We start from the raw sequence: 110,596 nt of genomic DNA on the forward strand, positions 1-110,596 counted from the left end.
CATGTTCGCGCCCGAGTTCGCCCTGTCCTGCCTCAACCGGCTCCAACTGCGCAACAACGAGCAGATGGTGGACCTCGCGGACCCGTCGGGCGCCCTCCAGCTGATCGGAACCCTGAAAAATCCCGTCACAGGGTTCTGATCACGACAGGCGGGCGCCCCCGAGTACGGTCCTCGGGGGCGCCCGTCGCGTTCTTTGGAACAATCCCCCCATGGCGGAAATCATCCAGAAGGACGGCACCTGGGTCTTCGACGGCGACACCCTGCGCCTGACCCCGGGGCGGGACAAGAACGTCGGCCTGCTCCGCAGGGAACTGGGTGAACTCGTCGTCCCGCTGGGCGCGTTGGCGGGGATCTCGTTCGAACAGGGAAAGAGGACCGGGCGGCTGAGACTGCGGCTGCGCGACGGCGCGGACCCCCTGCTGCACGCGACCGGCGGCCGGCTGGCCGAGCCGCACGACCCGTACCAGCTCGTCGTCGAGTCCGACCGGTACGGCGTCGCCGAGTACCTCGTCGACGAGGTGCGCGGCGCGCTGACGCTGGACCAGGTGCCGGCCGGACCGGTGGACGCGTATCTGCTGCCGGGACCGTCCGTGCCCCTCACGGCCGCCGCCGGGGACGGCACGGCGAGCTTCGACGGCGAGCAGGTGCGCCTGGAGTGGAACTGGAAGACGGAGGACGCCAAGGCCGCCGCCGGCACCCGCACGATCGCCGTCGCGGACATAGCGGGCGTCGAATGGCAGCCGTCGGTCGGCCTGGAGAACGGTCACCTGCGCTTCACCGTGCGCGGCGCGCCCACCAAGGCCCGGCCGAAGCACGACCCCAACGCCGTCGAGCTGTGGGGCTTCCGGAAGGACCCGCTGATGGCGCTGGTCGCGGCGGCGGTCCAGGCCCGGCTGCCGCATCCGGCGACCACGACGACGACCACAGGGCCAGGGGGCGCCGTCGTACCGGCGTTGGAGCCCGCCGACGACCACGACGCGTTGCTGCGCCGACTGCGGGAGCTGGGCGAGCTGCACCGGGACGGGGTCCTGACGGACGAGGAGTTCACGATGGCCAAACAGGCGGTCCTCAAGCGCCTGTAGCGCGGACGAGGACCGCCTGTCGGAGGTGACCGGGCCTGACCGGGTGTGCGCCCCGCCTTCAGGGCGCATCCGGGATACGGGCCCTACTTGGCCCTACTTGGCCTTGCGGGCCACCGTGAAGTGGTCGATCTGGTCGCCGGTCTCGGCGATGCCGCGCACGGTCAGGGTGGCCGTACGGCCCTTGGCGGCGGGCGTGACGTCGACGCGCAGGAACGAGTAGTCGAGGTAGCGCACGCGCGACCACGTGACCGTCTCGTTCACCTTGCCGGACTTGGTGTTGATGAAGGAGGCCACGGACTCGACCTCGTTCTCGTGGCCCTCGTAGGACAGCGGGGCGGTGAACGCGTACAGGCTGCGGCCGGCCGCGCCCGCCGTGACGTAGACGACGCCCTCGGTCTCGGGGTAGGCGGTGCCGCCGATCGGGAGCTTCTTGGTGACCGCGCCCTTCTTGATGACGTCGGTGCGCTCGTACTGGTGGTTGTGGCCGTTGATCACCAGGTCGACGGTGTACTTCTCGAACAGCGGCACCCACTCCTGGCGCACGCCCCCCTCCGAGGCGTGCGCGGTGGAGGTGCAGTAGGCGCAGTGGTGGAAGAAGACCACGACGAAGTCGACGTCCTTGGACGCGCGGAACTTCTTCAGCTGGGCTTCCAGCCACTTGGTCTGGGTGCCGCCCGAGATGCCGAGGTTGGCCGGGATCTCGAAGGAGATGTCGTTGGCGTCGAGCGAGATGACCGCCGTGTTGCCGTAGACGAAGGAGTAGACGCCCGGGAGGTTCTTCCGGTCCGGGCCGTTGTCGGGCAGGTTCCAGCGGGCTTCCTCGCCGCCGTAGCCGTTGGGCGAGTACCAGGCCTCCATGTCGTGGTTGCCGAAGGCCGGCATCCACGGGACGGACTTGGCGACGGACTCGGTCTGGGCGAGGAACTGGTCCCAGATCCGCGAGTCGAAGCCGGTGTCCGAGGTCTGGCCGGAGCCCGACGGGTCGGCGTAGGCGATGTCGCCGGCGTGCAGGTGGAAGGCCGGGTTCTGGCCGAGGAGGAGGCTGTTGTTGGCGAGGCCGTGGTAGCCGACGCCCTCGTCGCCGAAGGCGGTGAAGGTGAACGGCGCCTTGTGGGCGGGGGCGGTGGTGAAGGTGCCCAGGGTGCCCAGCAGGTGCGCCGCCGCCGGGTCGAAGCCGGCGTGGCCGACGCCGTAGTAGTACGTCTTGCCGGGCTTGAGGTGGGTGAGCTCGGCGTGCAGGTAGTACTGGGTGTGGTTGCCGCTCGCGCCGACCCCGGCCGGCGTGAACAGGGTGCGCACCTCGGCCTCGATCTTGCGGGAGAGGTCCCAGGGGTGGACGCCGATGCGGATGAAGGGCTTCTGCACCGCGACCGGGACCTGCCAGGAGACGCTGACCTCGGTGCGCGGGTCGTTGCCGTAGGCGAGGTGGCGGCCGAAGGGGGCGACGAGGGAGCCGTCGACGCGCTCGGTGCTCGGCGCGGGCTTCGGGGTCTGCGCCGGCACGGCGGCCTGGGCCGTGGCACCGGTCACGAACGCGCCACCGGTGACGGCGCCCAGCGTGACGGCGCCGGTTCTGATCATCGAGCGCCGGGAGAACTTGGCGCGCAGGTACTCGTGCTGCTCGGCCATGCTCATGTGTGCGGCGAGCTGGTCGGGTACGCCCATGCGAGGAGTGTCCATGACGTCTGAAACTCGTGGGCCCGGACGACCAGCCGCAAGACGCCAAATGGACGGTTCGCGAACAGGGGCTCATAACACATTCAACGTTGTCCCAAGGTTCCTTAACAGGCACGTGCCCGAAATCGGGCAGGTTTCTTGCGAAACCGGCTCGCGTCCCTCAGGATCTACCGGGTGCACGACGAACTCGTTGATCACCTGACGCGCTCCACACCCCTCCAGCGGGGCGAGGCGCTGCGGGTGATCCAGGACGTGCTCGCCTACTTCGACGAGACGACCGAGGACTACGTCCGTCGCCGCCACCGCGAACTCCAGGCCCAGGGCCTGGTGAACGCGGAGATCTTCGAACGGATCGAGGCGGACCTGAAATACCGTGCGGTGGCCCCGCCCGAGCTCACGCTCAGGCAACTGCGGCGCATCGTCTACGGCTGAACCGAAGCTTGGGGATACGTATATATGTGCGGAATCGTCGGATACATCGGGAAGCGTGACGTCGCTCCCCTGCTCCTGGAGGGCCTGCAGCGCCTGGAGTACCGCGGGTACGACTCCGCGGGCATAGTCGTCACCTCCCCGAAGACGGCCGGCCTGAAGATGGTCAAGGCCAAGGGCCGGGTCCGTGACCTGGAGGCCAAGGTCCCGGCGCGCTTCAAGGGCACCACCGGCATCGCCCACACCCGCTGGGCCACCCACGGCGCCCCCTCCGACGTGAACGCCCACCCGCACATGTCGGCCGACCTCAAGGTCGCCGTCGTACACAACGGCATCATCGACAACGCCTCCGACCTGCGCAAGAAGCTGGAAGCGGACGGCGTCGAGTTCCTCTCGGAGACCGACACCGAGGTCCTCGTCCACCTCGTCGCCCGCTCCCAGGCCGACAAGCTGGAGGACAAGGTCCGCGAGGCGCTGCGCGTGGTCGAGGGCACGTACGGCATCGCCGTCATGCACGCCGACTTCAACGACCGCATCGTCGTCGCCCGCAACGGCTCCCCGGTCGTCCTCGGCATCGGCGAGAAGGAGATGTTCGTCGCCTCGGACATCGCCGCGCTGGTCGCCCACACCCGCCAGATAGTCACGCTGGACGACGGCGAGATGGCCACCCTCAAGGCCGACGACTTCCGCACCTACACCACGGAGGGCACCCGCACCACGGCCGAGCCCACCACCGTGGAGTGGGAGGCCGCCTCCTACGACATGGGCGGCCACGACACCTACATGCACAAGGAGATCCACGAGCAGGCCGACGCCGTGGACCGCGTGCTGCGCGGCCGCATCGACGACCGCTTCTCCACCGTGCACCTCGGCGGCCTCAACCTGGACGCCCGCGAGGCGCGCCAGATCCGCCGCGTGAAGATCCTCGGCTGCGGCACCTCGTACCACGCGGGCATGATCGGCGCCCAGATGATCGAGGAGCTGGCCCGCATCCCCGCGGACGCCGAGCCCGCGTCCGAGTTCCGCTACCGCAACGCGGTCGTCGACCCCGACACGCTGTACATCGCCGTCTCGCAGTCCGGTGAGACGTACGACGTGCTGGCGGCCGTCCAGGAGCTGAAGCGCAAGGGCGCGCGGGTGCTGGGCATCGTCAACGTGGTCGGTTCGGCGATCGCCCGCGAGGCCGACGGCGGCATGTACGTGCACGCCGGCCCCGAGGTCTGCGTCGTCTCCACCAAGTGCTTCACCAACATGACGGTGGCCTTCGCGCTGCTCGCCCTGCACCTCGGCCGCACCCGCGACCTGTCCGTGCGCGACGGCAAGCGGATCATCGAGGGGCTGCGCAAGCTGCCCGGCCAGATCGCGGAGATCCTCTCCCGCGAGGAGGAGATCAAGAAGCTGGCCGAGGAGTTCGCCGAGGCCCGCTCCATGCTCTTCATCGGCCGCGTCCGGGGCTACCCGGTCGCCCGTGAGGCCTCCCTGAAGCTCAAGGAGGTCTCGTACATCCACGCCGAGGCCTACCCCGCCTCCGAGCTCAAGCACGGCCCGCTGGCCCTCATCGAGCCCGCGCTCCCGACGGTCGCGATCGTCCCGAACGACGACCTGCTGGAGAAGAACCGCGCGGCCCTGGAGGAGATCAAGGCCCGCAGCGGCAGGATCCTCGCGGTCGCCCACCAGGACCAGGAGAAGGCCGACCAGACGATCATCGTCCCGAAGAACGAGGACGAACTCGACCCGATCCTCATGGGCATCCCCCTCCAACTCCTCGCCTACTACACGGCAAAAGCCCTCGGCCGAGACATCGACAAGCCCCGCAACCTGGCCAAGTCGGTAACGGTGGAGTAAGGGCTTTTGCTTCAGGGGCGCGGGGCTGTATCAATTTGCGGCTCCGCCGCGCGGGCGCGACCAGCCCCCACGCGCCGCAGAGGCCAGACAACGGAACGGCCCCCCACGTGTGCCACCGACACGTGGGGGGCCGTTCGCCTGCCGGGGAGGCCCGACTCCCCGGCCCCGGCTGCCGATCAGCCCGTAGCCGTCACCCCGGGCCGGGCAGCCCGCCGCGAAAACGCCGTAGGCCAATGGGCCAGCGCCGCGGTCGCCGCGTACCAGGCAACCGCCCCCGCCGCGACGGCGAACCAGCCACCCACCTTGGTCAGCCCGTCGCTGCCGGCGAACCGGGCGACGGCCATCAGGACGAGCGCGGCGAAGAACAACCCGTACGCGCCCTGGCCGAGTTGGTCGCCACCGGCGAGGGTCAGGGAGAGCGCCACGAGGGCGAACAGGAGCAGGAAGAGCCCCGCTGCGTTGTCGGAGACCTGGGCCCCGGCAGAGACGGCCCAGGTGAACCAGAAGGCGCCCAGGACGGTGTAGGCGGTGCCGGAGGCCGTGTCGCGGTCCCGGAGGGCGAACAGGCCGGCGACGAACAGCGCGACGCCGCCGACGTAGTGGGCGATGGAGACGGCGTCCGCAGCCGTCACGCCGTCGATGAGGCCGGTGTACCCGAGGCCGAAGGCCAACAGGGTGACGCCGAGGGCGAGTCGGCCGGCGATCGTAGTGGTGCTGCTTCCCGCGGAGACGTCATTGTCCACGGCGGGCTCCCTTCACGCTTCATGCTTCACGCATGTGCAGGTGTGTAAGCGATATATGCCCTTCACAAGCACACAAACACCCTGCGAGCACCGCGAATTCGGGAGAAAAGCGAACTACGGAATCACGATGACCGGCCGCTTCGCCCGCTTGGCGAGCCGTCCGGCGACGGAGCCGAAGATCCGCCCGACGATGCCGTGGGTCGAGCCGACGACGATCGCGTCGGCCTCGTACTCCCGCCCCACCTCTTCGAGTTCGTGGCAGATGTCGCCGCCGCGCTCGACCAGGATCCAGGGCACCTCGGCGAGATACTCCGCGCACGCGAGCTCCAGACCGAGCACCTCGGTGCGGTGGTCCGGGACGTCGACGAAGACGGGCGGCTCGCAGCCGGCCCACACCGTGGTGGGCAGCCGGTTGGCGACGTGGACGATGATCAGGCCCGAGCCGGAGCGATGGGCCATGCCGATCGCGTACGCGAGCGCGCGCTCACTGGACGTGGAGCCGTCGAAGCCGACGACCACGCCGTGCTTGAAGGCTGGATCGCAGGAATGGCGTGCGTCTTCCGCCGCCAGGGGCTCGGCCGCCGTAGGGTCGGCGACGGGCCGCTTGCGGTCCGCGGGTTCGAAGAATTCGTGACCGGCCATGGCTGTCTCGGCGAATCGATCCTTATATACGGGTGGGGCGGCGGTGATCAACGGGGCCGTGGAGCTGTCCGGGAATCATCTTCCCAACCCCATACCCCCAAGGGTACGGCTGCACGCCTCCAAGGCCCAGATCCCGCACACCACCGGTGGGGGTTCCAGGGAGCATGCACGAGCGGACGGCCGTAACGCAATGGTTGCTGCCCCGTACAGGCGGTTTGCACAGCGTTCACTTACGCGGAACCGACCTCGACAGTGACCGACCGCCCGAAGCGGCGTTGAACCCCTTGCACCGCCGGACCCCCGTACCGCCGTCACACCGCCCCCAGGAAGGAGCCCGCCCCCGTGTTCTCGCCCCGCGCCACCCCCGACACCCGCCCCGGCGACGACCGGACGACCGACCTGATGCGCTGGGCGGCCTTCAGCTGTGTCCTGGTTCCGGTGGTCCTCCTCTGGTACGGCACCTCGCTGGCCGGCACCGCGGGCACCGCCCTGGGCCTCGCCGCCGTCACGGCCGTCTGCCGGGTGCTGCTGCGCCGGTCCGAGCGGTACGCGGCCCGGCTGCTCGCCGAGGACCACGCGCCGCAGGCGCACCACCGGGGGCGCCGTCAGCGCACCGGATCGGGGTCGCATCGTGGCGGTCGTCACTCCGGGGGAAACTCACCGGTCGGTTGACCGGTTTTCGCGCACGGACCCGCATCTTTTCAGCCAACTTCCGGGCACCGCGCACCCCTTGCCGAAACTACCCCCCACCCCCCGTTCCACCTGCACGGATTGGGCCCCAGAGCCCCTGCGCACCCTACGGGGATTGGCCACCGCACCGAGGCGCACTTCCCTGCACGGCCCACTAGTGCAACGCTTCGTGATCGAATGCTTCACGCCAAGTTGCCATGTCGACAATCTGCCGGGTGCTGAACTGGCCACGCCGGCATCATGCGACACAGTAGATTTCGATCTTGACTGTCTACGGCGGGGGACTCGTGCAGGACCGAGGGGAAACGTGCAGGAGCGACACAACCGAGGAGCCGCGACCACCGAGGGGGGCTTAGCAGGATGAGCCACGACTCCACTGCCGCGCCGGAAGCCGCGACCCGGAAACTCTCCGGGCGACGCCGCAAGGAGATCGTCGCGGTGCTGCTGTTCAGCGGCGGCCCCATTTTCGAGAGTTCCATTCCACTGTCGGTGTTCGGGATTGACCGCCAGGACGCCGGCGTGCCGCGCTACCGCTTGTTGGTGTGCGGCGGCGAAGAAGGCCCGCTGAGGACCACGGGGGGCCTGGAACTCACCGCGCCACATGGCTTGGAAGCGATCGCGCGGGCGGGCACGGTCGTCGTACCGGCCTGGCGTTCGATCACTTCTCCGCCACCGGAGGAAGCGCTCGACGCGCTGCGCCGGGCGCATGAAGAGGGTGCCCGCATCGTGGGCCTGTGCACCGGCGCGTTCGTGCTGGCCGCAGCGGGCCTGCTCGACGGCCGGCCGGCGACGACCCACTGGATGTACGCACCGACGCTGGCCAAGCGCTATCCGTCGGTGCATGTGGATCCACGAGAACTCTTCGTGGACGACGGAGACGTCCTGACGTCGGCGGGTACGGCGGCCGGAATCGATCTCTGTCTGCACATCGTGCGGACGGATCACGGCAACGAGGCGGCGGGCGCGCTGGCCCGGCGTCTGGTGGTCCCGCCGCGCCGGTCGGGCGGCCAGGAGCGCTATCTCGACCGGTCTTTACCGGAGGAGATCGGCGCCGACCCGCTCGCCGAGGTCGTCGCCTGGGCGCTGGAGCACCTCCACGAGCAGTTCGACGTGGAGACGCTGGCGGCACGCGCCTATATGAGCCGCCGCACCTTCGACCGCCGTTTCCGGTCGCTGACCGGAAGCGCGCCACTGCAGTGGCTGATCACCCAGCGGGTGCTGCAGGCGCAGCGGCTGCTGGAGACGTCGGACTACTCGGTGGACGAGGTCGCGGGCCGTTGCGGGTTCCGCTCGCCGGTGGCCCTGCGCGGCCACTTCCGCCGCCAGCTCGGGTCGTCCCCGGCGGCGTACCGGGCGGCGTACCGGGCCCGTAGGCCGCAGGCCGAACGGACGACGGACCACGAGCCGTCGTCCCCGGCGCCACCGCCTCAGGCGCTGCATCCGGACGGGCCGGGGCCGGTCCCGCCGCAGATCCGGCGCACGGCCGGCGCGATGGGCTCGTCGGCGTCCCTGCCGTCCGAGCACGCGCGCGACGCGTACGCGACCTCGCGGGCGAGCCTGCCGGGGCAGCGCAGCGGTATGTGAGCGACCGCGAGATGAGTGACCTCGAACGCCGGAGGGGCTGGGCCGACCCAGCCCCTCCGGCGTTCGAGGACGAAGCCCACACAGCCCACACAGACGAAGCCCACACCGCCGTGGGCACCTCAAAAGCCGACGTCAGCTTTAGGGTGGTCGCATGAACGATCGCATGGTGTGGATCGACTGCGAGATGACCGGCCTCTCGCTGTCGGACGACGCTCTCATCGAGGTTGCCGCCCTCGTCACCGACTCCGAGCTGAACATCCTCGGCGACGGCGTGGACATCGTCGTCCGCCCGCCGTCCAAGGCCCTGGAGACGATGCCCGACGTGGTGCGCGAGATGCACACCGCGTCCGGACTGCTCGACGAGCTGGCCGGCGGGACGACGCTCGCGGAGGCCGAGGCGCAGGTGCTGGCGTATGTCCGCAAGCACGTGAAGGAGCCGGGCAAGGCGCCGCTGTGCGGCAACTCCGTCGGCACCGACCGCGGGTTCCTGGCGCGGGACATGTCGGCCCTGGAGACCTACCTCCACTACCGGATCGTCGACGTGTCGTCGATCAAGGAACTCGCCCGGCGCTGGTACCCGAGGGCGTACTTCAACAGCCCCGAGAAGAACGGCAACCACCGCGCCCTCGCCGACATCCGCGACTCCATCGCGGAACTGCGCTACTACCGCGAGGCCGTCTTCGTGCCGCAGCCCGGCCCTGACTCCGACACGGCGAAGACCATCGCCGCGAAGCACGTCGTGCGCGCCCCGTAGGGGGCGCCGGGGGCGGCCCGGAAAAGCCGTGCACGAGCACCCCTTCGGACCCTGTACACTTTTTCTCGGCCGGTAGGGAGACCACAAAGTCCAACTACCGAACGTGGTGGGTGTAGCTCAGCTGGTAGAGCACCTGGTTGTGGTCCAGGATGCCGCGGGTTCGAGTCCCGTCACTCACCCTGAGTCATCAGCCGGTGACTTCCCGTAAGGGAGGTCACCGGCTGATGTGTTTCCCGGGTCCTCTCAGGTCCCCTCAGGTCGCGTCAGCTCCCCTCAGCTCGCGATCACGAGGAAGCCCGTCCCACCAACTCCGTGGCCAGCACCACCTGGCGGCGTTCCAGCTCCCGGGAGGCCGCCGGACGGCGGTCCGCGATCTCGGTCAGGAGCAGGTCCAGCATTCTGCGGCCCATCTCCTCTATCGGCTGGCGGACGCTCGTCAGGGGCGGGTCCATGTGGCGGGCGATCGCCGAGTCGTCGTAGCCGACCAGGGCCACGTCCTCGGGGATGCGGCGGCCCGCCTCGCGCAGGGCCTGGCGGGCGCCGGCCGCCATGACGTCGGAGCCGGCGAAGACCGCGTCGAGGGCGGGGGTGCGGGCGAGGAGTTCGCGCATCGCGCGGTGGCCGCCCTCCTCTGTGAAGTCGCCCGCGGCGATGAGGCCTTCGTCCGCCCCGTACCCCGCGTCGAGCAGGGCGTCACGGTAGCCGTCGACGCGCCGCTGGGCGCCGTAGACGTCGAGGCGGCCCGTGATGTGGGCGATGCGGGTGCGACCGTGGGACAGGAGGTGCTCGACCGCCGAACGGCCGCCGCCGTAGTTGTCGGAGTCCACCGACGGGAGCGTTTCCCCGGCCGAGCGCGGGCCGCTGATCACCGCCGGGATCTCCAGTTGGGCGAGCAGGTCGGGCAGCGGGTCGTCCGCGTGGACCGAGACCAGCAGGACGCCGTCCACCCGGTGCGCCGCCAGGTACTGGGCCAGCCGGCGTCGTTCGCGGTCGCTACCGGCGAAGATCAGCAGCAACTGCATCTCGGTGTCCGAGAGTTCCGCGCCGACGCCGCGCAGCATGTCCGAGAAGTACGGCTCCGCGAAGAAACGGGTCTCCGGCTCGGGGACGACCAGCGCGATCGCGTCCGTGCGGTTGGCGGCGAGGGCGCGGGCCGCGGTGTTCGGGACGTAGCCGAGCTCGGCGACCGCCACCTCGACCGCCGCGCGGGTCGCGTCGCTGACTCTCGGCGAGCCGTTGATCACCCGGGAGACCGTGCCGCGGCCGACGCCGGCGCGTGCGGCCACCTCTTCGAGGGTCGGCCGACCACCACTCCGCCCCCGCGCTCCGTGGCTTGCCATGGGCTCCGCCTTCCCGCCTGTAGTTCGCGCTGGCCTGGAATCTAACAGTCCCGGCTGTTCGGCCGGTCGGTCGTCCGATGCCTCCAGGACACCGTCCGACAGTCCGATATGAGGTGAAACACCGTTTACATACGTCACTCCTCCGGGTTAGCTAACAGCCCGATAACTGAACGCATCCTTCCGCGCCCCCACCCTTGACACCCCCGCGTGAACCGACGACTCTTCAACACATCACCTGTGGGAGCGCTCCCACGGTACCTGACACATACACATCCCGCACGTTCCCCGCCCGAGCCGCAGCGCGTAACTAACGGGCCCAACAATGCAGTTGGCCGGGGGGTCGGCACGTCAGGGCAACAGGAGGACGTAATGCGAGCACGTACCCGAACCACCCGCCGGGTGGTGGTCCTCGCGGCCGTCGCGTCGCTGGGCGCCGGGCTGCTGGCCGGCTGTGCCGACGACGGCAAGAGCAGCGCTTCCGACGACTCGTCGTCGGGCAGCGGCAAGGGCCAGACGACGATCACGCTGGGCCTGTTCGGCACCTTCGGCTTCAAGGAAGCCGGTCTCTACACCGAGTACGAGAAGCTCCACCCGAACATCAAGATCTCCGAGAACGTCACGGAGAAGAACGAGAACTACTACCCGGCGCTCGTCAACCACCTCACCACCAACAGCGGCCTGATGGACGTCCAGGCCATCGAGGTGGGCAACATCGCCGAGGTCGTCGCCACGCTGGCGAACAAGTTCGAGGACGTGTCGAAGATCTCGGGCGTGGACAAGAGCAACTGGCTGGACTGGAAGTGGTCGCAGGCCACGACCAAGGACGGCGCGACGATCGGTCTCGGCACCGACGTCGGCCCGATGGCTCTCTGCTACCGCAAGGACCTCTTCCAGGCGGCCGGTCTGCCCACCGACCGCGAGAAGGTCGGCGCGCTGTGGGCGGGCGACTGGAACAAGTTCATCACCGCCGGCGAGCAGTACAAGAAGAAGGCCAAGGCCGGCACGTTCTTCATGGACTCCCCCGGCGGCCTGCTCAACGCCATCCTCAGCAGTGAGAAGGAGAAGTTCTACGACTCCTCCGGCAAGATCATCTACAAGACGAACCCGGCCGTGAAGGACGCCTTCAACCTGACCGCGAAGGCCGCCGAGGAGGGCCTGGTCCAGGCCCAGCCGCAGTTCGCGCCGTCCTGGAACACGACGATCGCCCAGAGCAAGTTCGCCACCATCGCCTGCCCGCCGTGGATGCTCGGCACCATCAAGGGCAACGCGAAGGCCGAGGACGCCGGCAAGTGGGACGTGGCCGTCGCGCCCAAGTCCGGCAACTGGGGCGGCTCCTTCCTGGGTGTGCCCAAGAGCGGCAAGCACGTGAAGGAGGCCGAGGAGCTCGTCAAGTGGCTGACCGCGCCCGAGCAGCAGGCGAAGCTCTTCAAGGTGCAGGGCAACTTCCCGAGCGCGCCGAGCACGTACACGCTGCCCGAAGTCACCGGCGCCAAGAACGAGATGACCGGTGACTCGCCGATCGGCACGGTCTTCTCCGAGGCCGCCAAGTCCGCCCCGGTGCAGGTGATCGGCCCGAAGGACCAGATCATCCAGCAGGGTCTGAACGACAACGGCGTCATCCTCGTGACGAAGGGCAAGTCGGCGGCGGAGGCCTGGGACACGGCCACCAAGACCATCGACAACAACCTGGACAAGTGACCCGTATGGCCACCCGCCACGACACCGCCGCGCCCCCCGCCAAGGAGGGGGGCGCGGCCCCGGGCCGCCCGCCCGCCGCTGCCGCGGACGCGGAGCAGTTGCGCCGGGCCCGGCTGTCCCGCCGCTGGCAGCGGGACAAGCGCTGGAGCCCCTACGCCTTCGTCTCGCCGTTCTTCCTGCTGTTCGTCGCGTTCGGCCTGTTCCCGCTGCTCTATACCGGCTGGGCGTCGCTGCACCAGGTGGAGCTGACCTCGCCCACCGACATGACGTGGGTGGGGATGCGCAACTACACGCGCATCTTCGGCGACGACTTCTTCTGGAACGCGGCGAAGAACACGCTGACGATCGGGATCATCTCGACCGTCCCGCAGCTGATGATGGCCATGGGCCTCGCCCACATCCTCAACTACAAGCTGCGCGCCTCGACCTTCTACCGGGTCGCGATGCTCGCGCCGTACGCGACCTCGATCGCGGCCGCCTCGCTGGTCTTCGTGCTGCTCTTCGGGCGCGACTACGGCATGATCAACTGGGCGCTGCACTTCGGCGGGATCGACGCCGTCGACTGGCAGAACGACAAGTGGCCGTCGCAGATCGCGGTGTCGACGATCGTCATCTGGCGGTGGACCGGCTACAACGCGCTGATCTACCTGGCCGCGATGCAGGCGATACCGCAGGACCTGTACGAGTCGGCGGCGCTGGACGGCGCCAGCCGCTGGAAGCAGTTCCTGCACGTGACGCTGCCGTCGCTGCGGCCGACGATCCTGTTCACGGTCGTCGTGTCCACGATCGGCGCCAGCCAGGTCTTCGGCGAGCCGCTGCTGTTCGACGCCAACAAGGGCGCGTCGGGCGGCGCGGAGCACCAGTTCCAGACGCTGGGCCTGTACCTGTACGAGCAGGGCTGGGTGAACCAGCACCTCGGCCGGGCCTCGGCGATCGCCTGGACGATGTTCCTGATCCTGATCGTGGTCGGCATCGTCAACTACGTCATCTCGCGCCGGCTGCGCGCCAGTAGTTAGGAGTACCGGCCGTGACGACGACGACAACGACCGCGAAATCCGTGCAACCCGAGGACACCGTGCCGACGGCCCGCCGAGTGCGCCGGCCGAAGTCCGCGCGGGCGGGCGGGCAGATGCACGGCGGCCCGATCGCCTACATCATCCTGGCCGTGTTCACCATCGTTTCGCTGTTCCCGCTGGTGTGGACGGCGATCGCCGCGTCCCGCGACAACAACCGACTGGCGGAGAACCCGCCGCCGTTCGTGTTCGGCTCCAACCTCTTCCACAACCTGGACGTGGCCTGGAACGACGCGAACCTGGGCAAGGCGTTCGTCAACACGACGATCGTGGCGGGGACTTCGGCGGCGACGATCGTCTTCCTGTCGACGATCGCCGGGTTCGCCTTCGCCAAGCTCCGGTTCCGGGGCCGGGGCGCGCTGATGCTGATCGTGATCGGCACGATGATGGTGCCGCCGCAACTGAGCATCATCCCGCTGTACATGATGGTCGCCAAGCTGGAGTGGACCGACCAGTTGCAGTCGGTGATCCTGCCGTCGCTGGTGAGCGCGTTCGGGGTGTTCTTCATGCGGCAGTACCTCACCCAGGCGCTGCCCGACGAGATCATCGAGGCGGCCCGCATGGACGGCGCGAGCAGTTGGCGCGTGGTGTGGCACGTGGTGTTCCCCGCGGCGCGCCCCGCGATGGCGGTGCTCGGCATGCTGACGTTCGTCCAGACGTGGAACGACTTCCTGTGGCCGTTCCTGGTGCTGAGCCAGACCGGCAACCCGACCGTGCAGGTCGCGCTCGCGGGCCTGGGCCGCGGCTACACCCCGGACCAGTCCCTGATCATGGCGGGCGCCCTGCTGGGCACCCTGCCGCTGCTGCTGGTCTTCGCGGTCTTCGGCAAGCAGATCGTGGGCGGCATCATGCAGGGCGCGGTGAAGGGCTGAGGCCCTGCCGCCCTACGACGCCCCGCGCGTCCGGCAGGTCCTGCACGTCCTTCGCGTCCTTCGCGTTCTCGGGGGGCCGGGTCACCGCCGCCCCGGCCCCTCCCCCTCGCACCATCGCGCACCACTCCGCACGACTTCCCCCCATCCTCCGTCGGTCTCGACGACCTCGATGACCTGCGACGACCTTCATGGGAGCGCTTCCATGCCCGAGTCTGTTACCCCGGTGACCTTTCCGCCCGCCTTCCTCTGGGGCGCCGCGACGTCCGCGTACCAGATCGAGGGGGCGGTGCGGGAGGACGGCCGCACGCCTTCGATCTGGGACACCTTCAGTCATACGCCGGGCAAGACGGCCGGCGGCGAGACCGGTGACATCGCTGTCGAGCACTACCATCGCTACCGCGACGACGTCGCGCTGATGGCGGACCTGGGCCTGTCGGCGTACCGCTTCTCGATCTCCTGGTCCCGGGTCCAGCCGACGGGCCGCGGTCCGGCGGTGCAGGTGGGCCTGGACTTCTACCGCCGGCTGGTGGACGAGCTGCTGGCGAAGGGCATCAAGCCGGCCGTCACGCTCTACCACTGGGACCTCCCCCAGGAGCTGGAGGACGCGGGCGGCTGGCCGGAGCGGGACACGGCGTTCCGGTTCGCCGAGTACGCGCAGATCGTCGGGGAGGCGCTCGGCGACCGCGTGGAGAACTGGATCACGCTCAACGAGCCGTGGTGCAGCGCGTTCCTGGGCTACGCGTCCGGGGTGCACGCGCCGGGCCGCACCGACCCGGCGGCGTCGCTGAAGGCGGCCCACCATCTCAACCTGGCGCACGGCCTGGGCACTTCGGCGCTGCGCGCGGCCATGCCGGCCCGCAACTCGGTGGCGATCAGCCTCAACTCCTCGGTTGTGCGCCCGCTTTCGCCGGGCGACCCGGCGGACCTGGCGGCGGTCCGCAAGATCGACGACCTGGCGAACGGCGTCTTCCACGACCCGATCCTGCGGGGCGCGTACCCGGAGACCCTGCTCGCGGCGACCTCGTCCCTGACGGACTGGTCGTACGTCCTGGACGGCGACCTGCGCGCCGTCAACCAGCCGCTGGACGCGCTGGGCCTGAACTACTACACGCCGACGCTGGTCTCGGCGGCGGACACCACGGCGAAGGGCCCGCGCTCGGACGGCCACGGCGCGAGCGCCCACTCCCCGTGGCCGGCCGCCGACGACGTGGCGTTCCACCAGACTCCGGGCGAGCGCACGGAGATGGGCTGGACGATCGACCCGACGGGCCTGCACGACCTGATCATGCGCTACACCCGGGAGGCCCCGGGCCTCCCCCTCTACATCACGGAGAACGGCGCGGCCTACGACGACAAGCCCGACCCCGACGGCCGCGTCCACGACCCGGAGCGCGTCTCCTACCTGCACGGCCACCTCTCGGCGGTCCGCCGCGCCATCACCGACGGCGCGGACGTCCGCGGCTACTACCTGTGGTCGCTGCTGGACAACTTCGAGTGGGCGTACGGCTACGAGAAGCGCTTCGGCGCGGTGTACGTGGACTACGCGACGCAGACCCGCACCCCGAAGTCGAGCGCTCTGTGGTACGGGGAGGCGGCCCGGACGGGCACGCTGCCGGAGACGGGCATCGACCCGGCCTGACGGGGGGAACGGGGCGCGGCACGCCGTGGGGGCGTGCCGCGCCCCGCAGTCTTCCGCGGCTAGCGGAACACCGACGGCGGCGGGGCCGGGGACGCCACCGCTGACGCGTCCGTGACCGGTGTCGCGCCGCCGGTGGAGTCGGTGAGGGCGCGGCCGTGTTCGACCCGGCCGGGGTGCGGGTCGGAGGCGGCCCGGCGGGTCAGTTCGGCGATCGGCAGGGGCAGGTCGGAGGCGACGAGTACGGCGTTGCCGAACCGTCTGCCCCGCAGCACGGTCGGGTCGGCGACCAGCGCGAGTTCCGGGAAGCGGGCGGCGGCGGTGGCGATCTGGCCGCGCAGGTGGGCGAGCGGCGGGCCGTCGGCGAGGTTGGCGGCGTAGCGCCCGCCGGGCTTCAGCGCCCTGCGGACCTCGTCGAGGAACTCGGTCGAGGTGAGGTGGGCGGGGGTGCGGGCGCCGCTGAACACGTCGGCTATGACGAGGTCGGCCCACCCGTCGGGCACCTTGGCGAGCCCCTCGCGCGCGTCGAGCGACCTGACCCTGATCCGCGCGCCCGGGTCCAACGGCAGCTCCCGGCGCACCAGTTGGACGAGGGCGGCGTCCCGTTCGACGACCTGCTGGGTGGAGCGGGGGCGGGTGGCGGCGACGTAGCGCGCGAGGGTGAAGGCGCCGCCGCCGAGGTGCACGGCGTGCAGGGGTCTGCCGGGCGGTGCGGTGAGGTCGATGACGTGGCCGAGGCGCCGCTGGTACTCGAAGGAGAGGTAGGCGGGGTCGTCCAGGTCGACGTGCGACTGGGGGGCTTCGTCGATGAGCAGCGTCCAGGCCCGCGCGCGGTCCCGGTCGGGTACGAGCCGGGCGAGTCCGCCGTCGACGGTCTCGACGACGGCGGCTTCGGCGTCCCGCTCGCGCCGGGTGTTCCTGGACTTTGCCATGCCCGCATTTTCGCAGGCCCCGAGCGCTCCCCGCGCGCCCGGCCGGCTGCCTGCGCACTCGGTCGGCCGCCTGTGCGCTCGGGCCGGCTCCTCGCGCACCGAGCCGCCGCCCGCCCGCGGCCTCAGCGGCAGCTGTCCGCCGCCTCGATCAGGCGGGCCGCCTCGCCCAACGCCCGCCGCAGCACCGCCGGATCCGTCGCGAGGTCCGCCTCGCCGGGGGGCACCAGCCAGTCCGAGCCCTCGACCGGGGGCTCGGGGGCGAGTCTCAGTCCGCGGCTGTCGGTCTCCGTGCAGGTGCTGCCCGGTACGTTCCAGGCCGCCGCCGTCCCGGCCGGCACCACGAAGCCGAGTGTGCCGCAGTCGTCGTCGTGCAGGACGGGCCCCACTCCGTCCCGGGCCGGCCCCCGCCGCAGGATGTCCACCGCCTCCAGCCCCTGACGGGTGGGCACCGTCACTAGGTCGCACGCCGCCACCGACGGCATACAAAGATCGTTGCTCTGGCTGGTCTCCATCCCGGCCTCCACCGCGCAGCCCGCCTGTACTCCGCAAGGCTCAACGCGGCACGGCGTCAAGGGCTACGGCGGAAGTCCGCCGCAAAGGATGGCAGTTCATGGCAGATCGCGGATGAGATATCCGGTTTGTAGCCAAACACCGCGTGACGACCCGGCCACAGCAGGTACGTTCTTGCCCGCCGGGAACAAGGGTGCCACACGGACAACTCACCCCAAATCCGGCATGGTTCGACGGTTCGCACGAGAGGACCCGGCCATGGCGTCGTCAACAGTGCCCCCACTTCGGCCCGACCGGCCGGCCCGGCCTAACCTCGCCTTCCGGCAGGTGCGCGGACGGCGCTCGCCGGCCGAGTTCGCCGCGCTCGTACGGCGGGCCGCGCGCGAGATCGGCGAGCGGGTCAGCTGTGACGCGCGCTACATCGGGCGGGTCGAGGCGGGGGAGATCCGCTGCCCCAACTACGCGTACGAACGGGTGTTCCTGCACATGTTCCCCGGCCGCACGCTCACCGACCTGGGGTTCGCGCCCCGAGCGTCCGTTCGCGGACGGGGAGCGCGCACCGCCGAGGACGCGCCGTGCGCGCCCACCACGGAACCGGCACGCACCACAAGTGACGGCCGGGACCCGGGTGAGACGGGTGAGACAAGTGAGACGGGCGGAACGCACGAGCCGTATGACACGCAGGACCCGTACGACACGCACCACCACGACCACGAGGAGAGCGACGTGCTGCGTCGCGCATTCATGACCGGCGGAGGCGCCACGATGGCCGCCGCCACACTGGGCCCCTTCACACTCGCCCGAGAAACGTCGGCGGCGGCACAACCCGTGCGCCGCGCGGGGACGACCGAGGCGGGCGCCCTCGAAGAAGCGGTCCGCAGAATCCGGCTGCTGGACGACCGGCACGGGGCCGACGGCCTCTACCGGCGCGCGGCCGCTCCGCTGCGCGCCGCCTTTGCGCTGCTGGACGCCGGGACGACCCGCCAGACGACCGCCGACCGGCTGCACTCCGGCGCCGGGGAGCTCGCCATCTCGGTGGGCTGGCTGGCCCACGACTCGGGCCGGTTCGACGACGCTCGCTCACACTACGCGGAGGCCCTCGCGACCGCGCGGATGAACGGGGACGAGGCGCTGGAGGCGCACGCGTTCTGCAACACGGCGTTCCTCGCGCGGGACGCGGGCCGCCCCCGCGAGGCCGTCCGCGCCGCCCAGGCCGCCCAGCGCGTCGGCCGCCCGCTGGGCTCGCCCCGACTGATGTCGCTGCTCGCGCTGCGCGAGGCGGGCGGCTGGGCGGGGCTCGCCGACCGCACCGGCTGCGAGCAGGCCCTCGTCCGCGCGCAGGCCCTCTACGAGCGGGGGTCCTGCGACAACGACCCCGAGTGGATGAGCTTCTACGGCGCGGCCGAACTGGAGGGGCTCAAGGCGCAGTGCTGGTCGACGCTGGGCGACTGGCCGCGCGCGGCCCGGCACGCGGGGCGGGCGGCGGACCTCCAGGACCCGCACTTCACCCGGAACATCGCGCTGTACACGGCCCAACTGGCGGACGACCTCGCGCGCGGGGGCCGTCCCGACGAGGCGGCGGTGGCCGGGATGCGGGTCCTGGACCTGCTGGGCCAGGTCCAGTCGTCCCGGATCCAGACGATGCTGGCCGGCACGGCACGCGTCCTGCTGCCGCACCGGCGGGCGGGAGGAGTGTCGACGTTCCTGGAGCGGCACGCCTCCACACCGCGGACGGTGTGAGCCCACGGGTTCCTCGGACCGCACGGACACGCCCTGCGCGAGGTGCCCGTGCCTACGCGAGGTGCCCCAGGTCGTTCCAGCTCTCGATCGCCGGCTCGCCGTAGGCCCAGCCCAGGACCGACAGGGACGTCGGGTTCAGGCGGATGCGGGCCGCGAAGTCCAGCGGCAGGCCCAGCCAGCGGGCCCCTATGGAGCGAAGGATGTGCCCGTGGGCGAAGACCAGTACGTCCCGGTCTGCCGCGCGGGCCCAGGCGACGACCTCGTCCGCGCGGGCGGTCACCTCGGCGAGGGTCTCGCCCTCGGGGACGCCGTCGCGCCAGATGAGCCAGCCGGGCCGGACGGCCTGGATCTCGGCGGGGGTCAGGCCCTCGTAGGCGCCGTAGTGCCACTCCATGAGGGTGTCCCAGGGCGTGGCCCGGTCGCCGAAGCCGGCGAGTTCGCACGTCTCACGCGCGCGTGCCAGCGGGCTGGTGCGTATCTCGACGTCCGTCAGACCGTCGAACGGCGCCCGGCGCAGCCGCTCGCCGAGCAGCTCGGCGCCCCGGCGACCCTCCTCCAGGAGGGGCACATCGGTCCTGCCCGTGTGCTTGCCGGACAGCGACCACTGCGTCTGTCCGTGCCGGGCCAGCAGGATGCGCGGTGCCATGGGGGGCCTTTCCGGGGAAACCCTGGGAGCGATCAGGGGAAATTCGGGGGCGGATCCCCTCCATCATCGCTCACCCTTGAAAGGGGCAACCCGGGGGGCGATCCCTGCGTCTTTGAGATCCGGGGCGGCCATAAGAGGCGCGTACATACGCCGTAAAGTGGCACGTCCCGCGCCACCGGGCGCCGCAGCGACCAGACAGCGACGAGACAGCGACACGAAGGGGGAGGCGATCGGATGCCGCAGACCGAGACACCAGGCACCGAGGCGGTCCCGCGGACACGGCTGCGCTGGTGGACCGAGCTGCCCCTCATCCTGCTGGTGTACGCCTGCTACTCGGCGGGCCGGCTGCTCGCGCGGGGCGACGTCACGACCGCCGTCGACCACGGCCTGGCGATCCTGCGCATCGAGAAGTTCCTGCACATCAACGCCGAACACCCGCTGAACCGGCTGTTCCGGAGCCAGGCGTGGATCGGCGTGCCCGCCGACTTCTGGTACGCGTCGCTGCACTACCTGGTGACGCCCGCGATCCTGGTCTGGCTGTTCCGCTCCCGGACCCTGCACTACCGGGCGGCCCGCACCTGGCTGATGGCGTCCACCTTCATCGGCCTCATCGGCTTCACCCTGCTGCCCACCTGCCCGCCCCGGCTGCTGTCGGCGGGCCACGGCTTCGTGGACACGATGGCCCAGTACAGCTCGTACGGCTGGTGGGGCGGCGAGGCGAGCGCGCCGCGCGGCATGGGCGGCATGACCAACCAGTACGCGGCGATGCCGAGTCTGCACGTCGGCTGGGCCCTGTGGTGCGGCGTCATGCTGTGGCGGCACGGCGGCACACGCCTGGCGAAGACGGCGGCCGTCGTCTACCCGCTGGTGACGACGATCGTGGTGATGGGCACCGCCAACCACTACTTCCTCGACGCGGTCGCGGGCGCGGCCGTGATGGGCGTCGGGCTGCTGCTGGCCCCGTTGGTGATGCGCGGCGCGGACCGGGCGCGGGTGTGGTTCACGGCCCGTGTCCCGCTGCTCCCGGCGGACTCTCCCGGCGCATCGGACCCGATTGTCAGTGGCGGATGCCAGACTTCCCCGGGTGAGCGAATTCCACGGCAGCGCGAGTCACGGCTTCGGCCCGGAGCCGAGCCGGGTGCCTCTCCCTCGGACGCGGGGGACGGCGCTCCGGCAGCGGCTCGCTGACCTGCGCGGCCCAGACGTACCGGCCAAGGCGCTGGACGCCCGCGCCCTCGCGGCGCTTGCCGCGAACCCGGGCTGCAAGCGGCGCGCCATCCTCGACGGCGCCGGGGTCGACAAGGCGGCGCTGGCCGGTGCGCTGGGCTCGCCGTCGGCGTTCGGGCAGTCGCAGTTCGCCCTCACGCGCGGCAACGCGTTCGAGGCGAAGGTGAAGGCGGACGGCGGCGCGGAACTGCTCCGGCTGGTGCACGAGCGGCTGGACCCGGGCGCCGCAGCGCCCACCCGGGCGGCCGTGCCCGACCTGTCGGCGATCGGCCCCGAGGGCCGCACCGCGCGCACGGCGCTGGCGCTGCGCGAGGCAACCGCGGCGAGCGGCACGTGGACGCTCCTGGACCACCCGATGATCGCGCTCGACGTCGCGGGCTCCCCCGCCTTCCTGGAGCCGGACGCGGTGGTGGTGCACCCGGACGGCGGCTGGACGGTCGTGGAGATCAAGTCCTTCCCGATGCTGGACGGTTCGGCGGACCCGGCGAAGGTCGGCGCCGCCGCCCGCCAGGCCGCCGTCTACGTGCTGGCCCTCGAACAGGTCGCCGCCCGCCTCGACCCGGCCCCGCGCGTGCGCCACCGCGTGCTCCTGATCTGCCCCAAGGACTTCTCCAACCTGCCCACCGCCTCCGCCGTGGACGTACGCAAGCAGCGCGCCGTCACCAGCCGCCAACTGGCCCGCCTCACCCGCGTCCAGGACATCGCCGACGCCCTCCCCGAGGGCACCTGCTTCTCCCCCGAGCTGCCCGCCGAGCAGCTCACAGCCGCCGTCGAGGCCGTCCCGGCGATGTACGCGCCCGAATGCCTGGCCGCCTGCGAGCTGGCCTTCCACTGCCGCGAGCGCTCCCGCGCGGGCGGCGCGGTCACCTCGCTGGGCCGGTCCGTGCGCGCCGAACTGGGCGGGCTGACGACCGTGGAGGACGTCCTCGCGGCGGCGCACGGCGAGGCCGGGGACCCGGCGGATCCCGCGGTGGCGGCCCTGCGCAGGGCCGCGCTGCTGCGCGCCGAAGCCCTGGGGGCGATGTGTCACTGATCGCCACCCTCGCCCGTCTGGAGGCCGTCAGCACCGGCCACGCCCAGCCCACCGCCACCGTCCGCCACCGGCACCTCTCCGCACGGCCACTGGTCCTCGTGCCGCTGACCACCGCCGGTGAGGCCGGCGCCCCCCTGGGCGCGCTGGTCGGCACCGACCGGGACACGCCGCGCCTGCTCGTCGTGGCGCAGCCGCGCGACCGCGACCTCAGGTTCGCGTTCCTCGCCGAACTGGCCGACGTCGTCCTGCCCTACATCGACGGCTACGCCGACGCCGTGGAGGCCGCCGAGCGCAGCGAGACCGACCCGGAGACCGGCAAACGCGTCAAGGTCGAGGTCGAACTGTGCGCGGACGCACCCCAGTTGATCGTGCCGAGCCGCGCGGGCGTCGACTTCGTACGCCTCCTGGGCCGCTCCATGCGCTTCCGGCGTACGGCGGAGCAGGACCCGGAGACACCGCATCCCGCGCCCCCGCGCGTGCCGCTGCTCGGGCGATGGCTGACGCACTTCGGGGAGCGGTCCCGGGTGCCGGGCTCGTCGCTGCTGCTGGCCCTGACGGAGGTGCTGGGCCGGCACTGGGCGACCGGGCAGTCCAGCCTGGAGGACCAGCACCTGGGCGCGCTGCTCGCCTGGCTCGCCCCGCCGGCCGGCGAGGCGGGCGCGCAAGCGGCGCTGCGCGCGGAGCTGGCGCGGGACGCCGAGGGGCAGTTGCTGTGTCCGCCGGCCGGTCCGGCGACCGACCCGGCGTTCGACAACAAGCTGCTCGCCCCGGCCATCGAGCGCTACGACCGCGCGCGGACCGCCCTGGCCGCCGCCGAGGACGGCCTGCAGGCCGACGACCGGCTGGGCGCGCTCACCGCCGCCGAGCGGGAGATCCACGAACTGGTGCGCAGCCGCACTCTCCCCACCTGGCAGAAGGTGTGGGACGGCCTGGACCTGCTGCGGGCGCTGCCCGAGGGCGCGCACGTCGAGGAGCGGTGGACGCGCGACCGCTGGTCGTTCACCGGCCACCGCGACCGGGTCGTCGCCGGCGAGCCCCCGCAGCCGCGCCGGGACGACGCGGTCACCGCCGCCAGCAAGCTCGCCACGCGTGAGCGCGAACAGGCCCGACTGGAGGCCCAGGAGGCGCTGGACGATCCGCTGGTGATGGCGGGGCGGCGGCTGGCCGGGGAGGCGTTCGCGGGGGAGGTCGTCGACGTCGTCATGGCGTACAGCGAGGGCAAGCGGCCGAGCCCGCGCCCGCTGGTCACCGTGCGGACGGACGACCGGCCGCGGCTCGGGGAGCGGGCGAGGGTGTTCCGGTCGCTGGGCGGGAAGCCGCAGGCGGCGGAGTTCGTGCGGCGGGACGGCGAAGAGGGCGAGGAGGCTGCGGACGGCGAGCAGGGCGACGGGGGTGGGGGTGGAGGGCTGCTGGTGCTGCGGATCGTCGACAAGATGGGCCGCGGCAAGGAGCCCGAGGCGGGGTCCGTGCCCGAGAAGGGCGACCGGCTGTGCTTCACGCTCTTCGAACACGAACAGCGCGGCGGCGCGAAGCTGCCCGACCCGGAGGACACGCCGTGGACGCACGGCGGGCCGCCGGGTGAGGCGGCCGCCGTGCCAGAAGTCGCCGACCCAGTGACCCAGGAGGACGTCCTTTGAACCCTCCCCCTCGCGAACGAGGAGGATTCCTGGCTCACGCCGCTCGGTCGCTCCGCGAGCGCCCCAGTCTTACGCGATCAGCACCAGCCGGGTTGGAACCAGCCCGGTTTCCCCAGAGGTTGGAGTTGTTGTACCGGCTTGGTTCTCGCTCAGCACGCCACCGACACCACCATCTGCTACGAGGATGACACTACCGGTGACCAATCATGCCGCCTTCGACCCCGGCGCCGCCGCCGGCCGGGCCACCGACGCGATCCTGCGCGACACCCTGCACGGCACCGCGCGCGGGGTGGTCGTCGACTCCCCGCCCGGCGCCGGGAAGTCCACGCTCGTCGTCCGCGCGGCGCTCGAACTCGCCGACGCGGGGCGCTCGTTGATGGTGGTAGCGCAGACCAACGCGCAGGTCGACGATCTGGTCGTACGGCTCGCCGAGAAGAACCCCGAGCTGCCGGTGGGCCGGCTGCACAGCAGCGACGCCGACCCGTACGACAAGGCGCTGGACGAGCTGCCGAACGTCAGGAAGTCGGCGAAGACGGCGGAGCTGGCCGGACTGCCGGTGGTGATCTCCACCGCCGCCAAGTGGGCGCATGTGAAGGTCGACGAGCCGTGGCGGCACGCGATCGTGGACGAGGCGTACCAGATGCGGTCGGACGGGCTGCTGGCCGTGGCCGGACTGTTCGAGCGGGCGCTGTTCGTGGGCGACCCGGGGCAGCTCGACCCGTTCTCGATCGTGGGCGGCGAGCAGTGGGCGGGCCTGTCGTACGACCCGTCGGCCTCGGCGGTGAGCACGCTGCTCGCGCACAACCCCGAGCTGCCGCAGCACCGCCTGCCGGTGTCCTGGCGGCTCCCGGCGTCGGCGGCGCCCCTGGTGTCGGACGCCTTCTACCCGTTCACGCCGTTCCGCAGCGGCACCGGCCACGGCGACCGCCGTCTGTCCTTCGCGGTGCCCTCGGACGGCTCGGGCGCCGACCGGGTGATCGACGAGGCCGCGGAGTCGGGCTGGGGCCTGCTGGAGCTGCCCGCCCGGCACACCCCGCGCACCGACCCGGAGGCGGTACGGGCGGTCGCGACGGTCGTCCGGCGCCTGCTGGACCGCGGCGGCGCGGCCACCTCGGAGCGCTCCCCGGCCCCGACGCCCCTGACCCCCGACCGGGTCGCCGTCGGCACGGCCCACCGCGACCAGGCGGCGGCGGTACGGGCGGCACTGGCCGAGCTGGGCGTCTCCGGCGTGACGGTGGACACGGCGAACCGGCTCCAGGGCATGGAGTTCGACGTCACGGTGATCCTGCACCCGCTCTCCGGCCGCCCCGACGCCACCGCCTTCCACCTGGAGACGGGCCGCCTGTGCGTCCTCACCTCCCGCCACCGGCACGCGTGCGTGGTGGTCTGCCGCGCAGGCGTGACCGACCTCCTGGACGACTACCCGTCGACAGAACCGATCCAGCTCGGCACCCTCGTCAAGTTCCCGGACGGCTGGGAGGCGAACCATGCGGTGCTGGCGCATCTGGCGGAACACCGGGTGGTCTGGCGTCCCTGACCGCCCCTCCGGCACCTGTCTGGCGAACGATCAGCGCGACGCCGCCCGATCCGCCGGACGGAGTCCGGCACGCCGCCGGAGGCGGCCGATGGTTACAGCCCCGGACGGCTGGGAGGCGAACCATGCGGTGCTGGCGCATCTGGCGGAACACCGGGTGGCCTGGAAGCCCTGATGTGCCGGGAACATCGTGTGGCCGGGAAGCCTTGTAGGTGCGGGGCCCCGGGCCTCTTGCGCCGCCGGGGGACAATGGAAGGCGGTCCGCATCCGAACCGTACGAGGAGGCCGAGACATGGCGGAGCCCACGCCGCGCCGGAACGAACCGCGGCTACGCCCCGCGCCCCTGCTGTTCGAGCCCGCCGAGGCGGCCGGTGATCCGGAGCACTTCTTCGACCTGGAGTCGATAGACGATCCGGGCGCGCTGCTGAGCCGGGCGACGGAGCTGGCGCTCGCTTTCCGGGCGGCGGCCGACCGGGCGGTGGAGTTCCAGGCCATGGCGGCGGCGCAGCTCGCCGATCCGCGCCGCTTCGACCGGCTGACGTCGGCGGACATCGCCGAGCGGGCCGAGTGGACCGAGGACTACGCGAAGAAGATGGTCGAGTTCGGCCGGGATCTGCTGCGGGGCGACGCCGAGGGGCGGGGGCACGCCGACCCCGGGTAGGGACGGGCGGCCGTACGGACAAGCGGCCGTCCGGACAAGCGGCGGTACGGACGAGTGGCCGTCCGGACAAGTGGCGGTTGGCATATGCCGGGTGGGCAAGATACCCGTTCCGGTCGGGTCTCGTACCCGTTTCCCGCAACCCTGTGAATTCGGCCGCTCACTGCCGGTAGACCTGACGGTATGAGCAGCGCATGCGACGAAACCATCGGTGTCACCCCGGACGGCGCCGCCTGGCTGGCCTCCGCCGGGACGTATCCGCGCAGCACGCTCGCCCTCTGGGAGGAGCGGCCGCACGCCCCGGTGGTCCTGCCCTGCGGGTCGGTGTTCGACATCGTCAGCGCGCCGGCGATGTTCGGGCGGCTGATGCTGGACCGGCTGTGGGGCGAGGGGCCGGGCTCCGGTCCGGTGGCCGCGTTCCGGGGGCGGACGCTGCTGTTCTCGGCGCCGGGGACGGCCCAGCGGCTGCCCTCGCTGCTGGAGTGGGAGGAGTGGAGCGCCGACGGCCGCCGGGACGGCCGGGCCGCCACCGTGCCGCCGCTGCTGTGCCACGGCACCGGGGACGCGGTGACCGTGCCCGCGCTCGCCCCGGCGCTGGAAGGTGCTTCGACGCGCTGGGTGGTCGCCCCGGACACCCGTCACCCGTGGCTTCCGGGGCCGGAGATCCTGCTGTGGGCGGCCGTCCGGGCGGCCCGTGCGGCCGTGCGGATTTCGATTTCTCCTCCCCAGGATCAGGATGCTAAGGTCTACGACGTCACCAAGCGCCGCTAGCTCAGTTGGTTAGAGCAGCTGACTCTTAATCAGCGGGTCCGGGGTTCGAGTCCCTGGCGGCGCACAGACGGCAAGGCCCCTCGCATCAGCGAGGGGCCTTTTGCGTACCCCTTGATCACCCGTGCCCGACTCGACCACCCGCCCTCGGCGTGATCGTCACCGTCCACTCCCCCGACACCGTGCGCCCCTCCACGTCCACCCGCACCCCATCTCCGCCCCCGCCCCCGTCCCCATCTCCGCTCCCCGGCACCGTGAAGCTCTCGCCGAGGGCGACCGGGGCGTCCGCGAGGGGTGGGTAGACGGAGTTCTCCCAGCAGGCCTCGGTGCGCGGGTGGGCGTCGATCACCTCGACCGGGCCGCGGCCGGAGCGGGCGCCGCTGCTGACGCGGTAGACGAGGATGCCGGCGCGGCAGGCCGCGTGGTCGTCGCCCACCGGGCCGCGCGCCTCGAAGGCGAGCACGCTGTCGGGGCCGGTGCGCACCACCGCGAGCTTGACGCCGTGGCCGAGCCCGAAGGCCGGCGCCCCGAAGGCGCGGGCGACCGGCACGCCCGGTCCGGCGCCGAGCGGTTCCAGGGTCAGCCGAGTCGGACCGGGTCCCCGTACGCACGCCACCTGGCGGGGTTGCAGCCAGCCCAGCTTCCACTTGTGCCAGGCGAACAGGTCGGGGGCGAGTCCGAACTGGCTGCCCATCAGGTCCCAGTCGCCGACGTAGGTGTCCCAGTCGCCCTTGCCGTCGGCGGGGCGGTGGTAGAGGTCGGGCAGGTCGAAGACGTGGCCGGTCTCGTGGGCGAGGACGAGACGGTCCGGGGGATGCTTCTCGAAGACCGTGACGATCCGGCGGATGTCCGTGCCGTCGGCCCGCAGCGGGGTGTCCAGGTTGACGACCTTCGTCGCGTCCGAGTCGACGCCGGGCGCGTCCGGGTCGGCGACGAAGTAGACGACGTCGTAGCGGGAGAAGTCGACCTGGGGGTCGGTGGCGGTAAGCGCGTCGTGCAGGTAGGCGGCGCGGTTCTCGGGCTTCCAGTCGCGCTGTATGGCGTACGCGGTGGACGGCTTCGGCATGCGGATCCAGTGCTTCAGCGGATGTGGGCGCAGGGTGAACCTGCCGTAGGACGCCTGGCGGAAGAAGCGGCTGGTGGCGGGGAAGTGGTCGGCGGCCAGTTCGGCGGGGGTGGTCCGGGGGGCCGCGTCCGGGAAGGACAGGAAGATCATCACCGCGTCGAGGGAGCGGGCCGGACGGGGGTAGGCGGCGTTCCAGGTGTCCAGGCCCTCGGAGTGGTGGGCGGCGGTGCGGGTCAGGGCGCAGGGGGCGACGGCGAAGGGTTCGGCGACCGAGGGGCCGCCGATCAGGCAGTTCGCGGCGAGTGCCGAGAGGGTGGTGCCCACGGCGGCGGTACTGCGCAGTCGGGGGCGCTGGAGCAGGCGCGGACGTCGCGGCAGTCGCGGCACTTCAGACCTCCGGGGGCGGTTCACGGGACACCGCCACCCAGCCTGTGTGAATTTGTCGTACTACGCCCTGTTTGTCTGCCCCAGACGAGTGAGGCGCCGGAAAGCGGGCATTACTTCGACACCCCCGGAATTCTCACGGAACGTCACAAGCGGTCGTCCGGCCGCAGAACCGGTCCAGGTGCGGGCAGAAACGATCTGTCAGAAGGGTGGGTTGTTCGGGGACACTGGGCAGTGGCTGCGCGGGTCCGGGGGCAGCCTCTATGATCGGCAGACTTTCCTGCACGGACAGCGATCGAGTGCACTGCGGGAGCGAGCGGTGAGCGGAACGTCCGAAGGGCCGACGCCCGCGGCAGACCTCGACCGGTCAGCCGTCACAGAGAGTGACATCTACAGCACGGACAGCGGGCCCGGGGCCTACCAGCCTCCGGCCTACCGTTCCGTGTTCGCGGCGGCGCCACTGGCCATGGCCGTGGTCGACCGCGAGGGTCTGATCGTCGACGCCAACGACGCGCTCGGCGCGCTGCTCGGCGGCGGCGGTGCGCGGCTGGTCGGGCGGGTCGCCTCCGACCTGCTGGACCTGGCCTCCGACGTGCGGACCTGGCACGCCTACCGCGAGGTGCTGCGCGGCCGGCAGGCGAAACTGCGCTGCACCCGGCGGCTGAAGCAGCCCGACGGGCGCTCGCTGTGGGCGCAGGTCACCGTCTCCCCGCTGGACGCCGACACGCCCGGCGTGCTGCTGTCCGTAGCCGACGTCAGCGCCCACCGTGACCTCCAGGCCAGGCTGCGGCACCTGCAGATGCACGACCCGGTGACCCGGCTGCCCAACCGCACCCTGTTCTTCGAGCGGGTGTCGGCCGCACTGGAGGCCGAGGCCTACGAGCAGAGCGGAACCGGCCGGATCGGCCTGTGCTACCTGGACCTGGACGGCTTCAAGGCCGTCAACGACACCCTCGGTCACCGCGTCGGCGACCGGCTGCTGGCCGCCGTCGCCGACCGGCTGACGGAGTGCGCGGAGGAGGCCGGGCGGACCCGGCCGAGCGTGCCGCTGGTGGCCCGGCTGGGCGGCGACGAGTTCGCGCTGCTGGTGGAGGACTCCACCGGCACCGAGCAGCTCGCCGACCTCGCCGAGTCCGTCCTCAAGACCCTCCAGGCCCCCTTCGACCTGGCCGGACACCGGCTGAACGTGTCCGCGTCGATCGGCGTCGTGGAGCGGCACGCGGCCGGCACCACCGCGACCGGGCTGATGCAGGCCGCCGACACGACCCTGTACTGGGCGAAGGTCGACGGCAAGGACCGCTGGACGCTGTTCGACCCCGAGCGCAACGCCCATCTGATGACCCGCCAGGCCCTGGCCTCCACGCTGCGGCCCGCGATCGAACGCGGAGAGTTCCGGCTCGACTATCAGCCGCTGGTCGGCATGTCGGACGGCCGGCTGCGCGGGGTGGAGGCCCTCGTCCGCTGGGATCACCCCCGGTTCGGGCTGCTGTCGCCGAATCGGTTCGTCGCGCTGGCCGAGGAGGACGGCTCGATCGTGCCGCTCGGCCGATGGATTCTGGCCACCGCCTGCCGCCAGGCACGGCAGTGGCAGGTGGACAATCCGGACGAACCGCCGCTGTTCGTCAGTGTTAACGTGGCGGTCCGTCAGGTATGGGACTCCGACCTGGTGGCGGACGTCGCGAAAGTCCTCGCCGAGACCGGACTCGCCCCGCATCTGCTCCAGTTGGAACTCACCGAGTCGGCCGTGATGGGGTCGGCGGGACGGCCGTTGCAGGCGTTGCAGGCGCTCAGCGACATGGGCGTGGGCATCGCCATCGACGACTTCGGCACCGGCTACTCCAACCTCGCCTACCTGAGCCGGCTGCCGGTGTCGGTGCTGAAGCTGGACGGCTCCTTCGTGCGCGGTTTCCAGTACGAGGGCGGCGGCGCCCCGAACCCGGCCGACGAGGTCGTCGTCGAGGCGATGATCGACCTCGCCCACCGGCTCGGGCTGACCGTGACCGCCGAGTGCGTGGAGACCTCCGCGCAGGCGACCCGGCTGCGCAGCATCGGCTGCGACACCGGGCAGGGCTGGCTGTACTCCCGTCCGGTGTCGCCGGACCGTATCTCGGAGCTGCTGAACACCGAGACCTACGCCGTCGGCAACCCGTAGGCGTCCGCGACCAGTTCGTAGGAGCGCAGGCGCAGCTCGCCGCGGTGGGCGTGGCTGGTGAGCATCAACTCGTCGGCGCCGGTGCGCTTGTGGAGGCCGTCGAGGCCGGTGCGGACCTCGTCGGCGGTGCCGTGGATGATGTTCGCGGTCCAGGAGTCGACGAACTCCCGCTCCAGCGGGCTGAATTGATGCGCCTCCGCCTCCTCGGGGGAGGGGAACAGGCCGGGCCGGCCGCCGCGCAGGCGGACCATGTTGAGGCCGGTGGCCAGGACCTGCCGGCGGGCCTCGCGCTCGTCGTCGGCGGCGAGCACGGAGACGCCGATCAGCGCGTACGGCTCGGTGAGCACCGCGGACGGCCGGAAGGACTCCCGGTACAGGTCGAGGGCCGGGACGGTGTTCTGCGCGGAGAAGTGGTGCGCGAAGGCGAAGGGCAGACCGAGCACACCGGCCAGCCGGGCGCTGAAGCCGGAGGAGCCCAGCAGCCAGACCGGCGGCCGGTGCGCCGACTGCACTCCGCCCGGGGACGTGCCCTGGACCGGGCCGGGGATCGCGTGGACACGGCGGTAGGGGTGGCCGTCGGGGAAGTCGTCGTCCAGGAAGCGGGTGAGCTCGGCGAGCTGCTCGGGGAAGTCGTCGGCGCCCTCGTGCAGCCGCTCGGTGCGGCGCAGGGCGGCGGCCGTCGCCCCGTCGGTGCCCGGGGCGCGGCCGAGACCGAGGTCGACGCGGCGCGGGGCCAGCGCCTCCAGGGTGCCGAACTGCTCGGCGATGACGAGGGGCGCGTGGTTGGGCAGCATCACGCCGCCCGAGCCGAGCCGGATGCGGTCGGTGTGGGCGGCGAGGTGGGCGAGGATCACCGCGGGCGAGGAGGAGGCGACGCCCGGCATCGAGTGGTGCTCGGCGACCCAGTAGCGGTGGAAGCCGCGCGCCTCGGTGAACCGCGCGAGGTCGACGCTGGTGCGCAGGGCGTCGGTGGCGGTACGGCCGGAGCCGACGGTGACCAGGTCCAGTACGGAGAGGGGGGTCGGGGCGCTGCCCTGCGCGACGCCCCGGATCTCGTCCGCCGCGGTCGCGTCGGTCGCCGTCGCATCGGTCGCCGTCTCGCCTGCCGCCGTCTCGCCTGCCGCCACGGGGGTCCTCCTGTTGTCGGCCGTGTGCTGTCCTCGGACGACCAACAGGAGGGTGTCCCCGCTTATTCCCGGGTGCCGGACGGGGTGGTTCCCGGGTCCGGGAACGGCGTCACACCTGCACGATCGGCTCCCGGGTGAACAGGGCGCCGAGGCCCGGCGCGTTCACCCGGCGGTCCGTCAGCCGCAGCGCCTCCCAGACGGTGACCTGGTTGGCGGTGAGGACCGGCTTGCCGAGCTCCTTCTCCAGGAGGGGGAGGTGGGCGGCCGTGTGGAGGGCGGTGTCGGGCAGCAGGACCGCCTCGGCGCCGGGGTCGTCGGCCGCCCGGGCCAGGGCCAGCACCTGCGCCTCGTCCAAGGCTCCGACCTCGGCGGCGGTGACGATCCCGGCGCTGCTCAGCGCCGTCACCTCCAGCCCGCCCGCCCGCAGGAACTCGACGAACAGCCCGGCCACGTCGTCCGGATACGTCGCCCCGACGGCGACCCGCCCGACGCCGATCTCCTTGGCCGCGTGCACGAAGGCGAACGAGGTGGAGGAGGCCGGCATGCCGGCGGCCGTGGCCAGGGCGCGCACCTGCTCCTGCGCGCCGTCCCAGCCGTGCACGAAGCCGCCGCTGGTGCAGGCCCACACGATCGCCTCGGCGCCCGCGAGCCGCACTTGCCCCACACCGTCCGCCAGCCGCTCGGGCGCGTACATCCGTCGCAGCGCGTCGACGCGGCGCGCGTCCTCTCCGATGTCGGTGTGGACCACGTCCAGTCGGACGTCGCTGCCCAGGAGCTGCTCGATACGGGGGTAGTCGTCCTCGCCCGAGTGGCCCGGGTAGAGAAAACCGAGTGCGGTCATGTCCAACCTTCCTGCTGCTCTTCTTCCGGCGGTACCCGTTCCGGTGGTACCAGTGGTTCCCCCGGCACCGGGGGTTCCGGCGGTTCGGGGGGCCACACGCGCGCCGAGGTGTCCAGCAGCGCTTGATACGGTCCCACCGCCCGGGTACCCAGTCGGCGCAGCGCCGCCCACATGGTCACCTGGTTGGCCGAGATGACGGGTACGCGCGGCTCGGCCTCCAGTCGGGGGACGACGAGGTGATGCCCATGGTCGGCACCGCCCTCACCGGGCGACGGGATGCGCAACAAGCCGTATGGACAACCGTGTTGACGACGGTGGGTTCGGGTGCGAACGTGGTCAATCCGCGCACGTCAGACCCGTGGTCACGAGCGAGAGGGGGCACCGGATGGCCGTCGCCCCCGCCTCCGCCGCCACGTCCGTCCCCGCTCTCCCCACGCTGCTCGTCCTGGACGCCGATCCGCTGCCCCGGCTCGGGCGGCTCACCGGTCAGGCCCGGGTGCTGCACGCCGACGAGGACTCGCTCGCCGCGCTGCTCCCGGCGGCGGACGCCCTGCTGATCTGGGACTTCACCTCGCACGCGGTGCGCGCCGCCTGGCCGGGCGAGGGGCCGCGACCGCGCTGGGTGCACACGGCGAGCGCGGGCGTGGACCATCTGATGTGCCCCGAGCTCGCCGCGTCGGACACGGTCGTGACGAACGCGCGCGGGGTGTTCGACCAGCCCGTCGCCGAGTACGTGGCCGCGCTGGTCCTGGCGACGGCGAAGGACCTGCCGCGCACGTGGGAGTTGCAGCGGCGGGGCGAGTGGCGGCACCGGGAGAGCCGGCGGGTCGCCGGGACGCGGGCCGTCGTCGTCGGGTCGGGGCCGATCGGGCGGGCGATCGCCCGCGTGCTGAAGGCGCTCGGCATGACGACGTCCGTCGTCGGCCGGGTCCCGCGCACCGGCATCCACGGCCCCGACGACCTCAACCGCCTTCTCGCCCGCGCCGACTGGGTGATCGCCGCCGCCCCGCTCACCGAGCAGACGCGCGGCATGTTCGACACCCGGCGGTTCGGCGTGATGCAGCCGTCCGCCTGCTTCGTGAACGTCGGACGCGGGCAGTTGGTCGTCGAGGACGCGCTGGTACGGGCGTTGGAGCGGCGGTGGATCGCGGGCGCGGCACTGGACGTCCTCACCGCTGAACCCCTCGCCCCCGAAAGCCCGTTGTGGCACGTGCCCGGGCTGCTGATCTCCCCGCACATGAGCGGCGACACGGTCGGCTGGCGGGACGAACTCGGCGTGCAGTTCGTGGAGTTGTTCGAGCGGTGGGCGGCGGGGCGGCCACTGAAGAACGTGGTCGACAAGCAGCGCGGATACGTGCCCGGACACTGACGTCCCCGACGTCCCCGGCCCTTGGGTCCCTCGCCGGTCAAGGGGGCCTCGGCCCGGAACGGGGGTCGAAGCGGGCTGCATAAGTCGCATCGTCCCGGGTAGCCGCGCCGCCATGGCTCCACCACTGGAACATCGCGAACGCGAACGCATACCCGGGACCGGGACCACACGTCGGTCGCTGCTCGCGGGGGTGGCGGCGGCCGGCGTGCTGGGCGCCGCCGGCTGCTCCCGTGTGGCGACCGCGTCGACCGAGAACGGCGGCGACCTCCTCGACCGGCTGAAGGCGGCCGGTGTCGTACGGCTGGGCATCGCCGGGGAGATCCCGTTCGGGTACATCGACAGGGACGGTGATCTGACCGGCGAGGCCCCTGAGCTGGCTCGGGTCGTCTTCGAGCGGCTCGGCGTCGGCAGGGTCCAGCCCGTGCCCACCGAGTTCGGGTCGCTCATTCCTGGGCTCAACTCGCGGCAGTTCGACGTCGCCGCCGCCGGGATGTACATCACCCCCGAGCGCTGCGAGCAGGTGCTCTTCGCCGACCCCGACTACCAGATGCTCGACTCCTTCATCGTGCGCAAGGGCAATCCGAAGGGGCTGCACGGCTACCAGGACGTCGTCGGGAAGAAGGCCAGGTTCGCTACCGGGACCGGGTACGCGGAGATCCAGTACGCCGTCGACGCGGGGTACGAGGAGAGCGACATCCTCATCGTGCCGGACCAGGTGGCGGGGCTGAACGCCGTCGAGGCCGGGCGCGTCGACGTGTTCGCCGGTACCGCGCTGACCACCCGTGAGGTGGTGCGGAAGTCGGCCAAGGCGGAGGCGACCGAGCCTTTCAAGCCCCTCGTCGACGGCGAACCCCATGTCGACGGGGGCGCGTTCGCCTTCCGGCTGACCGAGACACGGCTGCGGGACGCCTTCAACGCCGAACTGCGGAAGATGAAGAGGAGTGGGGAGCTGCTCCGCGTCCTCAAGCCGTTCGGGTTCACCGAGGCCGAGATGACCGGTCTGACCGCGAAGGAGCTGTGCGGCGGAGGGGTCGGAGGGAGCACCTCATGACCACCGGGCTCTGGGAACTCGTCCTCCAAGGGATCTGGACCACCGTCCAGTTGCTGGTCTTCAGCGCGCTGCTGGCCGCGGCCGTCTCCTTCGTGGCCGGTGTCGCGCGCACTCACCGGCGGTGGATCGTCCGCTTCCTCGCGGGGTTCTACACCGAGGTGTTCCGCGGGACCTCGGCGCTGGTGATGATCTTCTGGGTGTTCTTCGTGCTGCCCCCGGCCTTCGGCTGGCAGTTGGTGCCGATGTGGGCGGGCACGCTCGCGCTCGGCCTGACGTACGGGGCGTACGGCTCGGAGATCGTGCGCGGCGCGCTGAAGGCCGTCGACCCGGCGCAGCGGGAGAGCGGGCTCGCGCTGAGCTTCACGCCCTGGCAGCGGATGCGGCTGATCCTGCTTCCGCAGGCGGTGCCGGAGATGATCCCGCCGTTCTCCAACCTGCTGATCGAGCTGCTCAAGGGCACCGCCCTGGTGTCGGTCATGGGCATGGGCGACCTGGCGTTCAGCGGGAACCTGGTGCGGCTCGCGCTCCAGGAGAGCGCGGAGATCTACACGTATCTGCTGGTCGTCTACTTCGTGATCGCGTTCCTGCTGACGCGGGTGATGCGCGGCCTGGAGCAGCGGCTGAAGGCGGGCGCCGGGAAGGCGCCCGAGCGCCGCAGGGCCGTACGCCGCAAGGCCGTCACCGCCGTGGCCGAAGTCGCCGAACCCGGGCCGCCCGTCGGCCCCGGAGTGGGCGCCGGAGCCGGAGGGGGTTCCCGATGACGTGGGACTGGGGCGCGGTCGCCGACTTCATGCCGCACTTCCGGGACGGGCTGCTGATCACCCTGCAGGCCCTCGCCCTCGGCTCGCTGATCTCCTTCGCCCTCGGGCTGGTCTGGGCGCTGCTGATGCGGACGCCGTCGCTCCCCCACGCTCGAACACACTCGCGCGGGTGGTACCCCCTGGTGCGCTGGCCGGTGGGCGTGGTCACGGAGTTCGTGCGCAACACCCCGCTGCTGGTGCAGTTGTTCTTCCTGTTCTACGTGCTGCCCGAGTGGGGCCTGACCTTCTCGGCGCTGACGACCGGCGTCTTCGCGATCGGCCTGCACTACTCGACGTACACGATGCAGGTCTACCGCGCCGGCATCGAGGCGGTGCCCGCCGGACAGTGGGAGGCGGCGACGGCGCTGAACCTGCCGGTCGGCCGGACCTGGCGGGTGGTCATCCTGCCGCAGGCGATCCGGCGGGTCGTCCCGGCGCTCGGCAACTACGTGATCTCCATGCTCAAGGACACGCCGATGCTGATGGCGATCACCGTCCTCGACATGCTCGGGCAGGCACGGCTCTTCTCCCAGGAGCACTTCCAGTTCACCGAGCCGCTGACCGTGATCGGCGTGGCCTTCATCCTCATCTCCTACCTGGCCTCCCTACTTCTGCGAGCCCTGGAGCGACGTCTTGTCCACTGACACTCCGCTGACGAAAGCATCCGACCCCGATTCCGGTCCCGGCCACGGTCCCGATCCCGAGGGCGCCAATCCGCCGGTGGACGGCAGCGAGCTGATCCGCCTGGAGCAGGTCAGCAAGCGGTTCGGGTCCAACACCGTGCTCGACCGGCTCGACTTCGCCGTGGAGTCCGGCAAGCACGTCACGCTGGTCGGCCCGTCCGGCTCCGGCAAGACGACGATCCTGCGGCTGCTGATGACCCTGGCCAAGCCGGACGAGGGGACGATCACGGTCGCCGGGGAGAAGCTGTTCCCCGCCCCCGAGAAGCAGGTCCGCGAGGTCCGCAAGAAGATCGGGATGGTGTTCCAGCAGTTCAACCTGTTCCCGAACATGAGCGTGCTGCGCAACATCACCGAGGCCCCGGTGACCGTCCTCGGCCTGTCCAAGGACGAGGCCGAGCAGCGCGCCCGGGAACTGCTGGACCTGGTGGGCCTCGCCGACAAGTGCGACGCCTGGCCCACCCAGTTGTCGGGCGGCCAGCAGCAGCGCGTCGCGATCGCGCGGGCGCTGGCGATGCGGCCGCAGGTGCTGCTCCTCGACGAGGTCACCTCGGCGCTGGACCCCGAGCTGGTCGCGGGCGTCCTCGACGTCCTCAGGGACATCGCCCGCACCACCGACATCACGATGCTCTGTGTGACCCATGAGATGAACTTCGCCCGGGACATCTCCGACCAGGTCCTGATGTTCGACTCGGGCCGGGTCATCGAGTCGGGTCCACCGGAGCAGATCTTCGGCTCCCCGGAGCAGGAACGGACCCGGGAGTTTCTCAGCGCGGTGCTGTGAGGCCGATGCGGTGAGACCCCGTGCTGTGAAGGCCGGTGCGGTGAGGCCGCTGGCCCGAGCGCGGGGTCATGACGCTGGCATATGCCAGCGGGCCGGTGCCGCAGTTGGGAGGGGCGCGGAGCCGCGGTCGAGGGGGTCGTAAGTGCGACAGATTCTCACCTACAACCCCTCCCCTCCGGCCCCCTGGCCGTTATCGTGGAAGCTGATTCGCTGTCAGGATCACGGACTGCCGATCAAGGATTACCGATCAAGGATCACGGTTCACGGATCACGGCCAGAAAGCGACCAGGGGGGAAACCGTGGCGCTGAAGCACGAGCCGACCGCGCCGTACCACTCGGCCCAGGAGGCGCTGCGCGTCCTGGAGACGGTGGCGCGGCACTCCACCGGTGTCACCGACGCCCAACTCGCCCGCCAGACCGGCCTCACCGCCGACCGGCTGACCACACTGCTGCGCATGCTGCGCCGCGAGGGCTACGTCGAGCAGATCGCCGACGGCGCGTACGTCACGGGCGATGCCCTAGCCCGGCTGGGCTCAGCGCACCAGCACGAGCAGGCCCTGCACGACAAGCTCCAGCACACCCTCGACCGGCTCCGCGACTGTGTCGGCGCCGCCGTCTACATCAGCCGGTACGTCGACGGCGAGGTCACGATCACCCAGTACGCCGACGGCCCCGGCACACCGTCCGTCAACGAGTGGTTCGACTTCCGCTCCTCCGCGCACGCCACCGCGCTCGGCAAGAGCCTGCTCGGCCAGCTCGACCACAACGGCCGGCGCGACCACCTCTCCCGGCACAGGATGGCCCGGCTCACCTCACGCACCATCACCAGCGACACGCTGCTGCTCTCCCGCCTGGAGGCGCAGCCGCCGACGGTCCCGGTGCTCGACCTCCAGGAGTACGCGGTCGGCACGGTCTGCGCGGCCGTCCCGATCACCGCCGGCTCCACGGCCGGCTGCCTGGCCCTGTCCCTGCCCGTCGCCCACGCCCACCGCCTCCGCCAGGCCGCCGACGCCCTGAACAGGAACGCGGCACCGGTACTGCTGTCACTCGCGATCTAGGAGCCGGTCCAGGGGGTCATCCGTGGCCGGCCAGGAATTGGTCAGAAGCACCCCTGCGGACCAGGTAGTATTTTCTCCGTCGCCAGCCGCCGAAGGCGGAGGGCGAGGGTCATGCGCCGCTAGCTCAGTTGGTTAGAGCAGCTGACTCTTAATCAGCGGGTCCGGGGTTCGAGTCCCTGGCGGCGCACAGATGAAGGGCCCCTCGTGGACACGAGGGGCCCTTCGCCTTGCCTGTCAGCTTTCGTCGGCCTCCGTCAGCCTGCGGTACGTCGCCTCCCCCGGCGGTCGCCACCACACCGGGTCGGCGCAGCGGACGCCCTCCCTCCGCAGCAGCGCCCGGTGGATCTTGTTGGTGGCGGTGACGGGCATCCGTTCCACCACCCGTACGAACCGGGGCGCCATCTTCGTGCCCAGGTCGGGCTGGGCGAGCAGGAACTCGGCGAAGGCGAGCGGGTCGAAAGTCCCGGCCAGCGTCGCCATCACCTGGTCGCCGGTCACCGGGTCCGGGACGGCGTAGACGGCGACGGCGGCCGCCCCCTCGTACCGGGCGAGGATGTTCTCGATCATCGCGGCGGCCAGGTTCTCGCTGTCGACGCGGAGCCGGTCGTCGGTGCGGCCCGCGAAGTAGAGGAAGCCGTCGCGGTCGCGGTAGAAGAGGTCGCCGGTCCAGTACGCGCCGTCCTCGCGGCGCCGCTCCGCCTCCGCCGCCGGGTTGCGCCAGTAGCCCTCGAAGGGGTTCGGCCCCCGGTTGACCAGCTCCCCGATCGCCGCGTCGCCGTTCAGCAGCCGGCCCGCCGTGTCGAACTCGGCCGGCGGACACTCCGCGCACGTCTGCGGGTCGAGGACGACGAGCCCGGGCCCCGCCCGGCCGACCGCGCCCACCGGCGTCCCCGGCGACCAGTGCACGGCCGCCCCGCCCTCCGAGGAGCCGTACCCCTCCACCAGCCGCACCCCGAAGCGCCGTTCGAAGGCCGCCGCGTCCACCGTCCCCGCCTCGGTGCCGAAGCCGAGCCGCAGCGCGTGGTCCCGGTCGTCGGGGCGCGGCTCGGTGGCCAGGACGTACTGGATCGCCCGGCCCACGTAGGTGAAGTACGTCGCCCGGTAGCGCCGTACGTCCGCCAGGAAACCGGAGGCCGAGAAGCGCCGGCGCAGCGCCACCCCGGCCCCCGCCGCCAGCGCGGGCGCCCAGTCGGCGATCACCGCGTTGCCGTGGAACATCGGCATGCAGACGTAGTGCACGTCGTCCGGGCGGACGGCGAACTGCCCCGCCAGCGAACGCCCGGCGGCGGCCAGCCGGCCCTGGGTGCACAGGGCGGCCTTCGGCGCGCCGGTCGAACCGGAGGTGAAGTAGAGGAGGAAGTGGTCGGCGGGGGTGGCGCGGGAGGGGTCCGGGCGGGCGTCCGTATACGGCGCGAGCAGGTCGTCGTACTCCGGGGTGCCGGTGATCAGCAGCCGCACGCCGGGCAGGTCGAGGCCCCTGAGGAGGGGGAGGTGGGTGTGCTCGGTGATGAGGAGCCGGCACTCGGTGTGCAGGATGTCCCGGGCCAGTTCGGGGCCGCGCCGGGTGGGGTTGACGCCCGCGACCGCCGCACCGGCGAGGGCCGCGGCGGACAGCCACAGCGGGAACTCGGGGGTGTTGTCCAGCAGCACCCCGATGTGCGGCGGCCCGTCCGACGGCAGCAGGTCGGCCAGCAGCGCCGCCCGCGCGGCGGCACCGGCGGCGACCTCGTGGTGCGTGAGGACCGTCTCCTCGGGGTCCCCGCACCACAGCCCCGGACGGCGGTCGCCCCACCGGGCCGCTACGAGTTCGGCGACGGTGCCGAAGCCATCGCCGAGGCCGGTTCCGGTGCCGGTGCCGGTGCCGGTGCCATCGCCGAGGCCGGTGCCGGTATCCCTGGTGGACTTCATGGCCGCGCACGGTAGTTGACGTACCGTCAGATGTGGAGGGCTACGGCATGAAGCCGTCGCTCACGTCGAACATCCAGTGGGCGGTCACCATGAAGAAGACGCAGAAGGCGGTGATCACGCCGAGGAAGAGCAGCACGCATCCCGACTCGGCGAAGAGCCGGCCACGGGCGGGGGCCTTGGCCGTGGCCTCCTCGGGGCGGTCGGCCGCGTAGTGGACGGGGACGATGTCGCCCTCGATGGTCGTCCCCGGGCCGTTCGCCTCCTCGAAGCGGACGGTGCGGCCCTCGCGGGTGGTGAACTCGTAGACGTGGTGCAGGGTCGTGTGCACCGAGGTGTCTCCGCCGCCGCCGCTGGTCGTCGCGTACGACCGCAGACAGCGCGCCTCCGCGGTGAGACCGCCACCCCAGGCCCGGGTGACCCGCCGGGAGCGGCGGACCACGCCGAACGCGCCGAACATCGCGCCGACGATCATGACCGACGGCACGATATAGAAGAAGGCTTCCATGAGTTCCCCCGATGTCCAGGCGCCGACCTGGTCAAGTCGGCGTGCAGGGAACGTACCCGTGCGCGGGCCCGGGGGAGCTCAAGCCATGCTCAGAACCTGACGTCGGAGCAGGCGCGAGCCGAGCTGTGCCAGTGCAGGTCTAGACCAAGTTCGAGATTATTGCCGTTCTTTGACGGTGTTCATACCCGTCACCCGTCACCCGTCACCCGTCACCCGTCAGCCCTGTTCTCCGCGCCCCGCACAGAAGGCGACGGTCAGGTCCTTCACCAGCGCCTTGCGCTCGTAGTCGTCGAACTCCACGAGCCCCCGCATGGTCAGCCGGGTCACCGTGTCCTCCACCGAGTCGACGACCGACGTCAGCACGGTCGCCCGGTGCTGGGCGTCGAGCGCGGCGATCCGCCGGCGGTGCATCGCGGGGGCGACCTCGGGGGCGTACTCGACCCGGACCGGCTGCACCGAGAACACCTCCAGCCCGATCGCGCCCGCGTCCCGCGCGACCAGCCGGGTCAGCGCCTCGCCCGCCGCCTCCACCGATCCCCGCCCCGCGCCCGGCGTCTCCACCGGGATCCGGGCGAGGGCCGCCTCGACGCACTCGCGCAGATACGTCTCGTGGTCGTCGACGCCGAGCGTGGCCCGGGCGGTGTCCCGCACCCGCCACACCACCAGCGCCACCACCCGCAACGCGACCCCGCTGCCGTCGGCGGCCGGCATCGGCTCACTGCGCCAGTGCCGCAGCCGTACGTCCACCCGGCGGCGCAGCAGCAGCGGGTTCACCCACAGCAGGCCGGTGCGCCGTACGGTCCCCCGGTAGCGGCCGAACAGACCGAGCACCCAGGCCCGCCCGGTCCGCCCCCGGGCCAGGCCGCCGAAGCCGAACAGGCCCAGGGCGCCCGCGCCCGCGTACGCCGCCCACTGCGCCGGCCCGAGTCCGGCGCCCGCGAACTCCGGCAGCCGCAGCGCCTGCGCCGCGAGCGGCGGCAGCACCCCGGCCCACCACGAGGCGGCCACGCACCCGGCCGCCCCGCAGGTCCCGGCGAACACGCCCGCCGCGCCCGGCAGCACCCGGGCGGACCGCTCCACCAGGTCGGGGTCGACCTGCGCCACCGGCCGGGGCCGGGCCTGCGTCGGCCTGCGCAGCCGCGGCTGCTCGCCGGTGCCCGCCCGGCTCCCGACCACGGCCGGCCCGAGCGGCACGGGCCGCGGCTCGGGTTCGTCGCGGAACAACAGGTGGACGGGGATCTCGGTGGTCGCCTCGTTCTGGATGAGCCGAGCGGGCCTGGACGGTCCCTCGGACTCGGGTGTCTGTGAAGTGGTCGTGTGCATGCGTGCCTCCAGCCTCCGCGCCAGATACGCCATGACAGTGGGTTTTTGTTGTGGTTTACGCGTTCTGCGCGTTCTGCGCCTTCTGCGCCTTCTGCGCCTTCTGCGCCTTCTACGCCTTCTACGCCTTCTACGCCTTCTACGGGGCTTACGCGGTCTGCGAGAAGAGTCGCCGCCAGGTCTCCGGGCCCGGGTAGCCGTCGGCCGCGCCGCCGCGCCAGCCCTGGGCGCGCTGGAAGGCCTCGACTCCGCGCCGGTCCGCCTCGCCCCAACGCGGTCCCGGCCCGGTCGTGTAGTACTTGCCGAACCCCTTCTTCACCAACTGCCGCCCCAACTGAGTGACGTACGCGTTCCGCGCGCCGGGCCGGAACACGCCCCGGCCGGGGTACGGGGGGATGCGGGGCGCCGAGGCGGGCGGGCCGGCGGCGCCGGTCACGGGGTTCGCACCGGTCCCGGTCCCGGTTCCTGTGCTGGGGCCGGTCCCGGCGGGCATCGGGGCGTCGATGTTCCTGCCCTTTCCGGTGACCAGCAACGACCAGGTCCCCGGGCCGGGGATGCCGTCGGCGTCGGCGCCGGTCCAGCCCTGGGCGCGCTGGAAGGCCAGGGTGGCCCAGCCGTCGGAGGCCGACCAGCGCGGGCCGGGGCCCGAGGCGTAGAAGCGCGCGCCCCCGCGCTCTACGAGGAGCCGGCCCAGCAGGGTGACGTAGTTGTTGTTGGCGCCGGGTCCGAAGGCCATCCGCCCCGGGAACGGCGTCGCCGCGACGTCACCGGTCGCGGGCTTGTTCCCGCCGCCGTCGCCATTGCCCACCTGTTCCCCGGTGCCGGTGCCGATACCCGTGCCCGTGCCCGTGCCTGCGTCCGGAGTGGTCGGAGTGGTCGGTGTGAGGCCCTTGTAGCGGTAGGGCACATAGCGGTCGGAATTGCTCCAGTAGGCGTACGGGGTGGCCTGCCGGCGGGTGGTCGGGCGGGTCTGCTCGTAGGCGATGTAGTAGCTGTGCGTGTAGTCCGTCCAGCCGCCGAAGACAACGACGTGCGAGCCTTTCTCGGGGTCGGTCGGATTGTGGAACAGCAGAATGTCGCCGGGCTGGAGTTCATCCCTGGAAATCCGCGTCCCGTACTGGTTGAGGCTGCCCGTCCACTCGTTCCGGGGCAGGTTCCAGGCCATGGAGACGAAGCCCGAGCAGTCCTGCCGGTAACCGTCGTACCAGTAGGTGCTCATGCTGTACGGCACCTGCGCCGAAACCCATTCCCTGGCCCGTCTGATGATGTCCGCCCGGGTCGTGGCGGGCGTCTTGACCGGTCCCGCCACTCCCCCGGGGTTCGCCGGCTGCCCGGCCGGTCCGTGCAGCGGCGCCTTGCCGCCCTGCGGGGTGTCGGGCTCGTCATCTGCGGGAACGCCGGGCCGGTCGGGGGCCTGCGGGGCGGCGACGGCGGGCAGTGCGTGGGCGGCGCCGAGCGCGGCGGCCGTCGCGGTGGCGACGATCAGGGTGCGATGGGCGGCCGGGTGACCGCCGAACCGGGCGGGCGGTGAATTCGGGCTCAGCCGCCGCCGGGATACGCATCCGGGGCAGTCGCAATCGCTCGCGGGATCGAATTCCTCGAATACCGGAGCCTCCATGCGATTCCCCTCACACTCCAGCTGGAAATGTCCGCGACTGTGCACGTACGCCAGTTTCTCAACTGTCTTCCCGACGCGCATGCTGACGGTCCGAATGATGTACGCGGGACCCGCCCGGCCCACTGCCCGACCCAATGCCCGGTCCGGTTCCGGGGCGGGTGGTGGCCCCGGGTGGTCCGGACAGTCCGGGTGGTCCGGGGCACCCTCGGGGGTCCTGTAGAGTTCTCTCGTCAGCAGGCGCCGCTAGCTCAGTTGGTTAGAGCAGCTGACTCTTAATCAGCGGGTCCGGGGTTCGAGTCCCTGGCGGCGCACAGACACCGAAGGCCCCTCGCGAAAGCGAGGGGCCTTCGTTCGTATCCGCACCCGCGTCTGCGCCCGCGCCCGTATCCGGGTTTCGTATCCGCGTGCGATTACCCACATCGGTTCCACGAAGGCCACAACACTCCCACATACGCCACAATGCGCCCGTATGACCGGTAAACAGCGCGTTTCGCATCTTGCGATCAAGCTGAACCGCATAGAACCCTGGTCCTCAAGATGCTGCGGATGCGCGGCAGTTGGGGGGAATTACACGTGGTTCTCCGCGTGTGGGCTGATGGTTCCGGATCTCTTCCGACGTACGACTACGAGCACTACAGCCGGCTGGCGGGACCCCTCACCCAGCCGGAGCCGGGCAGACCGTACACCGTCCGTTACCGCTCGCTGCTGGCGCGGGAGCCGCACCGGATCCGGGCCACGCTGATGCTCTGCGCGGCGCCGCTGCTGTCGGTGGTGCTGCTGGTGTGGCTGCTGAGGCCGGCGCACTGGACCGAGCGCGACCACCCGGCCTACGGTTTCCTGCCGGCCCTCGACATCGTGATGCTGGTGTCGATCGGCCTGATCGAGTTCTTCCGCTGTCTGAACGTGCTGTCGAACGCGCACGCCACCCTGGTCGCCCGCGACCCCGTCCCGGTGGTGCCCCGGACCGGCACCCGCGTCGCCTTCCTCACCTCCTTCGTGCCCGGCAAGGAGCCCCTGGAGATGGTGACGAGGACCCTTCAGGCGGCCGTGCGGCTGCGCCATCAGGGTCTGCTGCACGTCTGGCTGCTCGACGAGGGGGACGACCCGGAGGTGAAGGAGGTCTGCGCGCGCCTGGGCGTGCACCACTTCAGCCGAAAGGGCGTCGAGCGCTGGAACCGGCCGTCGGGCCCGCACCGCGCGAAGACGAAACACGGCAACTACAACGCCTGGCTGGAGGCCCACGGCGACGCCTACGACTACTTCGCCTCCGTCGACACCGACCACGTACCGCTGCCCAACTACCTGGAACGGATGCTGGGTTACTTCCGCGACCCGGACGTCGGCTTCGTCATCGGCCCGCAGGTCTACGGCAACTACGACACGTTCGTCACCAAGGCCGCCGAGTCCCAGCAGTTCCTTTTCCACGCCCTGATCCAGCGGGCCGGCAACCGCTACGGCGCCCCGATGTTCGTCGGCACCTCCAACGCCGTACGGATCAGCGCGCTCCAGCAGATCGGCGGCCTGTACGACTCGATCACCGAGGACATGGCCACCGGCTTCGAGATGCACCGCACGCGCAATCCGGCCACGGGACGGAAGTGGCGGTCGGTCTACACCCCGGACGTGCTCGCGGTCGGCGAGGGGCCGGCGGCCTGGACGGACTTCTTCACCCAGCAACTGCGCTGGTCCCGGGGCACTTACGAGACGATCCTCAAGCAGTACTGGAAGGGCTTCTTCAGCATGCCGCCGGGCAAGCTCCTCAACTACACGCTGATGATCGTGTTCTACCCCATGTCGGCCCTCAACTGGATTCTGGCGGCGCTGAGTTGCGCGCTGTTCCTGGGGCTGGGCGCCTCGGGTGTGAACATCGACCCAGCGGTGTGGCTGATGCTGTACGGCAACGCCTCGGCGCTGCAGATCGGCATGTACCTGTGGAACCGGCGGCACAACGTCTCCCCGCACGAGCCGGAGGGGTCGGGCGGGATCGCGGGCATGGCCATGTCCGCGCTGTCGGCGCCGGTGTACGCCCGCTCGCTCATGGACGCCGTACTGCGGCGCAAGAGCCGGTTCGTGGTGACGCCGAAGGGGGACTCCGCCAGCCCGGACACCCTGTTCGGGACGTTCCGGATCCATCTGTTCTTCGTGCTGGTCTTCGCCGCGTCGATCGTCGCCGGGTTCGTGTTCGGGCACGCCCATCCCGCGATGATCGTCTGGGCCTCGTTCGCGCTGCTGGTCACCGCCTCGCCGATCGTGGCGTGGCGGGTGGTGGTGCGGGAGGCGGCCGGGCGGCGCGAATCCCGGGAGCCGGGAGAGCCGGAAGAGCCGGAAGAGCTGGGAGAGTCGGTGGAGTCCGAAGAGTCGAGTGAGCCAGGGGACCCGGTGTCAGGGGACCGGGTGCCAGGGGGCCGGGTGCCGGTGGGGCTGCCCGTCGGGCGGGCGGGGGGACGTGAGGGATGACGGACGCGGTCGGGCGTTTCGCCCGTCGGCGGGCCCGCAGGTTCGCGATCACCACGGGGGTCGTCGCCGTGCTGGCCGGGATGAACGGGCCCTGGCTCTACCGGTTCGGGACGGAGACGTACCACCAGTACGCGATCAACAGGCCCGAGTACAAGGCGGCCGACGGGCGCTGGCAGATCGTCGAGTTTCCCAAGGAGTATCGCCAGGACACCATCCACGCGGTGCTCCTGCACACCGGGAAGGTGCTGCTGGTCGCGGGCTCCGGCAACAACCAGGACAACTTCGACGCGAAGAGGTTCGACACCCGGATCTGGGACCCGGTGCGGGGCACGGTCAAGAAGGTGCCGACGCCGAACGACCTGTTCTGCACCGGCCATACGCAGCTCGGAAACGGCTCCGTCCTCATCGCGGGCGGCACCAAGCGGTACGAGAAACTGAAGGGCGACGTCACCAAGGCCGGCGGGCTGATGATCGTCCACAACGAGAACCCGGACAAGCCGATCACGCTGGCTGCGGGGACCAGGTTCACCGGGCGCGAGAACCGGAAGACGTTCGTGTCGAAGGACCCGGTGCTCGTGCCGCGCGCGACGAAGGTGTTCGACAAGAAGACCGGGAAGTTCCTGCGCAACGACCCGGGGCTGGGCCGCATTTACGTCGAGGCGCAGAAATCGGGGACGGAATACGAGACCGGCACGCAGGACAATTACCGGATACGGGGACTGGCCGACGCCGACGGGCGCAACACGTACGGTATCGCGCAGAAACTCGCCCTCGACAAGAAGGACTTCCAGGGGATCAGGGACGCGTACGAATTCGACCCGGTCGCCGAGAAGTACATCAAGGTCGATCCGATGAACGAGGCCCGCTGGTATCCGACGCTCACCACCTTGGGCGACGGGAAGATCCTCAGCGTCTCGGGACTGGACGACATCGGGCAGTTGGTGCCCGGGAAGAACGAGGTGTTCGATCCGGCCACCGGAAAATGGACGTACACGAAGAAGACGCGGCAGTTTCCCACCTATCCCGCACTGTTTCTGACGCAGGACGGGAAGATTTTCTACTCCGGGTCCAACGCGGGGTACGGGCCGGCGGACGTGGGGCGGGATCCCGGTATCTGGGACGTGGCCGGCAACGGATTCACCAAGCTGCCGGGCTTGAGCGATCCGGACCTGATGGAGACCTCGGCGACCGTGCTGCTGCCGCCCGCGCAGGACGAGCGTTACATGGTCATCGGGGGTGGGGGCGTCGGGGAGTCGCCACGGTCCAGTGCGCGGACGCGGCTCGTGGACCTGCTCGACGAGAGTCCGCGTTTCGTGAACGGCCCCTCACTGGAGAAGGGGACACGGTATCCGCAGGTCTCCGTCCTGCCCGACGACAGTGTGCTGGTTTCGGGTGGCTCGGAGGACTATCGGGGGCGAGGGGACTCCGACATTCTGCAGGCCCGCCTCTACCATCCGGAGAGCAATGCCTTCGAGCGGGTGGCCGATCCGCTGGTGGGCAGGAATTACCATTCCGGGTCACTGCTGTTGCCCGACGGGCGGGTGATGTTCTTCGGTTCCGACTCGTTGTACGGGGACGCGGCGAACACGAAACCGGGGAAGTTCGAGCAGCGGATCGAGATATATTCGCCGCCGTATCTTTATCGGGGGGAGCGGCCCGAGGTTTCCGGAGGGCCGGAGAGTATTGCCCGGGGGGCGTCCGGGGTGTTCACCTCCGCCGACGCGGCGTCCATCCGGAAAGTGCGGCTGATGCGGCCCAGCGCGTCGACGCATGTGACCGATGTGGATCAGCGGTCCGTGGCGTTGGAATTCCGGGTGACGGGAGACAAGGTGACGGTGACGGTGCCTGGTAGTCGGAACCTGGTTCCGTCCGGGTGGTACATGGTGTTCGTGGACGACGAGCGAGGGGTTCCGAGCGAGGGGCGGTGGGTGAGGGTGCCGTAGCCCTCGATGCGGTGGCTCTCGATGCCGTAGCGCTCGGTGCGGTGGTCCTCGGTGCGGTAGTCCTCGGTGCCGTACCGCTCGGTGCGGTTATCCGCGGGCGAGTTGTAGTGCGTACGTCGGCCACCAGTCGCCTGCCTTCGGGCCGCCCTTGCACTCGCCGTCCGACTCCCCCGGGCGCTTCACCCACAGGTAGGCGTCCACCAGGGGGTCGGCCGTCGTGGTCGTCGGGGTGGGGCCCAGGGCGCGGCCCGGTGGGTTGCACCAGCGTTCCGCCGGGTCGCCGTCCTCGTACGGGCCGTTGCCGTTGCGGCTGGTGTCGATGACGAAGTGTTTGCCGCCGACCTTCGCCGAGAGCTGCCTGCCGTAGTCGACGGAGATCTCGGTGGAGTAGAAGTTGGAGACGTTGACCGCGAAGCCGTCGGCCTTGCCCAGGCCCGCGCGCCGCAAGGGCTGGAAGATCTGGTCGGGACGGCCCCAGCCGGCATTGCCCGCGTCCAGATAGACCTTCGTGTTCTTCAGGGACTTGAGGGCGGTGACGGCGTCGTCGAGGAGGTCGTAGCGCTCCTCGTGGAACTCCTGCGGGGTGCAGCCGTCCACCAGGTGGAGAAGGGCGTCGGGTTCGAGGACGACGAGCGCCGGGCGGTCGGCGATGCCCCGGGCCACCGCGGCGATCCAGGCGCGGTAGGCGGCTCCGTCGGCCGCGCCGCCCTGGGAGTACTGGCCGCAGTCGCGGTGCGGGATGTTGTAGAGGACGAGGAGCGGGGTGCGGCCCGCCCGGTCGGCGGCCTCGGTGAAGCCGCGGGCCTCCTGTTCCGGGTTCTCCGGTCCGAGCCACTGGCCGGTCGGCTGCTCGGCGATCTCCCGCACCGCGGCGGCCTCGTCCGTCTTTCCGGCCTTCTCGTAGGCCGCCGTCTGACGGGCTGCCGAGCCGTCCGGATTGACCCAGAACGGGTCGGCCTCTTTGGGTTGTTGAGTGACGGCGGGGGTGGGGGCGGGGGCGTTCGTGGGATTTCTGGGCTTCTCCGCCTTGCCGTTTCCGCTGTCTCCGCCGCCGTCGCCCGCCGAGCATCCGGCGAGCAGCAGTAGCGCGCCCAGCAGTACGGCGCCCAGCGGGGACGCGGTCCCCCTCTTGACGTACATCCCACTGACGTACATCCAAATCCCCCTTGGGTGCACGGACTTGCCTACCCCGGCCCCAATCCTGACATAAGACCCGCACCGCCCACGAGGGCGCCGGAGAGCGGTCGTGACGTCAGACGGCCGTGCCTGTCAGGTAGGCCGACACGATCACGTTGGCCGTGTAGCTGTGGCTGGCCCGGTCGTAGGTGCCGCCGCAGGTGATCAGGCGCAGTTCGGCACGGTCCGACTGGCGGGGGCCGTAGGCCTGTCGGGCGTCGAAGTGGTCGCGCTGGACGACCTCGACGTCGTCGACGGTGAACTCGGCGACCTTGCCGTCGTCCCGGACCACCCGTACCGTCTCGCCCGCCTTGAGGGTGCTGAGCTTGTAGAAGACGGCGGGCCGGGTCTCCGTGTCGACGTGCCCGACCAGCAGGGCCGTGCCCTTGGCGCCGGGTTTCGCGCCGTCCGCGTACCAGCCGACGACGCCCGCCTGATCGAAGGGCGGTGGGTCGATGGCCCCCTGGGCGTCCAGACCGCGCGCGACGACCGGGGCCTGCACGCCCAGGTCGGGTATGTCGATGCGCTGCGGCAGCGCCTGCCCCAACGGCTTGGCGGCGGGCGGGAGTTCGGTGTCCGGGGGACGGCCCACCGCGGCCATGTCACCCGTGGCCGGGGCGGATACGCCATGCCGTACGTCGGTCACCTCGCGGCCCCACAGCCACAGCCCGAGCAGCAGCACCGCCCAGGCCAGACCGGTGAGGAAGCGGCCGCCGGGAGAGCGTTCGCGGGCGGACGTGCGTTCGTGGTCGTACATGGCTCAGCCCGTCGCACGTCTGCGGCGCAGGCCGCGGAACACGACGACCGTCGCGGCGACGCCCGCGAGCACCAGTCCGATGACCGTCTGCGCGGTCCCGGGACCTCGGTCGTCCACGCGTGCCTCGTCGACGGAGGCGACCGGATGGAGTGCGTGGAGCGGGTGGAGTGGATGGAGCGGGGCGGTGCCGCCGCCGCCCGCGTGCACGGGGGCGACGGGTGAGGCGGGAGAGGCGGGGGAATCCGGAGCGTCGGGCCAGGTGGGTGTGGTCGACTGGTCCGGCTGCGTCTGGGACCGCGACCGCGCCGATGCCACGACCTTGATCCGGCCCTTCACCTTCAGGTCGACGCAGGTGATCCTCACGTCGTAGGTGCCCGGATCGATCGAGGTGCGGACTCGGGTGTCGCCGGCGAGCGTGCCGCCCGTGGCGACGAGTTGGGCGTCCGTGACGAAGGCGTCCGAGGCCGCGGTGGCGGTCCTGCCGCCGCAGCCGCTGACCTTCAGCGTGACCTCGGCGCCGGGGGTGGGCGTGGACGGCGTCATGGAGACGCTTCCGCCACCGCCCCCGCCACCTCCGCCGTCGCCACCGCCCTCGCCCGAGGCGTAGGCCGTGGGGATGAGTACCGCGCCTACGACCGCGACACCCGCACAGAGAGTTACTTTCAATGAACCCATCGTGAACCTCCAGCTACCTGGAGAGTCCCCCGCCTGGAGCCGGTGCGCATCCCCAGGGGGTTCTCGCTGCTCCGTACGGGTGGGTTCCGTGCTGCTTCGGGTTTCGGACGCCGTTCTCGGACGCCGTTCTCGGACGCCGTTCTCGGACGGGGTTCCCGGACGGGGTTCCCGGACGGGGTTCCCGGACGGGGTTCTCAGATGCGGTCCACGAGGTCCGCGATCGAGTCCACGATCTTCGACGGGCGGTAGGGGAAGTTCTCGACCTGCTCGGGCCGGGTCAGGCCGGTGAGCACCAGGAACGTCTGCATCCCGGCCTCCATGCCGGCCAGCACGTCGGTGTCCATGCGGTCGCCGATCATCGCGCTGGTCTCGGAGTGGGCGCCGATGGCGTTCAGCCCGGTGCGCATCATCAGGGGGTTGGGCTTGCCCGCGAAGTACGGGTTCTTGCCGGTCGCCTTGGTGATCAGCGCGGCGACGGCCCCGGTGGCCGGGAGCGGGCCCTCGGCGGAGGGGCCGGTCTCGTCCGGGTTGGTGCAGATGAAACGGGCGCCGTCGTTGATGAGCCGGACGGCCTTCGTCATCGCCTCGAAGGAGTAGGTGCGGGTCTCGCCGAGGACGACGTAGTCGGGCTCGTGGTCGGTGAGGATGTAGCCGATGTCGTGCAGCGCGGTGGTCAGACCCGCCTCGCCGATGACGTACGCCGTGCCGTCGGGCCGCTGGTCGCCGAGGAACTGGGCGGTGGCCAGCGCGGAGGTCCAGATGTTGTCGATCGGCACGTCCAGGCCCATGCGCTGGAGGCGGGCGTGCAGGTCACGGGGGGTATAGATCGAGTTGTTGGTGAGGACCAGGAACGGCTTGCCGGACTCGCGCAGCCTCTTCAGGAAGGCGTCGGCGCCGGGGATCGGCACGCCCTCGTGGATGAGCACACCGTCCATGTCGGTGAGCCACGACTCGATGGGCTTGCGGTCTGCCATGTGCGGGATCTCCCTGCCGTACGCGAGTACGCGGTTGCTGCGCGGGGGCTGCGCGGATGCGTCGTTGCTGCGCGCGCCCCAGCCTAGCCACAGGCCCGATCTTGAGGGAATGGCCGGTTTCGGGGCGTTCGCGGGCTGAGACGCGATCCCGGTTCAGCCGAGACGCGGTCCCCGGTTCAACGGCGTCGGCGGGCCAGTCGTCGGGCCAGCAGCAGGGCCGCGCCGGCGGCGAGGAAGCAGGCGCCGGCAGCGGCGGCGAGGACGGTGGGCGAGGCGAGACCGGTGCGGGCGAGTTCCTCGGCTTCGTCGGCGAGGGAGAAGGGGCCGGGGTCGGTGGCGGAGGCGGAGGGGTGAGGGGTTGGGGTCGTGGGGGTGGTGGGCGTGGTGGCGTCCGGGGTGGGGGCGGGAGTAAGGGGGGATGTGCCGGGGGTGGGGGCGGTGCCGGCATCGGCGTCGGGGGTGGCGTCGGGGTCGGCGTCGGCGTCGGACTCGATGGCGAAGCGGTAGTCGTTCGACTGGCCGATCCAGTCGCCGTCGTCGCCGTGCCGCTGGACGACCGCCGCGTTGGCGGTGACGGCGTTGGGGACGGCGTCCGAGCCGAGCGAGAGGCGCAGCTTGACGGTGAGGGTGCGGCCGGGGCCGACGGTGAAGCCGGGAAAGTCGTCGGCTTCGACCGCTTCGTTCGCTTCGCCCCCTTCACCGGTCTGCTCGTCGGCGTTCTCGTCGGTGAACGCTCCGACCAGTTCGGCGTCGTCGGTGGATTCGAAGCGGACCTGGTGCGGTTGTCCGTCGGCGTAGAACTCCAGGTGCGGCTGGGACGGTTTCAGGGCGCGCCGGGCGTCGACCAGGACGACGACCGGGTGGACTCCGTCGCAGGTACGGCGGGTGGTGTTGGTGAGGTCGAGATACCAGATGCCGTATCCGCCCCCGGCCCGGTAGGAGTCGGGGCCGCCGTGGAGGCGGGTGGTGAGGGGGAAGCCACCGGCGTCGGGGCCCGCGCAACTCGGGCCGGCTTCCGCGTGCGCGGAGGCGGGGAGGAGGGCGGCGGCGACGGCGAGGCAGAGGGAGACAGACGGGCACAGTCGCATGAACACGTGAGCCTGCACGAGGCGGCGGCGGGGGGAGGAACGGCACACCGTACGACCGTACGAATCCCCTACGAATCCCCTCGTTCGGGGGAGAGCTACGGGGGAGGTCGGGGCGGGCTTCGGGGGAGGTCGGGGGCGGGCTTCGGGGAGGGCTACCCGTCCCCCCGGCCGAACACCGGTGCCAGCGACAACTGTGCCGCGCCCTCCGCGACCGCTCGGGCTCCGCCGGGAGCGAGGCGTACCGGAACGGCGCCCTCCGGGGAGCCCTCGCGGCGGGCGCGGGCGTCGAGGACGGCGGCGACTCCGTGGACGAACGGCGCCGGGTCGGCGGCGATCGTACGGCCGCCCAGCAGCACGGCGTCGATGTCGAGCAGTCCGGCGAGGTTCGCGGCGGCCTCGCCGAGCACGCGTGCCGCCTCGGCCACGTCCCCCCGGCCGATGGCCGCCAGGCACAGCGCCTCGACGCAGCCCCGGTTGCCGCAGGTGCAGGGCGGCCCGTCCAACTGGATGACCTGGTGTCCGAACTCCCCCGCGCCGGTGCGGGCGCCCCGGTGCACGGTCCCGCCGATCACCAGGCCGGCGCCGAGGCCCGTCCCGAGGTGGAGGCAGGCGAAGGAGCCGCGCTCGCCGCCGACGGCGAGGCCGAGCGCGGCGGCGTTGGTGTCCTTGTCGACGATCACCGGCACCCCGAGACGCGCCGCCAGCACGTCCCGCAACGGAAACCCGTCCCACTCGGGAAACCCGGTGACCCGGTGCAGCACGCCATGGGTGTGATCGAGGGGGCCGGGGAGGGCTACACCGACGCCGAGGAGGGGGGGCGCGGGGGGCTTAGCGGGAGCGCTCGGTGCGGCGGGCGCGGTCGGCGCGAGACCCGCACTCGGGGTCAGGGTCGGAGTCGGAGTCGGAGTCGGGGCAGGCGTCGGGGCCAGAGTCGAGGCCGGAGTCAGGGACAGGCCCAGGGGTTCTCCGGCGAGGACGCCCCCGAGGACCCCGGCCGCCCCCGCCGTCTCCGCCACCTCCATCACCCCCCGCACCTCCCGCACCACCGCCCCCACCACCGTCTCCGCCCCCGCGCCCAGCGACAGCGGGACGCACCGCTCCCCCACCACGCGCCCGTCGAGTTCGGCCAGCACCACCCGCAGCTCGTCGCGGTCCAGGTGGACGCCGATCGCGTGGCCGGCCTCGGGGACCAGGCGCAGGACCGTGCGCGGCTTGCCGCCGGTCGAGGCGCGGTGGCCCGCCTCCGCCGCCAGCCCCTCCTGCCGCAGCCGGGCGGTGATCTTGCTGACCGCCTGCGGGGTGAGCCCGGTGCGCTCGGCGAGTTCGAGCCGGCTGATGCCGTCCGGGCCGGCCGTGCGCAGCAGGTCGAGCACGAGCGCGGCGTTGTGGTTGCGCAGGGCCAGCAGGTTGACGCCTGTGCCTACACCCGGACCTCTGCCTACGCCCGTACCTACGCCTGTGCCCGTGTTGCGGCCGACGCCGTTCGTCCTGTTCACGCCCCCATTCTCACCCGCGCTTGCGCTTTGGCAACAGCGTTGTGAAAGTGGAGCCCATGACAGGTACTCCTCTCCGCGTGGGCCTGATCGGCTACGGTCTCGCCGGCTCCGTCTTCCACGCCCCGCTGATCGCCGCGACCGAGGGCCTCGTCCTCGACACGGTGGTCACCTCGAACCCCGAGCGGCAGGAGCAGGCCCGCGCCGAGTTCCCGGACGTACGCGTCACCGCCACCCCCGACGGCCTCCTCGCCCGCGCCGACGAGCTGGACCTGGTCGTCGTCGCGTCCCCGAACAGGACGCACGTCCCGCTCGCGACCGCCGCCCTGAAGGCCGGTCTGCCGGTCGTCGTCGACAAGCCGGTCGCCGGCACCGCGGCCGAGGCGCGTGAGCTGGCCGCCCTCGCCGAGGAGCGCGGCCTGCTCCTCTCCGTCTTCCAGAACCGCCGCTGGGACAGCGACTTCCTGACCCTGCGGGCACTGCTGGCGGACGGCGAGCTGGGCGACGTATGGCGCTTCGAGTCCCGGTTCGAGCGGTGGCGGCCACTGCCGAAGGGCGGCTGGCGGGAGTCCGGCGACCCGGAAGAGATCGGAGGTCTGCTCTACGACCTCGGCAGCCACATCGTCGACCAGGCACTGGTCCTGTTCGGCCCGGTGGTCTCCGTCTACGCCGAGACGGACGTCCGCCGGCCGGGCGCGGAGACGGACGACGACACGTTCATCGCGCTGACGCACGCGGGCGGCGCCCGTTCCCACCTCCACGTCTCCGCGACGACCGCCCAACTCGGGCCGCGCTTCCGGGTGTTGGGCTCGACGGCGGGCTACGTGAAGTACGGCCTGGATCCGCAGGAGGCGGCCCTGCGGGCGGGCGGGCGACCCGGCGGCTCGGGCTCAGGATCCCGTTCTGGCTCCGACTCCGGTGACTGGGGTACGGAGCCGGAGGAGCTGTGGGGGCGTGTCGGTGCCGGAGAGTCGCCGCTGACCGGCGGCGGACGACCCGTACGGTCCCTCCCCGGCGACTACCCGGCCTACTACGCTGCGGTGGCCAAGGCACTGATCGACGGCGGCCCCAATCCGGTGACCGCCGTCGAGGCGGCCGCCGCCCTCGACGTCCTGGAGGCGGCCCGCCGTTCGGCACGAGACAAGGTGGCGGTGACGCTGTAATGGGCACCCACGAGATCACCCCGAAGTTCACCCCGGAGATCACCCCGAGCCTGGAGGAGCTCCAGCGCCAGGAACGGCGGCTGGTCTTCCGCCAGTTCACGAACGACGACGCGTGGGCGCTCGGCTCACTGCTGGTGGAGCTGGCCCGCGAGCGCCAGGCGCCGGTCGCCGTCGACATCCACCGGGCCGGCCAGCAGCTCTTCCACGCGGCCCTGCCCGGCTCGACCCCCGACAACGACGCCTGGATCGCCCGCAAGCGCCGGGTCGTGGAACGCTTCGGCGCCTCCTCCTACCTGGTGGGCGCCCGCTACCGCGCGAAGGGCACGACGTTCGAGGACTCCGCCCGCCTGGACCTGGACGAGTACGCGGCCCACGGCGGCTCCTTCCCCATCAACGTGGAGGGCGTGGGCATCGTGGGCGCGGTGACGGTGTCGGGCCTGCCGCAACTGGAGGACCACCGGTTCGTGGTGGAGGTACTGCAACAGTTCCTGGAGAAGTACCTGTAGGTGCCCCACCCAAGGGGCGCGGGGAACTGCGGGCGGGGAACTGCGCGAGCAGCCACGGACTGCCTGCCGCCGACGAACCACCGCAGTTCCCCCGCCCCCGTAGCGGAGCGTCTACGCGTCCTTGAACTCCTGCCGTTGCCTGCCCAGCCCGGCGATCTCGAGCTCCACCACGTCACCGGCCCGCAGGAACGGCTTCGGCTCGGGTGCGCCCAGCGCCACCCCCGCGGGCGTCCCGGTGTTGATGACATCCCCGGGATAGAGGGTCATGAACTGGCTGACGTACCGCACGACCTCCCCTACGGGAAAGATCTGCTCGGCCGTCGTCCCGTCCTGCTTCAGCTCCCCGTTGACCCAGAGCTTCAGGGAGAGTTCCTGCGGGTCGGGCACCTCGTCGGCCGTCACCAGCCACGGCCCGAGCGGATTGAACGTCTCGCAGTTCTTCCCCTTGTCCCAGGTCCCGCCCCGCTCGATCTGGAACTCCCGCTCGGACACGTCGTGCGCGACGGCGTACCCCGCGACATGCGCGAGCCCTTCCTCCGCCGACCCCAGATAGCGTGCCGTGCGCCCGATGACGACCGCCAACTCCACCTCCCAGTCGGTCTTCACGGACCCACGGGGGACGAGCACCGTGTCGTACGGCCCGACGACCGTGTCCGCCGCCTTGAAGAAGATGACGGGCTCGGCGGGCGGCTCGGCCCCGGTCTCCCGGGCGTGGTCGTGGTAGTTCAGCCCGATGCACACGATCTTGCCGATCCGGGCCAGCGGCGGCCCGATCCGCAGCCCGGTCGGCTCCAGCGCCGGCAACTGTCCGGCCTCGGCGGCGGCCCGGACCCGGCCGAGCGCCGCGTCGTCGGCGAGCAGCGCGCCGTCGATGTCGTCCACGACGCCCGACAGGTCACGCAGCGTTTCGTCGGCCTCGAGCAGTGCGGGGCGCTCCGCGCCCGCCGTACCGACTCGCAGCAGCTTCATGGTCCGTCACCATCTCCCTCGATCGCGGAGCGTCCGCCGACGGGTGCAGCCATCGGACGACTGGTCGATCCTCCAAGCTGAACGTCCGCTCCGCAATACCCGGTTCACGTACTGGACCCTGGTTGCTCTGCGCGCCGGTCCTGGTCCTGATCGGTCCTGGTCCTACGAGTAGAGAACCGCCCGTTCGACCGCGCTCCACGTCGAACTCGTGATGACGTACAGCGCTGCGGCCAGCGGTACGACGGCCACGGTGACCAGCGTGAAGAAGGACAGGAACGGCACGGCCTTGGCGACCGCGCCGAGCCCGGGCACCTGCTCACCGGCGGCGACCTGCGGCAACGGCCTCCGCCTCGCCCGTACGAAGTTGAAGGACGCGACGGTCGCGACGACGGCGAACAGCCCGAGGTAGACCAGTCCCGCCGCGCCGAACACCCCGCCCCCGGACCCGGTCAGCGCGTCCGTCCAGCGGTCGCCGAGGGGCGCGGCGAAGAGCTGATGGCCGAGCAGCCCGTTGGCCTCGCCGCCGATCGAGGAGCTGGAGAAGAGGTGGTAGAGGAGGAAGAAGGCGGGCAACTGGCAGAGGCTGGGCAGCAGTCCGGACAGCGGCGACACCTTTTCCTCGGCGTGCAGGTCCAGCACCGCCCGCTGGAGTTTCTCGGGGTTCCTGGCGTGCTTCCTGCGCAGTTCGGCGATCCTCGGCTGCAACGCCGTACGGGCCTTCTGTCCCCGGGCGGCCGCGCGGGACAGGGGATGGACGAGGAGTCGTACGAGTGCGGTGAACAGGACGATCGCGGCTGCCGCGGCTGCGGCGCCGAACAGGGGCTGGAGCAGGTCGGCGAGGTGCTCGACCAGGCCGGCGAAAACGGACATGGGTGAAGACAGCGCTGCGGGCATGGCTACGGACATGGGAGAGGAGCCCTCCGGGGGTCTCGTCGTGCCGAGGAGAACGCGGTTGACGGTTCACGGTTGACGGCATGACGACCCGCGCGGGGTCACCCGATGAGGCGGGAGGGGTGCCCTACGCGGCGGTCGTCGGGAGGGCGTGGCCGGGCGCGCGGGGGCGGGGCCGGCCGGAGGCGTCGGGGTCACGTTGCGGCAGGAAGGCCGTACGGCGGGCCCGGTCCCTGATGGCCGTACGCACCCGGGTGGGCGGGACGGCGGGGGCGCTGCGCGCGGCGACGAGCGTGCAGACGGCGAGTGCGGAACCGGCGGCGGCGGTCGCGGCGAGCGCGACGGTGGCGGACAGGCTGCCGGCGTCGAGGAGGAGGACGTCGAGGAAGACGAGGAACAGCAGCACGGGGGCGGCACGGCGCGACGCCAACCGACCGCCCGTCATACCTCGCCCCCTGTCTCTCCTGCCCATGATGACGTCCGGACCGGCACGAAGGTTCCCGAGGCGGGAATTCGGGTGGGGAGTCGGGTGGGCAGTCGGGTCGGGAGTTCGCCCCACGCCGGGTACTTGTATCAAGCGTTTGACACAAGATCCGACCGACGGCATCTTGTACTCACCACTTGGTACAAGACCGCTTGACACCAGACCCGCTCGACACAACACCGCTTGGCACAAGGCCACTTGACGCAAGCATCACTCACCGGGGGCTCGACATGATCGACACCGTCCCGCCCGAAAGACTCCTGGCCCGCGCCGATCTCTGCGCCCGCTGGGCCGGGCTGGCGCTGGGAGCCGTGGTCGCGCAGGCGCTGGCCACCATGGACAGCGACGACATGGCCATGCCCTTCGTCTCCGCCGTCACCGCGTTCGGGCTGTGCGCGGTCGGCGGGGTCCTGCTCGGCGACTCCCTCACTCCCGCCCCGCAGGAAGCGGTCCGCACCGCCGGTCTCGCCCCGCGCCGGGTCCGGGACCACGTACCGCCCCGCATGGCCCCGCTGCTCGTCTTCCAGGCGGCCTGCATCGTCGTCCTGCTGACGATCGGGGCCGCCGCGGCCTCCCCGGACAAGATCGGCCGGACGGGCCGCGCCCTCGCGGTCACCTGCCGCAGCGCGACCAGGCACCTCGGCCCGTGGCCCGGCCTCTACTACGCCGCCCCGGTCCTCGTCTCCCTCACCCTCGGCACCGCCGCCTGCGTCTGGTCCCTGCGCCGCATCGCCCACCGCCCGGGCGACAACCTGCGGCGCCATGACCGCAGTTGGGCGATCACCGCGGCCTGGGGACTGCTGGTCTCCAGCCAACTGCTGCTCGTCGTCGGGATGATCGCCAGAGTGCTCTTCTACTCGAAGTGCGCCGGCATGCTGGGCAACGTCACCGCGCTGGTGATCTACCCGCTGGGCCTGCTGAGCCTGTTCAGCCTGGGATGGTGCCTGTTCACGATCGTGATGCCCCGGGCCGTCGGCGATGAGTGAGCCCGCCGTCCGCGTCGACACCACCAGCCAGGTACCGCCGTACGAGCAGATCCGCGCCCAGCTCGGCGCCCTGATCGTCACCGGCCGGCTGACCGAAGGCGAACGGCTGCCGACCGTACGCCAGCTCGCCTCCGACCTCGGCCTCGCGCCGGGCACGGTGGCCCGCGCCTACCGGGAGCTGGAGGCCGCCGAGTTGATCCGCACCCGGCGCGGCGCGGGCACCCGGGTGGCCGCGCCCCCGTCCGAACCGGCCCACCCCGACCCGGACCAACTCGCCACCCTGGCCCGTGACTTCACCGCCTCCGCCCGCGCCCTGGGCGCCGGCACCGAGGCCGTCCTGACCGCCGTCCGAGAGGCGCTGGAGGAGGGTGCGTAGCCCTGCCCCGGCGGGGGCCTGCCCTCGCGGGGGCCTAGTCTCGCGGGGCGGTCGCGGCCAACTCGCCCCACACGACCAGGCGGTACCGGGAGGTGTACTCGGGGGTGCAGGTGGTGAGGGTGAGGTAGCGGCCGGGGGCGTCGTAGCCGTAGGCGGGCTGGGTGAGGGAACGGGGCACGGGCCGGATGACGCCCGCGTCGCGGGGTGAGGTCTGCGGCAGGATCTTGTCGACGGTGTAGGTGTAGGTCGCGTCGCGGGTCTCCACCTCCACCTTGTCGCCCTTCCTGAGGCGGTCGAGGTACCGGAAGGGCTCGCCGTGGGTGTTGCGATGCCCGGCGACCGCGAAGTTCCCCTGCCCGCCCGGCTGTTGACTGCCGGTGTAGTGGCCGACGTACCCCTTGTTCAGCACCTGCGCCTTGCTGGTCCCCTCGGCGACGGGGACGCGGAGGCCGAGGCGGGGGATGCGGAGGACGGCGTAGGTCTGGGAGGAGCGGGGGGTGGACGAGGACTTCGCCCCGTTCTCCCCGGTGCCGCCGCCCGTGCCACCAGTCGTGCTGCCGCTCGTACCGCCGCCGGGCCGTGTGGACGTACCGGCGGAGCCGGAGCCGAGGCCGGGCCCGGTGTCGTCGTCGCCGGTGTCCGGGTCGGCGGCCCCCCACTCCCGCTCCAGCGCCGCCACCCTCCGCTCGGCGCCGTCCTTCGCCTCCCGGTTGGTCCACCACAGCTGGTGCACGACGAGGAGCAGCACCAACACCCCGGTGGTGACGAGGAGTTCGGCACCGTTCCAGAGCACCCGCCGGTACCGGGCGTGCCGTCGCCGGGTGCTGTGCTGTACGAGGGGAATCCGTACGCGGGACACGCGGGGCACGATAAGGCGTGCCGGACGAGGTCTCCAGAGCCGTACGGACCAGAGCTGAGAACCGGACGGACGAGACCTGTCCCGTTCGCCCCGTCGAACCCCTCCGTGTCCTTTCTCCACAGGTTTGTGAAAGGGCTGTCAGAACTCTCGACAACCCCGTGCGTCGCACCAGATGCTTCGTGTCGGCCGAACGGGACCGGCCACGATGCGAAGCGGAGAAGCCATGATCCGACGCAGGACACTGCTGGCGGCCACGGGCGGCGCGCTCTTCGGAGGAGCCCTCGCCACGGGCACCGCCCACGCCGACGCGACGATTTCCGTCAACCCTTCGACTACGTACGGCACTTGGGAGGGCTGGGGCACCTCCCTGGCCTGGTGGGCGAACGTCTTCGGCGCCCGGGACGACTTCGCCGACATCTTCTTCACGACCAAGTCGGTGTCCTACAACGGCAAAACCCTCCCCGGCCTCGGCCTCAACATCGCCCGCTACAACCTGGGCGCGTGCAGCTGGAACTCGGTGAGCGGCACGTCGATGACGGCCTCCGCCAACATCCCCGCGTTCAAGCAGATCGAGGGCTTCTGGCAGGACTGGAACAACGAGGACCCGACGTCCTCCGCCTGGGACTGGACGGCGGACGCGGCCCAGCGCGCGATGCTGCAGAAGGCGACGTCGCGGGGCGCCACGACGGAGCTGTTCGCCAACTCCCCCATGTGGTGGATGTGTCTGAACCACAACCCGTCGGGCGCCTCGGGCGGCGGCAACAACCTCCAGTCCTGGAACTACCGCCAGCACGCGTCCCATCTGGCCGCCGTGGCCCTCTACGCCAAGAACAACTGGGGCGTGAACTTCGCGACGGTCGACCCCTTCAACGAGCCGTCGTCCTCCTGGTGGACGGCGACCGGCACGCAGGAGGGCTGCCACATGGACGCGACCGTCCAGTCGGCCGTACTGCCGTACATACGCAGCGAGTTGGACAAGCGCGGCCTGACGTCGACGAAGATCTCGGCGAGCGACGAGACGAGCTACGACCTGGCGCGTACGACGTGGAACTCGTTCTCGTCGACGACGAAGGGACTCGTGAACCGGGTCAACGTCCACGGCTACCAGGGCTCGGCCGGCCGCCGGGACCTGCTCTACACGGACGTGGTGACGACGTCCGGCAAGGCGCTGTGGAACTCGGAGACGGGTGACAACGATGGCACGGGCCTGTCGATGGCGAGCAACCTGCTCTACGACTTCCGCTGGCTGCACCCGACGGCCTGGGTCTACTGGCAGGTCATGGACCCGTCGGTGAACTGGGCGATGATCGCGTACGACGCGAACACGCTGGCGGCGGGCGCGGTCACGACGAAGTACTACGTGATGGCCCAGTTCAGCCGTCACATCCGGCCGGGCATGACGATCCTCGACACGGGCGTGAGCTACGCGGCGGCGGCGATCGACAAGACGGCGAAACGCCTGGTGATCGTGGCCGCGAACACCTCGTCGTCAGCCCAGACCCTCACCTTCGACCTCTCCCGCTTCACGACGGTGAGCGGCGGCTCGGGCGGCCTGGTCCCCCGCTGGAACACGGCGACGAACGGCTCCGGCGACCTCTACACCTCCCACTCGGACACCCACCTGACCGGCAAGACGATCAGCGTGCCGTTCGCGGCAGGGGCGGTACAGACCCTCCAGGTGGACGGAGTGACGATCTAGGAACCTCCAGGGACCTCAAGGAACCTCTAGGGACCTCCCGGAACCTCTAGGACCGGGCCCCTCCAGGAGTTTTCGGAGCCGTGAGCCGGGGGCGGCCCCTGGCCTGCAGCTATCTCCTCTTTGTCATCGGCGGGCAGTACCGTGTCGTGCATGCGCCCCGACACGCCTGCCGAGAACGTCGACCACACCGCCGAAGCGGCACGCCTGGAGCGGACCGCCGGCCTGTATCCCGAGGACGCGGAGGCCCTGCTGCTGCAGGCCGCGGCCCACCTGGAACTGGCCGGCGACCGCCCCGCCGCGACGACCCTGTACGACCGCCTCCTGACCTCCTCGGACGGTCCGGAGACCCTGGACAGCCCCCACCTGGTCCGCGCCCTGAAGGCGTCGAACCTGTGGGAGTACGGCCACGAGGCCGAGGCCAGAGCGATCATCGACGGCATCCGCGCCGCGGCCCCCCGCGACCCGGCCCCCTGGGTGATCGTCGCGGAGTCCCTGGAATCCCACGACGAGCTGGAAGCGGCGCAGGAGACGTTCACGGAGGGGGTGACCCTGCTCCTGAAAAACGTGACAGAACCGCCGTATGTGTCACATCCGCTGCTCTTCGGCCGCCACCGCGTACGCAGGATGCTGGGCGCGTCCCACGACGACTGGGACGTCCTCGCGGACACCCTGCACTCCTCCCCCGTCTCCCTGGACGAACTCCACGACCCGAAGCGCGTCTGGTCCCTGGGCTCCGACAACCCGGCAGAACTGGAGGCGGAGATCTCCCGCCTCCGAGCCGAGTTGGGCGCGTATCGGGAGGCCCTGTCCCGCCCGTTCCCGGTGGCGGTCCTGCACTGGCCGGCGACCGAACTGACGGAGCTGATCGCCGCTTATCCCTCGCTGGAGGCGGAGTACCCCACGCACGAGGAGCACCTCGGGACGATAGAAGCGTCGCTGAGGGAGCTGGCCGCTTCGGGGACGGGGAACCTCGGCATCGTCACGGGAACGGTGCCGTCGTACGAGGCCTTCGCGGCCTCGGAGGCGTCGTCACCGGGCGACGCGGACCTGCTGCCGCAGTATGCGACGACGTTGGCGGCGAGGGGGCGGGCTGTGGGGTGGCCTCCGGAGCGGGGGGCGTCTTGTTGGTGTGGGTCGGGGCACGTCTACACGGAGTGCCATGGGGTTGAGGCCTGAGGGGTGCTCTACCGAGGTCGCCGGAACCGCTAAGCCCTTGAAGATCACCGGCGCTTAGCCGGCATCCGAACACACAGGAAACCCATCCCACGAACCTGACGGGCCCGCTCTGCCCGTACAGGGGGACCTTGCTGGTGCGGGCTGACAACTACCCAACAAACGGGCGAGAATCAGCTTCCCCGTCTTCAGTTGAACGACCCAAGCGATGGAGTAACGCGTGCCACGGCTCATCCTTCAGCTACCAGGAGAGATCTGCACAAACACAGATTCTGGAGAGCACCTACTGCTCGCGCCTGAGGACGACACTGAGCTGCAGTCGGTCGCCGCCTGGCTGGGTACCCACCCTGTCGCCGAGTTCTACACCGACGCGATTCGCAACTCGATCGACTACGTACTCGACGGCGGCAAGACAGGAAGGTTTGATTTGCTATCGCCCGAGGTGCATCCGGGCGAGCGTGCCTCGGTGGGAGCAAAACTCGAGTATGAAGTCCTTCGGACCTTCCAGTTGCCGAAGACCAAGCCCCTGGACACTCATATTGCCGACGCTCCGGTGGACATAAAGGCGACCGTTGGCGCAAATTGGGCAATCCCGACCGAAGCCCACTGTCAGCTATGCATCTGCACTCAGATACAACTCAAGAACAACCGACACAGGTCTTGGCTCGTCCGCGCCCATCGATCGTGGCTTTATCGAGGCAAGGGCAACAAGGACCAGAAGCGTGGCCTCGCAGTGCACGCGCGAGACCACTGGAGCATGCCGCTGTACGACTGGACCGATCTGCCCATCAACCCACTGCGCTACTTGACCGAAGAACAAGCTGCTGAAGTACTCGCCAAGAGACCAGGTCAGGTTCAGCGCATGCTGAAGATGTTTCATTACCTGGAAGGGCACATCATCCCCAGGAACGTCTTCCTCACCGTGGGGGCGGGCAAACAGGATCCCATGCGCCGCGCCCGCCAACTACGAGACAAGGCGGCAGAGCAGGGGCTCACAGTTCTGTGTGGCACCTGGACGGAGTCTCGGGACCAAGCCACCGCGCGCGGTATTGCCCTCCGCACTGGAGAGTGGATTGCACTGCGTGAGAATGCTGAAGAAATCAATCAAGAAGCCGAAGCACAGTCTGGCTGAAGCAGATGCAGGAGTGGACTCCCAGTGCCCAACTCTGAGGATTGGACCCCACCCACGGGGTCATGGGCATCCTCCGCGGCGCGTCGCCGGAACATGCAAGCCATCCGGAACCGGGACACCAAACCGGAATGGCTGATCCGGAGACTCGTGCACGCCCGAGGACTGCGCTACCGGGTCGCCGCCAAGCCACTTCCAAACCTCCGCCGGACCGCCGATATGGTCTTCGGCCCGACGAAGGTGGCTGTCTTCATCGACGGCTGCTACTGGCACGGCTGCCCTGAACACTACGTGCCACCGAAGACCAACCCGGGCTACTGGTCAGACAAAGTAGCCCGGAACATGGCCCGCGACCGGGACACCGACCAGCGTCTGGAGGACGCGGGCTGGACGGTGCTCCGGTTCTGGGAACACGAACGCTCGGAAGACTGCGCCGAACGTATTGCCGCCGAGGTGGAGAAAAGTCGCGACGGAGCCCGGAAGGCAGGAGAGGGTCTCTGATCAGCCCTTCTGCTGATCACGCTCCCGGGCCGCTTTCAGCACGTCGATGATCGACTTACCGACGGCCTTGGCGACAGGCGGCGGGAACGCATTGCCAATCTGGCGGTACTGCGCGGTCTTCCCACCGGAGAAATCCCACTCGTCCGGGAAGCCCTGGATGATTGCGGCTTGCCGCACGGTGAGCATAGGACCGTCAGAGCCGAAGAGGTCTCGGTCCTCCGTCTCCTTCTCTGCGCATTTCTCGATGTCGTTAGCGACGCCCATGCCAGAAACGCCAAGCTGCTTCCAGGCCGCCTTCGCACGGCTGGGTCCCAGGTCAGCGCCGCCGTGCTTCTTTGACCCGCCGACAAGAGTGGGAGCAATACCGCCACCCTTTCCCTTGAGTTCGGCATCACGGCCGCGAGCCTTCTGGAGCCACTGGTCGAACTTCTCGTGTGCCAGCTCTGAGTACGCTCCGTTGAAATACCGTCCGTAACGCTCGCGCATGGACGGCTCAAGGCTCTCTGCGACACTGACCGGATCCCCGTGCGTAGGCGTGGGCCATTCGTACTTAAGGTCCTTGATGACATCGTCCCGGAACGCGACGAGGATGGCGCGAGGCCTCAACTGTGGCACCCCGAAGTCACTGGCTTCCAGGACGTCCCACCTACATACGGTGTAGTCGAGCCCCTTGTCGGTAACCAGCTCCCCGTTTTCACCCCGGTAAGTACCGCCCTCAAGGCGTGCCTTGATGTAGTCGCGGTAGTCCGAGAACTTCGGATCCATGATTCCTCGGACGTTCTCGATCATCACCGCCCGCGGCCTGAGGGTATCGACCAGTTCCAGCATGCGCGGAAAGAGGTCTCGCTCGTCGTCCTTGCCGAGTTGCTTCCCTGCGTGGGAGAACGGGGGGCATGGGACCCCGCCGGCCAGCAGGTCCAGATCTTCCGGCTTCAGGAGTTCGGCGCCCTTGCTCAGATCCCGGAAGGGCTCAAATTCCTTGACGTCGGCCGACAGGACGTCGCAGTTCTCCCGCTCCCACGACCACACCTCGTGGTCATCGATGTTCAACCTGAGCGTGTCAACCGCGTGCTGGTCGATCTCAACCAGAGCCAGATGCCCGAAACCCGCCTGATGCAGACCGATCGCCTGGCCACCTGCGCCAGCACAGATCTCGATCGACGTGAACTCGGGCTCCGTCCGCGCCATGGCGGCACCCTCGGGTTCCTTCATGTGGGTCATGCCCCCTCCTTACAGCCGTGCAGCGGCAGACACATCTTGCAATCCACCATCACTGAGGGTGACAGACCCCACTGACAACGAGACCTCACCAAGTGTGCAGCACGCCCCGCGGTTCGCTGAATACACCCTCCGCCACACCGAACACTCATACGATATGGCTCATGCGGATACCGTCGTGGACTGAGGACGAGCTGCTGCTCGCCGGGGCACTCGTAGTGAAGAACGGCTGGCGCGAACTTCGGACCCACGACCCGGAGGTACAGGAGCTGTCGGAGCTGCTCCGCTCGCTGCCTATCCACGAACCCGAAGCGCTCGCGCTGCCGAGCTTCCGGTCTCCCGCCAGCGTCAGCCACAAGACCAGCGATTTCATGACCAACCACGGGCTCTACAGCGGCAGGGCTACCCGATGCGGCAAACCCACACTGCTCATGATCGATGCCTTCACGGAACGTGAGGCCGAGATGCTCCAAGCCGCTCAAGCCATCGAAGAGGGCATCGGCACGGGTGAACTGCACCTCATCCCCCCACAGCCCGACGAGGTCGACGAGACGGGGGCCAGCGCCATCGAGGGACGTCTCCTTGTCCGCTGGGCGCTCGCACGTGAGCGGAACCCGAAACTCCGCGCCCAGAAGATCAAGCAGATGCGGCAACACGGAGGCCCGCTCCGGTGCGAGGTGTGCGACTTCGATTTCGCCCGCACCTACGGGGATCTGGGCGAGGGCTACATCGAAGTGCACCACATCACTCCCCTCCACATCTCCGGAACGCGGGAGACCAAACTCGACGACCTGGCATGCGTCTGTGCCAATTGCCACCGCATGTGCCACAGATGCCGTCCCGGAGAATCGTGGCGTACACCGGCAGTCCTCCGGGAGTGGATCCGCAAGTCCAGCCCGGAAGGCACCCACTAGGCCACGTCCGCCTCGGCTTCGTAGTGCATCTGCGCTCGGTCGAGGACGTCGTCCGGGTCGTGGCCGCGGGCAGCGGTCCAGTGGAGCAGGTCGGCGATCAGCGCGACCGCTGACTCCGCAAGTCCCGCGTCACGCCTTCTTCCCTGCAGAGCGTTGCCCCTGTCGACGCTTTGATAGTTCTCAAGCGCCGCGACGGCCCGTTCGATGCGCTGGCAGGCGGATCCTGAGCTAATCGAGATCTCACACCACACCGCCTTGCCCGCCGCTGTGAGCACTGTTCCCCAATCGACTGCCAGCGATGCCAGCAGGTGCAGGCCGCGGCCACACACGTCGTCGCATCCAGCCGACTTCAGCGAGGGAAGGCTCTGGCTCTTGTCATGGACTTCGAGCCGCAGCCGCTCTCCCTTCCACTCAAGGATCAGAGTCGCCGACGCCCCCTCGCCGACGTGCTTGACGACGTTGGTGGCCAGCTCTGTGACGAGCAGCTCTGCTTCGTCGACCACGACAGGCATGCCCCACTGGCTCAGTTGCTTGGAGGCCGCTCTCCGGAGAAGGCGCACTTCCGCCGGCGCCGCCTCAAACGGCAGGACACAGCGGAGTCGGGGCTCGATGACGTCGTAGCCAGGCATGGCTACTCCTCCCTCCCAGGCCACGCACATACTGCGCCTGCCGTGTCCGTACGGCTGCACTGCGTAGCGATCTGAGAACGAGCATGGCATGGAGAAGTCTCGCTGTGTAACTTCTCACGAGAATCCATCGAGTGAATCTGATGGTGAGGCCGCCTCCCGACTGCCTAGCCTGATGAGGTTCTCCGGGCCTGCCGCCCGGCCATGGCGAAGGAGCCGCATGTCCGAACGGACCACAACCCGCCGCCGCCAACTGGGCGTGACGATGCGCAAGTTGCGCGCCCGCAAGGGACTGACCCTGGAGGAGGCCGGGCGGCTCGTCGGCGTGTCCAAGGCGACAGTCAGCCGGTACGAGACCACGGCCGGGACGGTCAAGTGGCTCGTCATCGACGCGTTGTGCCGGGAGTACGGGGCAACTGAGGCCGAGCGCAAAGCCGTTGTGAACATCGCCAAGGACGCCAAGCAGCAAGGCTGGTGGAGTTCTTTCGCCGACTCCATCCCGGAGAGCATGAACCTGCTGCTCACGCTTGAGGACGAAGCCGTGCGCGAGAGTCACTTCTCGTGTGTCTACGTCCCGGGCCTGCTGCAGACGCGCGCTTACAGTACGGCGCTGCAGAGAGCCAACGAAGTGCCCCTGGCCCCCGCCGAGATCGATCGCCTGGTCGACATCCGCATGAAGCGGCAGGAGATCCTCGCTCGCCCGAAGCCCCTGCGCCTGTGGGCGATCCTCGACGAGTCCGTGATCCGCCGCGTCGTCGGGTCACCTCAGGTCATGCAGGAGCAGCTCGACCGACTACTCGCAGCGAACGAGTCTCCTCACATCACGCTTCAGGTACTCCCCTTCTCCAAAGGAGCCCACGCTGCCGCACTGGGAAGCTTCGTCATCATCGGCGGCACCGAGCCGGCTCTCGATGTGGTCTACGTCGACTTCCACACGGGCTCCCTCTTCCTGGAGAAGGAGGAGGAGCTGGAGCGATACAGACTTGCGTTCGAGTACCTCCAGGCACAAGCGTTGGACATGGAGGCCTCCTCCGCCATGATTCATCGCGCCCGCAAGGAGTTGTGAATGTCCGCCGGCCCCCCTCAGCCTCCCTCCGAGCCCGTCTGGTTCAAGTCGTCGTACAGCGGCGGTAATACGACCGAGTGCGTGGAGACCGCCGCCGTGCCCGCTGGTGTGCTGGTGCGGGATTCCAAGGCGCCGGATGGCCCTTGGGTGTCGGTGTCGGCTGAGGCCTGGTCCAGGTTCGTGGGTGCCGCGGTGGAGTGATCTACGGGTGCTCCCGGTTTATACGGCCATGCTGCGATGATGCCGAGCGAACCGCCGGGAGCGCCCCGGCGGTGAGCAGGTAGCCGAGTTGTGCGGCCATCGCGTCCGCGTCGCCGAGCTGGTGGTAGAGCACTGCCTCTTCTACGTCGGTGAGTGTCCTGTGGACGAGACCCGTAAGTACGGCGTGTGAGCCGACTGGGCGCGCTGTACCTCGCATCCGACCCAGGAGCGGGCACGCTGCCGTGACGTGGCGGGGCTGTATCAAGGCTCGTAGAAGTTCATGCAAGTCGCTGGCTCGCTCTCCTGCTCAGGTGCAAGCCTGTCCATGTCGATCACCACCGACGGCTCTGGAGGACACCATGGCGTTGCACCGTCTGGGCAAGGACCCGGAGAGCCCCAACAACGGCTCTCCGACTGTGTACTTGGACGACGAGTCCGGAAACTACATTCTGCAGGGGTGGCGTGTCACGGATGCTGGTCGGCTGTCGCAGTTGAACGTCCCCGATCATGAAACGGTGATCGAGTTCCCGAGACGCATGATGCAGTTTTTCCCGGAGGTGAGCGGTGGCGACGGAGTCGACGTTTGAGGATCTGTTCCGCTCTGCTCAACACCACGCGTATCACTTGGAGATGAGGGACGCGTATGGGCTCGACGACGACTACCAGGAGTGGGCTGCGGGCAACCGGTTCGATCCTGCGGAGCGATGGCCCTGGTGGATCGACCTGGTTTCCTCGTCGGTTGCCCGTGGCCTCGACGTCCGCCGGGCGCGCATCGTGTCCGAGCCCGTCTCCTCGTATGTGCGGTACGAGTACGAGCTGACCAGCGGGCACAACGTGAAGGCGGGTGAGGTCGTGCGCTGGCTGCCACGCCGTCACGCCTCCGGGTTGGCTCTGCCGGGCAACGACTTCTGGCTCTTTGACGACGCCAGGGTCCTGTTCAACCACTTCGCCGGGGAAGGGACGATGACGGGCGAGGAGTTGGTGACCGACCCCGCCGTGGTGGAGCTGTGCGCCTCCGCGTTCGACACCGTGTGGGAACGGTCCATCCCGCACGAGGAATACCGGCCGGGCTGACCGTACGCACCCCGGGCCAGTCGAGCGTGTCATCGTCATCCAGCATTCAGCAAGCCCGAGAGGCACTCGGTAAGCGTCTGCGCGAGATCCGTAAGGATTCCGGGTTGACGGCCCGGGAGCTCGCCTCTCGGGCCGGCTGGCATGAAAGCAAGTGCAGTCGCCTCGAGAACGGCCGTACAACACCCTCAGACGGCGACCTACGCGCGTACGCAATGCACTGCGGCGCTACCGGACAAGCGGCTGACCTGATTGCCACCGCACGCAACATCAACGGTTCGTATGTCGAATGGCGACGCATGGAGCGCTCCGGTCTGCGTCGCGCGCAAGCGTCCGTAATCCCATTGTGGGAGCGAACTCGACATTTCCGGGCCTACTCGTCGTGGCTGGTTCCCGGACCTTTCCAAACGCGTGCGTACATCGAGGCACTCCTCAGGTCGATTCGCGATCGGCGGGCATTGCCCGACGACCTGGAAGAAGCCGTTCAGGTACGCGTGGACAAGCAGCGCATATTGCACGAGGGTCCGCGCCGATTCGCCGTGATCCTTGAGGAGAGCACACTCCGGCACCGGATCGGAGGCGCTGAGACGATGGCGGGACAACTTGGCCATCTGCTCTCTTTGGCAACTCTGCCGAATGTCAGCCTCGGCGTGATTCCGCTGAGTGCAGACCGCACCGCGCTGTGGCCCGTTGAAGACTTCTGGATCTTCGACGATGCTCAAGTCAACATCGAGTTGGTCTCTGCCTTCCTTACCGTGACACAGCCGCACGAGGTTGGCATGTATGCCCGCACGTTTGCAGATCTTGCTGACCTGGCAGTCTACGGCGCTTCGGCCCGCGCCCTGATCACCTCGGCCATTGACTCGCTCGGGTGACCATCTGCAAGTTCGCGCACGTTCGTTGAGGCCGCGTCCCCTCCCTTCGTAGCGTGATCCCTAGAAACGGCGGCGAGGGCTGGCAAAGGATGATGAGTGATGCCTAGCACGGCGAGAGCACTACTCCGTGAAGCCACAGAACTGTTCGGATACCAGGGGTGCCTGCTCGTCTTCAAGAACCCGGAAGAGGAGCTGGGCGACTACGCAGAATCGGCGGACGAAACCCCTCACTCCGTGCTGACCGCGCCGTTAAACGGCCGCGCTCCGCTCCGTGAGCGGGTGCGCCACGCCAATGCGCGGAGTAGAGGTGAGCTGCTTTGAGCTCGCTCTTGCACTTGCTCGGTTGTTTCACAGCGAAACGCGCGTGACTCGTTAAGCCCACGTGCCGACACGAGTTGGCGCGGCGCATCGCTGCATGAATTCCTTTCTCACGGATTCCCGCCGTTGAGTTGCTGGGGGGTGGTGGATATGGAGCCCCTCATTTACGCGACTGGATGCACGATCCCTCCCCCGAGCACACGACAGGCATGCGGGATTCCGGGAGAGGCGACCCAAAGGTCATCCCACTGTGAGGTGAATCAGTGCTCCACACAAGCCTGCTGCTCCCCGACAAAGAGGTCACCCGATGACTCCCACCGCCGCCGTCACCAAGACCCGCACCGGCCGTTCCCTCGTCACCGACGCAGAGTTCGAGACTCTCGCCGCGTTCTGCGCCAGCGAGTACGGCCTGGAGCGCTGTGTCGCCGACCGGGTCGTCGACCAGGCACTCGCGCTCGTCTTCGTCATGGGGACCAGCGGTGACGGCGCGAGCATGGCGCCGTCGCGGCAGGTCGATCCCGGCTGGCACACGCTCATCCTGCACACCGGCTGGTACGCCGACTGGTGCGAGCGCAGCTTCGGCCGCTTCCTGCACCACCAGCCCAACTCGAAGGTCCGTACCCGCGGGCTGATGGTCGACGTCGTCGGCAGGATCCGTGCCGCGGGCTTCGACGTCGACGAACGGCTGTGGGGCACCGACGCCGAGTGCAGCGCGCCCGCCTGCTGCGGCGACGGCCCCTGCTGCTGACGCCCCCTCCCCCACCACCGCGGGTCGGCCGTCCCGTCCTGTTTGGCCGGCCCGCGCCTTCCCGCGCCAGAACGGACCCAACCCCGTGTCCATGACCGAGCTGACCGCCAGCAGCCGCGTCACCGTCTTCCCCCTCGAAGACCTCACCGTCGCCTACACCACCCAGTCCAGCGACGCACGCGGACTCGGGGACATCGGGCTCGTCACCATCGTCGACGAACAGAGTGACGGCGACGAACTCTGGCGACTCGCCCGCGACCTCGGCGGCCGACCCCAGAGCTCGGACCAGGCCCGATGGATCCTCACCCAGGCGAGCCGCGCCCGCGTGGTCAACGCGTACACGACACTGCTGGACGCCAAGTGGACGGCGCACATCAGTCGGCGCTTCGAGCTCGACGCGCTCTTCGCGAACCACGAACTCCTCATGACCGGACGGATCACCCTGCCGAATCACTGAGTGAGTGACGGGTACTTCGACGCGGCGGTCCGCTGCCCTGGTAGTCGGTGGATTGCTGTCGGGTTCGTGGTGCGTGACTGTGATCGACGACACGGGAACTGCCTCCCTCTGTTCGGAGAGGTAGGTGTGTGAGGTCCAGCGGAGAAAGTGAAGAGGGCGAAGAGCGCGGTGCGTTCGCGTCGGGCGACGGGTGTCGTTTGCGGGGGCGGGTGCGGGGTGGGGAGCGGGCGGCGTTCGCCGAGCTCTACGAGTTGTACGCGACCGCGGTGTATCACCATGCGCTTCGGCTCACCGGTGACTGGTCGGTCGCCGAGGAGGTCATGTCGGAGACGTTTCTCGCTGCCTGGCGGGGGCGGGGGGACGTGGCCGTCGAAGGGGGGTCGTTGCGGCCCTGGTTGTTCGGGATCGCCACCAACAAGGCGCGTAACGCGGACCGGAGTCTGCGGCGGCGGCTCGCCTTTCTTGCCCGGCGGTCCGAGGCCGAGACGGTGGACGACTTCGCCGAGGACGTCGTCGGGCGGGTGGACGACGCTCGGCGGCTCGCCGAAGTGCGGCGGGTGCTGGGGCGGTTGCGGCGGCACGAGCGGGAGGTCATCGCGCTGTGCGTGTGGGGCGGGCTCGACTACGCGCAGGCCGCCGAGGCGCTCGGGGTGCCCGTGGGGACCGTCCGGTCGCGGTTGTCGCGGGCTCGGGCGCGGCTTCGGGAGATCGTCGAGCGGGAGGCGGGTACGGCGCGCACAAGCCGTACGGAACCTCGCCCTCGTCGCGGAGAGGTAGAGAGTGAGGCCGCGTTCGCGGTCCTGCCCATTCAGGAGGAAGCCCGATGAACTCCACTCCGGAGGAACTCGATGGACTCGACGAACTCGGGGAGCTGGCACGGCTGTTGCCCGTTCCTCCCGTCGAGCGGGGGCTGCCGTCCGGGCGTCACTCCCATCACCAGGACGTTTTGATGCAGCTCATCGACCGAGATCGCGATCGTGACCTTCATGAGGAGAACACTGGTTCTCTGTCCGCCCGGCCGGCCCGTCGGTTCTTGCGGCCCGCGCTCGTCGCCGGTGCCGTCGCCGTGGCAGCCGCCGTCGTCGCCGGGCTCACCGTCGGGATCGGGGGCTCGGGGCAGCACGGTGACGGTGGCGGTACGAAAACGGCTCGGTCCGGCGTGAGCAGTGCGGGAGAGGGTGGTCGTAGCGCCGTCGCGACGCTCGGGCGGATCGCCGCCGTCGCCATGCGGACGGACGTCGAGCCCGTGGACGACGGTCAGTTCGTGTACGTGCGCAGCAAGGTCGCCGGGAACGAAGGCGTCTTCGACGGGCCCGTCAAGCTCGGCGAGCCGCACGAGCGGCGGGTGTGGTTCTCGCAGCGGCAGGGGCCCGTGACCGACGTCGGGCTGATCCGCGAACACGGGCAGGACTGGCCGATCGAGGTCGGCGGGCCGGACGGCGAGGATCCGAAGGACGCCGGGTATCCGGCCGGATACGACCGGCCCACCTACGCCTGGCTCGCCGCGCTGCCCACCGATCCCGCCGCCCTGCTGAAGCTGCTCTACGCCGGCACCCACGTCGAGCAGGGGGACGACAAGGACCAGGAGGTCTTCGACCGGATCGGCGATCTCATCAGCGAGCAGATCATGCCGTCCGCCACCGCCGCCGCGTTCTACCAGGCCACGGCCCGGATCCCCGGTGTGACCGAGGTGACCGACGCCGTCGACGCGGCGGGACGGCACGGGATCGCCATCGCCCGCGAGGACACGGCGCAGGGGACCCGTGCGGAGTGGATCTTCGACCGCACCACCCTCGACTACCTCGGCGAACGCATCGTCTTCAGCCGGGACACCAGGCGGGCCAAGGCGGGGACGGTCTACGACACCAGTGCGGTGCTGGAACGGGCCGTGGTGGACAAGCGGGGGCAGGAGCCCGGCGAGCGCCGCCGGGCCGGGCGGAGTTAGGGGGGAGGGAGGGGTCGGGGGCTGGGGGTTACGCGGCGGTGTTCAGGAAGGTTGTCACCGCCTTGTGCAAGGCCTCCGGGCGGTCCAGGTGGACGTCGTGGGAGGCGGGCGGTCAGGTCGTCCCATTCGCCCAGGTGGCCCGCCAGGCCGTGGAGGAGCAGGACAGGGGGTGGCGGCGGTGCCGTGGGGGAGGGGTGGGGCGGGGACTCGTCGCGGTAGGCGAGGGTCGTGCCGTCGGGAGTGGTGAGGGTGGTGAGGGTGGGCAACTCGGGGTCCGTCCTGCGGGGGCGGGTGTGCGTCATGGGAAGAGTAGGAACGGTGGGACGCGCTTGCGGCTGCTTTTCTTCTCAGCGTTAGCCTCGTAACCGCTCAGGAGACGGACGTATCAGGGCAGGAGGCAGGCGGACATGGTGAAGGTTCCCGGTGCGGTGATCGCCGCGGGTGGGCTGGTCGGTGGGTACGGGGTGGCCCGGTGGACGAAGAAGCGGCCGCTGGGCGGGGTCGTGCTCGCCGTCGCGGGGGCCGCTGCCGCGCGGCAGTGGCGGCGGGAGGCGGGCGGGGCGGCCGCGGGGGCGTTGACCGTGGCGTACGTGGCCGCCTTCGCGGGGTCGCATCCGCTGGCGAAGAAGGTGGGGGCCTGGCCGTCGGTGTTCGGTGTGGCGGGCGCGGTCGCGGTCGTGTCGTGGGCGGTCGCCGACCGGCGTTCCTGAAACGTCCGCGGTCCCGGCCCACCTTGGGCGGCTGCTCCAGCGAGGGCCGCTTACCCGCCGAGGTCTACCGTCCCAGCGCCGACCGCAGCGTCACGCCGTGCCGGCGGCGCAGGCGTCGTATCTCCCACACCGACAGCAGGGTCACCGACAGCGGGCCGCCCACCAGGAAGCCGTAGAGGACGAGCGGCGGGGCGGCCACCTCCGGGTCGTCGAACAGGCCCAGACCGAAGAGGGACCAGACCAGGAGCGGGGAGATGAAGGCCGGCAGCAGGTCGTGCACGTCGCCGAGGCGGAAGCAGGAGTTGAAGGCGTAGACCAGGGCCGCCACGGTGACGGGGATCGCGAGGAGCAGCGCGGCGGCGCAGGCGAGGGTGCCGAGGACGAACGCCACGATCAGCAGGATGCCGAAGAGGATGCCGTGGTCGCCGAAGTCGGACGGCGTGATGATCTCGCCCTTCAGCAGCCGGACCAGGAACCAGCACACTCCGGCGCCGAGCACGATCGCGAACACGGTCAGCAGCGGGCCCAGCAGGCGACGCGCGTACACGCCGCCGAGCGGTGAGCGGGCCGCGGAGATGAACGCCGTCACGGCGACGAGCGCCGTACCGAAGGTGATCCCGCAGCCGGTCAGCAGGTCCTCCAGCTTGTCCATGACGAACTTCTCGCCGCCCTTCCGCAGCGGGTACGCCATCAGCAGCCAGACCGTCGCGGCCACCCCGACCGCCGTCCGGGCCCACTGCAGGACGCGGACCGTGGGGTCGTCCACCCGGTCGGCGCGGGAGGGTTCGGCCAGTGCCGAGGCGACGGCGAACGGGTTGGGCAGGGCGCGGAACGCGCCGGTGCGGCCCGGGTGGCCGGTGTTCACGTGCAGATCCCCCCGAGTACGTACGTGCCACGGTTCACGCGTTTGCGCGTGCCACGGCGCGTCACCTTATCCGATCTTCACCCAGGCGATCATGCTCGCGTCACGCCTGCCCTACTCCTGAACCGCACCCGAGTTCGCCCTCGATGCTGCACCCAAGGTCGCCCCCGAAGTCGTCCTCGAACGGAACGCCCGCCGGTACCCCTGGGGGCTTGTGCCCACCACCGTCCGGAAGCGTTCGCGGAAGGCTGTCGGGGAGCCGAAACCCGCCTGGGCGGCGATCCGTTCCACCGGGTGCGCCGTCGACTCCAGCAGGTACTGGGCGCGCCGCACCCGCGCGCGGTGCAGCCAGCGCAGCGGTGTCGTGCCGGTCTGTTCGCGGAAGCGGCGGTTGAGGGTGCGGGTGCTCAGGCCGGCCCGCTCGGCGATCCGGTCCAGTGTCAGATCGCTGCCGCAGTTGTCCTCCAGCCAGGTCAGCAGGGGTTCGAGGGTCGCCCCTGCGGGTGCCGGTGAGAGGTCCTGGACGATGAACTGAGCCTGGCCGCCCTCCCGTTCGAGCGGCATGACCGACAGCCGGGCCGCCTGTGCGGCGATCGTCGAGCCGTAGTCGTGGCGGATCATGTGCAGGCACATGTCCAGCGCCGCCGCCGCGCCCGCCGAGGTGAGGAACTGGCCGTTGTCGACGTAGAGGACGTTCGGGTCGACGGTCACCTTCGGGTAGCGCTCGGCCAGGTCCCGCGCGGCGACCCAGTGCGTCGTAGCGCGCAGTCCGTCCAGCAGGCCCGTCGCGGCGAACAGGAACGCGCCGACGCAGACCGACGCGATGCGCGTGCCGTTCGCCGCCGCGTCGCGCAACGCCTGCGCGACGCCGTCCGGCAGCGTCTCGGGCGGGCTCGCGACCCCGGGCAGGATGATCGTGTCCGCCTCGGCCAGCGCCTCCAGCCCGTACGGCGCCCGCACGGTGAACGCCCCCGCGCTCACCTCCCGGGACGGGGACGGCGAACAGACCCGCACCCGGTACGCCGCCCGCCCGTCGGGCAGCCGCGCCCAGCCGAAGGCGTCGATCGGGGCGGACAGATCGAACGGGACGACCCCGTCCAGGGCCAGTACGGCGACGGTGTGCATGGCGAGAGCGTAGGCATACGACGGATTCCCGCCGAGCCCGGGTGGCAGAGCGGCCAGACCTCCGGTAGCCGTCGGATGTTGTTGGCGAATTCCGAATTCCGTCTGGGTCCGGGCCTCCGGTGCTTGGTGAGCCCGTGCCGGAGGCCCGGCCCCAGACCCGGACCCGGACCCGGACCCGGGATGCTGTCGGCTGTGAATGTGACACTTGCTGCCGGAGGTGTCACATTCGCGGAACTGGTACCCGGCCCCGGCCGCCCCTGGACGCCACGCCACAGCGTCCCCGCTGGCCCGGTGCCCACCGAGCCCAGGTGTCTGTCCACCGGGCCCCGGCTTCCCGTCGCCCCTCAGGTGCCCGTCGCCCCCGGGTACCCGCCAGTCACACGCACCCCCTGGCCAGAACCCGTTGCCCTCTGGCATTTCTGCCACTTCTGCATGATCCCCGTGCCGCCTAGCGTCGGGCCGTGACCAAGTTTCTTCTCGCCGTGCACGTTCTCGCCGCGATCGTCGCGGTCGGACCCGTCACCGTCGCCGCCAGCATGTTCCCGCCCGCCGCGCGCCGCGCTCTGGCCGCGCCCGACGACGTGCGCGCGAGCGAGACCGTACGGCTGCTGCACCGCATCTGCCAGGTGTACGCGGCCGTCGGCATCGCCGTCCCCGTCTTCGGGTTCGCCACGGCGGGCGCGATGGGGGTGATGGGCGACCCGTGGCTCATCGTGTCGATCGTGCTGACCGTCCTGGCCGCAGGGGTGCTGCTGGTCCTCGTCCTGCCCCGGCAGGAAGTGCTCGTCGAGGGGCGGGGCGCACGGGAGGCGACCGTCCAACTCGCCATGTTCACCGGGGTGTTCAACCTGCTGTGGGCCACGGTGACGGTCCTGATGATCGTGCGGCCGGGGTCGACGACCGGGGCGTAGACGGTCCGGGTTTTTTCGTTATCGGTCCCGGCCCCCGTCCGTCTCCCGGGCATGCACCTGACTCGACCTCTACCTCCGCAGACCAGCCTCAGCCGCCGGAGCATGCTGAAGGCCACGGGTGTGGCCGCCGGGGCGACCGCCATCGGTGTCGCCGCGGCCCCGGCGGCGACCGCGGCCCCGCCCGCGACCGCCGCCGGCTACGCGCACCCCGGCCTCCTGCACACCGGCACCGACCTGGCGCGCATGGCCGCCAAGGTGAAGGCCGGCGCCGCGCCCTACACCGCCGGGTACGCCAAGCTCACCGCCAACCGGCACGCGCAGAGCGGCTGGGCGGCCAACCCGCAGGCGATCGTGTACCGGGGCTCGGGCGCGCCCCAGAACTACCGGACCCTCTACAACGACATCCACGCCGCCTACCAGAACGGCCTCCGCTTCCACGTCGGCGGCGAGAGCGCGTACGCCGACACGGCCGTCGCGATCCTCAACGCCTGGTCCGCGACGCTGACCTCGGTGCAGGGCTCGGCCGACCGGTTCCTCGCGGCGGGGCTGTACGGCTACCAGTTCGCGAACGCCGCCGAACTCGTCCGCGACCACGCCGGCTTCGAGCTCGAACGCTTCCAGAAGATGCTGACCACCGTCTTCGCCCCGGCCAGCGAGAGCTTCCTGACCAACCACAACAACGCCGTCGTCACCAACTACTGGCCCAACTGGGACCTCACGGCCATGGCCTGCGTCCTGGCCACCGGCATCTTCTGCGACGACCGTGCCCAGGTGGAGCGGGCCGTCGAGTACTTCAAGAGCGGCGCCGGGCTCGGCGCGGTCAAGAACGCCATCCCCGTCGTGCACGAGGACGACGGCCTCGCCGAGTGGCTGGAGGCCGGCCGCGACCAGGGGCACGCGCTGCTCGGCGTCGGCCTCATGGGCACCTTCTGCGAGATGGCCTGGAACCAGGGCATCGACCTCTACGGCTACGACGACAGCCGTTTCCTCAAGGGCGCCCAGTACGTGGCCAAGTGGAGCCTCGGCGGCGATGTGACCTACACCGCCAACACCCGCAGGAAGGGTGCGATCGGGGGCTGGTCGGGCAAGGAGACCGCCGCCGACGCGGCCGGCGTCGACCCGACGATGACCCGCCCGATCTGGGCGATGATCGCCAACCACTACACCAAACGCCGGGGACTGTCCGCCCCCTACCTCACCCGGATCGCCGCCAAGGCCGCTCCCGAGGGCGGCGGCGGGGACTACGGCCCCAACAGCGGCGGCTACGACCAACTCGGCTTCGGCACCCTGGCGTTCACCCGGGACGCGACGAGGACGACCCCCGGCGGCACGGGCGGCTTCAGCAGCTCCAGCGCCGCCGGCGGCTCGGGCGACTCGGCCGCGTCGGCGACACCCTCCGCCTCGACGACCCCGGCGAACCCGGCGAACTCAACAACCCCGACAGCCTCGACGACCCCGGCCAACGCCGCGTCCGCCGCCGGGAAGCGCGGTGACCTCGCCACCACCGGCTCCACCGACCTCGTCGCCTGGACCGCCACCACCGGCCTCACCGCCCTGGCCGGCGGCCTCCTGTTGCTGCGCCGCCGGGGACGGACCCGGGACGGAGCGGAGTAAGCAGCGGCCTCCCGAAGGCCCCGGCCCCCGGAGACCCTGGACACCTGGAGACCCTGGACACCCGGAGACCCTGAACTCCCGAAGGCCCCGGACTCCCGGAGACCCCATGTCGCCGACCTTGCCCGCGCCGGTGAGGTCGGCAAAGGACACGCCGCGCCGCTCACGCCCCCAGCGACCGCGCCACCGTATAGATCACCAGCCCGGCCAGCGAACCCACCACCGTGCCGTTGATCCGGATGAACTGCAGGTCACGGCCGATGTGGGCCTCGATCTTGCGGGTGGTGTGCTCCGCGTCCCAGCCCGCGACCGTGTCGGTGATCAGGGAGGTGATCTCGCGCCGGTACGTCGTCACGACGTGCACCGCCGCGCCCTCGACCCAGCTGTCGACCTTCTCCTGGACCTTGCGCTCCGTGGCCATCCGCGCGCCCAGCGACAGCAGCGAGGCCCGCACGCGCAGCCGCAGCTCGCTGCGCTCGTCCTCCGCCGCCGCGACGATCATGGAGCGGACGGCCGTCCAGGCCGACGCGATCAGGTCCTGGACCTCGCCCCGGCCCAGCACCTCGACCTTGAGCCGCTCCACCCGCGCCCGGGTGTCCGTGTCGGACTGCAGGTCGGAGGCGAAGTCGGTGAGGAAGCGGTCCAGGGCGCCGCGGGCCGGGTGCGAGGGCATGTCCCGCATCTCCGCGCAGAAGCGCAGCAGCTCCTTGTAGACCCGCTCGCCGATCCGCTTGTCGACGAACCGCGGGGTCCAGCCGGGCGCGCCGCCCTCCACCGCGTCCATCACCGAGTCGGCGTGCAGCTCCAGCCAGTCGTGCGCCCGGGTCACCACCAGGTCGACGGCCCGCCGGTGACCGCCGTCCGCGACGACCTTGTCCAGCATCTTCCCGATGCCCGGCGCGATCTCCTGCGCGTCCGCCCGGCGCGTGATCGCCTCCCCCACCACCGCCTGGACGTCCGAGTCGCGCAGCACGGTCAGCGCGCCCCGCAGCGCCGTCGCCAGCTCCGCCGTCACCCGGTCGGCGTGCTCCGGCTCGGCCAGCCACGCGCCCAGCCGGGTGCCGATGCCGACCGAACGCAGCCGCTGCCGTACGACGTCCTCGGAGAGGAAGTTCTCGCCGACGAACTCGCCCAGCGAGACGCCCAGTTGGTCCTTCTTGTTCGGGATGATCGCGGTGTGCGGAATGGGCAGGCCCAGCGGGTGGCGGAAGAGCGCCGTGACCGCGAACCAGTCGGCGAGCGCGCCCACCATGCCCGCCTCCGCGGCCGCCGCCACATAGCCCGCCCAGGCGCCCGCGCCCTCATGGGCGGCCCACTCGGCCAGCACGTACACCACGGCCACGAACAGCAGCAGCCCGGCCGCGGTGATCTTCATCCGGCGCACCCCGCGCTGCCGCTCCTCGTCCGCCGGGGTGAAGGAGTTCATGGCGCGATAGGACGTCGTCCCGTCCGGTGCCGTCGCTTCGCTACGTTCCATTTGCTCCACCCGTTCGGTGATCCCGCACACATTGTCCCTTCCTGACCGACTCCTGGAACAGAACAAGAGTTCCCGGCGTCTCTCAAAACGGGAGATCTACGAGAGCTATCAAGAGATAAACCGCGCTCAAGGGTGAATTCCCGCACCGCTCGGTGAAATTCCGCACCGTTCGGTGAACTCACGCACTGTTCCGGAGCCTCGGGCTCCCCTTCGCCCGAGGAGACACGCACCCGCATGACCAGGCATCACACCGGGGGTGTGGGGGTGTCCCCCACACGGCACTGCGTGCTGCTGTCCGCGATCGCCGCCCTGGTCGTGGCCCTGTCCGCCGCCATATACGCCGGAGCCGGAGCCGCCGCCGACCACGGCCCCGGCCACCGCCGCACCGGGGACACCCTCGCCGCGGCCCCCGGCACCGGTGACGCCGCCCCCGTCTCGACCGGCGTCTGGGTCGGCACCTGGGCCGCCGCCCCGGCCGGCGGGGAACCCGGCACCGAGACCGACGGCATGGCCGGCCGCACGGTCCGCAACGTCGTGCACACCAGCGTCGGCGGCACGAGCGCCCGCGTCACGCTCTCCAACCTCTACGGCACCCGCCCCCTCACCATCACCCACGCCACCCTCGCCGTCGCCGTCGGCACCGGCCACAGCGCGGCCGCCGACCCCGCCACCCTGCGCCGGCTCACCTTCGGCGGCGCCACGACCGTCGTCGTCCCGGCCGGCGGACAGGCCGTCAGCGACGCCACCGCCGTCCCCGTCCCGCCCGACGCCGACGTCCTGGTCAGCACCTACTCCCCCACCTCCGCAGGCCCGGTCACCTTCCACCCGCGCGCCCGGCAGACCAGCTACGTCGCCGACGGCGAGTCCACCGAGGACGTCACCGGCGCCGCGTTCACCGGGACCAGCGCGTACTGGCGCTACCTGACCGCGCTGGACGTGCTCGGCGGCGAGGCCGACGGCACCGTCGTCGCCCTCGGCGACTCCATCACCGACGGCGTCACCTCCACCCCGGGCGCCAACCGCCGCTGGCCCGACGTCCTCGCCGGCCGGCTGCGGGCCATCGCCGCCACCTCCACCTCCACCACCGGCGGCCGGGCCACGCCCCGCTACGGCGTCGTCAACGCGGGCATCAGCGGCAACCGGCTCCTCGTCGACGACCCGCTGCGCGGCCCGGCCGGCCTCGACCGCTTCGAACGGGACGTCCTCGACCGGCCGAACGTGAAGGCCGTCGTCATCGACCTCGGCATCAACGACATCCTGCGCGGCCGGCGGCTCGCCGACCCGCAGGCCGTGGTGGACGGCCTGCGCGGCCTCACCGACCGCGCCCACGCCCACGGCGTCAAGGTCGTCGGCGCCACCCTCACCCCGTTCCGCGGCCACCGCGGCTACACCGGCGCCCGCGAGGCCGTACGGCAGCGCGTCAACGCGGCGATCCGGGCGGGCGGGGTGTACGACACGGTCGTCGACTTCGACAAGGCGCTGCGCGACCCGTACGACCCGCGCGGCCTGCGCGCCGAGTACGACTCGGGCGACCATCTGCACCCCAGCGACCGGGGCTACCGGAAGATGGCCGGGACGGTCGACCTGACGGAGCTGAAGGGCCTGGAGGTCTTGGAGCGCCGGGAGGAGCCGGAGGGGTCGGCGCGCGCCGTGCTGTAGCGGCTGCGCGGTACTACTCGGCGCTACTCCTCGTAGCGCCGTTCCCGCCGCTCCTGCCGTTCCCCCTGAGGCCCGTGTCCGATTCCCCGCAGCAGGTCCTTGTGGCTGTCCAGCATCCGCTGGTGCGCGCCGTGGATCTCGTCCCGGAAGTTGGAGCGCGCTTCGCGCATCTCCGCCTTGCGATCCAGCTTCTCCTGCCGACGCGCCGCCCGCGTCTTCTTGCGCTCCACCCCGACCCCGCCCCAGAAGGCGAACCCGGTGACGACCACCCGCGGCGCCCCCGGGTCTCCCCGGACGCCCGTGTCCCCCTGGTCGAAGCCGCCCATCACGCCGATGCCGCGGACGACCACCTCGACGCCCGGCGGCACGGTGATCTGCACCCCGCCCATGATCGCCACGCAGTTGATCTCGACCTCACCGGCGGCGAAGTCCGCCTCGCGCAGGTCGATCTCCCCGCCGCCCCAGAAGGCGACGCAGGTGAAGCGCCGGGGAACCGTCCAGCGGCCCTTGCGCTGGAAGCCCGACATGACGGCCACGGCCCAGGACGACGTCCCCTCGCCGCCCACGATCCGCCCGGTCCAACTCCCCTCCTCCGACGGCTCCTTGCTCAGCGACACCACCGGCGGCGGCACGACCCCGGCGACCGGCAGGTCCCGGGTGATCGGCGCCAACTCGCCGTACGTGCGCGCCTTGTACGTCTGGTCCAGCCGCTCCTCGAACTCCACCATGTCGAGACGGCCCTCGGCGAGGGCGTCCCGCAGGACCTCGCTGACCCGCTCACGGTCGGCGTCGGAGGCGCGGAGGTCGGAGGGACCCGGGACTGCGTCAGAGGGACCCGGGACCGCGTCGGGGAGACCCGGGACTGCGTCGTCGTCGGTCATGTCAACAGCCTACGAGGTCCCGGCCCCGGGCACTACGGGCTCCCGCCCGACCTCCCGATCGGCCTCACGCCCCGCCTCCCGATCTGCCTCCCTATCGGCTTCCCGCCCGGCCTCCCGATCCGGCGGGGGTTTGGGGGCGTCGCCCATCGAGTACAGCATCTTGGCGATGACGGCCTCGATGTCCGGCTCCCGCACCGACAGGTCGACCAGCGGATACTCCGCCGCGATCCGCGCGACGAGCGGAGCCGCCGACTCCGACGCCGGGAACGCCAGCCACTGGCGCGGACCGTCCACCTTCACCACCCGCGCCGACTCCCCCACTTCGACCGGCGGCAGCTCCCGCGCAAGGTCCACCACCAGGGTCCGCTCGCTCTCCCCCGCCTCGTGCAGCCCGGCCAGCGCACCGTCGTAGACCAGACGGCCGTGGTCGATGACCATCACCCGGGAACACAACTGCTCGATGTCCTGGAGGTCGTGCGTGGTGAGCAGCACCGTCGTGCCGCGCTCGGTGTTCAGCTCCCGCAGGAACTCCCGCACCCGCGACTTGGAGACCACGTCCAGGCCGATCGTCGGCTCGTCGAGGTAGAGCACCTCGGGATCGTGCAGCAGCGCCGCCGCGATGTCGCCGCGCATCCGCTGGCCGAGCGACAGTTGGCGTACGGGGACGTCCAACAGGGCGGACAGATCGAGGAGTTCGACCAGCCGGTCGAGGTTCTCGCGGTAACGGCCGTCCGGGATGCGGTACATGCGGTGCATCAGCCGGTAGGAGTCGATGAGCGGGAGGTCCCACCAGAGGGTCGTCCGCTGACCGAACACGACCCCCATACGGTGCGCCAGACGCGTCCGCTCGCGGGACGGGTCGATGCCCGCGACCCGCACCCGGCCGCCGCTCGGGGTCAGGATCCCCGTCAGCATCTTGATCGTCGTCGACTTCCCGGCGCCGTTCGGCCCGATGTAGCCGACCATCTCGCCGCGCGCCACGGTGAAGGAGATCGAGTCGACCGCCCGCACCTGCCGCGTCTCCCGCTTCAGGAAGCCGGTCTTCCGGCGCACGTCGAAGACCTTCTCGACGCGGTCCAGCTCGATGAACCCCATGTCGTATCCCATGTCGAACCCCGTATCGAATCCCGTGTCGGATCCCACGTCGAACCCCGTGCCGGTCACGCTCAACTCAACTCCCCGTACTCCGATACGACCTGAGCCCCGCCCGCCACGCCAGCCCCGCCAGCGCACAGCACGCCACCGCCACCAGCGGCGGCGCGAACGCCGCCCACGCGGGCAGTCCCAGCGGGTACGGCCGCCCCAACACATAGGCGGCGGGCACCCAGTTGACGAAGGCCAGCGGAAAGATGAAAGTCACCCCGCGCACCAGTTCCTGGCCGAACACCGTCGGCGGGTACTGCAACATCGTCTGGCCGCCGTACGTGAACGCCGCCTGCGCCTCCGACGCGTCCTGCGCCGCGAACTGGAACGCGGCGCCCGCCACGAACACCGCGCCGAAGATCCCCGCACCGCTGACCACCGTCAACGGCAGCAGCAGCACCTTCACCGGCGTCCACGCGACGTCCATCGTCAGCAGCGCGTACCCCAGCACCAGCGCCCCCTGGGTGATCCGGGCGACCCGGCGCAGCGCGAACCGGTCCGCGGCGATCTGGGCCAGCACCGGCGCCGGCCGCACCAGCAGCGTGTCGAGCGTGCCGTCGCGCACCCGCCGGCCCAGCCGGTCCATCGAACCGATCACCAGGTCCGCGATGCCGAACGCGGTGGCCGAGAGACCGTAGAGGAAGGCGACCTCCGGCAGCGTGTAGCCGCCGAGCGCGTCCACCTGCGAGAACATCAGCAAGATCGCGACAAAGTCCAGCCCGGTCACCAGCAGCCCGCCGAACGCCGTCAGCACGAACGACAGCCGGTAGGCCAGCGTGGACCGGATCCACATCCCGGAGATCAGCCGGTAGGCCCGCAGCCCCTCCAGCACCCGGCTGTCCCCCATGGCCCGGCTGTCCCCCATGGCCCGGCTGTCCCCCATGGCCCGGGTGTCCCCCATGGCCCGGTCGCCCTCCGGCACCCGGTCTCCCTCCAGGCCCCGGCCGCCCTCCAGCACCCGCTCGCCCTCGCCCTCACCCACCCTGGACCACCACCCGTCGGGTCGCCGCGCCCTGCACCAGCCGCCCCAGCGCCAGCAGCGCCACCGCCCACGCCGCCTGGAACGCGAAGACCGGCAGCGGATCGGCCTCCCCCATCAGCAGGTCCGCCGGCATCTGCAGCAGCGCCGCCCACGGCAGCGCCTGTACGACGTCGCCGAGCGCCCCCGGGAACGCGTTCAGCGGCAGCGCCATCCCGCCGCAGAACATGCCCGTGACCATCAGCATCTGCAACGCGCCCGTGCCGTCCAGCAGCCAGAACCCGCTCATCGCCACCAGGAACCGGATCGCGAAACTGACCACCATCGCCAGCACGATCGCCACCAGCAGCGCCAGCCACACCACCGGATCGTCCGGCAGCGCCGTCGGGAACAGCAGCGTCCCGACCGCGAACGGAATCACCCCCCGCCCGATCAACTGGAACAGCGCCCGCCCCAAGTCCCCTGCCAGCCACCACAGTTGGAGGTCGGCCGGCCGGTACAGGTCGATGGCGACGTCGCCCGTGCGAATACGCTCCATGAGGTCGGTCTCGAAACCGCCGCCCTGGATCGCCAGCGTCGCGTACAGCGCCTGCCCCAGCCACACATAGGTGACCGCCTGTGCCTGGTCGTAGCCCCCGAGGTGCGGCCGCTCGTCCCACAACGCCAGGTATGTGTAGACGAGGATCAGGCCGAAAACGGTGTTGGTGAACACCCCCGCCGCCGTGGCCACCCGGTAGGTCGCGTACCTTCTGAAACCCCCCGCCGCGACGGCCGCGTACAACCGCGCCGATCCCAAGGCAACCTTCTTCCTCGCCCGATTGTCACCCTTGGTGCGCTTCGGCACCGAAACGCACGAGCCTAGTGCGCCGACCCGGTCGCGTGCCACGCGTTTTCCGGGCACGGCGTGTGACGGAACGCGCGCCGATTGCCGGGAACGGAACGCTCGGTGCGAGAGTCTTCAGCAGGGGGCGCAGAACGCGTACGAGGCGTAAGAGACGTACGGGGCGTAAGAGGCGTTACAGGCGTACGGGAACGTACGACGCGACACAGGAGTCCTGCAGCACATGAGTGACGAGCCACAGCCGAAGCAGCCGCCCGAGGGCTGGGCAGCACCAGGAAAGCCCGAGGCGGGTGACGGAGGAAGTGGCGAGGGAGGCAACGGCGGCCAGGAGGGCAAGAAGGTGAAGCGGCCCAAGCGCACCGGCTGGCGCCGGCTCCTGCCGACCTGGCGGATGGTGCTCGCCGTGTTCGTCCTCGGCGTCGCGGTGATCGTCGGCCTGTTCTTCGTCGGCTACTCGAAGGTCAAGATCCCGCCGGCCAACGCGCTCGCCACCAAGCAGTCCAACGTCTACCTCTACGCCGACGGCACCGAGATCGCCCGCGACGGCACCGTCAACCGCGAGAACGTCAGCCTCGCGCAGATCTCCAAGGACGCCCAGCACGCCGTCCTCGCCGCCGAGGACCGCGACTTCTACACCGAGTCCGCCATCGACCCCAAGGCGATGCTCCGGGCCGGCTGGAACACCGCGACCGGCAAGGGCAAGCAGTCCGGCTCGACGATCACCCAGCAGTACGTGAAGAACTACTACCTCGCGCAGGAACAGACCGCCACCCGCAAGGTGAAGGAGTTCTTCATCTCGATCAAGCTGGACCGCGAGAAGTCCAAGGACGCCATCCTCGAGGGCTACCTCAACACCAGCTACTTCGGCCGCAACGCCTACGGCATGCAGGCCGCCGCCAAGGCCTACTACGGCGTAGACGCCACCGAGCTCACCCCCGCCCAGGGCGCCTACCTCGCCGCCCTGGTCAACGCGCCCAGCGAGTACGACATCATCGCCCACCCCGAGAACAAGGCCGCCGCCCAGGCGCGCTGGAACTACGTCCTCGACGGCATGGTCACGAAGGGCTGGCTCAGCCAGGCCAAGCGGACCGGCATGAAGTTCCCCACGCCCAAGGAGACCTCCGGCGCCGACACCGGCATGTCCGGTCAGCGCGGCTACCTCGTCACGGCGATCAAGGACTACCTGAAGGACAACAAGATCGTCACCTCCGACGAGCTGGAGGCGGGCGGCTACCGCATCACCACCACCCTGGACAAGGCCAAGCAGGACGCCTTCGTCGACGCCGTCAACGACAAGCTGATGGCCAAGCTCGACCCGAAGGAACGCAAGGTCGACTCCTACGTCCGCGCGGGCGGCGCCGCCGTGGATCCCAGGACCGGCGAGGTCCTCGCCCTGTACGGCGGCATCGACTACATCAAGCAGTACACCAACAACGCCACCCGCCGGGACTTCCAGGTCGGCTCCACCTTCAAGCCGTTCGTGTTCACCTCGGCCGTGGAGAACGACTCCACCACCCAGGACAACCGCACCATCACCCCGAACACGGTCTACGACGGCACCAACAAGCGCCCCATCCAGGGCTGGTCCGGCGGCGCCTACGCCCCCGAGAACGAGGACTACGTCGACTACGGCGACATCAACGTGCGCACCGCCACCGACAAGTCGGTCAACTCGGTGTACGCGCAGATGGCCGTCGACGTCGGCCCGACCAAGGTCAAGCAGACCGCGATCGCCCTCGGCCTGCCGACCGGCACCCCCGACCTCCAGCCCTACCCCTCCATCGCCCTCGGCACGGCCAACGCCAGCGTCCTGGACATGGCCGAGGCGTACGCCACCCTCGCCAACCACGGCAAGCACGGCGTGTACACACTGATCGGCAAGGTCACCAAGGACGGCTCCGACGTCATGGAGCTGCCCGGCCGGAAGGCCTCGCAGGTCGTCAGCCGCAAGGCCGCCGACACCACGACGTCGATCCTGCGCAGCGTCGTCGAGAACGGCACCGCCACCGCCGCCCAGGCCGCCGACCGCCCCGCCGCCGGCAAGACCGGCACCGCCGAGGAGGACCAGGCCGCCTGGTTCGCCGGCTACACCCCCGACCTGGCCACCGTCGTCGCGGTCATGGGCCAGGACCCGGAGACCGCCCACCACAAGTCCCTCAAGGGCGTCATGGGCCTGGACCGCATCAACGGCGGCGGCGCGCCCACCGAGATCTGGGCCCAGTTCACCAAGACGGCCCTGAAGGGCACCCCCGTCAAGGACTTCGACCTCGAGATCCAGTCGGGCGGCGAGGAGACCGTCTCCCCCTCGTCCCCGTCCTCCTCCGAGGACGAGCCCACCGCCGAGGAGACCGGCGGCGGCGCGCCGAGCGACACCGGCACCCCGGGCCAGGCGCAGGGCCAGACCCAGGGCCAGACGAACGGCGGCACCACCACCGGCGGCACGACCGGGGACGCGACCGGCGGGACGACGACGGGCGGCACCCCCACCACCGACGGCGGCACGACGGGCCAGACCACGGACGGCGGCACGACCGACGGCGGCACGACGGACGGGGGAACGACCGACGGCGGCACCACCACCGACGGCGCCACCGGAGACCCGGGCAACTCGGTGGGAACGACAGCGGGCCCCCAACTCACGGGCACGGGCTGGGACTGACCGATACCGGTATCCCGATCGGGCAGCGGAAAGGGCCGGTGACGATGGTCACCGGCCCTTTCGGCTGTTCTGTCGTTCTCTGGTCTGGTCTACAGGTAGAGGGTTCTACAGGTAGAGGCCGGTGGTGTCCTCGGACCCCTCGAACCGGTCGGCCGCCACCGCGTGCAGATCCCGCTCCCGCATCAGCACGTACGCGACGCCCCGCACCTCGACCTCCGCGCGGTCCTCCGGGTCGTACAGCACCCGGTCCCGCGGCTCCACGGTCCGTACGTTCTGCCCCACCGCGACGACCACCGCCCAGGCCAGCCGGCGGCCGACGGCCGCGGTGGCGGGAATGAGGATGCCGCCACCGGAACGCCGCTCGCCCTCGCCGGCCTCCTGCCGCACGAGCACACGGTCGTGCAGCATGCGGATGGGCAGCTTGTCGTGCTCGGGACCGTGGTCGTTTCTGTTGGCGCTCACACCACTGAACCTACCTGCCCGAAGCGGCTCCGTGAGCGCGCGGGGGTCGGCGTGATCAGCCCTTGCGCCGCCGTCCGCCGAGGACGAGCAGCCCCACGACCCCGACGACGACGAGCGCGACCGGCACGACCCGCTCGAGTCGAGGCGCACCGTCTTCATCGACGAACTGGGCCTTCACCTCGCTCACCACCCGGTTGGCCTGGACGTAGGCCTTCCCGAGGGTGTGATCGACGTTGGCGACGACCTTGGCCCTGGCGTCCCCGACGATGGTCTTCGGGTGCACCCGCACCCCGATCTCGTCCAGCGTCTCCGCCAGCACCTCGCGGCGGGCCCTGATGTCCGCCTCGATCTGCGCCGGGGTTCTGGTGTCCGACGTCTCCGCCACGGTAAGGCCTCCGAAGTCAGCTGTGTCTTGTTCCGGACAGTCTGTCAGCTCCGCCCGTCGCCGCACGGTCAGGACCCCCGGTTACGCTGGCCCGATGAGCGAGCGACTCCAGCCCGGGGACGTGGCCCCGGCCTTCACCCTCCCCGACGCCGACGGCAACGAGGTGTCCCTGTCGGACCACAAGGGCCGCAAGGTCATCGTCTACTTCTACCCGGCCGCCCTGACCCCCGGCTGCACGAAGCAGGCCTGCGACTTCACCGACAACCTCGACCTGCTGACCGGCGCCGGGTACGACGTCATCGGCATCTCCCCCGACACCCCCGAGAAGCTGGGCAAGTTCCGCGACAAGGAGTCCCTGAAGGTCACCCTCCTGGCCGACCCCGACAAGACCGCCCTCGACGCGTACGCCGCCTTCGGCGAGAAGAAGAACTACGGCAAGACGTACCTGGGCGTCATCCGCTCCACGTTCGTCGTCGACGAACAGGGCAAGATCGAACACGCCCTGTACAACGTCCGAGCAACCGGCCACGTCGCCAAAATCATCAAGGACCTGGGCATCTGACCCCCTGCCTCCACCGACGAGCGGCCCGTCCCGGGGTGTCCCGGGGCGGGCCGCTTCACGTTCCGGGCGCGACTGTCCGATAAACGGTTCGTTACTCCGCACGAGACCACGAACGGGTGGTCGGGGACGGAGGGGGCAGGAACGTGCGGAAGACAGCCGAACGATCGGACGCATACAGCAAGGAAAGGCTCACGCCGCAGGTCGCCGAGGCGCGCAACTGGGTCGATCTGATGCGGCGGCTCGGTCTCGAGCCGAGTGGCGGCCAACGGCGGGTGTTGCAGGCGCACGTCACACGCCACGCACTCGATACGAGCCGATTCACCAAGCGCAGCCCATGACGTAAATATCCTGACGCCGCTATCGCGGAAGCTGCCGCCTCGTCGTCCTCTCTACGGGAAACTGGCGGGACAATCGCGAAGCGAACCTGCGTTACTTGTGCCCCAATCGCCATGCGCTGACGGAGACGTGGTGCCGGCGGAAAGAGAGAACGCCGCTCGCCGGATAGGCGCGGATCCCCGTACACTTGCAGGCACCCGTCGCTCGACGACGGGCGGCCAGCGGCCTTGGCGGAACGGCAGACGCCTCGCGTTTAGGGCGCGATGGGAGAAATCCCGTGAGGGTTCGAATCCCTCAGGCCGCACTTACCTTCACTGGCAAGGTCCGGCGTGCGACTTCCGCAATCCGGACCTTGCTGGTGGGTAGTCCTCAGCCCAACAGTTCCCGCACCACCGGCACCAGTCCCCGGAACGCCTTGCCGCGGTGGCTGATCGCGTTTTTCTCGGCTGCCGTCAGTTCCGCGCAGGTGCGCGTCTCGCCGTCCGGCTGGAGGATCGGGTCGTAGCCGAAGCCGTTCGTGCCGGTGGGGGTGTGGCGGAGTGTGCCGTGCAGCCGGCCCTCGACGACTCGCTCCGTGCCGTCCGGGAGGGCCAGGGCCGCCGCGCAGGCGAAGTGGGCGGCGCGGTGGTCGTCCGCGATGTCGGAGAGCTGGGCGAGGAGCAGGTCCAGGTTCGCCCGGTCGTCGCCGTGGGTGCCCGACCAGCGGGCGGAGAAGATGCCGGGGGCGCCGTTCAGAACGTCCACGCAGAGGCCCGAGTCGTCGGCGACCGCCGGGAGGCCCGTCGCGCGGGCCAGGGCGTGGGCTTTGAGGAGGGCGTTCTCGGCGAACGTCACGCCCGTTTCCTTGACGTCGGGGACGTCGGGGTAGGCGTCCGCGCCGACGAGGTCGTGGGGCAGGCCTGCGTCGGCGAGGATCGCCCTGAGTTCGGTGATCTTTCCGGCGTTGCGGGTGGCGAGGATCAGGCGGGTCATGGGGTTCAGTATCCCCAGTTCCCCCGGCGTCTCTTACGGGTCTTACGGGTCTTACGGGGTGCAGACCTTCGTCAGTTCGCCCGCCGCGTCCGTGACCGGGCTGAGGTCGGGGGTGTTGTCGCCGGCCTTGACGGCCGTACGGACGTTGCCGACGGCCGTCTGGAGGTCGTCCACCGCCTTGTTGACGTCGGTGTTGTCCGTCTTGTCGCCTATCTTGTCGAGGCTGTTCTCGATGGAGGTCAGCGACGCCTCCGTCTGCGTGGGGTCGTTCGCGGCGTTCTCCACGGCCTGCTGGAGGTCGGTGACGCTGTCGGCGATGGAGTCGGCGGTCTGGACGCAGTCCAGGGCCTTGTTGACTGCGTCGCAGCCGGTCGTCGTCAGCCCCAGGGTGAGGGCGACGGCCACCGTGGCGGTGGCGATGACGGTACGACGACGCCGGTGCGGGCGTCGGCTGGCGGCCGTGGACATAACGGTGTTCCTCCCTTGCCAGGCCCAGGAGGCCCCGGTGACGCGCTGCGCCGTGTACTGCCCAAGACGCCGGGACGGGCGGGCCGGTTGCTCGCGCCCGCCGCCCCTCTTGGTGTTCCCTTTACTTTTCCAGGACCGTATCAAGTGCCGTGCGCTGCACGACAGTCAGTTCCGCGCAGCCGGAAACGGCCAGGTCCAGCAGGGAGTTGAGCTCGTCGCGGGCGAACGGCTCGGCCTCGGCGGTGCCTTGGACCTCGACGAAGCGGCCGTCGCCGGTGCAGACGACGTTCATGTCGGTCTCGGCGCGGACGTCCTCCTCGTAGCAGAGGTCCAGGAGCGGGACTCCGCCCACGATGCCGACCGACACCGCGGACACCGTGCCGGTGAGCGGCTGGCGGCCGGCCTTGATCAGCTTCCGGCCCTGCCCCCAGGTGATCGCGTCCGCGAGGGCCACGTACGCGCCGGTGATGGCGGCCGTGCGGGTGCCGCCGTCGGCCTGGAGGACGTCGCAGTCGAGGACGATGGTGTTCTCGCCCAGCGCCTTGTAGTCGATGACCGCGCGCAGGGAGCGGCCGATGAGGCGGGAGATCTCGTGGGTGCGGCCGCCGATCTTGCCGCGGACGGACTCGCGGTCGCCGCGGGAGTTGGTGGCGCGCGGAAGCATGGAGTACTCCGCGGTGACCCAGCCCTCACCGCTGCCCTTGCGCCAGCGCGGGACGCCTTCGGTGAAGGAGGCGGTGCAGAAGACCTTCGTGTCGCCGAAGGAGACGAGGACGGAGCCCTCGGCGTGCTTGCTCCAGCCACGTTCGATGGTGACGGGGCGGAGCTGTTCGGGGGTGCGGCCGTCGATTCGAGACATGGCGCTGAGCCTAGCCGTAGCAGCGCGGGGGGCTCCTCCCACAGTGGGAAGAGCCCCTGAAGAGTGAGCGCGCGGGCTCGTCTCTCAGCTCACATCATGTCCTCGATCTCCGCGGCGATCGGGTCGGCGTCGGTGCCGATGACGACCTGGATCGCGGTGCCCATCTTGACGACGCCGTGGGCGCCGGCGGCCTTCAGGGCGGCTTCGTCGACCAGCGAGGCGTTGACGACCTCGGTGCGCAGCCGGGTGATGCAGCCTTCGATCTCTTCGATGTTGTCGAGGCCGCCGAGCCCGGCGACGATCTTCTCAGCCTTGGTGGCCATGTTCCGTCTCCCTGAATTCCCGAGTTCCCTGATGCGACCCGCGCTACGAATCATGATTCGAACCGCTTTGTCGCAGTAACCCACAGTTGGCCCAACTTCGCGAGCGATTGCGGTGCGTGTACCGAAGGATGACCTCACAGCAGCCCAATCGTCCGTAGCTGGTCTACACCACCTGACAGGCGGTCGCCAAACGATGAGTGCCGAGAGCGCCGAGACCGAGATCAGTCCCGCCCGCCGGCGCTGGCACGGCATGTTCCAGGGCATGCAGAAGATGGGGCGCAGTCTGCAGTTGCCGATCGCGGTGCTGCCGGCCGCGGGGATCCTCAACCGGCTTGGCCAGCCTGATGTGTTCGGGGACGAAGGGCTCGGCTGGACGAACGTCTCCAAGGTGATGGCCAGCGCGGGCGGGGCGCTGCTCAACGCCGAGTTGGGGCTGCCGATGCTGTTCTGCGTGGGCGTGGCCATCGGCATGGCGAAGAAGGCGGACGGTTCCACGGCGTTGGCGGCGGTCGCGGGGTTCCTCGTCTACTACAACGTGCTGCGCCAGTTCCCGAAGGACTGTCCCGCCGGGTCGAAGGCCATTCCCAACATCGGTTGCCTGGCGACCGTCGACCAGACGGTGGTGGCGTTCACCTTCCAGAATCCGGGGGTGTTCGGCGGGATCGTGATGGGGCTGCTGTCGGCGTTCTTCTGGCAGCGTTATCACCGTACGAAGCTGGTGGACTGGCTGGGCTTCTTCAACGGGCGCCGGCTGGTGCCGATCATCATGGCGTTCGTGGCGATCGTGTTCGCCGCGCTGTGTCTGTGGGTCTGGCCGCCGATCGGCGACGCGCTGGAGAGCTTCAGCGACTGGCTCGACCGGCTGGACGCGTGGGGCGCGGGCGTCTTCGGCGTCGCGAACCGGGTGCTGCTCGTGGTGGGGCTGCATCAGTTCCTGAACGTGCCCATCTGGTTCCAGTTCGGCAGCTACACGAAGCCGGACGGCACGGTGGTGCACGGCGACATCAACATGTTCCTGGCGGGCGACCCGGCGGCGGGTCAGTTCACGTCCGGTTTCTTCCCGATCATGATGTTCGCGCTGCCGGCCGCCGCCCTCGCCATCACGCACTGCGCGCGGCCGGAACGCCGTGCGGAGATCGGCGGTCTGATGCTCTCCGTCGCGCTGACGTCGTTCGTCACGGGCATCACCGAGCCGATCGAGTACTCGTTCCTGTTCGTCGCGCCCGCGCTGTACGCGGTGCACGCGGTGCTGACGGGAGCGTCGATGGCGGTGACGTGGGCGCTCGGCGTGCACGACGGCTTCAGTTTCTCGGCCGGGCTCATCGACTACGTCATCAACTGGAACCTGGCGACGAAGCCGTGGGCGATCATCCCGATCGGCCTGTGTTTCGCCGCCGTCTACTACGTGATCTTCCGTTTCGCGATCACGAAGTTCGACCTGAAGACGCCGGGGCGGGAGCCGGAGGACGAGCGGGAGGACGTCACCAAGGCATAGGCCACCAGTGGGTTCCTTATGCCGCCTTCATCGTGCTAGAACATGGTCTACACCACTGAGTGGTGTAGACCACCACGATGGAGGAAGTCTATGAGCACCGCCACCGCGCCCACGGCGGCCCCCACGAAGAAGCGGGGATCCGGTCTGTTCCAGGGCCTGCAGAAGGTCGGCCGCAGCCTGCAGCTCCCGATCGCCGTGCTGCCGGCGGCGGGCATCCTGCTGCGACTCGGCCAGCCCGACGTCTTCGGCAAGGACGGCCTCGGCTGGAACAAGGTCGCGGCCGTGTTCTCGACCGCGGGCGACGCCGTCTTCGCGAACCTGCCGCTGCTGTTCTGCGTCGGCATCGCCATCGGCTTCGCCAAGAAGGCCGACGGCTCGACCGCCCTCGCCGCGCTGGTGGGCTTCCTCGTCTACAAGAACGTCCTGACCGCGTTCCCCATCAGCGACGCGAAGATAACCAAGGGCGCGGACGTGGCCGCCACCTATAACGACCCCAAGGTCTTCGGCGGCATCATCATGGGCCTGATAGCCGCGGTCACCTGGCAGCGCTTCCACCGCACCAAGCTCCCCGACTGGCTGGGCTTCTTCAACGGCCGCCGGCTGGTCCCGATCCTGATGGCCTTCATCGGCACCGGCGTCGGTGTCTTCTTCGGCCTGGTGTGGGAGCCCGTCGGCGACGTCATCACCAACTTCGGCGAGTGGATGACCGGCCTCGGCGCGGTGGGCGCGGGCATCTTCGGCGCCGTCAACCGCGCGCTGCTCCCCGTGGGCATGCACCAGTTCGTCAACACGGTGGCCTGGCAGGAGATCGGCACCTTCAAGGACTCCTCCGGTGCCGTCTGGCACGGTGACCTCCCGCGCTTCTTCCACGGCGACCCGACCGCCGGCCAGTTCATGACCGGCTTCTTCCCGATCATGATGTTCGCGCTCCCGGCCGCCGCCCTCGCCATCACGCACACCGCCCGGCCCGAGCGCCGCAAGGCCGTCGGCGGCATGATGCTCTCGCTCGCGCTGACCTCGTTCGTCACCGGCATCACCGAGCCGATCGAGTTCGCGTTCATGTTCATCGCGCCCGCGCTGTACGTCATCCACGCGGTGCTGACGGCACTGTCCATGGCCGTCACCTGGGCCCTGGGCGTCCACCACGGCTTCAGCTTCTCGGCCGGCGCGATCGACTACTTCCTCAACTGGAACCTGGCCACCAAGCCCTGGATGATCATCCCGGTCGGCCTGGCGTTCGCGGCGATCTACTACGGCGTCTTCCGCTTCGCCATCGTCAGGTGGAACCTCGCCACCCCGGGCCGCGAGCCCGAGGAAGAGGTCGAGGACCTCACCAAGGCGTAGCCGTACACAGCCGCACAGCCGATGCACATGCGAAGGCCCCCGGAGCCCTGAACTGCTCCGGGGGCCTTCGCATGGCCCGGCGTGACCTGGTCCGGCCTAGATCTCGTACGTCGCCCGCGGTGCCGCCAGTTCCACCGGGCCGTCGAACACCGCTCGGGCGTCGGCCAGGTTGACCTGGGGGTCGGTCCACGGCGGGATGTGGGTCAGCACGAGCTTGCGGGCGCCCGCCCTGCTCGCCGTCTCGCCCGCCTCGCGGCCGTTGAGGTGCAGGTCGGGGATGTTCTCCTTGCCGTGCGTGAAGGCGGCCTCGCACAGGAACAGGTCGGTGTCGCGGGCGAGTTCCTCCAGCGCGGGGCTGACGCCGGTGTCGCCGGAGTACGTCAGCGACCTGCCGCCGTGTTCGACGCGGATGCCGTACGCCTCCACCGGGTGCGCCACGCGTTCCGTGTGCACGGTGAACGGGCCGACGTCGAAGGTGGACGGCTTGACCGTGTGGAAGTCGAAGACCTCGCTCATGGAGGACGCCGAGGGCGTGTCGGCGTAGGCCGTGGTCAGGCGGTGCTCCGTGCCCTCCGGGCCGTAGACCGGGAGCGGGTCGCAGCGCCCGCCGTCGTGCCGGTAGTAGCGCGCGACGAAGTACGCGCACATGTCGATGCAGTGGTCGGCGTGCAGATGACTCAGGAAGATCGCGTCGAGGTCGTAGAGACCGCAGTGGCGCTGCAGCTCGCCCAGGGCGCCGTTGCCCATGTCGAGAAGCAGCCGGAAGCCGTCGGCCTCGATGAGGTAGCTCGAGCAGGCCGATTCCGCGGATGGGAACGACCCCGAGCAGCCGACGACGGTGAGCTTCATGAAACAGAAACCTCCGCTGGCGGGAAACCCGGAAGTACCGAGAAAGTACCGGGAAGGATCCGGGGGACGGGTCGTGGAAAACGAATGATCGTCGAACGGGGCGACGGGTGTCGTCAGGTGTCGTGCGGTCCGTCGAGCGTAAGGCGCGAAACCCCGGGTCGCTCCTCCGCCAGGGGCCGTTGTGGGCGAACTCACCTGTGGTGTCACCGGTTCGGCTGGACCGGGGGCGTGTGGGGTATGTGAGAGGGCGCGCGTTGGTTGTCGCGCGCCGGTAACGTCGTCGTATGGACACGTCCTGGTGGCTCGCGCTCGCGGCGGTGGTACTGCTGGCGCTCGTCGCCACGCTCGTGGACGGCTGGGGGCGGGGGCGTCGGCCGCAGGGGCGGCGGACGCGTCCGCCGGGCCGGGGGCCGGGCCGGTCGACTCAGAAGTACGGCCTCGCCGGGCATCCGCAGCCCGCCGAGATCTGGTGGGCGAACGTGCCGTTCGAGGACGGGCCGGGGACGAAGGACCGGCCGTGTCTGGTGCTGATGGTGCGCGGGGATCGGGTCACCGTCGCGAAGATCACCAGCAAGTACCACGACGAGCGGGCCGGGGTGATCCCGCTGCCGCCGGGCGCCGTCGGGGACGCGCAGGGGCGGCCGAGTTTCCTGGAGACGGACGAGCTGCGCCAGGTCCGGGTGCGGGACTTCCGGCGCCGGGTGGGTGTGGTGGACCCGGTCCTGTGGGACCAGGTCCGTCACCTGGCTACCTGAAGCCCCGCGCCGCCCTGCGCCGTAGGAACTGCTGTGCGCCGTAGGAGCCGCTACGCCCAGAGCTGGCCGTGGAGGGTCTCGATCGCTTCCTCCGTCGTGGCCGCCGTGTAGACGCCCGTCGAGAGGTACTTCCAGCCGCCGTCCGCCACGAGGAACGCGATGTCGGCGCTCTCCCCCGCCTTCAGCGCCTTCCTGCCGACGCCGATCGCGGCGTGCAGGGCCGCGCCGGTGGAGACGCCCGCGAAGATGCCCTCCTGCTGGAGGAGTTCCCGGGTACGCGTCACCGCGTCCGCCGAGCCGACGGAGAAGCGGGTGGTGAGGACGGAGGCGTCGTAGAGCTCGGGTACGAAGCCCTCGTCGAGGTTGCGCAGGCCGTACACCAGGTCGTCGTAGCGCGGCTCGGCGGCGACGATCTTCACGTCCGGCTTGTGCTCGCGGAGGTAGCGGCCGACGCCCATGAGGGTGCCGGTGGTGCCGAGCCCGGCCACGAAGTGGGTGATCGACGGGAGGTCGGCGAGGATCTCCGGGCCGGTCGTCGCGTAGTGGGCGCCGGCGTTGTCGGGGTTGCCGTACTGGTAGAGCATCACCCAGTCGGGGTGCTCGGCGGCGAGCTCCTTGGCGACGCGGACGGCGGTGTTGGAGCCGCCCGCTGCGGGGCTGGGGATGATCTCGGCGCCCCACATGGCGAGCAGCTCACGGCGTTCCTGCGAGGTGTTCTCGGGCATCACGCACACCATGCGGTAGCCCTTGAGCCTGGCCGCCATGGCGAGGGAGATGCCGGTGTTGCCGGAGGTCGGCTCCAGGATGGTGCAGCCGGGGGTGAGGCGGCCGTCCTTCTCCGCCTGCTCGACCATGTGCAGGGCGGGGCGGTCCTTGACCGAGCCGGTGGGGTTGCGGTCCTCCAGCTTCGCCCAGATGCGGACGTCGGAGGACGGCGAGAGCCGCGGCAGGCGCACCAGAGGGGTGTTGCCCACCGCGGCCAGCGGGGAGTCGTAACGCATCGCCGGTCTGCCGGCCTAGGCCATGCCGCCGGCCACGGCCGGCAGGATGGTCACGGTGTCGCCGTCGGTCAGCTTGGTGTCGATGCCGTCGACGAAGCGGACGTCCTCGTCGTTCAGGTACACGTTGACGAAGCGGCGCAGCTTGCCGTCGTCCACGATGCGGGCGTGCATTCCCGCATGCCGGGTCTCGAGGTCGGTGAACAGGTCGGCGAGGGTCTCACCGCTGCCCTCCACCGCCTTCTGACCGTCGGTGTACTGGCGGAGGATGGTCGGGATGCGGACCTCGATGGCCATGGGGCAGGGCTCCTGTCGGGAGGAAGGTGCGGTGCGGTGGTGCGGTGCGGTTGTGCGGTGCAGTGGTGCGGGCAGCGCCGGATACAGCGGGAACATGCTGGTGAGCGCCGCGGCTCACGGCCGTACGGCGGCAGGGGCGGCGTCAACAGATGGCGCTGGCGAGCCTGCACAGGTCGACGTGCAGCCGCGCCACGAGCAGTGCGCCCGGCGTCTTCTCGCTCACGTCATGGGAAACCATGGGCTCATCGTATCGATTCCCGGTCCGCGTCCTGGAGTGTGATTCCACATGGTGGACGTATTCGGGTCGGGGAGTGAGACCAGCGGCCGCAGGCGGTCAGTACTCCAGGGTCGGGTACCAGTCGCCCCGGCCCCGCGGCGTCAGGTCGAGGAGGTGCCAGACGGGGGCCAGCAGGTCGATGCCGCGCTCGCCGATGTCGTCGGCCATGCGGGGGTGGGCGGAGTAGCGGTGGCGGACCGTGCCGTCGGCGTCGCGGGTGAGGACGGAGACGGTGGAGTCCTGGGCGCCGTCCGCGTCCTCGCTGCCCAGGTCGTACTTGAACGTACTGTCGCCGCAGCTCAGCAGCCGCAGCCGGTGCCAGCCCCGGGTGCGGGCGTGGCGGCGCAGGGCGGGCGGGTCGGCGGCGGCCACGACGACGAGGTCGGCGTTGCGGGCCACGTGGTGCGCGACGCCGTTGAAGCCGTCGAGCCACAGGGTGCACATCGGGCACGGGTCGGTCTGCGCCTTGCCGTACATGAGGTGGTAGACGATCAGCGGGCGGTCGGGCGCGGTGAAGAGTCCGCTCAGGGCGACCTCGCGGAGCGGGCTGTCGCCTGCGTCGAGATCGGCGGGGCCCTCGACGAAGGTGTAGTCGTCGAGGGTCGGCCCGGGCGGGAGCGCCCGCCGCAGCGCCGCGACCCGCTCATCGTGCCGCATGAGATCGATCTCGGCGAGACGCAGCTCTTCCCGAGCGTCGAGATACACCGCCGATTCCCCGACCAGCCGGACCTGCCGCCGCACCATCGCGCCCTCCAGGGTGACTGTCCCCCTGCCGCACCGTCTTTCGCACGTCTTTCGAGCATAGGGCGGGGTTGGACGACCGGCTTCCCGGAGAGCTCCACTCATCGCTGGTCCTGGACGTAGGAGCGGACCAGGGCAGCGGTTTCGAGTGGTCGGTGCGTCTCCTCACGGGCGGCGCGGGCGGTCGGTGACCGCCAGCAGGGTTCCTCGGGCAGGGGCGGCAGCATCCACCCCTCGTCGCGGGCCCGTTGCGCGCTTTTGCTCCAGCGGCGCCAGCGGGCGTTGCAGGGGGAGGGGAGAGGGGAGACGTACGGGTCGTGGACGTGGACGCGTGGGGTCTGGGGCAGAGCGTGTGGGTCTCGCCAGGGCGGCTCGGGCTTGCGCATGCCCAGCCGGGCGAGCAGCCGGCCGATGAGGTGCTTCACCGTCGCGGGGCGCTGAGGGCGGTGAGGGTCTTCTCGGCCCACACGGTCTTTCCGACGGCTTCCCCGGTGACGCCCCAGGTGCAGGTGAGGGCGTCGACGAGGAAGAGGCCCCGGCCGTTGTCCTCGTCGCCGTCGGCCTTGCGGAGCTGCGGCATCCTGTCGCTCTGCGTGTCGCGGACCTCGACACGGAGGAGGTCGCCGGTCCTCCCGATGGTCAGCCGGACCTGTCGGCCGGACGTCCCGGGGACGCGGCCGTGGGTGACGGCATTGGTCATCAACTCGTCTACGACGAGGACGAGTTCGTCGGCGAAGTCGTCGGTGTCGGGGATGCCGCAGGCGGTGAGGAAGGCGCGGCAGTCGGTCCGGGCACGGCCCACGGACCGCTTCGTGGTGGGGTATTTGTAGCTGGCGAACGTTTCAGGCATGGCTGACATCCCCTCGGAGGGCACGGCAGGGCGGTTGGTGATCGTCCGATGACGGACGGTTGAGTACAAGGTTGTAGCCTTGAGCAGTCGAGCACAACCTTGTACGTGAGATTCGCCCTTTCGAGTGGTTGCCCGGCGGTATGGTGTTTGGGCGTTCCGGCAGCCTGCTATCGCTGGTCAGACCAGGAAAGGGGGTCAACTCATGGCAACGCGCCGGATGTTGCAGCCAACTGCCCGTCAGGTTCGGCTGGGGTCCATCCTTCGAGGCATGCGGGACGAAGGGCCGCACGGCAGTCAGGGTGCCATCTGTAGTGAACTCGGCTGGCCGGAGTCCAAGTTGAGCCGTGTCGAATCGGGACGGTTGGGGATCAGCGAGAGCGACTTGGAGCTGTTGCTCGACCGGTACGACGTCAAGGACCGGAGCCTGCGCGGTTACGTCGTCGACCTGCGTCGGCGAGGCAACATCCGCGGCTGGGAGACCCGCGTTCGCTCGGAGGTGAGTGCACCGTATGCCGACTTCATCGGTTACGAGTCAGATGCCGCCGAGATGTATAACGCCCAAACGACGCTGATCCCAGGGCTGTTGCAGACACGCGACTACGCGGCGGCTGTTATTGGTCAACAGACCCCGGATATGTCCGAGGGTGAGCGCCATGAGCGACTTGATATCCGCGACAAGCGGCGCGAGGTGTTCGACCGTCCACATTCTCTGGTCTTCTGGGGCGTCATCTCCGAGTCGGTCTTCCGGCATGTCATCGGCGGGCCCGAGGTGATGGCCCGCCAGCTCGAATACTTGCTCAGCCAGGCCAAGGACTACCCGAGCACGATCAACATCCACGTGCTGCCGGAGGAGTCGGAGTCGCACGGAGCCCTGTTCGGCCCGTTCGTCGTCCTCTCGTTTCCCCAACGCTGGGAGCCGGACATCGTCTACCTGGAGGGTTTCACCAGCACCAAGTTCCTGGAGGACACGGAGCAGGTGCAGGAGTACAGCAGGCTGTTCAGGCGCTTGATGATGACGGACTCGCTCCGAGGGCCGGAGTCGCTGACGCTGATCGAGCGTTACCTCGATGATTACCGCAAGGATGGATAGGAATGTCGCACTACATAATCGCGGACGCTTCTACGATAAATGTCTCGTGGCATAAATCTTCGGCTTCCGGAGCCAATGGCGACTGCGTCGAACTCGCGCACTACCAAGGCGTCATCGCGGTCCGGGACAGCAAGGTGCCCCGCGGTCCGGCGATCCTCTACCCCCGCGCCGGAATCACCGCCCTGATCGCCGGAATCAAGGCAGGCGAGTTCGACCGCTTCACCCACGACCGCTGACGAGACACCCCACCGAACGCGGCTTCTCCCGCGGTGCGGCTCTCTGCCCCGCGCCCGCCCCGAGGGGTAGTCCGCCCAGAAAGGTGACACTTCGGTGCGCGAGTGTCACCTTTCCGCAGCTCACCTACCGGGAACCCGGCACCCGCCGACGAGGCGGGCTTGGTCAGACAACCGGCTTCCCCGTGAGTGTCACGCCCGCTCCCCGCAGTTCCTCCAGCGCCCGGTCCGTGGTCTCCTTCGCGACGCCCGCCGTGAGGTCCAGGAGGACCTGGGTGCGGAAGCCCTCGGTGGCCGCGTCCAGCGCGGTGGCGCGTACGCAGTGGTCGGTGGCGATGCCTACGACGTCCACCTCGTCGATCTGGCGGGCGCGCAGCCAGTCGCCCAGTCTGACGCCGTTCTCGTCGGCGCCCTCGAAGCCGCTGTAGGCGGCGGCGTAGTCGCCCTTGCTGAAGACGGCGTCGACGGCGCCGGAGGCGACCGCCGGGGCGAAGTTGGGGTGGAAGCCGACACCCTCGGTACCGGCGACGCAGTGCGCGGGCCAGGAGTGGATGTAGTCGGGGTTGTCGGCGAAGTGGCCGCCGGGGGCGATGTGGTGGTCGCGGGTGGCCACGACGTGCCGGTATCCGGCGGGGGCCTGCCCGATCAGCTCGGTGATCGCGGCGGCCACGTCGGCACCGCCGGACACCGCGAGACTGCCCCCCTCGCAGAAGTCGTTCTGCACGTCTACGACGATCAAGGCGCGGCGCATGGGCGGTGTCCTTCGACTGGGGGTGAAGTAATTGAGCCTAGAGACTTTGTCGGTCGTGCGGGAGAGGGCGTCGCCCGCTGTGCCCCGGTGTGCCCCGGTCGGGCACCTCAGTTACCCGGGTTACCCGAGCGGGCCTGTACATACTCCGTGGGGATGACGGGTTCGCCCCGGGACAGCTGGGTCGCGGAGAGCGGGAGGTGGGCGCGGGACGCCGTATGACGGTCGCGGACGACGTCCAGGGGCTCGCGGGCGACGACCTCGCCGCCCTTGACCAGCTCGACGAGCAGTTGGTGGTCGGCCAGCTCGGCGGGGACGGCCCCGGTGCCGACGACCTCGGCCTCCGCGACGCCGTACGCGTCGGGCCGGCGCGCCGCCCACTTGCGGCCGCCGACGGAGGTCTTGCCGCCGGACGACTTCTTCGCCACCGAGACCAGCGGGGCCTTCGGGTCGGCGGACTCGGCGCGGGCGACCAGCTTGTAGACCATCGAGCAGGTCGGGTGCCCGGAGCCGGTCACCAGTTGGGTGCCGACGCCGTACGCGTCCACGGGCGCCGCGGCCAGTGAGGCGATCGCGTACTCGTCGAGGTCGGAGGTGACGATGATGCGGGTCTCGGTCGCGCCGAGCGCGTCGAGCTGCTGGCGTACCCGGTGGGCCACGAGGAGCAGGTCGCCGGAGTCGATGCGGACCGCGCCCAGCTCGGGGCCGGCCACCTCCACCGCCGTACGGACGGCCTCGGCGACGTCGTACGTGTCGACGAGCAGGGTGGTGCCCCGGCCGAGCGAGTCGACCTGGGCCCGGAAGGCGTCCCGTTCGCTGTCGTGCAGCAGGGTGAAGGCGTGGGCGCTGGTGCCCACGGTGGGGATGCCGTAGCGGAAGCCTGCGGCGAGGTCGGAGGTGGTGGTGAAGCCGCCGACGTACGCGGCGCGGGAGGCGGCGACCGCGGCCAGCTCGTGGGTGCGGCGGGCGCCCATCTCGACCAGCGGGCGCCCGCCGGCGGCGGAGGACATGCGGGAGGCGGCGGCCGCGATCGCGGAGTCGTGGTTGAGGATGGAGAGGATCACCGTCTCCAGGAGCACGCACTCGGCGAAGGAGCCCTCGACCCGCATGATCGGCGAGCCCGGGAAGTAGACCTCGCCCTCCGGGTAGCCCCAGATGTCACCCGAGAAGCGGTATCCGGCGAGCCACTGCGAGGTCTCCTCGTCGACGATGCCGCGCTCGCGCAGGAAACCGAGGACGGCCGCGTCGAAGCGGAAGTTCTCGACGGCGTCCAGGACCCGCCCGGTGCCCGCGACGACGCCGTAGCGCCGCCCCTCCGGCAGTCGCCGGGTGAAGACCTCGAACACGCTGCGCCGCTCGGCCGTGCCCGCTTTCAGGGCGGCCTGCACCATCGTGAGTTCGTACTGGTCCGTGAAGAGCGCCGTCGACGGAACGCCCACCCGTCGCCCACCACCACCCTTCTGAGGAAGCGCTTCGCGCCTTTCTTCTTGTGGCAGCCCGAGGTCCGCTGTGTTCATGGCAACGCATCGTACTCCCTTCTCGTCGGTGTGACGATTTCCGGGAAGCGTGGCAGCATGGGGCTGTGACGTCACCCGCTCCCCTTGAGATCGAACGCACCGAGTCGGCGGAGGAGGTCTTCGCCGTACCCGAGCCGGACGTCCCCTGGGTCACGATCGTCCACAACGACCCGGTCAACCTCATGAGCTATGTGACGTACGTCTTCCAGACGTACTTCGGCTACTCCAAGGACAAGGCCACCAAGCTCATGCTCGACGTCCACCACAAGGGCCGGGCGGTCGTCTCCAGCGGCAGTCGCGAGGAGATGGAACGCGACGTGCAGGCCATGCACGGCTACGGCCTGTGGGCCACCCTCCAGCAGGACCGGAAGTAGCCTCCCCTCATATGCCTGGACACTTCGAACCGATTCCCGGCGGCGGCGCGGCCGTCGCGCTCGACGACGTCGAGATCTCCATCATCCGGTCGCTGGCCGTGCAGCTCCTGGAGCTGATCGGCCCCGGCCCCGCCGAGGACGCGCCCGACGACCCGCTCGCCGAGCTCTTCGCCGAGGGGCCGAGCGAGCCCCCGGCCGACCCGGTGCTGCGCCGGCTCTTCCCGGACGCCTACACCGACCCGGAGGGCACCCCGGGGCCGAAGCGGGCCGACGAGCAGAAGGCGCACTCCGCCGAGTTCCGCCGCTTCACCGAGAACGACCTGCGGGCCGGCAAGCGCGAGAACGCCCTCGCGGTGGTCCGCTCGCTGGACGCGCTGGCCGCCGAGACGGCCGGTGCGGGCGGGGCTGCCGGTGCGGGCGGGGCGGTGCTGAAGCTGACGCCGCAGGAGTCCCAGCAGTGGCTGCGCGCGCTCAACGACCTGCGGCTCGCGATCGGCGCCCGGCTGGAGATCACCGACGAGGACGACACCGATCTCCTCTACCGGCTGCCGGACGAGGACCCGCGCAAGCCGATGGTGATGGCGTACCTGTGGCTGGGCGGGCTTCAGGAGACGCTCGTGACGACCCTCCTGCCGTGACCCTCCGCCCCTGACCCTCACCCTGACCCCTTATGCCGTGATCTGTGGCGGTTCGGCGTTCGCTCAGCGGACGCTCAAATCGGGATAACGATCCCATTACCCCGGCGGCCTGTTATGCCGTTCCGGGGTGCGCTTTGTCCGCTTCTTCCTGTGGTGTGCGCCACTTGTTCCGCCGGTGATCAGTCCGTGACGAGCGTCGCGGGCGTGATAGATCTTCACGATCGCCCGGCGGACGCCATCCCTGTCCCGCCGGGTGCGCCGTGTGGCCGACGGACCGTCGACCGGGCAACTCCAGTACATCGGGGGGATTCGGAGAAAGGCGCACCACACATGTCGGAGAAGGCCCCCGAAGAGGGGTACGAGCGCGGACTCGGCAGCCGCCAGGTCCAGATGATCGCGATCGGCGGCGCCATCGGCGTCGGCCTGTTCCTGGGGGCCGGGGCGAACATCGCCAAGGCCGGACCCAGCCTCATCTTCATGTACGCCCTGGCCGGCGTGATCATCTTCTTCATCATGCGGGCGCTCGGCGAACTGCTGCTCTACCGCCCGGTCTCGGGCTCGTTCGCGGAGTACTCCCGCGAGTTCCTCGGCCCGTTCTTCGGCTACTTCACCGGCTGGACGTACTGGCTGATGTGGGTCGTCACCGGCATGGCCGAGCTGACGGCCGCCGCGATCTACGTCAACTACTGGTTCCCGGCCGTCCCCCGGTGGGTGACCGCCCTGGTCTTCCTGGTGGTCCTCTTCGGGGTCAACCTGATCTCCGTGAAGCTCTTCGGTGAGCTGGAGTTCTGGTTCTCGATGGTGAAGGTCACCGCGCTCATCGGCATGATCGTGATCGGCCTGGGCGTGCTCACCTTCGGCTTCAGCAGCGCCGGTGACACGGCCGCCGTCTCCAACCTGTGGGCGTACGACGGCTTCTTCCCCAAGGGCGTCGGCTCGTCCCTGATGACCCTGCAGGGCGTCATGTTCGCCTACCTCGCGGTCGAGCTGGTCGGTGTCACGGCCGGCGAGTCGGAGGACCCGGAGAAGACGCTCCCGAAGGCCATCAACACGCTGCCGTGGCGCATCGCGCTGTTCTACGTCGGCGCGCTCACCGTCATCCTCTGCGTCGTGAAGTGGACCGAGTTCGCGCCCGGGGTCTCGCCGTTCGTCGAGGCGTTCGCGAAGATCGGCATCCCGGCGGGCGCCGGCATCGTCAACTTCGTCGTGCTGACGGCGGCCCTGTCGTCCTGCAACTCGGGCATGTACTCCACGGGCCGCATGCTGCGGAACCTGGCCGACAGCCGCGAGGCCCCGGCGGTCTTCCGCAAGCTCTCCTCGACGAAGACCCCGGCCTTCGGCATCACCGTCTCCGTCCTCTTCATGGGCATCGGCGTGATCCTGAACTACGTCGTCCCCGAGAAGGCCTTCGGCTACGTCACCTCGGTGGCCACCGCGGCCGGCATCTGGACCTGGCTGATGATCCTGGTCAGCCATGTCCGCTACCGGCGCGAGGTCGTCGCGGGCCGGCTGCCCGCGTCCAGCTTCCCGGCCCCGGGCGGCTCGGCGTTCAGCTGGGTGGCCATCGTGTTCCTGCTCTTCGTCACCGGCCTGATCGCGTACGACGCCGACTCCCGCATCTGCCTGTACGTGATGGCGGTCTGGGCGGCGGCCCTCGGCATCGGCTGGGCGGTCCTGAAGCGCCGCGACCCGCAGATCGCCGACCGCGGCGCGGAGGAGTTCGAGAAGGTCGGCTGAGCGCTCCGCCGGGAGGGCCGTCGATCGGCTGCGGCGCCGTCGTGGTTGTTCGCGCCCACACGGCGGAGCCGCACATCGACAGAGTCCCGCGCCCCTCAGGGCGCCGCCCGACCGCTTCTGCAGGCAACGTCCGGCATGTGGGCCGCTCCGTACCACTCTTCGGTACGGGGCGGCCCTCTGCTTATCCTGGCGACCATGCTGACCATCACCCAGGCCCTCGTCGACCAGATCGTCGCGCACGCGCGCAGGGACCACCCGGACGAGGCGTGCGGCGTCGTCGCGGGCCCGGCGGGCACGGACCGCCCCGAACGCTTCGTCCCGATGCTGAACGCGGCCATGTCGCCCACGTTCTACGAGTTCGACTCGGGCGACCTGCTCAAGCTCTACCGCGAGCTGGACGACCGCGACGAGGAGCCGGTGATCATCTACCACTCCCACACCGCGACCGAGGCCTACCCCTCCCGCACCGACATCTCCTACGCCAACGAGCCCGGCGCCCACTACGTCCTGGTCTCCACGGCGGACACCGACGCCCTCGGCGACTTCCAGTTCCGCTCGTTCCGCATCGTGGACGGCGTGGTCACAGAGGAAGACGTGAAGACGGTGGAGGCGTACTGAGACTGAGCAGGGTCGGCGTCGAGGCGGAGCCCCCTACGCCGCCTACGCCCTCCTACGCTCCTACGCAGCCGCTCGTCGCAGCAGTGACGTGATCGGGCGCCACAGCTCCGGGACCACCAGCGCGCCGAGGGGGGCGCCGTTGTCGGGGGCTGTGCGCCAGATGAGGCCGTCGGGGTGGTGGAGGACCGCCGTGATCTCGTCCGGGGTGGGTGGTGCGGCGTTGCCCCGCAGGTAGACGGCGCGCAGGCCCAGGTTGCGCAGGCGGGTCAGGGCTCGGGCGCGGTTCTGGGCGAGGACGAGGACGCGGACGTCCGTGGCGGGGCCCGGGAGGCCCTCGCGGGCGGCGGGGCGGGGCAGGTTCAGCGCCACCACCACCATGCCGTCGGGCAGCTTGCAGAAGCCTCCTGCGGCCATGCGGTCACACCCCCGTGCGAGTCGGTATCGAGGTCGGCGCCGGTGCCGGCGTCCGTGTCGGTGTCAATAAGAAGTCCACAGGACGCACCTAAACACGATCGGCGGCAACCCGCCAGGGGGTCACCGCCGATGTGTGTCTGACCTGCTAAAACGTCGGCTACTTCACCGAGGGGCCGACCTGGACCTTGATCGTCGAGCCGTTCTCGGGCTCGCTGAGGATCTTGATCGAGGTGTTGGTGTCAGTGACCTTCACACCGGCCAGCGGGGTCGCCGCGTCGTAGTACGTCGACTTGCCGTCGTCGAAGGTCGAGACGCCCGAGACGGGCTTGATCGTCACCGCGACGCCCGCCTGGTGCAGCTTGATCTTGTCCGTGCGGTGGCGGCTGAACGGCGAGTCGAAGCTCTGCAGACGGCTGTTCATCACCGTGCCGTCGGCCCACTTCAGCGGGGTCGGGTGCGCGTCGATCGGGAGGATCAGGCCCTCACCCGGGTGGACGCTGGTGTTGTCGTCCGCCTGGGAGGTGTCCCACTTCCAGATCAGCAGACCGTTCTGGTACGCGTAGTGCTCCACCCAGCCGGGACGGGTGTTCGAGAAGCCGAAGTTGTACGGGCCGACCTGGAGGGTCTTGTCGTACGACACGTACTGGCGGTTCTCGGCGATGTAGTACTGGGCGTAGTCGTCCGTGATGGACACGCCGATGCGCGAGAAGCCGGTCGCCGTCCAAGCCGCGTCCACGGTCTCCGCGTTGTCGGAGAACAGCGGTGCGCCGTTCGCCGTCAGCGTGATCTCGTCGGCCGTGAAGCCCTTCTGGGCCACGCCGCCGTCGCTGGCGTAACGGAAGCGCAGGTTGATCTTCTTGCCCGCGTAGGCGTCCAGCGGGAACGTCAGCTTCTGGTAGGCGTCGACCGTGCCGGTGAGGGCCGGCTTGCCGCTGCCGTCACGCGGGACGGCGGAGCCGTCGGCCAGCTTGCCGTCGACCGGCGTGTAGCTGGCGCCGCCGTCGGTGGAGACCTCGGCGTAGAGGTAGTCGAAGTCCTTCTCGATGTCCCACCAGGCGTCCAGGGACAGCGAGGCGGAGGACTTGCCGGTCAGGTCGACCGTGCGGGTCAGCGTGTTGCGCAGGTTGTCGCCGCTGCCGCTCCACCACTGGGTCGCGCCCTGCGCCGGGGCGACCACCTCGGTGGTGACCTTCTTCTCCGGCAGGTTGACCACGAGGGCCTGGGCGTTCTTGGTGTTGTACGCCGCGACGCCGAGCGTGTGCTGGGACTTGACGCCCGCCTTGGCCACGTCGTAGTCCAGCCAGCCCAGTTGCAGCTTGTCCCAGGCGTTCATGTCGCCGGGCAGGTCGCCGATGGACTCCTTGCCGGTGCCCAGCCACGAACCGGAGGACATCAGCGTCCAGAAGCCGGTGGAGTTGTCACCGCCGCCGGAGGTGTCGTACTCGTCCGGCAGACCGAGGTCGTGGCCGTACTCGTGGGCGTAGACGCCCAGTCCGCCGTTCTCCGGCTGGATGGTGTAGTCGCCGACCCAGATGCCGGAGTCGCCGATCTGCGCGCCGCCGAGCTTGTTGGTGTCCGGGCCGGTGGCGCCGGAGTCGGTGCCGAAGGCGTACCAGCGGTGCGCCCAGATGGCGTCCTTGCCCTGGGCGCCGCCGCCCGCGGACTCGTCCTCGCCGGCGTGCACGATCTGGAAGTGGTCGATGTAGCCGTCGGGCTCGTTGAAGTTGCCGTCGCCGTCGAAGTCGTAGCGGTCCCACTGGTCGAACGCGGCCAGCTCCGCCTTGATCTGGGCGGGGGTGGCGCCGGCGGCCTTACGCTCGGCGACCCAGGCGTTGACGCCGTCCTGGACCGCGTACCAGGCACCGGTGTTGGCGTCGTTGGAGCCGTAACGGGCCTCGTTGTAGGGGACCTTGACCCAGTCGGTCACCTCGCCGTCGACCGAGTAGCGGCCCGAGGACTGCTTCTCGTAGTACTTCTTCAGCGACTCGGTGTTCTGGCCGGTGCCGAAGTACAGGTCCTGGAAGTGCTTCTGGTTGTAGTCCGCCTGCCAGGCCGTGGAGTTGTTGTCGGCCCGGTCCGGCTTGGCTATCCGGTTGTGCAGCGGGCCCGCGGTGCCGCCGTAGCGGGGGTCGACCTGGTCGCCGAACTCGACGAGGATCGTGAAGATCTTGTCGGTCTTCTCGCGGCCGAGCTCGACGTACTTGCTCTTGTCGCCCTTGCCGCTCTTGAGCTGGACGACCTTCGA

Annotated in this window: 110 protein-coding genes, 5 tRNA genes and 3 pseudogenes (2 of these 118 only partly in view); 66 read left to right on the forward strand and 52 right to left on the reverse strand. The window is 70.3% G+C overall.

Going from position 1 to position 110,596, the window contains the following annotated elements:
- Both OG352_RS15920 and OG352_RS15925 read left to right on the forward strand, forming a co-directional pair.
- On the forward strand, positions 1–139 hold the end of the coding sequence (locus OG352_RS15920) for an IucA/IucC family protein (RefSeq protein ID WP_329217654.1). The gene continues 1,631 nt to the left of window position 1, outside the view; only the last 139 of its 1,770 coding nucleotides appear in the window; the start codon falls outside the window, past its left edge; the stop codon is at positions 137–139.
- 70 nt (positions 140–209) lie between these two features.
- Positions 210–1,082, forward strand: a complete 873-nt coding sequence (locus tag OG352_RS15925) for a DUF4429 domain-containing protein (protein ID WP_329217655.1) — start codon at positions 210–212, stop codon at positions 1,080–1,082.
- 93 nt (positions 1,083–1,175) lie between these two features.
- On the opposite strand, the gene OG352_RS15930 is transcribed toward OG352_RS15925, so the two are convergent.
- Entirely contained in the window at positions 1,176–2,747 is a 1,572-nt protein-coding gene (locus tag OG352_RS15930) for a purple acid phosphatase family protein (protein WP_329217657.1), read from the reverse strand.
- A 186-nt stretch (positions 2,748–2,933) separates the two neighbouring features.
- On the opposite strand from OG352_RS15930, the gene OG352_RS15935 reads away from it, so the two are divergent.
- On the forward strand, positions 2,934–3,191 hold the full coding sequence (locus OG352_RS15935) for a hypothetical protein (RefSeq protein ID WP_093772840.1): 258 nt from the start codon (positions 2,934–2,936) through the stop codon (positions 3,189–3,191).
- Between the two features lie 24 nt (positions 3,192–3,215).
- The gene (glmS, locus tag OG352_RS15940) at positions 3,216–5,033 is read left to right on the forward strand and encodes a glutamine--fructose-6-phosphate transaminase (isomerizing) (RefSeq protein ID WP_329217660.1); all 1,818 of its coding nucleotides are present in this window, start codon (positions 3,216–3,218) and stop codon (positions 5,031–5,033) included.
- A gap of 176 nt (positions 5,034–5,209) precedes the next feature.
- Here glmS and OG352_RS15945 read toward each other — a convergent pair whose 3' ends face one another.
- Together OG352_RS15945 and OG352_RS15950 are read right to left on the reverse strand one after the other, a co-directional pair.
- Positions 5,210–5,776: a GPR1/FUN34/YaaH family transporter gene (locus tag OG352_RS15945; protein ID WP_329217661.1), complete on the reverse strand. Its 567-nt coding sequence runs from the start codon at positions 5,774–5,776 to the stop codon at positions 5,210–5,212.
- Between the two features lie 114 nt (positions 5,777–5,890).
- Positions 5,891–6,418, reverse strand: coding sequence for a universal stress protein (locus tag OG352_RS15950; protein ID WP_093772834.1), 528 nt, complete (start codon positions 6,416–6,418; stop codon positions 5,891–5,893).
- Positions 6,419–6,820: 402 nt separating this feature from the next.
- Between OG352_RS15950 and OG352_RS15955 the strand changes: the two genes are divergently transcribed.
- From OG352_RS15955 to OG352_RS15970, 4 genes are all read left to right on the forward strand, one after another.
- A complete protein-coding gene (locus tag OG352_RS15955) occupies positions 6,821–7,090 on the forward strand; it encodes a hypothetical protein (protein WP_329223842.1) in 270 nt (89 codons plus the stop codon).
- 378 nt (positions 7,091–7,468) lie between these two features.
- The gene (locus tag OG352_RS15960; protein WP_329217663.1) at positions 7,469–8,692 is read left to right on the forward strand and encodes a helix-turn-helix domain-containing protein; all 1,224 of its coding nucleotides are present in this window, start codon (positions 7,469–7,471) and stop codon (positions 8,690–8,692) included.
- Between the two features lie 151 nt (positions 8,693–8,843).
- Complete coding sequence (gene orn / locus OG352_RS15965; RefSeq protein WP_329217665.1) at positions 8,844–9,446, forward strand: oligoribonuclease; 603 nt, start codon at positions 8,844–8,846, stop codon at positions 9,444–9,446.
- 106 nt (positions 9,447–9,552) lie between these two features.
- A tRNA-His gene (locus OG352_RS15970) sits at positions 9,553–9,625 on the forward strand.
- A 105-nt stretch (positions 9,626–9,730) separates the two neighbouring features.
- Here OG352_RS15970 and OG352_RS15975 read toward each other — a convergent pair.
- On the reverse strand, positions 9,731–10,786 hold the full coding sequence (locus OG352_RS15975; RefSeq protein ID WP_329217666.1) for a LacI family DNA-binding transcriptional regulator: 1,056 nt from the start codon (positions 10,784–10,786) through the stop codon (positions 9,731–9,733).
- Positions 10,787–11,155: 369 nt separating this feature from the next.
- Between OG352_RS15975 and OG352_RS15980 the strand changes: the two genes are divergently transcribed.
- The 4 genes from OG352_RS15980 to OG352_RS15995 all read left to right on the forward strand — a co-directional run bounded on the left by OG352_RS15980 (position 11,156) and on the right by OG352_RS15995 (position 16,068).
- Positions 11,156–12,484, forward strand: a complete 1,329-nt coding sequence (locus OG352_RS15980) for an ABC transporter substrate-binding protein (protein WP_329217667.1) — start codon at positions 11,156–11,158, stop codon at positions 12,482–12,484.
- 5 nt (positions 12,485–12,489) lie between these two features.
- Positions 12,490–13,500 carry a carbohydrate ABC transporter permease gene (locus OG352_RS15985; RefSeq protein WP_329223843.1) on the forward strand — a complete coding sequence of 337 codons (1,011 nt, stop codon included), beginning with the start codon at positions 12,490–12,492 and terminating at the stop codon, positions 13,498–13,500.
- A gap of 41 nt (positions 13,501–13,541) precedes the next feature.
- A complete protein-coding gene (locus OG352_RS15990) occupies positions 13,542–14,429 on the forward strand; it encodes a carbohydrate ABC transporter permease (RefSeq protein WP_329223844.1) in 888 nt (295 codons plus the stop codon).
- A gap of 202 nt (positions 14,430–14,631) precedes the next feature.
- Complete coding sequence (locus OG352_RS15995; RefSeq protein ID WP_329217668.1) at positions 14,632–16,068, forward strand: GH1 family beta-glucosidase; 1,437 nt, start codon at positions 14,632–14,634, stop codon at positions 16,066–16,068.
- A gap of 59 nt (positions 16,069–16,127) precedes the next feature.
- Here the strand turns inward: OG352_RS15995 and OG352_RS16000 are convergent, their stop codons facing one another.
- On the reverse strand, positions 16,128–16,997 hold the full coding sequence (locus OG352_RS16000; protein ID WP_329217670.1) for a spermidine synthase: 870 nt from the start codon (positions 16,995–16,997) through the stop codon (positions 16,128–16,130).
- Between the two features lie 122 nt (positions 16,998–17,119).
- Positions 17,120–17,509 (reverse strand): hypothetical protein, encoded by a 390-nt coding sequence (locus tag OG352_RS16005; RefSeq protein WP_329217671.1) that lies wholly within the window; start codon positions 17,507–17,509, stop codon positions 17,120–17,122.
- Positions 17,510–17,765: 256 nt separating this feature from the next.
- On the opposite strand from OG352_RS16005, the gene OG352_RS16010 reads away from it, so the two are divergent.
- Positions 17,766–19,247: a hypothetical protein gene (locus OG352_RS16010; RefSeq protein ID WP_329217673.1), complete on the forward strand. Its 1,482-nt coding sequence runs from the start codon at positions 17,766–17,768 to the stop codon at positions 19,245–19,247.
- Positions 19,248–19,299: 52 nt separating this feature from the next.
- Here OG352_RS16010 and OG352_RS16015 read toward each other — a convergent pair whose 3' ends face one another.
- Entirely contained in the window at positions 19,300–19,893 is a 594-nt protein-coding gene (locus OG352_RS16015; RefSeq protein WP_329217674.1) for a histidine phosphatase family protein, read from the reverse strand.
- Positions 19,894–20,127: 234 nt separating this feature from the next.
- Between OG352_RS16015 and OG352_RS16020 the strand changes: the two genes are divergently transcribed.
- The 7 genes from OG352_RS16020 (at position 20,128) to OG352_RS16050 (ending at position 26,817) form a co-directional block, all read left to right on the forward strand.
- Positions 20,128–21,081, forward strand: a complete 954-nt coding sequence (locus tag OG352_RS16020) for a phosphatase PAP2 family protein (RefSeq protein WP_329217676.1) — start codon at positions 20,128–20,130, stop codon at positions 21,079–21,081.
- Positions 21,032–22,153 carry a hypothetical protein gene (locus OG352_RS16025; RefSeq protein WP_329223845.1) on the forward strand — a complete coding sequence of 374 codons (1,122 nt, stop codon included), beginning with the start codon at positions 21,032–21,034 and terminating at the stop codon, positions 22,151–22,153. Before OG352_RS16020 ends, OG352_RS16025 begins: the two co-directional genes overlap by 50 nt.
- On the forward strand, positions 22,144–23,790 hold the full coding sequence (locus OG352_RS16030; RefSeq protein ID WP_329217678.1) for a hypothetical protein: 1,647 nt from the start codon (positions 22,144–22,146) through the stop codon (positions 23,788–23,790). The genes OG352_RS16025 and OG352_RS16030 overlap by 10 nt, the downstream gene beginning before the upstream one ends.
- A 184-nt stretch (positions 23,791–23,974) precedes the next feature.
- Positions 23,975–25,327, forward strand: a complete 1,353-nt coding sequence (locus tag OG352_RS16035) for an AAA domain-containing protein (protein WP_329217679.1) — start codon at positions 23,975–23,977, stop codon at positions 25,325–25,327.
- Between the two features lie 289 nt (positions 25,328–25,616).
- The gene (locus OG352_RS16040) at positions 25,617–25,985 is read left to right on the forward strand and encodes a hypothetical protein (RefSeq protein ID WP_329217681.1); all 369 of its coding nucleotides are present in this window, start codon (positions 25,617–25,619) and stop codon (positions 25,983–25,985) included.
- A 180-nt stretch (positions 25,986–26,165) separates the two neighbouring features.
- Complete coding sequence (locus OG352_RS16045; protein ID WP_329217682.1) at positions 26,166–26,753, forward strand: bifunctional DNA primase/polymerase; 588 nt, start codon at positions 26,166–26,168, stop codon at positions 26,751–26,753.
- Positions 26,744–26,817 (forward strand) — tRNA-Lys (locus OG352_RS16050). Before OG352_RS16045 ends, OG352_RS16050 begins: the two co-directional genes overlap by 10 nt.
- A 51-nt stretch (positions 26,818–26,868) precedes the next feature.
- Here OG352_RS16050 and OG352_RS16055 read toward each other — a convergent pair.
- Positions 26,869–28,203, reverse strand: coding sequence for a M6 family metalloprotease domain-containing protein (locus OG352_RS16055; RefSeq protein WP_329217684.1), 1,335 nt, complete (start codon positions 28,201–28,203; stop codon positions 26,869–26,871).
- Positions 28,204–28,519: 316 nt separating this feature from the next.
- Here OG352_RS16055 and OG352_RS16060 point away from each other — a divergent pair, with 316 nt between their 5' ends.
- Positions 28,520–30,352, forward strand: coding sequence for a putative bifunctional diguanylate cyclase/phosphodiesterase (locus OG352_RS16060; RefSeq protein ID WP_329217685.1), 1,833 nt, complete (start codon positions 28,520–28,522; stop codon positions 30,350–30,352).
- On the opposite strand, the gene OG352_RS16065 is transcribed toward OG352_RS16060, so the two are convergent.
- The 3 genes and pseudogenes from OG352_RS16065 to OG352_RS16075 all read right to left on the reverse strand — a co-directional run.
- Positions 30,331–31,479 carry an LLM class flavin-dependent oxidoreductase gene (locus OG352_RS16065; RefSeq protein WP_443072282.1) on the reverse strand — a complete coding sequence of 383 codons (1,149 nt, stop codon included), beginning with the start codon at positions 31,477–31,479 and terminating at the stop codon, positions 30,331–30,333. The two genes, OG352_RS16060 and OG352_RS16065, sit on opposite strands and share 22 nt — an antisense overlap.
- A 109-nt stretch (positions 31,480–31,588) precedes the next feature.
- Positions 31,589–32,320, reverse strand: a complete 732-nt coding sequence (locus OG352_RS16070) for a maleate cis-trans isomerase family protein (protein ID WP_329217686.1) — start codon at positions 32,318–32,320, stop codon at positions 31,589–31,591.
- A pseudogene (locus OG352_RS16075) lies at positions 32,317–32,553 on the reverse strand (decarboxylase); the annotation flags it as partial. The gene OG352_RS16070 and the pseudogene OG352_RS16075, both read right to left, overlap by 4 nt.
- Before the next feature lie 152 nt (positions 32,554–32,705).
- Between OG352_RS16075 and OG352_RS16080 the strand changes: the two are divergent.
- From OG352_RS16080 to OG352_RS16110, 7 genes are all read left to right on the forward strand, one after another.
- On the forward strand, positions 32,706–33,689 hold the full coding sequence (locus OG352_RS16080) for a D-2-hydroxyacid dehydrogenase (RefSeq protein ID WP_329217688.1): 984 nt from the start codon (positions 32,706–32,708) through the stop codon (positions 33,687–33,689).
- A gap of 112 nt (positions 33,690–33,801) precedes the next feature.
- On the forward strand, positions 33,802–34,740 hold the full coding sequence (gene ehuB / locus OG352_RS16085; RefSeq protein ID WP_329217689.1) for an ectoine/hydroxyectoine ABC transporter substrate-binding protein EhuB: 939 nt from the start codon (positions 33,802–33,804) through the stop codon (positions 34,738–34,740).
- Complete coding sequence (gene ehuC, locus OG352_RS16090; protein WP_329217691.1) at positions 34,737–35,501, forward strand: ectoine/hydroxyectoine ABC transporter permease subunit EhuC; 765 nt, start codon at positions 34,737–34,739, stop codon at positions 35,499–35,501. The genes ehuB and ehuC overlap by 4 nt, the downstream gene beginning before the upstream one ends.
- Complete coding sequence (gene ehuD, locus OG352_RS16095; RefSeq protein WP_329217693.1) at positions 35,498–36,184, forward strand: ectoine/hydroxyectoine ABC transporter permease subunit EhuD; 687 nt, start codon at positions 35,498–35,500, stop codon at positions 36,182–36,184. The genes ehuC and ehuD overlap by 4 nt, the downstream gene beginning before the upstream one ends.
- Positions 36,174–37,004 carry an ectoine/hydroxyectoine ABC transporter ATP-binding protein EhuA gene (gene ehuA / locus OG352_RS16100; protein ID WP_443072283.1) on the forward strand — a complete coding sequence of 277 codons (831 nt, stop codon included), beginning with the start codon at positions 36,174–36,176 and terminating at the stop codon, positions 37,002–37,004. The genes ehuD and ehuA overlap by 11 nt, the downstream gene beginning before the upstream one ends.
- A 299-nt stretch (positions 37,005–37,303) precedes the next feature.
- Positions 37,304–38,062: an IclR family transcriptional regulator gene (locus OG352_RS16105; RefSeq protein ID WP_329217694.1), complete on the forward strand. Its 759-nt coding sequence runs from the start codon at positions 37,304–37,306 to the stop codon at positions 38,060–38,062.
- 113 nt (positions 38,063–38,175) lie between these two features.
- Positions 38,176–38,249, forward strand: a tRNA-Lys gene (locus OG352_RS16110).
- On the opposite strand, the pseudogene OG352_RS16115 reads toward OG352_RS16110, so the two are convergent.
- The 4 genes and pseudogenes from OG352_RS16115 to OG352_RS16130 all read right to left on the reverse strand — a co-directional run bounded on the left by OG352_RS16115 (position 38,215) and on the right by OG352_RS16130 (position 43,413).
- Positions 38,215–39,832, reverse strand: a pseudogene (locus OG352_RS16115) (AMP-binding protein). The gene OG352_RS16110 and the pseudogene OG352_RS16115 sit on opposite strands and share 35 nt — an antisense overlap.
- 178 nt (positions 39,833–40,010) lie before the next feature.
- Positions 40,011–40,475 carry a DUF3592 domain-containing protein gene (locus tag OG352_RS16120; protein WP_329217696.1) on the reverse strand — a complete coding sequence of 155 codons (465 nt, stop codon included), beginning with the start codon at positions 40,473–40,475 and terminating at the stop codon, positions 40,011–40,013.
- Positions 40,476–40,691: 216 nt separating this feature from the next.
- A complete protein-coding gene (locus tag OG352_RS16125; RefSeq protein ID WP_329217697.1) occupies positions 40,692–41,798 on the reverse strand; it encodes an SPFH domain-containing protein in 1,107 nt (368 codons plus the stop codon).
- 145 nt (positions 41,799–41,943) lie between these two features.
- Positions 41,944–43,413 carry a peptidoglycan-binding protein gene (locus tag OG352_RS16130; RefSeq protein WP_329217698.1) on the reverse strand — a complete coding sequence of 490 codons (1,470 nt, stop codon included), beginning with the start codon at positions 43,411–43,413 and terminating at the stop codon, positions 41,944–41,946.
- 237 nt (positions 43,414–43,650) lie between these two features.
- On the opposite strand from OG352_RS16130, the gene OG352_RS16135 reads away from it, so the two are divergent.
- The 3 genes from OG352_RS16135 (at position 43,651) to OG352_RS16145 (ending at position 47,813) form a co-directional block, all read left to right on the forward strand.
- A tRNA-Lys gene (locus OG352_RS16135) sits at positions 43,651–43,724 on the forward strand.
- A 262-nt stretch (positions 43,725–43,986) separates the two neighbouring features.
- Positions 43,987–45,870 carry a glycosyltransferase family 2 protein gene (locus OG352_RS16140; RefSeq protein ID WP_443072284.1) on the forward strand — a complete coding sequence of 628 codons (1,884 nt, stop codon included), beginning with the start codon at positions 43,987–43,989 and terminating at the stop codon, positions 45,868–45,870.
- A complete protein-coding gene (locus tag OG352_RS16145) occupies positions 45,867–47,813 on the forward strand; it encodes a kelch motif-containing protein (RefSeq protein WP_329217700.1) in 1,947 nt (648 codons plus the stop codon). Before OG352_RS16140 ends, OG352_RS16145 begins: the two co-directional genes overlap by 4 nt.
- Before the next feature lie 87 nt (positions 47,814–47,900).
- On the opposite strand, the gene OG352_RS16150 is transcribed toward OG352_RS16145, so the two are convergent.
- The 6 genes from OG352_RS16150 to OG352_RS16175 form a co-directional block, all read right to left on the reverse strand.
- The gene (locus OG352_RS16150) at positions 47,901–48,968 is read right to left on the reverse strand and encodes a glycoside hydrolase family 6 protein (protein WP_329217702.1); all 1,068 of its coding nucleotides are present in this window, start codon (positions 48,966–48,968) and stop codon (positions 47,901–47,903) included.
- Between the two features lie 97 nt (positions 48,969–49,065).
- Positions 49,066–49,746 (reverse strand): class F sortase, encoded by a 681-nt coding sequence (locus OG352_RS16155; protein ID WP_329217703.1) that lies wholly within the window; start codon positions 49,744–49,746, stop codon positions 49,066–49,068.
- 3 nt (positions 49,747–49,749) lie between these two features.
- Complete coding sequence (locus OG352_RS16160) at positions 49,750–50,421, reverse strand: hypothetical protein (protein ID WP_329217705.1); 672 nt, start codon at positions 50,419–50,421, stop codon at positions 49,750–49,752.
- A 194-nt stretch (positions 50,422–50,615) separates the two neighbouring features.
- A complete protein-coding gene (locus tag OG352_RS16165; RefSeq protein ID WP_329217706.1) occupies positions 50,616–51,395 on the reverse strand; it encodes an HAD-IIA family hydrolase in 780 nt (259 codons plus the stop codon).
- Between the two features lie 176 nt (positions 51,396–51,571).
- Positions 51,572–52,483, reverse strand: a complete 912-nt coding sequence (locus tag OG352_RS16170) for a hypothetical protein (protein WP_329223849.1) — start codon at positions 52,481–52,483, stop codon at positions 51,572–51,574.
- Between the two features lie 152 nt (positions 52,484–52,635).
- Positions 52,636–53,979 carry an ROK family transcriptional regulator gene (locus OG352_RS16175; protein ID WP_443072285.1) on the reverse strand — a complete coding sequence of 448 codons (1,344 nt, stop codon included), beginning with the start codon at positions 53,977–53,979 and terminating at the stop codon, positions 52,636–52,638.
- Between the two features lie 56 nt (positions 53,980–54,035).
- Here OG352_RS16175 and OG352_RS16180 point away from each other — a divergent pair, with 56 nt between their 5' ends.
- Both OG352_RS16180 and OG352_RS16185 read left to right on the forward strand, forming a co-directional pair.
- A complete protein-coding gene (locus OG352_RS16180) occupies positions 54,036–55,139 on the forward strand; it encodes a Gfo/Idh/MocA family protein (protein ID WP_329217708.1) in 1,104 nt (367 codons plus the stop codon).
- Positions 55,139–55,645 (forward strand): heme-degrading domain-containing protein, encoded by a 507-nt coding sequence (locus tag OG352_RS16185; RefSeq protein ID WP_329217710.1) that lies wholly within the window; start codon positions 55,139–55,141, stop codon positions 55,643–55,645. Before OG352_RS16180 ends, OG352_RS16185 begins: the two co-directional genes overlap by 1 nt.
- A gap of 111 nt (positions 55,646–55,756) precedes the next feature.
- On the opposite strand, the gene OG352_RS16190 is transcribed toward OG352_RS16185, so the two are convergent.
- The 3 genes from OG352_RS16190 to OG352_RS16200 form a co-directional block, all read right to left on the reverse strand.
- Positions 55,757–56,614 (reverse strand): fumarylacetoacetate hydrolase family protein, encoded by an 858-nt coding sequence (locus OG352_RS16190; RefSeq protein ID WP_329217711.1) that lies wholly within the window; start codon positions 56,612–56,614, stop codon positions 55,757–55,759.
- A gap of 162 nt (positions 56,615–56,776) precedes the next feature.
- Positions 56,777–57,484 (reverse strand): YidC/Oxa1 family membrane protein insertase, encoded by a 708-nt coding sequence (locus OG352_RS16195; RefSeq protein ID WP_329217712.1) that lies wholly within the window; start codon positions 57,482–57,484, stop codon positions 56,777–56,779.
- A gap of 148 nt (positions 57,485–57,632) precedes the next feature.
- A complete protein-coding gene (locus tag OG352_RS16200) occupies positions 57,633–57,950 on the reverse strand; it encodes a DUF6412 domain-containing protein (protein ID WP_329217714.1) in 318 nt (105 codons plus the stop codon).
- Positions 57,951–58,219: 269 nt separating this feature from the next.
- Between OG352_RS16200 and OG352_RS16205 the strand changes: the two genes are divergently transcribed.
- Positions 58,220–58,975 (forward strand): hypothetical protein, encoded by a 756-nt coding sequence (locus tag OG352_RS16205; RefSeq protein WP_329217715.1) that lies wholly within the window; start codon positions 58,220–58,222, stop codon positions 58,973–58,975.
- Entirely contained in the window at positions 58,968–59,351 is a 384-nt protein-coding gene (locus tag OG352_RS16210; protein ID WP_093772758.1) for a GntR family transcriptional regulator, read from the forward strand. Before OG352_RS16205 ends, OG352_RS16210 begins: the two co-directional genes overlap by 8 nt.
- 34 nt (positions 59,352–59,385) lie before the next feature.
- Here the strand turns inward: OG352_RS16210 and OG352_RS16215 are convergent, their stop codons facing one another.
- Positions 59,386–60,210, reverse strand: a complete 825-nt coding sequence (locus OG352_RS16215; protein ID WP_329217717.1) for a class E sortase — start codon at positions 60,208–60,210, stop codon at positions 59,386–59,388.
- A gap of 223 nt (positions 60,211–60,433) precedes the next feature.
- On the opposite strand from OG352_RS16215, the gene OG352_RS16220 reads away from it, so the two are divergent.
- The 4 genes from OG352_RS16220 to OG352_RS16235 all read left to right on the forward strand — a co-directional run bounded on the left by OG352_RS16220 (position 60,434) and on the right by OG352_RS16235 (position 64,712).
- On the forward strand, positions 60,434–61,909 hold the full coding sequence (locus OG352_RS16220) for a beta-1,6-galactanase (RefSeq protein ID WP_329217719.1): 1,476 nt from the start codon (positions 60,434–60,436) through the stop codon (positions 61,907–61,909).
- A 150-nt stretch (positions 61,910–62,059) separates the two neighbouring features.
- Positions 62,060–63,085 carry an SEC-C domain-containing protein gene (locus tag OG352_RS16225; RefSeq protein WP_329217720.1) on the forward strand — a complete coding sequence of 342 codons (1,026 nt, stop codon included), beginning with the start codon at positions 62,060–62,062 and terminating at the stop codon, positions 63,083–63,085.
- 217 nt (positions 63,086–63,302) lie between these two features.
- Complete coding sequence (locus OG352_RS16230; protein ID WP_329217723.1) at positions 63,303–64,214, forward strand: NaeI family type II restriction endonuclease; 912 nt, start codon at positions 63,303–63,305, stop codon at positions 64,212–64,214.
- Positions 64,215–64,238: 24 nt separating this feature from the next.
- Positions 64,239–64,712, forward strand: a complete 474-nt coding sequence (locus OG352_RS16235) for a very short patch repair endonuclease (RefSeq protein WP_329217725.1) — start codon at positions 64,239–64,241, stop codon at positions 64,710–64,712.
- On the opposite strand, the gene OG352_RS16240 is transcribed toward OG352_RS16235, so the two are convergent.
- On the reverse strand, positions 64,713–65,933 hold the full coding sequence (locus OG352_RS16240; RefSeq protein WP_329217726.1) for a DNA cytosine methyltransferase: 1,221 nt from the start codon (positions 65,931–65,933) through the stop codon (positions 64,713–64,715).
- Between the two features lie 161 nt (positions 65,934–66,094).
- Here OG352_RS16240 and OG352_RS16245 point away from each other — a divergent pair, with 161 nt between their 5' ends.
- The gene (locus tag OG352_RS16245) at positions 66,095–66,844 is read left to right on the forward strand and encodes an HNH endonuclease (RefSeq protein WP_329217728.1); all 750 of its coding nucleotides are present in this window, start codon (positions 66,095–66,097) and stop codon (positions 66,842–66,844) included.
- Here the strand turns inward: OG352_RS16245 and OG352_RS16250 are convergent.
- A complete protein-coding gene (locus OG352_RS16250; RefSeq protein ID WP_329217729.1) occupies positions 66,841–67,473 on the reverse strand; it encodes an ATP-binding protein in 633 nt (210 codons plus the stop codon). The two genes, OG352_RS16245 and OG352_RS16250, sit on opposite strands and share 4 nt — an antisense overlap.
- 217 nt (positions 67,474–67,690) lie before the next feature.
- Between OG352_RS16250 and OG352_RS16255 the strand changes: the two genes are divergently transcribed.
- Positions 67,691–68,536: a helix-turn-helix domain-containing protein gene (locus tag OG352_RS16255; protein ID WP_329217730.1), complete on the forward strand. Its 846-nt coding sequence runs from the start codon at positions 67,691–67,693 to the stop codon at positions 68,534–68,536.
- Positions 68,537–68,737: a DUF397 domain-containing protein gene (locus tag OG352_RS16260; RefSeq protein WP_329217731.1), complete on the forward strand. Its 201-nt coding sequence runs from the start codon at positions 68,537–68,539 to the stop codon at positions 68,735–68,737.
- Positions 68,738–68,786: 49 nt separating this feature from the next.
- Here the strand turns inward: OG352_RS16260 and OG352_RS16265 are convergent.
- Positions 68,787–68,879 (reverse strand): annotated as a pseudogene (locus OG352_RS16265) (Scr1 family TA system antitoxin-like transcriptional regulator); the annotation flags it as partial.
- 217 nt (positions 68,880–69,096) lie between these two features.
- Between OG352_RS16265 and OG352_RS16270 the strand changes: the two are divergent.
- From OG352_RS16270 to OG352_RS16305, 8 genes are all read left to right on the forward strand, one after another.
- Positions 69,097–69,324, forward strand: a complete 228-nt coding sequence (locus OG352_RS16270) for a hypothetical protein (protein ID WP_329217733.1) — start codon at positions 69,097–69,099, stop codon at positions 69,322–69,324.
- Positions 69,325–69,367: 43 nt separating this feature from the next.
- A complete protein-coding gene (locus OG352_RS16275) occupies positions 69,368–69,811 on the forward strand; it encodes a DUF6879 family protein (protein ID WP_329217734.1) in 444 nt (147 codons plus the stop codon).
- Between the two features lie 26 nt (positions 69,812–69,837).
- Positions 69,838–70,683, forward strand: coding sequence for a helix-turn-helix domain-containing protein (locus tag OG352_RS16280; RefSeq protein ID WP_329217736.1), 846 nt, complete (start codon positions 69,838–69,840; stop codon positions 70,681–70,683).
- A gap of 625 nt (positions 70,684–71,308) precedes the next feature.
- Positions 71,309–71,749: a hypothetical protein gene (locus OG352_RS16285; protein WP_329217737.1), complete on the forward strand. Its 441-nt coding sequence runs from the start codon at positions 71,309–71,311 to the stop codon at positions 71,747–71,749.
- Between the two features lie 91 nt (positions 71,750–71,840).
- Positions 71,841–72,206: a hypothetical protein gene (locus tag OG352_RS16290; RefSeq protein ID WP_329217739.1), complete on the forward strand. Its 366-nt coding sequence runs from the start codon at positions 71,841–71,843 to the stop codon at positions 72,204–72,206.
- A gap of 197 nt (positions 72,207–72,403) precedes the next feature.
- Positions 72,404–73,033: an RNA polymerase sigma factor gene (locus OG352_RS16295; protein ID WP_329217740.1), complete on the forward strand. Its 630-nt coding sequence runs from the start codon at positions 72,404–72,406 to the stop codon at positions 73,031–73,033.
- Positions 73,030–74,151 (forward strand): CU044_5270 family protein, encoded by a 1,122-nt coding sequence (locus OG352_RS16300; protein ID WP_329217742.1) that lies wholly within the window; start codon positions 73,030–73,032, stop codon positions 74,149–74,151. The genes OG352_RS16295 and OG352_RS16300 overlap by 4 nt, the downstream gene beginning before the upstream one ends.
- A gap of 407 nt (positions 74,152–74,558) precedes the next feature.
- Positions 74,559–74,861, forward strand: coding sequence for a hypothetical protein (locus OG352_RS16305; RefSeq protein ID WP_329217744.1), 303 nt, complete (start codon positions 74,559–74,561; stop codon positions 74,859–74,861).
- 64 nt (positions 74,862–74,925) lie between these two features.
- Here OG352_RS16305 and OG352_RS16310 read toward each other — a convergent pair whose 3' ends face one another.
- On the reverse strand, positions 74,926–75,726 hold the full coding sequence (locus OG352_RS16310) for a hypothetical protein (protein ID WP_329217745.1): 801 nt from the start codon (positions 75,724–75,726) through the stop codon (positions 74,926–74,928).
- 111 nt (positions 75,727–75,837) lie between these two features.
- A complete protein-coding gene (locus tag OG352_RS16315; protein ID WP_329217747.1) occupies positions 75,838–76,848 on the reverse strand; it encodes a GlxA family transcriptional regulator in 1,011 nt (336 codons plus the stop codon).
- A 461-nt stretch (positions 76,849–77,309) separates the two neighbouring features.
- On the opposite strand from OG352_RS16315, the gene OG352_RS16320 reads away from it, so the two are divergent.
- Both OG352_RS16320 and OG352_RS16325 read left to right on the forward strand, forming a co-directional pair.
- Complete coding sequence (locus tag OG352_RS16320) at positions 77,310–77,759, forward strand: hypothetical protein (RefSeq protein ID WP_329217748.1); 450 nt, start codon at positions 77,310–77,312, stop codon at positions 77,757–77,759.
- Between the two features lie 102 nt (positions 77,760–77,861).
- Complete coding sequence (locus tag OG352_RS16325) at positions 77,862–79,373, forward strand: alginate lyase family protein (protein ID WP_329217749.1); 1,512 nt, start codon at positions 77,862–77,864, stop codon at positions 79,371–79,373.
- 160 nt (positions 79,374–79,533) lie between these two features.
- On the opposite strand, the gene OG352_RS16330 is transcribed toward OG352_RS16325, so the two are convergent.
- A complete protein-coding gene (locus OG352_RS16330) occupies positions 79,534–80,877 on the reverse strand; it encodes a DUF445 domain-containing protein (protein WP_443072286.1) in 1,344 nt (447 codons plus the stop codon).
- Between the two features lie 204 nt (positions 80,878–81,081).
- Here OG352_RS16330 and OG352_RS16335 point away from each other — a divergent pair, with 204 nt between their 5' ends.
- On the forward strand, positions 81,082–82,506 hold the full coding sequence (locus OG352_RS16335; protein ID WP_329217751.1) for an SGNH/GDSL hydrolase family protein: 1,425 nt from the start codon (positions 81,082–81,084) through the stop codon (positions 82,504–82,506).
- A gap of 23 nt (positions 82,507–82,529) precedes the next feature.
- On the opposite strand, the gene OG352_RS16340 is transcribed toward OG352_RS16335, so the two are convergent.
- The 4 genes from OG352_RS16340 to OG352_RS16355 all read right to left on the reverse strand — a co-directional run bounded on the left by OG352_RS16340 (position 82,530) and on the right by OG352_RS16355 (position 86,305).
- On the reverse strand, positions 82,530–83,387 hold the full coding sequence (locus tag OG352_RS16340) for a DUF1707 SHOCT-like domain-containing protein (RefSeq protein WP_329217753.1): 858 nt from the start codon (positions 83,385–83,387) through the stop codon (positions 82,530–82,532).
- 9 nt (positions 83,388–83,396) lie between these two features.
- Positions 83,397–84,494: an ABC transporter ATP-binding protein gene (locus tag OG352_RS16345; RefSeq protein WP_329223851.1), complete on the reverse strand. Its 1,098-nt coding sequence runs from the start codon at positions 84,492–84,494 to the stop codon at positions 83,397–83,399.
- A gap of 64 nt (positions 84,495–84,558) precedes the next feature.
- On the reverse strand, positions 84,559–85,395 hold the full coding sequence (locus OG352_RS16350) for an ABC transporter permease (RefSeq protein ID WP_329223852.1): 837 nt from the start codon (positions 85,393–85,395) through the stop codon (positions 84,559–84,561).
- Between the two features lie 109 nt (positions 85,396–85,504).
- Positions 85,505–86,305 (reverse strand): ABC transporter permease, encoded by an 801-nt coding sequence (locus OG352_RS16355; protein WP_329223853.1) that lies wholly within the window; start codon positions 86,303–86,305, stop codon positions 85,505–85,507.
- 268 nt (positions 86,306–86,573) lie between these two features.
- Between OG352_RS16355 and OG352_RS16360 the strand changes: the two genes are divergently transcribed.
- Positions 86,574–89,009: a transglycosylase domain-containing protein gene (locus tag OG352_RS16360; protein WP_329217755.1), complete on the forward strand. Its 2,436-nt coding sequence runs from the start codon at positions 86,574–86,576 to the stop codon at positions 89,007–89,009.
- 105 nt (positions 89,010–89,114) lie between these two features.
- Here the strand turns inward: OG352_RS16360 and OG352_RS16365 are convergent, their stop codons facing one another.
- On the reverse strand, positions 89,115–89,417 hold the full coding sequence (locus OG352_RS16365; RefSeq protein WP_443072482.1) for a co-chaperone GroES: 303 nt from the start codon (positions 89,415–89,417) through the stop codon (positions 89,115–89,117).
- 109 nt (positions 89,418–89,526) lie between these two features.
- The gene (locus OG352_RS16370) at positions 89,527–89,856 is read right to left on the reverse strand and encodes a DUF3618 domain-containing protein (protein ID WP_329217758.1); all 330 of its coding nucleotides are present in this window, start codon (positions 89,854–89,856) and stop codon (positions 89,527–89,529) included.
- Between the two features lie 94 nt (positions 89,857–89,950).
- On the opposite strand from OG352_RS16370, the gene bcp reads away from it, so the two are divergent.
- From bcp to OG352_RS16385, 3 genes are all read left to right on the forward strand, one after another.
- A complete protein-coding gene (gene bcp, locus OG352_RS16375) occupies positions 89,951–90,418 on the forward strand; it encodes a thioredoxin-dependent thiol peroxidase (RefSeq protein ID WP_329217759.1) in 468 nt (155 codons plus the stop codon).
- 143 nt (positions 90,419–90,561) lie between these two features.
- The gene (locus OG352_RS16380; RefSeq protein WP_329217760.1) at positions 90,562–90,756 is read left to right on the forward strand and encodes a hypothetical protein; all 195 of its coding nucleotides are present in this window, start codon (positions 90,562–90,564) and stop codon (positions 90,754–90,756) included.
- Positions 90,757–90,975: 219 nt separating this feature from the next.
- Positions 90,976–91,058 (forward strand) — tRNA-Leu (locus tag OG352_RS16385).
- A gap of 65 nt (positions 91,059–91,123) precedes the next feature.
- On the opposite strand, the gene rdgB is transcribed toward OG352_RS16385, so the two are convergent.
- The 4 genes from rdgB to OG352_RS16405 form a co-directional block, all read right to left on the reverse strand.
- On the reverse strand, positions 91,124–91,726 hold the full coding sequence (gene rdgB, locus OG352_RS16390; protein WP_329217761.1) for an RdgB/HAM1 family non-canonical purine NTP pyrophosphatase: 603 nt from the start codon (positions 91,724–91,726) through the stop codon (positions 91,124–91,126).
- A gap of 51 nt (positions 91,727–91,777) precedes the next feature.
- Entirely contained in the window at positions 91,778–92,194 is a 417-nt protein-coding gene (locus tag OG352_RS16395) for a hypothetical protein (RefSeq protein WP_329217763.1), read from the reverse strand.
- Positions 92,195–92,315: 121 nt separating this feature from the next.
- The gene (rph, locus tag OG352_RS16400) at positions 92,316–93,053 is read right to left on the reverse strand and encodes a ribonuclease PH (RefSeq protein WP_329217764.1); all 738 of its coding nucleotides are present in this window, start codon (positions 93,051–93,053) and stop codon (positions 92,316–92,318) included.
- A gap of 89 nt (positions 93,054–93,142) precedes the next feature.
- Positions 93,143–93,376, reverse strand: coding sequence for a PTS glucose/sucrose transporter subunit IIB (locus OG352_RS16405; RefSeq protein ID WP_329217765.1), 234 nt, complete (start codon positions 93,374–93,376; stop codon positions 93,143–93,145).
- A 193-nt stretch (positions 93,377–93,569) separates the two neighbouring features.
- Between OG352_RS16405 and OG352_RS16410 the strand changes: the two genes are divergently transcribed.
- Positions 93,570–94,871: a PTS transporter subunit EIIC gene (locus OG352_RS16410; protein WP_329217766.1), complete on the forward strand. Its 1,302-nt coding sequence runs from the start codon at positions 93,570–93,572 to the stop codon at positions 94,869–94,871.
- Positions 94,872–94,961: 90 nt separating this feature from the next.
- Entirely contained in the window at positions 94,962–96,215 is a 1,254-nt protein-coding gene (locus OG352_RS16415; RefSeq protein WP_329217767.1) for a PTS transporter subunit EIIC, read from the forward strand.
- Positions 96,216–96,311: 96 nt separating this feature from the next.
- Here OG352_RS16415 and OG352_RS16420 read toward each other — a convergent pair whose 3' ends face one another.
- Entirely contained in the window at positions 96,312–97,064 is a 753-nt protein-coding gene (locus tag OG352_RS16420) for an MBL fold metallo-hydrolase (protein ID WP_329217768.1), read from the reverse strand.
- Positions 97,065–97,348: 284 nt separating this feature from the next.
- Here OG352_RS16420 and OG352_RS16425 point away from each other — a divergent pair, with 284 nt between their 5' ends.
- A complete protein-coding gene (locus OG352_RS16425; RefSeq protein WP_329217770.1) occupies positions 97,349–97,819 on the forward strand; it encodes a type II toxin-antitoxin system PemK/MazF family toxin in 471 nt (156 codons plus the stop codon).
- A 50-nt stretch (positions 97,820–97,869) separates the two neighbouring features.
- On the opposite strand, the gene OG352_RS16430 is transcribed toward OG352_RS16425, so the two are convergent.
- The 6 genes from OG352_RS16430 to OG352_RS16455 form a co-directional block, all read right to left on the reverse strand.
- Complete coding sequence (locus OG352_RS16430) at positions 97,870–98,820, reverse strand: PLP-dependent cysteine synthase family protein (protein WP_329217771.1); 951 nt, start codon at positions 98,818–98,820, stop codon at positions 97,870–97,872.
- A 15-nt stretch (positions 98,821–98,835) separates the two neighbouring features.
- A complete protein-coding gene (locus OG352_RS16435; RefSeq protein WP_329217772.1) occupies positions 98,836–99,114 on the reverse strand; it encodes a MoaD/ThiS family protein in 279 nt (92 codons plus the stop codon).
- A 142-nt stretch (positions 99,115–99,256) separates the two neighbouring features.
- Positions 99,257–99,352, reverse strand: a complete 96-nt coding sequence (locus OG352_RS16440) for a putative leader peptide (protein ID WP_319180349.1) — start codon at positions 99,350–99,352, stop codon at positions 99,257–99,259.
- Between the two features lie 96 nt (positions 99,353–99,448).
- Positions 99,449–100,135, reverse strand: a complete 687-nt coding sequence (locus OG352_RS16445) for a DUF899 family protein (RefSeq protein WP_329217773.1) — start codon at positions 100,133–100,135, stop codon at positions 99,449–99,451.
- Positions 100,136–100,233: 98 nt separating this feature from the next.
- A complete protein-coding gene (locus OG352_RS16450) occupies positions 100,234–100,557 on the reverse strand; it encodes a hypothetical protein (RefSeq protein WP_329217774.1) in 324 nt (107 codons plus the stop codon).
- The gene (locus OG352_RS16455; RefSeq protein ID WP_329217775.1) at positions 100,554–100,982 is read right to left on the reverse strand and encodes an ATP-binding protein; all 429 of its coding nucleotides are present in this window, start codon (positions 100,980–100,982) and stop codon (positions 100,554–100,556) included. The genes OG352_RS16450 and OG352_RS16455 overlap by 4 nt, the downstream gene beginning before the upstream one ends.
- A 217-nt stretch (positions 100,983–101,199) precedes the next feature.
- Between OG352_RS16455 and OG352_RS16460 the strand changes: the two genes are divergently transcribed.
- Both OG352_RS16460 and OG352_RS16465 read left to right on the forward strand, forming a co-directional pair.
- Complete coding sequence (locus OG352_RS16460) at positions 101,200–102,072, forward strand: helix-turn-helix domain-containing protein (protein WP_329223854.1); 873 nt, start codon at positions 101,200–101,202, stop codon at positions 102,070–102,072.
- A 2-nt stretch (positions 102,073–102,074) separates the two neighbouring features.
- Entirely contained in the window at positions 102,075–102,308 is a 234-nt protein-coding gene (locus OG352_RS16465; RefSeq protein WP_329217776.1) for a DUF397 domain-containing protein, read from the forward strand.
- A 163-nt stretch (positions 102,309–102,471) separates the two neighbouring features.
- Here OG352_RS16465 and OG352_RS16470 read toward each other — a convergent pair whose 3' ends face one another.
- Positions 102,472–103,056 carry a nicotinamidase gene (locus OG352_RS16470; protein ID WP_329217777.1) on the reverse strand — a complete coding sequence of 195 codons (585 nt, stop codon included), beginning with the start codon at positions 103,054–103,056 and terminating at the stop codon, positions 102,472–102,474.
- 107 nt (positions 103,057–103,163) lie between these two features.
- Positions 103,164–104,570, reverse strand: coding sequence for a nicotinate phosphoribosyltransferase (locus tag OG352_RS16475; protein WP_443072287.1), 1,407 nt, complete (start codon positions 104,568–104,570; stop codon positions 103,164–103,166).
- Positions 104,571–104,635: 65 nt separating this feature from the next.
- Between OG352_RS16475 and clpS the strand changes: the two genes are divergently transcribed.
- The 4 genes from clpS to OG352_RS16495 all read left to right on the forward strand — a co-directional run bounded on the left by clpS (position 104,636) and on the right by OG352_RS16495 (position 107,937).
- Complete coding sequence (gene clpS, locus OG352_RS16480; protein WP_329217778.1) at positions 104,636–104,944, forward strand: ATP-dependent Clp protease adapter ClpS; 309 nt, start codon at positions 104,636–104,638, stop codon at positions 104,942–104,944.
- Positions 104,945–104,955: 11 nt separating this feature from the next.
- Entirely contained in the window at positions 104,956–105,582 is a 627-nt protein-coding gene (locus tag OG352_RS16485; RefSeq protein ID WP_329217779.1) for a DUF2017 domain-containing protein, read from the forward strand.
- A 330-nt stretch (positions 105,583–105,912) separates the two neighbouring features.
- Positions 105,913–107,319, forward strand: a complete 1,407-nt coding sequence (locus tag OG352_RS16490; protein WP_329217781.1) for an amino acid permease — start codon at positions 105,913–105,915, stop codon at positions 107,317–107,319.
- Between the two features lie 195 nt (positions 107,320–107,514).
- Positions 107,515–107,937 (forward strand): Mov34/MPN/PAD-1 family protein, encoded by a 423-nt coding sequence (locus OG352_RS16495; RefSeq protein ID WP_093772653.1) that lies wholly within the window; start codon positions 107,515–107,517, stop codon positions 107,935–107,937.
- Positions 107,938–107,997: 60 nt separating this feature from the next.
- Here OG352_RS16495 and OG352_RS16500 read toward each other — a convergent pair whose 3' ends face one another.
- On the reverse strand, positions 107,998–108,351 hold the full coding sequence (locus OG352_RS16500; protein ID WP_329217783.1) for a hypothetical protein: 354 nt from the start codon (positions 108,349–108,351) through the stop codon (positions 107,998–108,000).
- 157 nt (positions 108,352–108,508) lie between these two features.
- Positions 108,509–110,596 carry the 3' portion of an immune inhibitor A domain-containing protein gene (locus OG352_RS16505; protein ID WP_329217784.1) on the reverse strand. It continues 267 nt past the right edge of the window, so 2,088 of the gene's 2,355 nt are visible here — the last part of the coding sequence; its start codon lies off the right edge, out of view; its stop codon occupies positions 108,509–108,511.

It is taken from the genome of Streptomyces sp. NBC_01485 (genome assembly GCF_036227125.1).
Classification (GTDB): Bacteria; Actinomycetota; Actinomycetes; order Streptomycetales; family Streptomycetaceae; genus Streptomyces.

What these genes read in the sequence shown, in the direction of transcription:
- OG352_RS16185 (WP_329217710.1), top strand. Translation starts at nt 55,139, where the DNA reads ATGGGCACCCACGAGATCACCCCGAAGTTCACCCCGGAGATCACCCCG.
- OG352_RS16155 (WP_329217703.1), bottom strand. Translation starts at nt 49,746, where the DNA reads ATGTACGACCACGAACGCACGTCCGCCCGCGAACGCTCTCCCGGCGGC.
- OG352_RS16445 (WP_329217773.1), bottom strand. Translation starts at nt 100,135, where the DNA reads ATGGTGCGGCGGCAGGTCCGGCTGGTCGGGGAATCGGCGGTGTATCTC.
- OG352_RS16130 (WP_329217698.1), bottom strand. Translation starts at nt 43,413, where the DNA reads ATGGAGGCTCCGGTATTCGAGGAATTCGATCCCGCGAGCGATTGCGAC.
- OG352_RS16435 (WP_329217772.1), bottom strand. Translation starts at nt 99,114, where the DNA reads ATGGCCATCGAGGTCCGCATCCCGACCATCCTCCGCCAGTACACCGAC.
- OG352_RS16325 (WP_329217749.1), top strand. Translation starts at nt 77,862, where the DNA reads ATGCTGAAGGCCACGGGTGTGGCCGCCGGGGCGACCGCCATCGGTGTC.
- OG352_RS16000 (WP_329217670.1), bottom strand. Translation starts at nt 16,997, where the DNA reads ATGGCAAAGTCCAGGAACACCCGGCGCGAGCGGGACGCCGAAGCCGCC.
- OG352_RS16275 (WP_329217734.1), top strand. Translation starts at nt 69,368, where the DNA reads ATGAGGGACGCGTATGGGCTCGACGACGACTACCAGGAGTGGGCTGCG.
- OG352_RS16005 (WP_329217671.1), bottom strand. Translation starts at nt 17,509, where the DNA reads ATGGAGACCAGCCAGAGCAACGATCTTTGTATGCCGTCGGTGGCGGCG.
- OG352_RS16350 (WP_329223852.1), bottom strand. Translation starts at nt 85,395, where the DNA reads ATGGGGGACAGCCGGGCCATGGGGGACAGCCGGGTGCTGGAGGGGCTG.
- OG352_RS16460 (WP_329223854.1), top strand. Translation starts at nt 101,200, where the DNA reads ATGTTGCAGCCAACTGCCCGTCAGGTTCGGCTGGGGTCCATCCTTCGA.
- OG352_RS16405 (WP_329217765.1), bottom strand. Translation starts at nt 93,376, where the DNA reads ATGGCCACCAAGGCTGAGAAGATCGTCGCCGGGCTCGGCGGCCTCGAC.
- rph (WP_329217764.1), bottom strand. Translation starts at nt 93,053, where the DNA reads ATGTCTCGAATCGACGGCCGCACCCCCGAACAGCTCCGCCCCGTCACC.
- orn (WP_329217665.1), top strand. Translation starts at nt 8,844, where the DNA reads ATGAACGATCGCATGGTGTGGATCGACTGCGAGATGACCGGCCTCTCG.
- OG352_RS16210 (WP_093772758.1), top strand. Translation starts at nt 58,968, where the DNA reads ATGAGTGAGCCCGCCGTCCGCGTCGACACCACCAGCCAGGTACCGCCG.
- OG352_RS16300 (WP_329217742.1), top strand. Translation starts at nt 73,030, where the DNA reads ATGAACTCCACTCCGGAGGAACTCGATGGACTCGACGAACTCGGGGAG.
- OG352_RS16045 (WP_329217682.1), top strand. Translation starts at nt 26,166, where the DNA reads ATGAGCAGCGCATGCGACGAAACCATCGGTGTCACCCCGGACGGCGCC.
- OG352_RS15980 (WP_329217667.1), top strand. Translation starts at nt 11,156, where the DNA reads ATGCGAGCACGTACCCGAACCACCCGCCGGGTGGTGGTCCTCGCGGCC.
- OG352_RS16125 (WP_329217697.1), bottom strand. Translation starts at nt 41,798, where the DNA reads ATGCACACGACCACTTCACAGACACCCGAGTCCGAGGGACCGTCCAGG.
- ehuC (WP_329217691.1), top strand. Translation starts at nt 34,737, where the DNA reads ATGACCACCGGGCTCTGGGAACTCGTCCTCCAAGGGATCTGGACCACC.
- OG352_RS16430 (WP_329217771.1), bottom strand. Translation starts at nt 98,820, where the DNA reads ATGCGTTACGACTCCCCGCTGGCCGCGGTGGGCAACACCCCTCTGGTG.
- OG352_RS16200 (WP_329217714.1), bottom strand. Translation starts at nt 57,950, where the DNA reads ATGACGGGCGGTCGGTTGGCGTCGCGCCGTGCCGCCCCCGTGCTGCTG.
- glmS (WP_329217660.1), top strand. Translation starts at nt 3,216, where the DNA reads ATGTGCGGAATCGTCGGATACATCGGGAAGCGTGACGTCGCTCCCCTG.
- OG352_RS16225 (WP_329217720.1), top strand. Translation starts at nt 62,060, where the DNA reads ATGCGCCCCGACACGCCTGCCGAGAACGTCGACCACACCGCCGAAGCG.
- bcp (WP_329217759.1), top strand. Translation starts at nt 89,951, where the DNA reads ATGAGCGAGCGACTCCAGCCCGGGGACGTGGCCCCGGCCTTCACCCTC.
- OG352_RS16040 (WP_329217681.1), top strand. Translation starts at nt 25,617, where the DNA reads ATGGCGGAGCCCACGCCGCGCCGGAACGAACCGCGGCTACGCCCCGCG.
- OG352_RS16290 (WP_329217739.1), top strand. Translation starts at nt 71,841, where the DNA reads ATGACCGAGCTGACCGCCAGCAGCCGCGTCACCGTCTTCCCCCTCGAA.
- OG352_RS15960 (WP_329217663.1), top strand. Translation starts at nt 7,469, where the DNA reads ATGAGCCACGACTCCACTGCCGCGCCGGAAGCCGCGACCCGGAAACTC.
- OG352_RS16425 (WP_329217770.1), top strand. Translation starts at nt 97,349, where the DNA reads ATGGACACGTCCTGGTGGCTCGCGCTCGCGGCGGTGGTACTGCTGGCG.
- OG352_RS16190 (WP_329217711.1), bottom strand. Translation starts at nt 56,614, where the DNA reads ATGAAGCTGCTGCGAGTCGGTACGGCGGGCGCGGAGCGCCCCGCACTG.
- OG352_RS16335 (WP_329217751.1), top strand. Translation starts at nt 81,082, where the DNA reads ATGACCAGGCATCACACCGGGGGTGTGGGGGTGTCCCCCACACGGCAC.
- OG352_RS16035 (WP_329217679.1), top strand. Translation starts at nt 23,975, where the DNA reads ATGACACTACCGGTGACCAATCATGCCGCCTTCGACCCCGGCGCCGCC.
- OG352_RS16475 (WP_443072287.1), bottom strand. Translation starts at nt 104,570, where the DNA reads ATGAACACAGCGGACCTCGGGCTGCCACAAGAAGAAAGGCGCGAAGCG.
- OG352_RS16120 (WP_329217696.1), bottom strand. Translation starts at nt 40,475, where the DNA reads ATGGAAGCCTTCTTCTATATCGTGCCGTCGGTCATGATCGTCGGCGCG.
- OG352_RS16495 (WP_093772653.1), top strand. Translation starts at nt 107,515, where the DNA reads ATGCTGACCATCACCCAGGCCCTCGTCGACCAGATCGTCGCGCACGCG.
- OG352_RS16205 (WP_329217715.1), top strand. Translation starts at nt 58,220, where the DNA reads ATGATCGACACCGTCCCGCCCGAAAGACTCCTGGCCCGCGCCGATCTC.
- OG352_RS16490 (WP_329217781.1), top strand. Translation starts at nt 105,913, where the DNA reads ATGTCGGAGAAGGCCCCCGAAGAGGGGTACGAGCGCGGACTCGGCAGC.
- OG352_RS16080 (WP_329217688.1), top strand. Translation starts at nt 32,706, where the DNA reads ATGGCCGTCGCCCCCGCCTCCGCCGCCACGTCCGTCCCCGCTCTCCCC.
- ehuB (WP_329217689.1), top strand. Translation starts at nt 33,802, where the DNA reads ATGGCTCCACCACTGGAACATCGCGAACGCGAACGCATACCCGGGACC.
- OG352_RS16015 (WP_329217674.1), bottom strand. Translation starts at nt 19,893, where the DNA reads ATGGCACCGCGCATCCTGCTGGCCCGGCACGGACAGACGCAGTGGTCG.
- OG352_RS16345 (WP_329223851.1), bottom strand. Translation starts at nt 84,494, where the DNA reads ATGGGATACGACATGGGGTTCATCGAGCTGGACCGCGTCGAGAAGGTC.
- OG352_RS16470 (WP_329217777.1), bottom strand. Translation starts at nt 103,056, where the DNA reads ATGCGCCGCGCCTTGATCGTCGTAGACGTGCAGAACGACTTCTGCGAG.
- OG352_RS16395 (WP_329217763.1), bottom strand. Translation starts at nt 92,194, where the DNA reads ATGTCCACGGCCGCCAGCCGACGCCCGCACCGGCGTCGTCGTACCGTC.
- OG352_RS16305 (WP_329217744.1), top strand. Translation starts at nt 74,559, where the DNA reads ATGGTGAAGGTTCCCGGTGCGGTGATCGCCGCGGGTGGGCTGGTCGGT.
- OG352_RS16250 (WP_329217729.1), bottom strand. Translation starts at nt 67,473, where the DNA reads ATGCCTGGCTACGACGTCATCGAGCCCCGACTCCGCTGTGTCCTGCCG.
- OG352_RS16070 (WP_329217686.1), bottom strand. Translation starts at nt 32,320, where the DNA reads ATGACCGCACTCGGTTTTCTCTACCCGGGCCACTCGGGCGAGGACGAC.
- OG352_RS16455 (WP_329217775.1), bottom strand. Translation starts at nt 100,982, where the DNA reads ATGCCTGAAACGTTCGCCAGCTACAAATACCCCACCACGAAGCGGTCC.
- OG352_RS16260 (WP_329217731.1), top strand. Translation starts at nt 68,537, where the DNA reads ATGTCCGCCGGCCCCCCTCAGCCTCCCTCCGAGCCCGTCTGGTTCAAG.
- OG352_RS16245 (WP_329217728.1), top strand. Translation starts at nt 66,095, where the DNA reads ATGCGGATACCGTCGTGGACTGAGGACGAGCTGCTGCTCGCCGGGGCA.
- OG352_RS15925 (WP_329217655.1), top strand. Translation starts at nt 210, where the DNA reads ATGGCGGAAATCATCCAGAAGGACGGCACCTGGGTCTTCGACGGCGAC.
- OG352_RS16220 (WP_329217719.1), top strand. Translation starts at nt 60,434, where the DNA reads ATGATCCGACGCAGGACACTGCTGGCGGCCACGGGCGGCGCGCTCTTC.
- OG352_RS16020 (WP_329217676.1), top strand. Translation starts at nt 20,128, where the DNA reads ATGCCGCAGACCGAGACACCAGGCACCGAGGCGGTCCCGCGGACACGG.
- OG352_RS16255 (WP_329217730.1), top strand. Translation starts at nt 67,691, where the DNA reads ATGTCCGAACGGACCACAACCCGCCGCCGCCAACTGGGCGTGACGATG.
- OG352_RS16360 (WP_329217755.1), top strand. Translation starts at nt 86,574, where the DNA reads ATGAGTGACGAGCCACAGCCGAAGCAGCCGCCCGAGGGCTGGGCAGCA.
- OG352_RS16365 (WP_443072482.1), bottom strand. Translation starts at nt 89,417, where the DNA reads ATGCTGCACGACCGTGTGCTCGTGCGGCAGGAGGCCGGCGAGGGCGAG.
- OG352_RS16340 (WP_329217753.1), bottom strand. Translation starts at nt 83,387, where the DNA reads ATGACCGACGACGACGCAGTCCCGGGTCTCCCCGACGCGGTCCCGGGT.
- OG352_RS16270 (WP_329217733.1), top strand. Translation starts at nt 69,097, where the DNA reads ATGGCGTTGCACCGTCTGGGCAAGGACCCGGAGAGCCCCAACAACGGC.
- OG352_RS16285 (WP_329217737.1), top strand. Translation starts at nt 71,309, where the DNA reads ATGACTCCCACCGCCGCCGTCACCAAGACCCGCACCGGCCGTTCCCTC.
- OG352_RS16485 (WP_329217779.1), top strand. Translation starts at nt 104,956, where the DNA reads ATGCCTGGACACTTCGAACCGATTCCCGGCGGCGGCGCGGCCGTCGCG.
- OG352_RS16500 (WP_329217783.1), bottom strand. Translation starts at nt 108,351, where the DNA reads ATGGCCGCAGGAGGCTTCTGCAAGCTGCCCGACGGCATGGTGGTGGTG.
- OG352_RS16165 (WP_329217706.1), bottom strand. Translation starts at nt 51,395, where the DNA reads ATGGCAGACCGCAAGCCCATCGAGTCGTGGCTCACCGACATGGACGGT.
- OG352_RS16240 (WP_329217726.1), bottom strand. Translation starts at nt 65,933, where the DNA reads ATGACCCACATGAAGGAACCCGAGGGTGCCGCCATGGCGCGGACGGAG.
- OG352_RS16150 (WP_329217702.1), bottom strand. Translation starts at nt 48,968, where the DNA reads ATGTACGTCAGTGGGATGTACGTCAAGAGGGGGACCGCGTCCCCGCTG.
- OG352_RS16145 (WP_329217700.1), top strand. Translation starts at nt 45,867, where the DNA reads ATGACGGACGCGGTCGGGCGTTTCGCCCGTCGGCGGGCCCGCAGGTTC.
- OG352_RS16010 (WP_329217673.1), top strand. Translation starts at nt 17,766, where the DNA reads ATGGCGTCGTCAACAGTGCCCCCACTTCGGCCCGACCGGCCGGCCCGG.
- OG352_RS16410 (WP_329217766.1), top strand. Translation starts at nt 93,570, where the DNA reads ATGAGTGCCGAGAGCGCCGAGACCGAGATCAGTCCCGCCCGCCGGCGC.
- OG352_RS15975 (WP_329217666.1), bottom strand. Translation starts at nt 10,786, where the DNA reads ATGGCAAGCCACGGAGCGCGGGGGCGGAGTGGTGGTCGGCCGACCCTC.
- OG352_RS16415 (WP_329217767.1), top strand. Translation starts at nt 94,962, where the DNA reads ATGAGCACCGCCACCGCGCCCACGGCGGCCCCCACGAAGAAGCGGGGA.
- OG352_RS16315 (WP_329217747.1), bottom strand. Translation starts at nt 76,848, where the DNA reads ATGCACACCGTCGCCGTACTGGCCCTGGACGGGGTCGTCCCGTTCGAT.
- OG352_RS15985 (WP_329223843.1), top strand. Translation starts at nt 12,490, where the DNA reads ATGGCCACCCGCCACGACACCGCCGCGCCCCCCGCCAAGGAGGGGGGC.
- OG352_RS16195 (WP_329217712.1), bottom strand. Translation starts at nt 57,484, where the DNA reads ATGTCCGTTTTCGCCGGCCTGGTCGAGCACCTCGCCGACCTGCTCCAG.
- OG352_RS15955 (WP_329223842.1), top strand. Translation starts at nt 6,821, where the DNA reads ATGCGCTGGGCGGCCTTCAGCTGTGTCCTGGTTCCGGTGGTCCTCCTC.
- OG352_RS15930 (WP_329217657.1), bottom strand. Translation starts at nt 2,747, where the DNA reads ATGGGCGTACCCGACCAGCTCGCCGCACACATGAGCATGGCCGAGCAG.
- OG352_RS16440 (WP_319180349.1), bottom strand. Translation starts at nt 99,352, where the DNA reads ATGGTTTCCCATGACGTGAGCGAGAAGACGCCGGGCGCACTGCTCGTG.
- OG352_RS16170 (WP_329223849.1), bottom strand. Translation starts at nt 52,483, where the DNA reads ATGCGACTGTGCCCGTCTGTCTCCCTCTGCCTCGCCGTCGCCGCCGCC.
- OG352_RS16420 (WP_329217768.1), bottom strand. Translation starts at nt 97,064, where the DNA reads ATGAAGCTCACCGTCGTCGGCTGCTCGGGGTCGTTCCCATCCGCGGAA.
- OG352_RS16160 (WP_329217705.1), bottom strand. Translation starts at nt 50,421, where the DNA reads ATGGGTTCATTGAAAGTAACTCTCTGTGCGGGTGTCGCGGTCGTAGGC.
- rdgB (WP_329217761.1), bottom strand. Translation starts at nt 91,726, where the DNA reads ATGACCCGCCTGATCCTCGCCACCCGCAACGCCGGAAAGATCACCGAA.
- OG352_RS15995 (WP_329217668.1), top strand. Translation starts at nt 14,632, where the DNA reads ATGCCCGAGTCTGTTACCCCGGTGACCTTTCCGCCCGCCTTCCTCTGG.
- ehuD (WP_329217693.1), top strand. Translation starts at nt 35,498, where the DNA reads ATGACGTGGGACTGGGGCGCGGTCGCCGACTTCATGCCGCACTTCCGG.
- OG352_RS15950 (WP_093772834.1), bottom strand. Translation starts at nt 6,418, where the DNA reads ATGGCCGGTCACGAATTCTTCGAACCCGCGGACCGCAAGCGGCCCGTC.
- OG352_RS16180 (WP_329217708.1), top strand. Translation starts at nt 54,036, where the DNA reads ATGACAGGTACTCCTCTCCGCGTGGGCCTGATCGGCTACGGTCTCGCC.
- OG352_RS16465 (WP_329217776.1), top strand. Translation starts at nt 102,075, where the DNA reads ATGTCGCACTACATAATCGCGGACGCTTCTACGATAAATGTCTCGTGG.